At 39.8% G+C, this 115,343-nt stretch carries 100 protein-coding genes and 4 tRNA genes (2 of these 104 cut by a window edge); 65 read left to right on the plus strand and 39 right to left on the minus strand.

Features of this window, described 5'->3' with window-relative positions; all coding sequences use genetic code 11:
* The 8 genes from mraY to ftsZ form a co-directional block, all read left to right on the plus strand.
* Positions 1–864, plus strand: partial view of a phospho-N-acetylmuramoyl-pentapeptide-transferase gene (mraY, locus tag BUR11_RS19955; RefSeq protein WP_074226798.1) — the 3' portion only. 348 nt of this gene lie to the left of the window's left edge; only the last 864 of its 1,212 coding nucleotides appear in the window; its start codon lies beyond the left edge, outside the window; it ends in the stop codon at positions 862–864.
* A gap of 7 nt (positions 865–871) precedes the next feature.
* Positions 872–2,224: a UDP-N-acetylmuramoyl-L-alanine--D-glutamate ligase gene (murD, locus tag BUR11_RS19960; RefSeq protein WP_074226799.1), complete on the plus strand. Its 1,353-nt coding sequence runs from the start codon at positions 872–874 to the stop codon at positions 2,222–2,224.
* On the plus strand, positions 2,221–3,387 hold the full coding sequence (locus tag BUR11_RS19965) for an FtsW/RodA/SpoVE family cell cycle protein (protein ID WP_074226800.1): 1,167 nt from the start codon (positions 2,221–2,223) through the stop codon (positions 3,385–3,387). The genes murD and BUR11_RS19965 overlap by 4 nt, the downstream gene beginning before the upstream one ends.
* Before the next feature lie 28 nt (positions 3,388–3,415).
* Positions 3,416–4,498, plus strand: coding sequence for an undecaprenyldiphospho-muramoylpentapeptide beta-N-acetylglucosaminyltransferase (gene murG / locus BUR11_RS19970; protein ID WP_074226801.1), 1,083 nt, complete (start codon positions 3,416–3,418; stop codon positions 4,496–4,498).
* Positions 4,495–5,907, plus strand: a complete 1,413-nt coding sequence (gene murC, locus BUR11_RS19975; protein WP_074226802.1) for a UDP-N-acetylmuramate--L-alanine ligase — start codon at positions 4,495–4,497, stop codon at positions 5,905–5,907. Before murG ends, murC begins: the two co-directional genes overlap by 4 nt.
* Complete coding sequence (locus BUR11_RS19980) at positions 5,904–6,662, plus strand: cell division protein FtsQ/DivIB (protein ID WP_074226803.1); 759 nt, start codon at positions 5,904–5,906, stop codon at positions 6,660–6,662. Before murC ends, BUR11_RS19980 begins: the two co-directional genes overlap by 4 nt.
* Before the next feature lie 10 nt (positions 6,663–6,672).
* Positions 6,673–7,983: a cell division protein FtsA gene (ftsA, locus tag BUR11_RS19985; protein WP_074226964.1), complete on the plus strand. Its 1,311-nt coding sequence runs from the start codon at positions 6,673–6,675 to the stop codon at positions 7,981–7,983.
* A gap of 107 nt (positions 7,984–8,090) precedes the next feature.
* Positions 8,091–9,746, plus strand: a complete 1,656-nt coding sequence (gene ftsZ, locus BUR11_RS19990) for a cell division protein FtsZ (protein ID WP_074226965.1) — start codon at positions 8,091–8,093, stop codon at positions 9,744–9,746.
* A 3-nt stretch (positions 9,747–9,749) separates the two neighbouring features.
* On the opposite strand, the gene BUR11_RS19995 is transcribed toward ftsZ, so the two are convergent.
* Entirely contained in the window at positions 9,750–10,274 is a 525-nt protein-coding gene (locus tag BUR11_RS19995) for an NADPH-dependent FMN reductase (RefSeq protein WP_074226804.1), read from the minus strand.
* Positions 10,275–10,371: 97 nt separating this feature from the next.
* Between BUR11_RS19995 and BUR11_RS20000 the strand changes: the two genes are divergently transcribed.
* Positions 10,372–11,190, plus strand: coding sequence for a purine-nucleoside phosphorylase (locus BUR11_RS20000; RefSeq protein ID WP_074226966.1), 819 nt, complete (start codon positions 10,372–10,374; stop codon positions 11,188–11,190).
* A 119-nt stretch (positions 11,191–11,309) separates the two neighbouring features.
* Here BUR11_RS20000 and BUR11_RS20005 read toward each other — a convergent pair whose 3' ends face one another.
* On the minus strand, positions 11,310–12,593 hold the full coding sequence (locus BUR11_RS20005; RefSeq protein ID WP_074226967.1) for an amidohydrolase: 1,284 nt from the start codon (positions 12,591–12,593) through the stop codon (positions 11,310–11,312).
* Positions 12,594–12,829: 236 nt separating this feature from the next.
* Positions 12,830–14,125: an amidohydrolase gene (locus tag BUR11_RS20010; protein ID WP_074226805.1), complete on the minus strand. Its 1,296-nt coding sequence runs from the start codon at positions 14,123–14,125 to the stop codon at positions 12,830–12,832.
* Between the two features lie 145 nt (positions 14,126–14,270).
* Here BUR11_RS20010 and BUR11_RS20015 point away from each other — a divergent pair, with 145 nt between their 5' ends.
* The 6 genes from BUR11_RS20015 (at position 14,271) to dnaN (ending at position 20,446) form a co-directional block, all read left to right on the plus strand.
* Positions 14,271–14,969, plus strand: coding sequence for an SDR family oxidoreductase (locus tag BUR11_RS20015; protein WP_074226806.1), 699 nt, complete (start codon positions 14,271–14,273; stop codon positions 14,967–14,969).
* A 180-nt stretch (positions 14,970–15,149) separates the two neighbouring features.
* Positions 15,150–15,674 (plus strand): TlpA family protein disulfide reductase, encoded by a 525-nt coding sequence (locus BUR11_RS20020; protein WP_074226807.1) that lies wholly within the window; start codon positions 15,150–15,152, stop codon positions 15,672–15,674.
* A 129-nt stretch (positions 15,675–15,803) separates the two neighbouring features.
* Complete coding sequence (gene gldA, locus BUR11_RS20025) at positions 15,804–16,709, plus strand: gliding motility-associated ABC transporter ATP-binding subunit GldA (RefSeq protein ID WP_074226808.1); 906 nt, start codon at positions 15,804–15,806, stop codon at positions 16,707–16,709.
* A gap of 88 nt (positions 16,710–16,797) precedes the next feature.
* Complete coding sequence (gldF, locus tag BUR11_RS20030; RefSeq protein WP_074226809.1) at positions 16,798–17,517, plus strand: gliding motility-associated ABC transporter permease subunit GldF; 720 nt, start codon at positions 16,798–16,800, stop codon at positions 17,515–17,517.
* Complete coding sequence (gene gldG, locus BUR11_RS20035; RefSeq protein ID WP_074226810.1) at positions 17,514–19,202, plus strand: gliding motility-associated ABC transporter substrate-binding protein GldG; 1,689 nt, start codon at positions 17,514–17,516, stop codon at positions 19,200–19,202. Before gldF ends, gldG begins: the two co-directional genes overlap by 4 nt.
* Positions 19,203–19,321: 119 nt before the next feature.
* Positions 19,322–20,446, plus strand: coding sequence for a DNA polymerase III subunit beta (dnaN, locus tag BUR11_RS20040; protein ID WP_074226811.1), 1,125 nt, complete (start codon positions 19,322–19,324; stop codon positions 20,444–20,446).
* Between the two features lie 67 nt (positions 20,447–20,513).
* Here the strand turns inward: dnaN and BUR11_RS20045 are convergent, their stop codons facing one another.
* The 8 genes from BUR11_RS20045 to BUR11_RS20080 form a co-directional block, all read right to left on the minus strand.
* Positions 20,514–20,756, minus strand: coding sequence for a VF530 family protein (locus BUR11_RS20045; protein ID WP_407640234.1), 243 nt, complete (start codon positions 20,754–20,756; stop codon positions 20,514–20,516).
* Positions 20,757–20,828: 72 nt separating this feature from the next.
* Positions 20,829–21,242, minus strand: a complete 414-nt coding sequence (locus BUR11_RS20050; RefSeq protein WP_074226813.1) for a hypothetical protein — start codon at positions 21,240–21,242, stop codon at positions 20,829–20,831.
* A gap of 1 nt (position 21,243) precedes the next feature.
* Entirely contained in the window at positions 21,244–21,687 is a 444-nt protein-coding gene (locus BUR11_RS20055; RefSeq protein WP_143186095.1) for an META domain-containing protein, read from the minus strand.
* A 178-nt stretch (positions 21,688–21,865) separates the two neighbouring features.
* Positions 21,866–23,281: a S1C family serine protease gene (locus BUR11_RS20060; RefSeq protein ID WP_074226815.1), complete on the minus strand. Its 1,416-nt coding sequence runs from the start codon at positions 23,279–23,281 to the stop codon at positions 21,866–21,868.
* Between the two features lie 67 nt (positions 23,282–23,348).
* Positions 23,349–23,735, minus strand: a complete 387-nt coding sequence (locus BUR11_RS20065) for a VOC family protein (protein ID WP_074226816.1) — start codon at positions 23,733–23,735, stop codon at positions 23,349–23,351.
* A gap of 274 nt (positions 23,736–24,009) precedes the next feature.
* Positions 24,010–24,372, minus strand: a complete 363-nt coding sequence (locus BUR11_RS20070) for a VOC family protein (protein WP_074226817.1) — start codon at positions 24,370–24,372, stop codon at positions 24,010–24,012.
* A 57-nt stretch (positions 24,373–24,429) separates the two neighbouring features.
* Positions 24,430–25,377 carry a sugar phosphate isomerase/epimerase family protein gene (locus BUR11_RS20075; protein ID WP_074226818.1) on the minus strand — a complete coding sequence of 316 codons (948 nt, stop codon included), beginning with the start codon at positions 25,375–25,377 and terminating at the stop codon, positions 24,430–24,432.
* Between the two features lie 47 nt (positions 25,378–25,424).
* The gene (locus BUR11_RS20080; RefSeq protein ID WP_074226819.1) at positions 25,425–26,939 is read right to left on the minus strand and encodes a Gfo/Idh/MocA family protein; all 1,515 of its coding nucleotides are present in this window, start codon (positions 26,937–26,939) and stop codon (positions 25,425–25,427) included.
* A gap of 196 nt (positions 26,940–27,135) precedes the next feature.
* Here BUR11_RS20080 and BUR11_RS20085 point away from each other — a divergent pair, with 196 nt between their 5' ends.
* Positions 27,136–28,782, plus strand: coding sequence for a sulfatase family protein (locus BUR11_RS20085; protein ID WP_074226820.1), 1,647 nt, complete (start codon positions 27,136–27,138; stop codon positions 28,780–28,782).
* Between the two features lie 2 nt (positions 28,783–28,784).
* Here BUR11_RS20085 and BUR11_RS20090 read toward each other — a convergent pair whose 3' ends face one another.
* The 4 genes from BUR11_RS20090 to BUR11_RS20105 form a co-directional block, all read right to left on the minus strand.
* On the minus strand, positions 28,785–30,290 hold the full coding sequence (locus tag BUR11_RS20090; RefSeq protein ID WP_074226821.1) for a sulfatase family protein: 1,506 nt from the start codon (positions 30,288–30,290) through the stop codon (positions 28,785–28,787).
* 95 nt (positions 30,291–30,385) lie between these two features.
* The gene (locus BUR11_RS20095; protein ID WP_074226822.1) at positions 30,386–31,180 is read right to left on the minus strand and encodes a glycoside hydrolase family 25 protein; all 795 of its coding nucleotides are present in this window, start codon (positions 31,178–31,180) and stop codon (positions 30,386–30,388) included.
* Between the two features lie 40 nt (positions 31,181–31,220).
* Positions 31,221–32,507: a M20/M25/M40 family metallo-hydrolase gene (locus BUR11_RS20100; RefSeq protein ID WP_074226823.1), complete on the minus strand. Its 1,287-nt coding sequence runs from the start codon at positions 32,505–32,507 to the stop codon at positions 31,221–31,223.
* Positions 32,508–32,583: 76 nt separating this feature from the next.
* Positions 32,584–33,039, minus strand: coding sequence for a DinB family protein (locus tag BUR11_RS20105; RefSeq protein ID WP_074226824.1), 456 nt, complete (start codon positions 33,037–33,039; stop codon positions 32,584–32,586).
* 144 nt (positions 33,040–33,183) lie between these two features.
* Between BUR11_RS20105 and BUR11_RS20110 the strand changes: the two genes are divergently transcribed.
* Together BUR11_RS20110 and BUR11_RS20115 are read left to right on the plus strand one after the other, a co-directional pair.
* Entirely contained in the window at positions 33,184–34,890 is a 1,707-nt protein-coding gene (locus BUR11_RS20110; protein WP_074226825.1) for a GMC oxidoreductase, read from the plus strand.
* A gap of 4 nt (positions 34,891–34,894) precedes the next feature.
* Complete coding sequence (locus BUR11_RS20115; protein WP_074226826.1) at positions 34,895–35,488, plus strand: gluconate 2-dehydrogenase subunit 3 family protein; 594 nt, start codon at positions 34,895–34,897, stop codon at positions 35,486–35,488.
* Between the two features lie 162 nt (positions 35,489–35,650).
* On the opposite strand, the gene BUR11_RS20120 is transcribed toward BUR11_RS20115, so the two are convergent.
* From BUR11_RS20120 to BUR11_RS20200, 17 genes are all read right to left on the minus strand, one after another.
* Positions 35,651–36,541: a Nif3-like dinuclear metal center hexameric protein gene (locus BUR11_RS20120; protein ID WP_074226827.1), complete on the minus strand. Its 891-nt coding sequence runs from the start codon at positions 36,539–36,541 to the stop codon at positions 35,651–35,653.
* A gap of 385 nt (positions 36,542–36,926) precedes the next feature.
* Positions 36,927–38,045, minus strand: coding sequence for a TlpA family protein disulfide reductase (locus BUR11_RS20125; RefSeq protein ID WP_074226828.1), 1,119 nt, complete (start codon positions 38,043–38,045; stop codon positions 36,927–36,929).
* Positions 38,046–38,127: 82 nt separating this feature from the next.
* Positions 38,128–39,444: a serine hydrolase domain-containing protein gene (locus BUR11_RS20130; RefSeq protein ID WP_074226829.1), complete on the minus strand. Its 1,317-nt coding sequence runs from the start codon at positions 39,442–39,444 to the stop codon at positions 38,128–38,130.
* A 60-nt stretch (positions 39,445–39,504) separates the two neighbouring features.
* Entirely contained in the window at positions 39,505–40,305 is an 801-nt protein-coding gene (locus tag BUR11_RS20135; protein WP_074226830.1) for a helix-turn-helix domain-containing protein, read from the minus strand.
* 29 nt (positions 40,306–40,334) lie between these two features.
* Positions 40,335–41,735, minus strand: a complete 1,401-nt coding sequence (locus BUR11_RS20140; protein ID WP_084561125.1) for a S41 family peptidase — start codon at positions 41,733–41,735, stop codon at positions 40,335–40,337.
* Positions 41,736–41,793: 58 nt separating this feature from the next.
* A complete protein-coding gene (locus BUR11_RS20145) occupies positions 41,794–42,924 on the minus strand; it encodes a helix-turn-helix domain-containing protein (RefSeq protein WP_084561116.1) in 1,131 nt (376 codons plus the stop codon).
* Between the two features lie 1,168 nt (positions 42,925–44,092).
* Positions 44,093–44,656: a nuclear transport factor 2 family protein gene (locus BUR11_RS20150; RefSeq protein WP_143186096.1), complete on the minus strand. Its 564-nt coding sequence runs from the start codon at positions 44,654–44,656 to the stop codon at positions 44,093–44,095.
* A gap of 96 nt (positions 44,657–44,752) precedes the next feature.
* Positions 44,753–45,691 carry a helix-turn-helix transcriptional regulator gene (locus BUR11_RS20155; protein ID WP_074226833.1) on the minus strand — a complete coding sequence of 313 codons (939 nt, stop codon included), beginning with the start codon at positions 45,689–45,691 and terminating at the stop codon, positions 44,753–44,755.
* Between the two features lie 381 nt (positions 45,692–46,072).
* Positions 46,073–46,540, minus strand: coding sequence for a DinB family protein (locus BUR11_RS20160; RefSeq protein ID WP_074226834.1), 468 nt, complete (start codon positions 46,538–46,540; stop codon positions 46,073–46,075).
* 297 nt (positions 46,541–46,837) lie between these two features.
* Positions 46,838–47,479: a hypothetical protein gene (locus BUR11_RS20165; RefSeq protein WP_074226835.1), complete on the minus strand. Its 642-nt coding sequence runs from the start codon at positions 47,477–47,479 to the stop codon at positions 46,838–46,840.
* A 341-nt stretch (positions 47,480–47,820) separates the two neighbouring features.
* Positions 47,821–48,582: an SDR family NAD(P)-dependent oxidoreductase gene (locus BUR11_RS20170; RefSeq protein WP_074226836.1), complete on the minus strand. Its 762-nt coding sequence runs from the start codon at positions 48,580–48,582 to the stop codon at positions 47,821–47,823.
* Positions 48,583–48,591: 9 nt separating this feature from the next.
* Positions 48,592–50,310: an IlvD/Edd family dehydratase gene (locus tag BUR11_RS20175; protein WP_074226837.1), complete on the minus strand. Its 1,719-nt coding sequence runs from the start codon at positions 50,308–50,310 to the stop codon at positions 48,592–48,594.
* 77 nt (positions 50,311–50,387) lie between these two features.
* Complete coding sequence (locus BUR11_RS20180; RefSeq protein WP_084561118.1) at positions 50,388–51,410, minus strand: glycosyltransferase family 61 protein; 1,023 nt, start codon at positions 51,408–51,410, stop codon at positions 50,388–50,390.
* 18 nt (positions 51,411–51,428) lie between these two features.
* Positions 51,429–52,736: a UDP-N-acetylglucosamine 1-carboxyvinyltransferase gene (murA, locus tag BUR11_RS20185; RefSeq protein ID WP_074226839.1), complete on the minus strand. Its 1,308-nt coding sequence runs from the start codon at positions 52,734–52,736 to the stop codon at positions 51,429–51,431.
* On the minus strand, positions 52,736–53,395 hold the full coding sequence (locus tag BUR11_RS20190; RefSeq protein ID WP_074226840.1) for a DUF4290 domain-containing protein: 660 nt from the start codon (positions 53,393–53,395) through the stop codon (positions 52,736–52,738). The genes murA and BUR11_RS20190 overlap by 1 nt, the downstream gene beginning before the upstream one ends.
* Positions 53,396–53,460: 65 nt before the next feature.
* Positions 53,461–55,740: an ATP-dependent helicase gene (locus BUR11_RS20195; protein WP_074226841.1), complete on the minus strand. Its 2,280-nt coding sequence runs from the start codon at positions 55,738–55,740 to the stop codon at positions 53,461–53,463.
* Between the two features lie 505 nt (positions 55,741–56,245).
* A complete protein-coding gene (locus BUR11_RS20200; RefSeq protein WP_074226842.1) occupies positions 56,246–57,085 on the minus strand; it encodes a lysophospholipid acyltransferase family protein in 840 nt (279 codons plus the stop codon).
* A gap of 123 nt (positions 57,086–57,208) precedes the next feature.
* On the opposite strand from BUR11_RS20200, the gene BUR11_RS20205 reads away from it, so the two are divergent.
* The 6 genes from BUR11_RS20205 (at position 57,209) to BUR11_RS20230 (ending at position 62,159) form a co-directional block, all read left to right on the plus strand.
* Complete coding sequence (locus BUR11_RS20205; protein ID WP_074226843.1) at positions 57,209–57,805, plus strand: sigma-70 family RNA polymerase sigma factor; 597 nt, start codon at positions 57,209–57,211, stop codon at positions 57,803–57,805.
* A 12-nt stretch (positions 57,806–57,817) separates the two neighbouring features.
* Positions 57,818–58,087, plus strand: coding sequence for an anti-sigma factor (locus BUR11_RS20210; RefSeq protein WP_074226844.1), 270 nt, complete (start codon positions 57,818–57,820; stop codon positions 58,085–58,087).
* 2 nt (positions 58,088–58,089) lie between these two features.
* Positions 58,090–58,662, plus strand: a complete 573-nt coding sequence (gmk, locus tag BUR11_RS20215) for a guanylate kinase (protein ID WP_074226845.1) — start codon at positions 58,090–58,092, stop codon at positions 58,660–58,662.
* Positions 58,663–58,666: 4 nt separating this feature from the next.
* Positions 58,667–59,233 (plus strand): nicotinate (nicotinamide) nucleotide adenylyltransferase, encoded by a 567-nt coding sequence (nadD, locus tag BUR11_RS20220; RefSeq protein ID WP_074226846.1) that lies wholly within the window; start codon positions 58,667–58,669, stop codon positions 59,231–59,233.
* A gap of 104 nt (positions 59,234–59,337) precedes the next feature.
* The gene (locus BUR11_RS20225) at positions 59,338–61,119 is read left to right on the plus strand and encodes a glycoside hydrolase family 15 protein (protein WP_074226847.1); all 1,782 of its coding nucleotides are present in this window, start codon (positions 59,338–59,340) and stop codon (positions 61,117–61,119) included.
* Between the two features lie 143 nt (positions 61,120–61,262).
* Complete coding sequence (locus tag BUR11_RS20230; RefSeq protein ID WP_074226848.1) at positions 61,263–62,159, plus strand: N-acetylmuramoyl-L-alanine amidase; 897 nt, start codon at positions 61,263–61,265, stop codon at positions 62,157–62,159.
* A gap of 28 nt (positions 62,160–62,187) precedes the next feature.
* Here BUR11_RS20230 and BUR11_RS20235 read toward each other — a convergent pair whose 3' ends face one another.
* The 4 genes from BUR11_RS20235 to BUR11_RS20255 all read right to left on the minus strand — a co-directional run bounded on the left by BUR11_RS20235 (position 62,188) and on the right by BUR11_RS20255 (position 73,142).
* Positions 62,188–64,365: a bifunctional alpha,alpha-trehalose-phosphate synthase (UDP-forming)/trehalose-phosphatase gene (locus BUR11_RS20235; protein WP_074226849.1), complete on the minus strand. Its 2,178-nt coding sequence runs from the start codon at positions 64,363–64,365 to the stop codon at positions 62,188–62,190.
* Positions 64,366–64,565: 200 nt separating this feature from the next.
* Positions 64,566–65,909 (minus strand): vanadium-dependent haloperoxidase, encoded by a 1,344-nt coding sequence (locus BUR11_RS20240; protein WP_074226850.1) that lies wholly within the window; start codon positions 65,907–65,909, stop codon positions 64,566–64,568.
* A gap of 416 nt (positions 65,910–66,325) precedes the next feature.
* Positions 66,326–69,628, minus strand: a complete 3,303-nt coding sequence (locus tag BUR11_RS20245; protein ID WP_074226851.1) for a VCBS repeat-containing protein — start codon at positions 69,626–69,628, stop codon at positions 66,326–66,328.
* A 223-nt stretch (positions 69,629–69,851) separates the two neighbouring features.
* Complete coding sequence (locus tag BUR11_RS20255; protein WP_074226853.1) at positions 69,852–73,142, minus strand: VCBS repeat-containing protein; 3,291 nt, start codon at positions 73,140–73,142, stop codon at positions 69,852–69,854.
* Between the two features lie 943 nt (positions 73,143–74,085).
* Here BUR11_RS20255 and BUR11_RS20265 point away from each other — a divergent pair.
* From BUR11_RS20265 to BUR11_RS20285, 5 genes are all read left to right on the plus strand, one after another.
* Complete coding sequence (locus BUR11_RS20265; protein WP_074226855.1) at positions 74,086–77,052, plus strand: SusC/RagA family TonB-linked outer membrane protein; 2,967 nt, start codon at positions 74,086–74,088, stop codon at positions 77,050–77,052.
* 17 nt (positions 77,053–77,069) lie between these two features.
* Complete coding sequence (locus tag BUR11_RS20270) at positions 77,070–78,704, plus strand: RagB/SusD family nutrient uptake outer membrane protein (protein ID WP_074226856.1); 1,635 nt, start codon at positions 77,070–77,072, stop codon at positions 78,702–78,704.
* 180 nt (positions 78,705–78,884) lie between these two features.
* On the plus strand, positions 78,885–79,487 hold the full coding sequence (locus tag BUR11_RS20275) for a hypothetical protein (protein WP_074226857.1): 603 nt from the start codon (positions 78,885–78,887) through the stop codon (positions 79,485–79,487).
* A gap of 103 nt (positions 79,488–79,590) precedes the next feature.
* A complete protein-coding gene (locus BUR11_RS20280; protein ID WP_074226858.1) occupies positions 79,591–82,941 on the plus strand; it encodes an FG-GAP-like repeat-containing protein in 3,351 nt (1,116 codons plus the stop codon).
* Between the two features lie 261 nt (positions 82,942–83,202).
* Positions 83,203–85,854 (plus strand): DUF5686 and carboxypeptidase regulatory-like domain-containing protein, encoded by a 2,652-nt coding sequence (locus tag BUR11_RS20285; protein WP_074226859.1) that lies wholly within the window; start codon positions 83,203–83,205, stop codon positions 85,852–85,854.
* Between the two features lie 196 nt (positions 85,855–86,050).
* Here the strand turns inward: BUR11_RS20285 and frr are convergent, their stop codons facing one another.
* From frr to BUR11_RS20300, 3 genes are all read right to left on the minus strand, one after another.
* On the minus strand, positions 86,051–86,611 hold the full coding sequence (gene frr / locus BUR11_RS20290; RefSeq protein WP_074226860.1) for a ribosome recycling factor: 561 nt from the start codon (positions 86,609–86,611) through the stop codon (positions 86,051–86,053).
* Between the two features lie 10 nt (positions 86,612–86,621).
* A complete protein-coding gene (pyrH, locus tag BUR11_RS20295) occupies positions 86,622–87,332 on the minus strand; it encodes a UMP kinase (protein ID WP_074226861.1) in 711 nt (236 codons plus the stop codon).
* A gap of 130 nt (positions 87,333–87,462) precedes the next feature.
* Positions 87,463–87,957 carry an acetyl-CoA carboxylase biotin carboxyl carrier protein subunit gene (locus BUR11_RS20300; protein ID WP_074226969.1) on the minus strand — a complete coding sequence of 165 codons (495 nt, stop codon included), beginning with the start codon at positions 87,955–87,957 and terminating at the stop codon, positions 87,463–87,465.
* Positions 87,958–88,022: 65 nt separating this feature from the next.
* Between BUR11_RS20300 and BUR11_RS20305 the strand changes: the two genes are divergently transcribed.
* From BUR11_RS20305 to rplR, 36 genes are all read left to right on the plus strand, one after another.
* Positions 88,023–90,665 carry a M1 family metallopeptidase gene (locus tag BUR11_RS20305; RefSeq protein WP_317045307.1) on the plus strand — a complete coding sequence of 881 codons (2,643 nt, stop codon included), beginning with the start codon at positions 88,023–88,025 and terminating at the stop codon, positions 90,663–90,665.
* A gap of 151 nt (positions 90,666–90,816) precedes the next feature.
* Positions 90,817–90,899: transfer RNA gene (locus BUR11_RS20310), tRNA-Tyr, on the plus strand.
* A gap of 71 nt (positions 90,900–90,970) precedes the next feature.
* Positions 90,971–91,043 (plus strand) — tRNA-Gly (locus BUR11_RS20315).
* A 33-nt stretch (positions 91,044–91,076) separates the two neighbouring features.
* Positions 91,077–91,148, plus strand: a tRNA-Thr gene (locus tag BUR11_RS20320).
* A 61-nt stretch (positions 91,149–91,209) separates the two neighbouring features.
* Positions 91,210–92,397, plus strand: coding sequence for an elongation factor Tu (gene tuf / locus BUR11_RS20325; RefSeq protein WP_074226862.1), 1,188 nt, complete (start codon positions 91,210–91,212; stop codon positions 92,395–92,397).
* A gap of 113 nt (positions 92,398–92,510) precedes the next feature.
* Positions 92,511–92,584, plus strand: a tRNA-Trp gene (locus BUR11_RS20330).
* A gap of 14 nt (positions 92,585–92,598) precedes the next feature.
* The gene (secE, locus tag BUR11_RS20335; RefSeq protein WP_074226863.1) at positions 92,599–92,787 is read left to right on the plus strand and encodes a preprotein translocase subunit SecE; all 189 of its coding nucleotides are present in this window, start codon (positions 92,599–92,601) and stop codon (positions 92,785–92,787) included.
* Positions 92,788–92,805: 18 nt separating this feature from the next.
* Positions 92,806–93,363, plus strand: coding sequence for a transcription termination/antitermination protein NusG (gene nusG, locus BUR11_RS20340; RefSeq protein ID WP_074226864.1), 558 nt, complete (start codon positions 92,806–92,808; stop codon positions 93,361–93,363).
* A gap of 3 nt (positions 93,364–93,366) precedes the next feature.
* Positions 93,367–93,810, plus strand: coding sequence for a 50S ribosomal protein L11 (gene rplK, locus BUR11_RS20345; RefSeq protein ID WP_074226865.1), 444 nt, complete (start codon positions 93,367–93,369; stop codon positions 93,808–93,810).
* Positions 93,811–93,820: 10 nt separating this feature from the next.
* On the plus strand, positions 93,821–94,519 hold the full coding sequence (gene rplA, locus BUR11_RS20350) for a 50S ribosomal protein L1 (protein WP_074226866.1): 699 nt from the start codon (positions 93,821–93,823) through the stop codon (positions 94,517–94,519).
* A gap of 2 nt (positions 94,520–94,521) precedes the next feature.
* Positions 94,522–95,064, plus strand: a complete 543-nt coding sequence (rplJ, locus tag BUR11_RS20355; RefSeq protein WP_074226867.1) for a 50S ribosomal protein L10 — start codon at positions 94,522–94,524, stop codon at positions 95,062–95,064.
* Between the two features lie 52 nt (positions 95,065–95,116).
* Entirely contained in the window at positions 95,117–95,497 is a 381-nt protein-coding gene (rplL, locus tag BUR11_RS20360; protein ID WP_074226868.1) for a 50S ribosomal protein L7/L12, read from the plus strand.
* A gap of 155 nt (positions 95,498–95,652) precedes the next feature.
* Positions 95,653–99,528 (plus strand): DNA-directed RNA polymerase subunit beta, encoded by a 3,876-nt coding sequence (gene rpoB, locus BUR11_RS20365; protein WP_074226869.1) that lies wholly within the window; start codon positions 95,653–95,655, stop codon positions 99,526–99,528.
* 50 nt (positions 99,529–99,578) lie between these two features.
* Positions 99,579–103,892, plus strand: coding sequence for a DNA-directed RNA polymerase subunit beta' (rpoC, locus tag BUR11_RS20370; protein ID WP_074226870.1), 4,314 nt, complete (start codon positions 99,579–99,581; stop codon positions 103,890–103,892).
* A gap of 63 nt (positions 103,893–103,955) precedes the next feature.
* Entirely contained in the window at positions 103,956–104,276 is a 321-nt protein-coding gene (locus BUR11_RS20375; RefSeq protein ID WP_074226871.1) for a DUF3467 domain-containing protein, read from the plus strand.
* Between the two features lie 98 nt (positions 104,277–104,374).
* Positions 104,375–104,770 carry a 30S ribosomal protein S12 gene (gene rpsL / locus BUR11_RS20380; protein ID WP_074226872.1) on the plus strand — a complete coding sequence of 132 codons (396 nt, stop codon included), beginning with the start codon at positions 104,375–104,377 and terminating at the stop codon, positions 104,768–104,770.
* Positions 104,771–104,792: 22 nt separating this feature from the next.
* Positions 104,793–105,260 (plus strand): 30S ribosomal protein S7, encoded by a 468-nt coding sequence (gene rpsG, locus BUR11_RS20385; protein ID WP_074226873.1) that lies wholly within the window; start codon positions 104,793–104,795, stop codon positions 105,258–105,260.
* A gap of 5 nt (positions 105,261–105,265) precedes the next feature.
* Positions 105,266–107,389 carry an elongation factor G gene (gene fusA, locus BUR11_RS20390; RefSeq protein WP_074226874.1) on the plus strand — a complete coding sequence of 708 codons (2,124 nt, stop codon included), beginning with the start codon at positions 105,266–105,268 and terminating at the stop codon, positions 107,387–107,389.
* A gap of 12 nt (positions 107,390–107,401) precedes the next feature.
* Positions 107,402–107,707 (plus strand): 30S ribosomal protein S10, encoded by a 306-nt coding sequence (gene rpsJ, locus BUR11_RS20395; RefSeq protein WP_008203035.1) that lies wholly within the window; start codon positions 107,402–107,404, stop codon positions 107,705–107,707.
* A gap of 238 nt (positions 107,708–107,945) precedes the next feature.
* Complete coding sequence (gene rplC / locus BUR11_RS20400) at positions 107,946–108,578, plus strand: 50S ribosomal protein L3 (protein ID WP_074226875.1); 633 nt, start codon at positions 107,946–107,948, stop codon at positions 108,576–108,578.
* 4 nt (positions 108,579–108,582) lie between these two features.
* On the plus strand, positions 108,583–109,212 hold the full coding sequence (gene rplD, locus BUR11_RS20405) for a 50S ribosomal protein L4 (RefSeq protein WP_074226876.1): 630 nt from the start codon (positions 108,583–108,585) through the stop codon (positions 109,210–109,212).
* A 4-nt stretch (positions 109,213–109,216) separates the two neighbouring features.
* The gene (gene rplW / locus BUR11_RS20410) at positions 109,217–109,504 is read left to right on the plus strand and encodes a 50S ribosomal protein L23 (protein WP_074226877.1); all 288 of its coding nucleotides are present in this window, start codon (positions 109,217–109,219) and stop codon (positions 109,502–109,504) included.
* A 13-nt stretch (positions 109,505–109,517) separates the two neighbouring features.
* Positions 109,518–110,342, plus strand: coding sequence for a 50S ribosomal protein L2 (rplB, locus tag BUR11_RS20415; RefSeq protein ID WP_074226878.1), 825 nt, complete (start codon positions 109,518–109,520; stop codon positions 110,340–110,342).
* A gap of 2 nt (positions 110,343–110,344) precedes the next feature.
* Positions 110,345–110,623: a 30S ribosomal protein S19 gene (rpsS, locus tag BUR11_RS20420; protein ID WP_074226879.1), complete on the plus strand. Its 279-nt coding sequence runs from the start codon at positions 110,345–110,347 to the stop codon at positions 110,621–110,623.
* A gap of 2 nt (positions 110,624–110,625) precedes the next feature.
* Positions 110,626–111,018, plus strand: coding sequence for a 50S ribosomal protein L22 (rplV, locus tag BUR11_RS20425; RefSeq protein ID WP_074226880.1), 393 nt, complete (start codon positions 110,626–110,628; stop codon positions 111,016–111,018).
* Between the two features lie 9 nt (positions 111,019–111,027).
* Positions 111,028–111,759, plus strand: coding sequence for a 30S ribosomal protein S3 (gene rpsC, locus BUR11_RS20430; RefSeq protein WP_074226881.1), 732 nt, complete (start codon positions 111,028–111,030; stop codon positions 111,757–111,759).
* 24 nt (positions 111,760–111,783) lie between these two features.
* A complete protein-coding gene (gene rplP / locus BUR11_RS20435; RefSeq protein ID WP_074226882.1) occupies positions 111,784–112,203 on the plus strand; it encodes a 50S ribosomal protein L16 in 420 nt (139 codons plus the stop codon).
* 7 nt (positions 112,204–112,210) lie between these two features.
* Positions 112,211–112,393: a 50S ribosomal protein L29 gene (gene rpmC, locus BUR11_RS20440; RefSeq protein ID WP_074226971.1), complete on the plus strand. Its 183-nt coding sequence runs from the start codon at positions 112,211–112,213 to the stop codon at positions 112,391–112,393.
* 19 nt (positions 112,394–112,412) lie between these two features.
* Positions 112,413–112,676 (plus strand): 30S ribosomal protein S17, encoded by a 264-nt coding sequence (gene rpsQ / locus BUR11_RS20445; RefSeq protein WP_074226883.1) that lies wholly within the window; start codon positions 112,413–112,415, stop codon positions 112,674–112,676.
* A gap of 2 nt (positions 112,677–112,678) precedes the next feature.
* Positions 112,679–113,047 (plus strand): 50S ribosomal protein L14, encoded by a 369-nt coding sequence (gene rplN, locus BUR11_RS20450; RefSeq protein WP_008203017.1) that lies wholly within the window; start codon positions 112,679–112,681, stop codon positions 113,045–113,047.
* 2 nt (positions 113,048–113,049) lie between these two features.
* Positions 113,050–113,394: a 50S ribosomal protein L24 gene (rplX, locus tag BUR11_RS20455; RefSeq protein WP_074226884.1), complete on the plus strand. Its 345-nt coding sequence runs from the start codon at positions 113,050–113,052 to the stop codon at positions 113,392–113,394.
* On the plus strand, positions 113,387–113,947 hold the full coding sequence (gene rplE / locus BUR11_RS20460) for a 50S ribosomal protein L5 (protein WP_074226885.1): 561 nt from the start codon (positions 113,387–113,389) through the stop codon (positions 113,945–113,947). The genes rplX and rplE overlap by 8 nt, the downstream gene beginning before the upstream one ends.
* A gap of 2 nt (positions 113,948–113,949) precedes the next feature.
* Positions 113,950–114,219, plus strand: a complete 270-nt coding sequence (gene rpsN, locus BUR11_RS20465) for a 30S ribosomal protein S14 (protein WP_008203013.1) — start codon at positions 113,950–113,952, stop codon at positions 114,217–114,219.
* Between the two features lie 83 nt (positions 114,220–114,302).
* On the plus strand, positions 114,303–114,698 hold the full coding sequence (rpsH, locus tag BUR11_RS20470; RefSeq protein ID WP_074226886.1) for a 30S ribosomal protein S8: 396 nt from the start codon (positions 114,303–114,305) through the stop codon (positions 114,696–114,698).
* Positions 114,699–114,707: 9 nt separating this feature from the next.
* Positions 114,708–115,265, plus strand: a complete 558-nt coding sequence (gene rplF, locus BUR11_RS20475; protein WP_074226887.1) for a 50S ribosomal protein L6 — start codon at positions 114,708–114,710, stop codon at positions 115,263–115,265.
* Between the two features lie 6 nt (positions 115,266–115,271).
* A protein-coding gene (gene rplR, locus BUR11_RS20480; protein WP_074226888.1) for a 50S ribosomal protein L18 crosses the window boundary here: on the plus strand, positions 115,272–115,343 show its 5' end (the start). 279 nt of this gene lie beyond the right edge of the window; 72 of the gene's 351 nt are visible here — the first part of the coding sequence; the start codon lies at positions 115,272–115,274; its stop codon lies off the right edge, out of view.

Genomic DNA, 115,343 nt, shown 5'->3' on the forward strand with positions numbered 1-115,343 from the left:
GATGATTACATCAAAGTCTTTAAAAAGAACAAAGAGGGACTTGCTGGTAAGTTTAAAATAGTAGGGCAAATCGGTATTGGAATTATAGTAGGAACCACACTTTACTTCAATGAAGATGTGGTGATCCGGGAATTTCAAAATCCGGTTTCCATAGAAGAAGGAGTAGTTGAAACGCCGGCATTCAGGGATGTGAAGGTGGCAAAGACTACCATTCCTTTTGTCAAAAACAATGAACTGAATTATGAAACCCTGTTGGGCTTCCTTGGAGAAGCAATGACTCCTATATTATACATTTTTGTAGTGACTTTTATTATTACAGCAGTATCCAACGGGGCAAATATCACAGATGGAATTGATGGTTTGGCAGCAGGCACTTCAGCAATAATCGGTTTGACCATAGCCATTTTTGCCTACATCTCAGGAAATGCCATTTTCTCACAATACCTCAATATCATGTACATCCCTAACTCCGGTGAGTTGGTGATTTTTGCATCTGCATTCATTGGAGCCTGCATTGGATTCCTTTGGTATAATGCCTACCCAGCACAGGTATTTATGGGTGATACTGGTAGCCTCATGCTCGGAGGAGTAATTGCCGTTTTGGCCCTGACTTTAAGAAAAGAATTATTGATTCCATTGATGTGTGGAATTTTCGTGGTTGAAAATGCCAGTGTGGTTTTGCAGGTCAGCTACTTCAAATACACGAAAAAGAAATATGGGGAGGGAAGGAGAATATTCCTGATGTCACCTTTGCATCATCATTATCAAAAGAAAAATATTCCTGAGCCAAAGATTGTGACCAGGTTTTGGATTGTTGGAATCCTACTGGCAGTAATCACCTTGGCAACATTGAAATTGAGATAAAACGAATATGAAACAAATAGCCATACTTGGTGCAGGCGAAAGCGGATTGGGAGCAGCATTGCTCGCAAAACGGCAGGGCTATGCGGTATGGGTTTCAGATTCAGGGCGCATTAGTGAGGCACGAAAAGAGAAGTTGGAAGTCGAAGAGATTCCGTATGAAGAAGGTCTTCATTCCGAAGCCATCATATTGAATTCGGATTTGATTGTTAAATCTCCCGGTATTCCTGGCAATACTTATATCGTGATGAAAGCGATGGACGAAGGGATTGCAGTAATTGATGAATTGGAGTTTGCCAATCGATTCAGTGCAGGAAAAGTGATTGCTATTTCTGGCACAAACGGAAAAACGACCACGACACTACTGACTTATCATTTGTTTAAAACTGCAGGGTTTGATGTAGGGTTGGCTGGAAATGTAGGGAAGAGCTGGGCAGCACAATTACTGGAAGAAGATCATGATTGGTGGGTGATTGAATGTAGTAGTTTCCAAATCGATGGATTTTTCTGCTTCAGACCATCCATTGCCATTTTGACCAATATTACTCCGGATCACCTGGATCGATATGATTATCAATTGCAGAATTATGTGCATTCCAAAATGGGCTTGTTCAAAAATATGGGGCCTAGGGATAAAGCTATTTTAAATCTGGACGATCCATTGACAGCAGAGGGTCTTGAGGGCGTAAAGTTCAGACCGGAAAAGCTTTGGTTTTCTACCAAGACACCTCAGAAGAATGGGGGGTATTTTGATGGGGAAAACCTGGTGTTGAAAACTGATGAAAAGTCTGTTTCTATTCCAGTAAAAGAGTTTCCTCTTCAAGGGGAGCACAATTATATGAATGCCTTAGGCGCAGGAACAGCTTGTTTATTAGCAGGAGTGAATGAAAAGCAATTGAAAGCTGGCTTATCCTCTTTCAAGAATGCCTCTCACCGCATGGAATTGATCAGAGTAATTGACGGAGTCAGTTTTATCAATGACAGTAAAGGAACCAATGTGGAGGCTACAGCCTATGCGTTGGATGCTTTTAAAAATCAATTGATTTGGATTGCCGGGGGAGTAGATAAAGGGAATGACTATCGTACAGTTCAAGGCCTGGTAAAAGGGAAAGTGAAAACACTCATTTGTCTAGGTAAGGATAATGAAAAATTGAAAGATGCTTTTCAAAACAGCATTGAAGATATCCGCGAAACGCAGAGTATGAAAGAAGCGGTAAGCTGGGGCAAAATGTTGGCAAAAGCTGGAGACATGGTACTACTGTCTCCAGCCTGTGCAAGTTTTGACTTATTTAAAAATTATGAAGATAGGGGAGAACAATTTCGAACCGCAGTAAATGAACTCAAACCAGAAACCATCGCATGAATCAATTTAAGGCATGGATAGATGAGCACTTTAAGGGAGACCCTCTCATTTGGGGGATTGTGATCTTATTGTCTCTTTTCAGTATTCTGGTGGTGTATTCAGCCACGGGATCATTGGCCTATAAATATGCAGGAGGAAATACCGAGGTCTATTTATTCAGACACTCGTTTTTGGTATTTGTCTCTTTGGTGGTGATGTGGTTTGCCCATAAAATTCCTTATAGGAACTATGCGCTTTACGCCAGGTTGGCCATGTACCTCTCTATTCCTTTGTTGTTGTTTACTTACATGTTTGGGTCCAACATCAATGAGGCAAATAGATGGTTGACCATTCCTTTGATTAATCAAGCGTTCCAGCCTTCTGATTTGGCGAAGTTGGCCCTGATTGCGGCCTTGGCAGCGATGCTAGCCAGTAAGCAGAACAATATCAAAGATTTCAAGAACACTTTTGTTCCCATCATCATTGCCATCGGGGTGATCTGTTTATTGATCGCATTGGCAAATATGTCAACAGCAATTCTGCTATTGTTGACTTGCCTGTTGATCATGTTTGTGGGTAGGGTTCCTGTAAAATACCTGGCCATGGTGGTCATGGTAGGAATGCTTGGATTGACGGCAGCAGTGTTCTTGGGACAAAGAGGAGAGACTTTCTTCTCCAGAATTGAAGCATTTATGGATGAGGAGGAAGTGCCTTTCCAAGCGGAACAATCTTATATCGCCATTGCTACTGGAGGAGTTACCGGGAAAGGTCCTGGAAATAGTGAACAGCGAAATTCTTTACCACACCCTTATTCAGATTTTATCTATGCGATCATTATCGAAGAGTATGGATTGGTAGGTGGAGCATCTGTACTGTTTCTGTACTTGGCTTTGCTGTACAGAGGAATGAGAATCGTAGCCAATTCCAATAAGGCATTCGGCGGCTTGTTGTCGGCAGGGCTCAGTTTTGCTTTGGTGATTCAGGCTTTGGTCAATATGGCCGTGGCAGTTGGATTGGGACCTATTACTGGTTTGCCCTTACCCTTACTGAGTATGGGAGGAACCTCATTGGTATTTACAGGGATTTCCCTGGGAATAATTCTGTCGGTAAGTAGAGGGGACCATCAAGATGAAGAAGTAGGTAGCGTGACTGCTACGAATAAATCAAGATTAAAAACAGCTTAGTATCGAAACGAATAGAACATATCGCATCATGATCAGTGGAGGGGGAACAGGGGGACATATCTACCCTGCGATCGCCATTGCCAATGCTTGGAAAGAAGAATTTCCAGGCAGTGAGATTTTATTTGTTGGGGCGCTTGGCAAAATGGAAATGCAAAAAGTTCCAGAGGCCGGCTATCAAATTGAAGGTTTGCCAGTAGCAGGATTACAGAGGAGGTGGACTTTGGAAAATCTGAAGTTTCCATTCAAGCTTTTGAATAGCCTGATGCAAGCCAGAAAAATGGTAAAGGATTTTAAGCCAGATATGGTGGTAGGTGTAGGAGGATATGCCAGTGGTCCGGTATTGTTTGCAGCGCAAAGAATGGGTATTCCCACTTTAGTTCAGGAGCAGAATTCTTACGCAGGACTGACCAATAAATTATTGGCCAAGAAAGCAAATAAAATATGTGTCGCTTACCCTGATATGGAGCGATTCTTTCCAGCTGAAAAGATTGCTTATACAGGAAATCCTGTGAGGAAGGATATTCTGGATTTATCTGGAAAAAAAGAGCAGGCCCTCAAACATTTTAAGCTAAAGAAAGAAAAGAAAACGGTGTTGGTTTTAGGTGGCTCTTTGGGAGCAAGAACTTTAAATCAGGCGGTTTTAAAAGATATGAAATCCTTGGATAAAGAGGGATACCAAGTGCTTTGGCAATCTGGTAAATACTATTTCAAGGACATGCTTGAAAAGACCGAAAAAACAGGTTTGAAAAATATTCATTTAAGGGAATTTATCCGAGAAATGGATTTGGCTTATGCGGCAGCGGATGTGATTGTCTCCAGAGCAGGAGCATTGTCAGTATCTGAATTGTCTTTAGTAGGAAAACCGGTGATTTTCATTCCGTCTCCCAATGTAGCGGAGGATCATCAGACCAAAAATGCGATGGCTTTTGTAAGTCATGATGCGGCTTGGTTACTGAAGGATCAAGAAGCTGTAGGGAAATTGAAATTGAAAGTAGATGAACTGATGGAGGACCCGGCTATTGGGCTTGCATTAGGAATGAATATAAAGAGTTTGGCAAAGCCGGATGCGGCCATTGCCATCAGAAAAGAAATGGAACAATTAGTAGCATGAGCTTCGAAGGAATACATAGGGTTTATTTCCTAGGAATCGGAGGCATAGGCATGAGTGCCCTTGCTCGATGGTTCAACCATGAAGGATATGCAGTGTCTGGATACGACCGTACGCCATCACCTTTAATAGAGGAATTGATTGGCGAAGGCATGACTGTGACATTTGATGACTCTTTAGAAAACATTCCTGAAGCGATCAAGAAGTCTCCAGAATCAAGTCTGATTGTGTGGACTCCGGCCATGCCAAAAGATAGTGTTCAGTTAGCCTATTTCAGGGAGAAAGGTTTCACTTTGAAAAAGAGATCAGAAGTGCTGGGGATGGTGACTGAGAATTTCTATACCATCGCGGTAGCAGGAACACATGGGAAGACAACCACTTCTTCTTTGATTGCCCATTTATTCAAGGATGCTGGAAAACCTATTGCTGCTTTCTTGGGAGGCATTACCCAAAACTATCAGAGTAATCTGATTTTGGGCAAAAAGAAATCCAAAAAGCAACGATTTGTTGTGGTGGAAGCGGATGAGTTTGACCGATCATTTATGAGGTTGCATCCCAATGAGGCTGTTTTGACTAGTACGGATGCGGATCACCTGGATATTTATGGGGATGAAAGTACCATTTTAGATGGATTTGGAGACTTTGTAAAGCTGATTGACAAAAAGGGCAAACTATTTATCCAGTTTAATGCCGCAGATAGACTAGGTGCGGATCGCTTACCAAAAGTGATCACCAGAAAATATGGGTTAAGATCCGAAGGAATTAGAGCAGAGAATATACAAGCTCGACCTGGATCTTTCTTGTTCGATTATGTAGATGGTAAAAAAGTAATTCCTCATTTGGAATTGTATATCCCAGGTTTTCATAATGTTGAAAATGCCTTGGCCGCCATTGCCATTGCTACGGAACACGGAATCACCGATGAAGAAATAAGGAAAGGACTTGCATCTTTCAAAGGGGTGAAAAGGCGATTTGAGATTCATGTCAACCAGAATCACCTGGTTTATATTGATGATTACGCGCATCATCCTGAGGAAATCAGAGCTTGTTTAAGTTCTGTGATTGCCATGTACCCTACCAGTAAACTTACCGTGGTGTTTCAACCTCACTTGTATTCCAGAACCAGGGATTTTGCAGAAGGATTTTCTGAGAGTCTTTCATTGGCTGATGAGGTGATTTTATTGGATATCTATCCTGCAAGGGAATTGCCTATTGAGGGAGTAAGCTCCGCCATGCTTTTGGAGAAAATTGGGTCTAAGAAAAAGACCTTGGTTAGTAAGGCAGATCTGATGGGCTATTTGGAAAAATCTGCTCCCGAAGTTTTAGTGACCCTTGGAGCTGGAGATATAGATCGTTTGGTTCCGGGAATCGCTACCTGGATGGAGTCTAGACAAAAATTAAACACAGTATGAAAAAGATCAGGATCAAAAAGACGCTTGTTTTTCTGGTGCTATGTATGGTGCTGGTCGGCTTCATTGGATTTGTGGAGAAACAAACCTTGTATAAGACTTTTCAAGGTACTGAGATAAATATCGATGGAGTCAGTGGAGTCTACTTTGTAGAGGAGAAAGAAATACAGGAGATCATGCGATCCGCTTTTCCTGAATTAAAAGCAGGCTTAATGTTGGAAGAAGTGAGATTGGAAGAAGTGGAGAAAAGACTGGCAGGTCATCCTTTTATTAAATCAATGGAAGCTTCCATTGGTCAAAAAGGCATATTGAATCTTAAGATTCAGCAGCACCAACCTATTGCAAGAATTGCACGGTCCTATGCTGCGGATGGATATATCACGGTGGAGGGAAAAGTAATTCCTACTTCACCTTCTTATACGAGTAGAGTATTGATTTTGCAAGGCAAACAAGCCGAGCAATTGATGGATAAGGGCGATGTGATGGAACAAATGCCCGAACTGATGGACCTGATCAATTTCATCGTTGAGGATGATTTTTGGTCTGCTCAGATTCCGGAATTGGAAGTGAATTCCAAAACGGATATTCGATTGATGCAGCAAGTAGGTAAGCAGGTCATCGAATTCGGAGATGCTAAAGACATCGCCGAGAAATTTAAGAAAATTGAAGTCTTCTATAAGGAGATATTACCGCGAAAAGGCTGGAATGCCTATGAGCGTGTGAGCGTAAAGTTTAAAGATCAAATTGTTTGTGAATAATAGCTTGGGAATGGAAAATGACAGACTAATCGTCGGACTGGATATTGGAACCACCAAAATCTGTGCGATCATCGGCCGAAAAAATGAGTTTGGCAAACTCGAAGTACTCGGAATGGGAAAAGCCGTTTCTGACGGTGTCAATCGTGGTGTTGTCACCAACATAGACAAAACTGTGCATGCTATCCAAAAGGCGGTCGAAGATGCCTCTGAAATGGCTGATGTGGATATTGCAGAAGTCATTGTCGGGATTGCAGGACAGCACATTCAAAGCAAAATCGTGCATGGAAGCATCATGCGAACTCCAACGGAAGATGAGATTACGGTAGAGGACGTAAGGAGACTTTCCAGCGACATGGAGAATATTGTCGTTCCTCCGGGTAACAGCATCATCCATGTGATGCCTCAGGATTACACCGTCGATTATGAAGGCGGGATCAAAGATCCTGTAGGAATGTCCGGAACTCGTCTGGAGGCGGACTTCCATATTATCACCGCACAAACAACCGCCATTAATAATATCAATAGATGTGTTCGAAGAGCCAACCTCACTTCCAAGCAGTTGATTCTCGAGCCATTGGCAAGTTCCCTATCTGTACTCAGTGATGAGGAAAAAGAAGCAGGGGTTTGTTTAGTGGATATTGGTGGAGGGACTACAGATATTGCCATTTTCTATGAAAATATTATCCGCCATACAGCAGTAATTCCATTGGGTGGAAACATCATCACTACCGATATCAAAGAAGGGTGTATGGTGATGCAAAATCAAGCAGAGCTATTGAAAACCAGATTTGGAAAGGCCATTGCCAATGAAGCGAATCCAAATGAAATCGTCTCCATCCCTGGATTAAGAAATAGACCTCCTAAAGAGATTTCTATTCGGAATCTGGCTTCGATTATTGAGGCAAGAATGGAAGAAATCATTGAGATCGTCCAAAACGAGATTATGCAATCAGGTCACTACAAGAAACTTGCAGCAGGGATTGTATTGACAGGAGGGGGGTCTCAATTGCAATTCATCAGTCAGCTATTTGAATACATGACTGGATTGGATACCCGCATCGGTTATCCTAATGAGCATTTAGGGAAGTCAGTGGTAGAAGATGTAAAATCTCCTATGTATGCCACCTCTGTAGGACTTGTTTTAGCGGGCTTTAAATCCCTGGATGACCGGGAAGAAGGATACAAACAAAGACTTGCCAATTCGGGTCCGATCGTGAGGCAAGAAAATAAAGAATTGATTTCAAAAGATATTTTCCGAAGTATCGGTGCTAAGCTGAAAGGTTTGATTACCGATGATATCGGAGATGATATTACCTACTAGGGCTTATGATTGAGGGGAGATACTTGGCTTTGCTTTTTATTTCCCCAATTAACCTTTTTACTAACAACTGAAAATAATTCACCAAATAAATAAATATGTCAGATAACATGAAAGATTACAGATTTGATCTTCCAAAAAATCAAAAGTCGATTATCAAAGTGATTGGCGTTGGTGGAGGCGGTTCCAATGCCGTGAACCACATGTTCAGCCAAGGAATTAAAGATGTGGAGTTTGTCGTGGTCAACACAGATGCACAAGCTTTGAAATCCAGTCCGGTTCCTTTGAGACTTCAATTGGGAGCAAACCTTACAGAAGGTTTAGGCGCAGGAGCAAATCCTGAGCAAGGTAAAAATGCAGCGATCGAGTCCCAGGATGAGATTCGTGAGCTATTGGCTGATAATACCAAAATGGTATTTATTACAGCAGGAATGGGTGGAGGTACCGGAACAGGTGCAGCTCCAATCATTGCCAAAATTGCAAAAGAATTAAACATACTAACGGTGGGTATTGTGACTGCTCCGTTTATGTTTGAGGGTAAAAAGAAAATGAACGTTGCGCAGCAAGGGATTGAATCACTACGTGAAAATTGCGATACCGTGCTGGTGATTTTGAACGATAAGCTGAGAGAGATTTATGGTAATTTAGCGATCAGAACTGCTTTTGGAAAAGCGGATGATATCCTCACTACCGCAGCAAAATCCATTGCTGAAATCATTACCATCCATCAAGATGTCAATGTCGATTTTGAGGATGTGAAAACCGTCATGAAAGATGCGGGTGCAGCAGTGATGGGATCTTCTACTGAAGAAGGCGAAGGAAGAGCAATCCGAGCAGCGGGTGCTGCAATTTCTTCTCCACTGTTGAACAACGTGGATATTAAGGGAGCGGAGAAGATTCTTCTTTCCATCATGTCTGGTGAGGATGAAGAATTATCCATGGATGAGTTGAGTGAAATCACTGAATACATTCAAGAGAAAGCCGGAGATAATGCAGAAGTGATTTTTGGTCAGGGTATTGACGTGGAACTAGGGAAGGCGATTCGTGTAACTGTGATTGCTACTGGTTTTGAAATGGATCGATTGGAAGGGGCAGCTAAAAAAGCAGAGATGAAGACGCCTTTGCCAACCCCGGTGATTGCTCCAAGTGTGGCAGATAAAACTCCAGAGCCGGAAGCTGTAAAGACAGTGATCAATTTGGATTCCGGAAAAAGTGAAAAAGTAAAAGAAGAAGCAGTAGGCAATGGTTCAACCTTTGTATTTTCTTTCCCAAAAGCAGCTCCTGTGGCCAATAAACAAGCAGAAGAGAAGCCGGTTAAGAAAGTGGAAAATGAAGAGGTGGAACCAGAGTTCAACTTCGAAGTGAAGCCAAAGCAAGAAGAGAGGTCAGAGTTTGAATTTGTGAAGCCTGAGCCAAAGAAAATCGTTCATGATTTATACGAGGAGCAGGAGAAAAGTGAGCCTCAGCCCGAAAAGAAAGAGGAAGAGCCAGAAGCTCCAATGTTCGCAAATGATTACTATGAGCAAATGAAACAAAAGGCGATTCAAAGAGCTCATGAGCGTTTCGAAAAATTAAGAGGTAATAGAACTTTCAATCCAACTCCAGAAGAATTAAAGGAGAAAATGGAAGTTCCTGCTTACCAGCGTAAGAATGTGAAATTGAATGAGCCTCAGCATAGTTCAGAGCAAAATATCAGTAAGTATAACCTGAACGATGACAATGAGATTCTAGGAAATAATAGATTCTTACACGATAATGTGGACTAAATGCTAAAACTCTAGCAGCATGTCTGCCTGGGAATGCAATAAGTCCATGTAAAGCCTGTTGGTGAGCAGGTTATCTGACATATTTTGCTCTATTTTGGCAAGCTTAGGCTTGAGAGCAAGGACATGCATCCCCAAATAATGGAATATATCGGTGAGGTGGCTCAAAGCGATGCCACCTCCCCCGATTCCAGAAGAGATGCCCACTAGGGCACTTTTTTTATTTTGGAGAATATTGGGATAAGTCATCCCATCAATGAACGCTTTTAAAATACCTGGAAAGGAACCATTGTATTCCGGGATGATAAATACAAATTTTTCGCCTTCCTTGAATTTGTCATGGAAGAGATTGTAATCCTCATTTTTTCCATTGTTTTCATATAAAGCGGTTTCAATAAAATCAATGGGTAGGTTTTCCAATTCCAGAATTTCAGAGTCAGCTCCTTTCTCCTTTAGAATAGACTGATATAATTCGGCAATAATTTTGGAAACAGAGTTTTTTCGGTTGGTTCCTACGATGATTTTGATCATTTCATTTGTTTTTAAGTCAAAACAACAGGCTATATCCATGAAGTGTTCACACAATGGTCAATTTTAATATCTTTACTAATTAAGAATTATGCAGACCATGAACTACTCAGATCAGATTAAAGAAGCTTTTCAATTTATACAAAACCTCCATTCTGAATCCGTGAATATCGGAATTATTCTGGGAACAGGTCTTGGTAAACTAGGAGAGAAAATTCATGTAGATATTGAAATCGATTATAGCGAAATTCCGCATTTCCCGGTTTCTACGGTGGAAAGCCATTCAGGTAAATTGATTTTCGGTACCATTCATGGGAAGAGGGTGGTGGCCATGAAAGGTAGATTTCATTATTATGAAGGCTATTCTATGAAAGAAGTGACTTTCCCGGTACGAGTGATGAAGCTATTGGGAGTGAGTCAATTATTGGTCTCTAATGCTTCAGGAGGATTAAACCCATCACAGCATGTAGGTGAGGTAATGATCATCAATGATCATATAGACTTGTTTCCTGAGAACCCTCTTCGCGGTAAGAATTTAGATGAGTTTGGAGTACGGTTTCCTGATATGAGTGATGCCTATTCAACGCGATTGATCCAATTGGCTGAAGAAATTGCCATTGAGTATAGATTCATGTTTCATACCGGAACCTATGCAGGAGTACAGGGCCCCAATTTGGAAACCCCCGCTGAATATAAATACTTAAGAACAATAGGGGCAGATGCAGTAGGGATGAGTACTGTTCCTGAAGTAATAGTGGCAAGACAAATGGGGATAGAGGTTTTTGGAATCTCAGCTATTACCGATTTGGGTGTGGAAGGGAAGATAAAAAGAGTAACCATTGCAGAGGTATTGAAAGCAGCCGCGATGGCAGAGCCGATCATGGCAAAAATTATGGAAGAATTAGTGAAAAGAATGTAGGAATTTGCTACTTCTGTAATTTCAATAGTTAAGCAAGCTACGCCACCTAGGTGGTTTGATCAATGATAAAAAAAGCCGCGACTTCATGTGAAATCGCGGCTTCATTCATTTAGGGTTATTTATTGCATTCCCATATAGTCTACTACCAAATAACTCAATGCCCGGACCCCAAGTTTGAATCCACTTTCCTCAAGATAGAAATCTGGGGTATGATGAGAGGCTGTTGTTAAAGGATCGCCTCCTATTTTCATACCTCCTAGCATGATGAAAAATCCTGGTTTTTCACGTTGAAAGTAGCTGAAATCCTCTGAACCGGTTATCGGATCCATTGCAATTACATTTTCTTCTCCAGCGGCCCCTTTAAGAGACGGAAGCATTTGAGAGGTGAAAGCAGGCGGATTCACCGTGGAAGGATAAAGTTTCCCGATTTCTACCTTTGCGGATGCTCCTGAGCTTTCAGCAATATTTGTTACAATTTCAGTGATTCGTTTATGCACCAATGCTTGTTGTTCATCCCCAAAAGTCCGGATGGTTCCTATCATATTTACCTCTTCGGGGATAATATTAGAGCGAATCCCTCCATGGATAGCTCCTATCGTAACGATTGCAGGGTTTTCGGTAATATTTACATTTCTAGAAAGAATGGTCTGAAGCCCCATCACAATTTGGGAAGAACTTACAATAGGGTCTACCCCATACCAAGGAGTTGCACCATGAGATTGGGTTCCATTAACAGTGATTTTGAGATTATCTACCGCTGCTAAAAATGGCCCTGACCTATATCCTATTTTTCCTGCTTCAATTTGTGCCCAAATATGTAATCCAAAGATGGCATCTACGTCTTCCATTACTCCTTCTTTCACCATGAGTTCAGCTCCAGCAATACTACCATCATACACACCTTCCTCAGCGGGTTGGAAAATAAATTTTATAGATCCTTCTAATTGGTCCTTCATTCCGGCCAAAACCTCAGCGACTCCCATCATAATTGCCATATGGGAATCATGTCCACATGCGTGCATGACACCTGTTTCTTGTCCATTGAAAGTGGTGGTTACTGTTGATTTGAAAGGTACATCGGCACGTTCAGTTACCGGCAAAGCATCCATATCTGCTCTAAGCCCCACCATAGGCCCTGGTTTTCCTCCTTTCAAAATTCCTACTACTCCCGTTTTAGCTACGCCTTCAGTGACTTCCATTCCAAGTGAACGAAGATGCTCTGCAATAACTTTTGCTGTGCGAAATTCTTGATTGCTTAATTCAGGATTCTGATGAAAATCTCTTCTCCATTCAATGACCTTGGATTCCACTTGATCGGAAGATTGGTCGATTTTTGGGCGGAGTTTGGATTGGCCGAAACTGGCTATAGAAAGGAAGAGAAATGGTATTAAGAGCTTTTTCAATTTTCTTGGTTTTAGTGAATGATCAATACAGTTAAAAGTGCTGTCCTTGTTGACTTTTCTAAAAATTTTATTATTCTCTAATGTAGGAAAATCTACTGTAATTCTATTTGGACTGACTTGTTTAAGAGATATCATGTCCATAAGCATAAAAAATACCCAGAACCTTAAGATCTGGGTATTCATTTAAGCCAATCTTGCTTTATAGAAAATCTTAATCCATTGATGAAATAATTCTATTATTGCATTCCCATATAGTCTACGACAAAATAGCTCAATGCTCTTACTCCCAAGGTGAACCCACCTTCGTCAATATAGAATCCTGGAGTATGGTGAGAAGGGGTAGTGGTAGGATCTCCACCTTTTTTCATTCCACCCAAATTGATGAATAATCCTGGCTTTTCTCTTTGGAAGAAGCTGAAATCCTCAGCACCTGTTACAGGAGGCATCGAAATAACATTTCCTTCACCGGCTGCAGCCTGCAAGGTGGGCAACATAGTCGCAGTCAGAGCAGGGTCATTTACTGTAGAGGGATAAAGTTTTTCAATTTTCAAATCAACTTCCGCGCCAGCACTTTCTGCTATATTGGTTACGATTTCTGTAATTCTTTTATGAACTAGCTCTTGTTGTTCATCTCCGAAAGTTCGGATAGTGCCGATCATTTCTACCTGTTCCGGAATGATGTTATGTCTGATCCCACCATGAATGGCACCAACAGTAACTACCGCAGGATTTTCAGTGATATTAACACTTCTTGACAAGATAGTTTGTAAACCCATTACGATTTGGGAAGATGTGACGATCGGATCAACACTAGACCAAGGTGAGGCTCCATGAGCCTGACGACCCTTGAGAGTAATTTCAAGATTATCAACAGCTGCCATAGCAGGGCCAGATCGATAACCGATTTTTCCTACTTCCATTTGAGAGGCAATGTGAAGACCAAATACGGCATCAACATCTTCCATGACTCCTTCTGCTACCATGAGTTCTGCACCTGCCATTCCCTGTCCATACACTCCCTCTTCAGCAGGTTGGAAAAAGAACTTTACATTTCCTTCCAACTCATCTTTCATGCTGGCCAAAACTTCAGCAACACCCATTAAGATAGCCACGTGGGTATCGTGTCCACAGGCATGCATGACACCGGTTTCCTGACCATTATACGTGGCAGTATTTACAGATTTGAATGGAAGATCATTTCTTTCAGTGACAGGAAGGGCATCCATATCAGCTCTTAATGCTACAGTTGGACCGGGTTTTCCTCCTTTTAAAAATCCGACAACACCAGTTACCGCAACCTCCTCAGTTACCTCAATTCCTAAGGACCTCAAATGATCTGCTACTTTTTTGGCAGTTCTAAATTCTTGATTTCCCAATTCGGGATGCATATGGATGTCTCTTCTCCATTCGATGACCTTAGATTCAATAGAGTTCGCCTTGGAGTCTATTTCTGGTCTAAGAGAGGACTGTGCCATAACAGTTCCTGCACCTAGAATAGGCGCGATAAGTAAGGGTAATATTATTTTTTTCATGATTGATGGTTAAATTCTATAAAATCAAATTTAGAAAATTACTTGACGCTTGAGTTTTCCTTTGAAAGAAATACCATAAATACTGTTTTTAAAGAACTATTTTCAATTCAAATGTTTTTTATGGTGAAATCAAGAAAATAACGATATGGAATTAAAAGGAAAAATAGCAGTAGTAACTGGAGTAAGTAAAGGAGTAGGTCTGGAAGTGGTGAAGCAATTAGTAGAAAAAGGAACAGTGGTAGCAGGATGGGGGAGAAATGCTCCAGATTTTAAACATGAAAACTTCCACTTTTTTTCTTGCGATGTGGCAAATGAAGAGGCTGTTGAAAATGCATTTCAATCTACCGTAGCAAAGCTTGGGAGTGATATTCGGATTTTGGTGAACAATGCTGGTTTTGGAGTGGCAGGTGACACAGAGACATTTTCTTCTGAGGATTGGAAGGCGATGTTTGATACCAATGTTCATGGAATTTTCTACACTACCAAACGCTTGATTCCTGCCATGAAGGCAGCTGATGAGGGGCACATCTTGAATGTAGCTTCTATCGCTGGATTAAATGGAGTGAACAAATTCGCTGGTTATGTAGGAACCAAGCATGCTGTTCGAGGGATTTCCCATTCCTTATACATGGAATTAAGAGACTTTGGTATCAAAGTTTCTACCATCTATCCGGGTTCCATTCAAACCAATTTCTTTGACGATATTCCGGGAGTGGATGCACATGAACATATGATGAGGCCAATTGATGTGGCTACTACCATGATTCAAACCTTGGAAACCCATCCTAATTATTTTGTGACAGATGTAGAGTGCAGACCTTTAAGGCCAAAAGGGAAAAAGTAAATTTTCTGGCAAGTTCTATAAGAGCCTATTCACCCACGATTTTATTTAATATTGTGGGTGTTTTCTTTTTTAGCCAGCCTATTTAAAACAAAAGCAATGGATGGCTATTCCCAAGTAATTAAATTGCTTTCAGCGAGTTTAGTGTTTAATTTGAGCCCTCAATCATTTTGAATTCTTACTATGAAAAAAGTAAATCTGATCCTTTTATTTACCTTACTTCTGGGATGTACAGCCTATTTGGCATATTCCTCTGACAATGCAAATGTAGAGGTATTACCAGCCCTTTCTGCTCCGAAGGATTTACCTGATTTCACATTGAATGATATTCATGGAAAAGCAAACTCTATTCATCAACTGGCTCAGAATAAACCTACGCTCTTTATTTATTTCAACTCTACGTGCCATTTATGCCAGGAAGAGCTGGGTAAGATTTCTGAGCGAATAGATGAGTTTAAAGACTATAATCTCATTTTCACGACCGTGCAACCCAAAGAAGAAATGATTGGGTTTGTCGAGGAACTAGGAATCAAAGACAAAAGCTTTGTGCACTTTCTGTTGGATGCTGATATGAATGTGGCTAGCTACTATCAGATCAGAAGTGTGCCATCTATTTTTTGTTATAATGCTAGAAAAGAACTGATAGCAGAATACGTAGGCATCACAAAAATTGACCTGCTGTTGGAAAATTTAGGCAGAGGAAAGTAGGCTTCATCCTCTGGTGAAATAAGTAAAGTTTGTTTCCGGTTTTATGCTTTTGGATCGAAAAGCTATCAAATCATAATGAGCCATGGAAACTATAATTTTTGCTTACTTTTGATCTTGTAAATTAAACTCATGTCCTTAGAAGTATCCCAATTATCTAAACTGTACGGAACTCAGAAAGCACTGGATCAAGTGTCTTTCAAAGCCATGCCTGGGAGAATTTTAGGATTTCTCGGTCCCAATGGAGCAGGCAAATCCACCACGATGAAAATCATCACTGGATTTATTCAGGCAGATGCTGGCCAAGTTCAGGTGATGGGGAAAGATGCTTTACAAAGCCCTAAAGAAGTAAGCCCTTTGATAGGGTATCTTCCAGAGCATAACCCGCTCTATCTGGATATGTATGTGAGGGAATTCCTGGAATTTTCTGCAGGTATTTATGGAGTGACGGGAAAGGAACGTACTGTTCGCATTGAGGAACTTTTAAAAAAGACGGGTTTATTACCAGAGCAGCACAAAAAAATAGGTCAGCTTTCCAAGGGATATAGACAACGAGTGGGCCTGGCAAAAGCATTAATCCATGATCCCCAAGTCATTATTCTGGATGAGCCTACTACAGGTTTGGACCCCAATCAATTGGTGGAAATCAGAAATCTGATCTCTGAAATTGCCAAGGAAAAGACCTTGATCCTCTCTACCCATATCATGCAGGAGGTAGAAGCGATTTGTCATGATGTGGTAATCATCAATAAGGGTAAGATTCTTGCTGCGGAGCCATTGGAAAATTTGACCTCGAAGACATCAGAAGTTCAACTGGAATTAGAAACGGAGGAAGCTCTTGAGTTGAGTTGGTTTGAATCCATTGGAACTCCGGCTTATGGAAAAAAAGGAAATACCTCCCTCTTGATTTCCTGCCAAGATCCTGCAGAGGCTAGGAAGGTAGTCATGAAAATCGTCCAAGAAAAGAACTTGAATTTGATGAGCATGAGCCAGAGTAAAAAGAATTTAGAACAAATTTTCAGAGAGATCACTAAATGAAATCAAGCATAACTAAGAATTTGAACATTGGAGTGGGTATTAGCTATGCGAGATTCTTGAGGACCTTTGATAAACAGTTATAAACCCAATGAAAAGTCTGTTCTTCAAAGAAATAAATGCATTTTTTGGAAGTCTCCTAGGCTATCTAGTCTTGGCCTTGTTCCTTATTGCAATAGGGCTGATCGTATGGGTATTTCCAGAAAGTAGTGTGCTGGAATATGGATATGCCGACTTAGAAGCTTTATTTACTTACACTCCTTATGTATTTACATTTTTGGTTCCAGCCATAGCAATGCGTTCCATCGCAGATGAACGAAAAACCGGGACCTGGGAATTGCTTCGCACATCTCCTCTTTCCTTGTTGCAAATCGTGTTTGCCAAGTATTTTGCCTTACTGTTTTTGGTGGTGTTGGCCGTATTGCCCACTTTACTCTATTTCTTTAGTATCGTTCAGCTGGGAGACCCTGTAGGTAATTTGGACCAGGCAGGTTTCTTTGGATCTTGGATCGGCTTATTGATGATTGGGGCGGTCTTTGCAGCTGTAGGACTTTTTGCTAGTGCATTGACTTCTCAACAAGTACTAGCGTTTGTCTTGGGCGTATTCCTCTGTTTTGTGCTGTACTTTGGATTTTCTGCTTTAGCAGATCTTCAGGTAGGGGATTTTGCCTACTGGGTAGAAGAGCTGAGTTTGAGTTTCCACTATATCAATTTGAGTAGGGGAGTGGTCGATTCAAGCGATGTGTTTTTTATGCTTGGAATGGTTTGGTTATTTCTTGGATTGAGTGTTTTGACTTTGAAAAACAAATGAAAAAGTCATCATTAAATAGCGTCAAGTCTTGGCTACTCCTAGTAAGTGGTATTTTAATTTTAGCACTGCTGGCTCAATTGCTCAGATTTAGAATTGACTTGACAGAGGAGAAGAGATATTCTTTGCATCCGGCAACTGAAGAAGTCCTTTCTGAGTTGACAGAACCTATTCACGTAGATATTCTTCTGGTGGGTGAAGACTTACCTGGAGGAATGAGAAGGTTGCAAAAATCCATAGAGGAGACTGTAAGAACCTTTAATGCCTATAGCCCTGAGAAAATTACCTTCTCATATTTTGACCCATTGACAGTTGCAGAATCGGAGCAAGAGGATTTTATAGGTTCACTTACAGCATATGGAATCAATCCAACAAATCTCTATGTAAGCCAAAATTCTGGACAACAAGCAACTTTGATATTTCCAGGGATTTTGGTCAGCAATGCAGAATTTGAAACTGGGGCCTTGGTATTAAAAGGTGAAAGAGGAATGGGCCCTGATGAGATTTTGAATCAGTCCATAGAAAACCTAGAGTTTGAGTTGAGTAATGCCATCAAGAAATTGGTGAGTCCGGAGGAATCAGCCATTGCTATGATCATGGGACATGGAGAAATGGCAGAGGATGAAGGGTACGGAATTGTAGAGGCATTGGATGGAGAATTTGAGTTGTTCAAAGTTCCATTGGAACAGGCCAAGTCGCCCGCTGATTTGGAGAATTTTAAAATCATTTTCATAGAAGGGCCAAGAGACATTTATTCTGATCGAGAGGTTTACCTACTGGATCAATATGTCATGAATGGAGGTAACCTAGTAGTTATGGTGGATGGAGTGGCAGTAGATATTGCAGAAGCTGGTGGAGAGGGGACCTTGGCAATGCCGGTGGACTCAGGGCTGGAAAACCTACTTTTTAAGTATGGTATTCGGGTAAATAAGGACTTAATACAGGACTTGAATTTTGGTTATTTTCCGGTAATGGCCGGGAATTTTGGAAATCAGGATCAAATGGTTCCATTGCCTTGGCCATTTTTCATTCAGGCAGGTGTCATGCAAACTCATCCTATTACCAAAGGATTGGATGTGGTTTATTATCGTTTTGCAAGTAGTTTGGATACTGTAATGGCAGAGGGAGTAAAAAAGACTCCATTGATATTTTCCTCCAATAACTCACGGGTTTTGCCTGCTCCTGTTCGAGTAGCTTTCAGTGATATGGAACAAGAACCTCCGGTAGAGGCTTTCTCTGTTAGGAATTTGCCTTTGGCGTATTTGCTGGAAGGAGAGTTTACTTCGTTGTTTAAGAACAGATTTTTGCCTGAGGGCTTTTCTAAAACAGATTTTAAAGAGTCCGGCAAAGGGAAAGTAGTAGTCTTTGGAGATGGGGATGTATTTCAAAGCCAAAAAAGCCTTCAAGATGGAAGCCCCTTGGCCTTGGGAGAAGACCCATTCAGTCAAGTGACCTTTGCCAATAAATTATTGTTGAGAAATATGGTCAAATACCTGGTTGATCCCGAGGGGATCATTGCCTCTAGGGCCCGAACTTTTCAAATCCGACCTTTGAATAAAGTAAAAGTTGCCCAACAAAAGACTTTTTGGCAATTAATCAACGTGGTGGCTCCCGTTGTCATTCTGCTTTTGATTGGAGCAATTGTATGGTGGATTCGTCATCAAAAATATTCTAAAAAAATAAACTAGGTAAAAAAGTACATTTTCTTGACATTAATTTCGAGTCTTTACGTTTCGGGTCAGTTCTAAATCAATTTTATTTATAAATTTACCCCATTGCGAGAATTAAAATTAATAAGCCCTTCGATATGAAATTTATTGTTTCCTCTTCTGCCTTACTCAAGCAGCTTTCTGCGATCAACGGTGTGGTGACTACCAACCCTGTTGTTCCAATTTTGGAAAACTTCCTTTTTGAGATAAAAGACAGTGTTTTGACCATTACTGCTTCGGATCTTCAAACTTCGATGATTACCGAAATCGCCGTAGAGGCAAAAGAAGATGGAAATATTGCTGTCCCCGCTCGTATTTTGATCGAAACTTTGAAAAACTTGCCTGAGCAGCCAGTTACTTTCAGTATTGATCATGATACTTATGCTGTTGAAATCAGCTCTGACAATGGTCGATATAGACTTGCGGGAGAAAATGCAACTGATTTCCCTAAGATCCCAACCGTAAGCAATGCTACTACTGTGGACATGTCCACTGAGGTGCTTGCGAGCGCAGTTTCCAATACAATTTTTGCTACGAGCTCAGACGAGTTGAGACCGGCAATGACAGGTGTTTACATTAACCTAAGTCCTACCAATACCACATTTGTGGCTACAGATGGTCATCGATTGGTACGATATAGAAGAGTAGATGTGGCTTCTTCGGATGCTGCAAGTTTAATTATCCCTCGAAAGGCTTTGAACTTACTTAAATCTACTTTACCATCTGAGAATGTGCCTGTATCTGTAGAGTTCAATCAGTCCAATGCCTATTTCAAGTTCAATAGCATCAAGATGATTTGTAGATTGATTGATGAGCGATTCCCAGATTATGAAAATGTAATCCCTGCTGAGAATCCAAACTTGATGACCATTGATCGTTCTGAATTATTAAGTTCTTTGAGACGTATCGCGATCTATGCCAATAAGACCACTCACCAGGTAAGATTGAAGTTGACAGGAAGTGAATTGATGATTTCAGCAGAAGATCTTGATTTCTCCAATGAAGCGAATGAAAGACTATCTTGCGAGCATGATGGAGAGGATATTGAAATCGGATTCAATGCGAAATTCTTGGTAGAAATGTTGAACAACCTTTCTTGCAAAGAAGTGACCTTGAAATTCTCTGCTCCAAATAGAGCTGGTTTGATTTTACCAGCAGAGCAAGACGAAAACGAAGACATCCTAATGCTGGTGATGCCAGTGATGTTAAATAATTACGTATAACAACCACAACCCATAAAGCGAAAAGCCCGGAGATTCCTTCGGGCTTTTTTTATTGGAATTGAATGGGTTATTTTTTCTTGGCATCTCTCAATGATTTGAGGTATAATCCTTCCACCCGATCCCGGGCCCAAGGAGTTTTTCGTAAAAATTTTAAACTGGAATTGATCGATGGATCATGGGTAAAACATCGGATGGTAATTCGCTGCCCTAGCTCTTCCCAGCCATAGTAGTTTACCAAATGCTCTACCATATCCACGAGTTTAATTCCATGAAGTGGATTGTTGGGTTGAGAAGATGATTCTTTCAAAATTAGAGGGTTTTAAGGAGATGCAAAACTCCTGCAATATAAGCTGTAATCCGGTTGAATAGGTAATAGAATAAGTTACTTGCCCGCCATTCTAGCCTCTACTTCTACCTTGGCCCGTTTGGTCAATAGTATGTTTCCAACTGAATCATATTCCAGCTCTATTTTTTTCAAGGCTGGATCTCCACCCTTGCCAGGAAGATCCCAAGCCAAAGAAGTCATTCCATTGGTCAGTACTCCCACCCCTTTGGCATCATATTCTTTTTCTGTACCATCAGCCATAAAGACTCGGACTTTTTTAAGTTTTACCGTTCCCTGGATACATTTAATCCTGATTTTATCAACTTTCCTCTCTCCTGGCATGGGATTTACCACATCTTTTTCTGCTTTAAAATTGACTGTTTTTTCAGCAATCACCTTCCAGTCTTGAGCCTTCACACCAAAGCTGGCCATGCAAAAAAAAGTGAGAAGTACAATGAATAGCTTTTTCATATTATTTTCTGGTTAGTCTCATAATCGCCATATCTCCCATGATCAAGTTCAGGGTGTTTCCTTGTTCTGTGACCGAGTAAGAATTCACTTTATGCAAACTCTCTAGAAAAGTGTTTTCTCCCGAAATATCTGGACACATTTTCCTGGTGACGGCCAAATTCTCTGGAATAGTAATTTTATTACCGTCCGTCGAAAACGATCCATTGAAAATGTTGCATCCTGCAAATCCCGAAATTGAATTTTCAGCAGTTTGAAAGGTCACTGTGGGATTTCCATTTGGGAAGAGTTCCTGCATCCCTTTTGGAGTTCCCATGATGTAATTTGCTTCCCATTCTCCATCTAACAAGTTCGCTTTCATATTGGTGGACGGTTGAGTGGTTTTACATCCTGCTGAAACCATCAAAAAAATAATGATGAGAATATGAAATGGAAAAATCAGCTTCATAAGATACAATAATTGATTGACTACTAATTTACTAAAAAAAATTGCTGTCGCTTTTTGCTTTTGATTGAATACCAATCTCTGATTAACAAACCCATGAAAAATGAAATAGTTTAAAAACTATTTTATAAGATCTAGGAAAACCGTTCCTCAAAAGGGAAGTCTGTCCTGGTTTACAGACCTATGATAATTCATCCAAATTTGATTTGGGAGCTCCTTCAATTTGAAAATATCCGATAATTCCGTTAAGACATTCCAATAGGATGGAATCGCTCTTACATTCTTCAATCTCTTTCTGTAATTCTTCGAGGGTGTGTACTTCTTGATCGTTTGCTTTGATGATCATTTCACCAAGTGGCCATTCCATTTCGTCAGCTTGTGTGCCTTGGTAGATATGAGTCACTACCAACATGGGGTTGTCCTGATCGATGGTTTTCAATAGTTCTATTTGTGCATAGGAATCGACTTCTTGAATTGCTTGGATAATCTCAAAACTCAAAGGTTGAATAACCATTCCAAAGACTTCAAGATACCTTCTTTCATTCAAAATAGGGTTGGAGATGATTCCCTTCATGGGATTCCGCATTGCTGGGGCTTTGGAATGATGGATTTTCCCATTTCTCAAGAAGGTGATTTCAGCAGGTTCACCAATTGGGACCAACTTCATGACATCATAGATGTTTTTGTGTCTATACAATCCCTCCTTGCCTATTACAATGCCATGTCGATCAAAGGAAACTTTATTGATGGATAGAATTACATCCCTTGGTTGAATCTTTGCCTCTGCAAGAAATCCGTCCTTTAGGACTTTTGAAACTATTACACCTTTCGCTTGGGACTGCTTCAAAAAGCGATTAAAGTTTTCTGCGTTTTTCTGCAATTTTCCTCCGATGTCTGCAAAATGTGGCTCGTTGAGTAACAGTAAGTTCTCGATGATTATTTTCACAAAACCAGCCGGAGTAATAAACCCAATATTTTCCGCATCAATCATTACCGCGGTATTCAGGCCTACTACCTTCCCTTCTTCATTGATGCTTGGCCCACCTGAATTACCTGGGTTAATGGCAGCATTGGTTACAAATCTTTCTGTGGTAAACTCTGAGCCAGATATGAAGTTAGTGATTTCCCCTCCGGTGATATTCGGTTCTATCATTCCCAAAGGGTATCCAATGGCCTTGATTGCCTCGCCTCGAGAAGGACTGATTCCTTCACTAAGTTCTAAATATTCGATGGGTTGGAGGGCAATTTTTTTGAAGCGGATCAGCTCCTTCGCGGTTAGTTTGATTAATGCTACATCTGGTTCAAGCTGTTTTACAAGCCCAATGACCTCTGCTTCGAAGCGCTCTTCGCTGGTAAGCATGGAGCTGATTTCCACTTTTACAGCATTTCTAGCTACGTGGGCATTTGTTACTATATAGCCTTCCAAATCTTTATACTTGACAAAAAATCCAGATCCTGACCAATTACCAGGAATCTTTATGGATGGGTTTAATACAGACTGAATGTCTTCTTCTATAAAGCCTTCCACATGCACTTGCACCACACCACTCATCATTTGGCGGGCTATTTCGGTGAGTTTGCGTTTAGTTTTTGTCATTGTTTCAATAATTAAATGAAATGCCAGACCAAAGACAATTTTTTTGACAAGACCGATAAGGAATTATCTATTTCTTTTCAATCAAATCCCAAAGGTTTCCGTATTGATCTTTGAATACTGAAACTATCCCAAAATCCTCATTCGAGGGTTCCCGAATAAACTCCACACCTCTGGTTGTATATTTTTTATAGTCCCTCCAAAAATCATCAGTATAAAGAAAGAGAAAAACCCGACCACCAGCTTGGAAGCCTACTTGTGCTTTTTGGGATTCATTTGCAGCCTTTGCTAAGAGCAGATGGCATGATGATCCGGGAGGGGAAACTCTCACCCATCGCTTGGTTTCATTGATTGGAGTGTCTTCCACCAATTCAAAATCCAGGGTTTTGGTATAATAAGCGATGGCATCATCATAGTCATTGACTAAAAGTGAAATTTGTCCTAATTGTTGTGTCATTCGCTAAAGTTACTAGGTTGAGGACATAAAAAAAGTCAGAGAGAATCTGGCTTTTTCAATTTCTATTGTTGGCATAATCTTCTATTTCTAACAATAGAGAATCTTCCAAAATCAAGGTTAGAGTCTGTGCAGCTAGAATCTGTTCCATGGCTAAGTCACAGTTTTTGGATGGGATGCATTCAATTCAAAGATACTCTCTTGGACCATGATATAGCATAGAAAAATAGTGCTAAATCATATTTACCAATTTTCAACTGGAAAATTCCAAAGCGGATTAAACGTCCTCTACAAAAAAGATTGCATTGTTATTCAAATCGTACAATCCAAATTCATGAGTTCCCCAAGGGGTATTCTTTCTTAATTTATCTTTTGGAACCACTCCTTTCGAGACCAATGAGTTGAAATAGTTTTCAATGTTTTTTACAAAAATTCGTACTACAGACCCTCCGAGTAAAGGATCATCTTCGGTATCTGCATGCCATTGGAGATGCAGCCAAACTGTTTTGAAATGAATGCCTACATACATGGAGTCGCCAAAAATTTTCTTAAAACCTAAATTCTCCTCATACCAACGTAAATCTCTTTCGATATCACTAGAAGGTAGAACCGGAATAGTTGATAAAAATTCTGTTTTCATATTCGGGGTTAAAAAAAAGGATTCAATACCTAATACTGAATCCTTTCCCTTTAGGTTTTACCCTTCTGCTTCCAGGGTCCTTCTAACATCCTCCAAGCCCCTTCTTATTTCAAAAATACTATCCCACTCTCGGCCTTCTACGCCATGCTCTATTCCCACATAGCCATGGAAGTCATGGGCTAAAACAATTTTTATCATTCTGGTATAGTCCAAGGGATGTTCTCTTCCCTGATCGTCCCATACTACTGGCTTGAGGCTGACCCCTTTAGCGTAGGGCATTAATTCATCCACTCCGCGGTAAGAGTCGTAGGAAATATTTTTATCACCCTCCGATGCAATTCTGAAATTTCCAAAGTCTGGCAAGGTGCCTGCACGAGGATGACCTGTCTCTTTGATCATTTCTGCCAGCCATTTGGCATTGCTCGAAAAGCCTCCATGATTTTCAATGATCACATTGATGTCAAAATCGTCTGCAAATTCACAGAGTTGTCTCAAGCCTGAACTGGTTATGTCCATGGCAGTTTTTTCATCTGCAGGATTGGTACTCCATGGTACTGCGGAATAGGCATTGACGCGTATGGCATGGCAACCCAGAAACTTGGCTGCTTCTACCCATTTTTTATGATTTTCTACCGTTTGTTTTCTGCCTTCTGACGTAGCAGCGCCCAACATCCCCTCTCCATCACACATGATAAGGACTGAGGTCACTCCTTCACCATCTGCCCGGGTTTTCATTTCTCTCAAATAGGCCATGTCGGTGGCTTTGTCTTTGAAAAATTGATTGACATATTCCACCGCATCGATTTCATGTTGCTTTGCCAAAATAGGGAAGTCTAAATGATCTATCTTACCTGCAAAAAGCGCTTTATTTAAAGACCATTCCGCTAGGGAAATTTTGAAAAGTGGGTCTGCCTTTTTTTCCTTGAAACTCATTTGCGGAAGGCCAATACTCAATGCTGCAGTGGCAAGTCCTGCAGATTTTAAGAATTCTCTCCTGTTTGTCATAACGTTCATGTTTTGGTTGAAAAAAATGTTCGGCAATTATTTAAAATCTAGATTTCCCAGCCCTTTCTATATGTTCGGGTCAGGAACTCATTGGAAGATTCATCATTGGTAATTTTTGGAATACTTGCATCAAACTCAACTCTTTTCTTTGCCCTCAGTGCAATGGCGCCCAAGTTGATGGTGTCTGTAATCGTTTGAGCTCTTATGAAGCTTCCTGGGGTTTGCTGCTTCTCCTTAACCGCATTGACCCACATATCCGTTTTTCTATTTACTTCCCTGGAATTGATTTTTTCGGATGCTGGTCTTGAGTCCATTTTGCTTTTTGGAAGTAAAACGGGATTTTCACCTCTAAAACCTCCTAAGATTTTACCTTTTGTCCCAATGAGCATCAATCCTTCTTCAGGCGTGTCTTTTCCTTCCATTTCCAGTTCTTCGGGAGCAAAAGGCTTCATCCCTCCATCGTACCAAAACAGGTCAAAAGATGGGAGTGTTTTTTGTTTTGGAAATTTCCACTTAATCATACAGCTGGCAGGGAATGCCACATCATTTTCCACCCAATGGTATACATGGTCGATTTCTTCTCGAGTGGTGGTTCCAAATGCTTTTGCAGCAACGGGGGACTGATCTATTCCCAAGGTTTCAAATAAGGGGAAAAGGCTATAATGTCCCATGTCGGCTACTGATCCACCTCCGAAATCGTACCAACCTCTAAATACATTATTGGTGTAATGTGGATGGTAAGGCATGTCAGGAACCGGACCCAACCATAAGTCCCAATTAAATCCTTTTGGGATTGGAGGGGTATCGGTAGGTCTTTTAGTCCATTGTTGCCATACAGGTCGGTAAGACCAGTTGTGAATCTCTTTTAATTCTCCAATCAATCCCTCGTCCATCCAAGATTTGATCTGACGGTATTCAGGTCGGTCTGACCAAGCCAATAAATGCGTGGTTACCCCAGAAGATTTTGCCTGTTCTATGACTTTCCTTCCTTCTATCAATCGATTGGAAATGGGCTTGTGGGTCACTACATGTACTCCATTTTTCATCGCCTCCATGGCAATGGATGCATGGGTATGATCTGGGGTCATTATTTTTACTACATCGATCCCTTTTTCCTTTGCAAAGAGCTCCCTGAAGTCCTCATAAGATGCACAACCCGAATAGGTACCTCCGGGCGTATTCTTGGAATAGAATTTTTCTACATAGGCTTGTCCTACGTCCCGACCTCCTGGTATACCCTTGATATTACTCCACCAGGAATCGTCACCCAATACTTTTCTAATATCATTTCGAATGCCGTAGGGAGACCAGTCTATGTAATCTTCCGTGTATTTATTGGAATCACATACTGCTACCACCCTGATAGCGGGATTGAGTAGTAATCCACCCATCTCTCTTAGTCCCTGAGTGCCGCAACCAATATTGGCAACGGTGATTTGGTCAGATGGGGGAACTTTGCCTAATCCGGCAATGACATGGGATGGAACAATGGAAAAAGATGCTGCGATAGAGGCGGCAGTCCCTATAAATTCTCGGCGGTTAAGCTTGTCCTTTGAAGACATAAAATGGATAAATTGGGTTTTGGTAATAATTTACCAAAGGTTGAGGCTAATACAAAACAAATCTTCTTGAAGTCCATAATTATTAGAAGAATATACTGGAAAAAGTAGAGGGGTGGTGGGTTAAATGGTCATGCATGATGGTGTTTTCTTATAAAAGTTCTAAATTTCAATCTACCTAAAAACACCATTAACCTTGATGAAAATCCTGTCTCGCTTCAATCTACTTTTCCTTATGGTCACAAGTATTTCAATAGTTGCTTGTGATACAGATCCTGAAAAAGAAACTGAAATTCAATATCCGGAACATCCTAACATTGTATGGATTGTGAATGAGGATATGTCTCCGGAACACTTGGGGGCTTATGGTGGGACAGGGGGAAAAACACCGGTATTGGACCAATTTGCCAGCGAAAGTTTAAAGTACACCAATGCCTTTTCAACGGCAGGGGTTTGTGCACCCAGCAGAGCAGCAATCATCACAGGGGCCTATCAAACTTCGATCGGAGCCCACAATATGCGAACCTTGGGAATGTCTGCGAATGCATTAGAGGCCTATCCTGATGGCTTCAAGACCTATTCAACAGTTCTTCCAGATGGAATGCGTGGTTTTCCAGAATACCTTCGGATGATTGGATATTATACAACCAATAACTCCAAGGAGGATTATCAGTTTGTTGCTCCCAAAACAATGTGGGACGAAAGCAGTAGAACTGCCCATTGGAAAAACAGACCTGATCCAAATCAACCTTTCTTTTCCATTTTTAATTTGACCATCTCCCATGAGTCCCAAGTTTGGGCAAGGGCGGATGAGCCTCTATTGGTAGACCCGGATTCAGTGACCATTCCTCCTGTTTATCCCGATGATTCTATTTCAAGACATACCATGGCTCGGTTTATTACGAATGTGATGCGGATGGATACCCAAGTAGGAGAGATTATTCAAGAGTTAAAAGATGCAGGTCTCTATGAAAACACCATCATTTTCTATTACTCTGATCATGGAGATGGAATGCCGTATTTCAAAAGAGAAATTTACGATAGAGGTCTGAAGATTCCACTTTTGATCAAAGCACCTTTCCTAGAGCCTGGATCTGTGACCAATGAATTGGTGAGTTTTGTGGATTTTGGACCAACCGTATTGTCTTTGGCAGGAGTGAAAATCCCTATTGCCATGCAAGGACAAGCATTTTTAGGGCCTCAGAAATCTGCCCCTAGGAAATATGTGTATGCTGCACGAGATCGAATGGATTCCGAATATGATAGGGTTCGGGCAGTAAGCGATGGACGATATAAGTATATTAGAAATTACATGATTGATAGACCTAACTATCAAAACATCCAATATAGACTCAATAACCCTTTGATGGTTCATCTATTGGAGCTTCATGAGCAAGGGAAGTTGACTCCTGAACAAGAGCGCTGGTTTGATGAAACAAAGCCCAAAGAGGAGCTTTACGATACACAGGTAGACCCTTGGGAATTTAACAATCTTGCGGGCAACCCGGAATATGATGCCAAGTTGGAGGAGTTGCGAAAAGCGCATTTAGATTGGATCGATTACTATGGGGATTTAGGAGCGAAACCAGAAATGGAAATGGTCAGAGAATGGTGGGGAGGAATGGATCAGGCTCCAACCACAGAACCTGCAGCTATTTTATATGAAGATGGCTTGGTAGCATTAAAATCTCCAACACCTAGTGCTTCCATAGGTTACAGAAAATCCAGCTCGGACGTTTGGCAGGTGTATACTAAACCATTTGAATGGAATGCCGGAGATTCATTATATGTGCTGGCCCATAGAATTGGTTATGAACCGACCATCGAGGCAATCATCGTAAAATAAACTTATTGATCTAAACAGGGGATGCCTCCTTTTGGGTAGTTACCGAAAGGAGGCATGATTCTATATTCCTCAATCATTTTTTTGAAATCGTAATTTTCAAATTGATAGTCCGGAGTGTATCGTACCTTATCCCAATAAAGACTTCTGGGTTCTGCTGCCCTTAAATCCCCTGTTTTTTCCATCCAATTTTGAAGTTTCGCCCTCATGTTAGCTTTGACTTCGGAATAGGTCTTATCCTCCGCTAAGTTTGTTAGTTGGTAGGGATCGTTGATCACATCATACAGCTCTTCCTCAGGTCTTTTCTCAAATGCCAATTTGAAATAATCTGGCTGCCCAGGAATGGGGTTACCTTCCATATTCATGATCAAAAACTTGGTAATGGAGTTATCTATGTCCCCATATTGGCCCACTGATACATGCACACTCGGATCACCTGCCGGGTTTCGTTCAGGCATCATATTTCGGATGTATAAAAACTGATGATCCCTAACCGCTCTCATAGGATAGGAGAGATCTCCTTTCCTTACATTGGCATGGCGTTCACGCTCTAGGTACACTTGACCTCGGTCTTGCTGTATCCCTGCCAAAAGAGGCCAAAGCGATTGGCCAGTCATGGTTTCCTGCTCTTGTCCGGCAGCCTCTACAAAGCTTGGAGCAAAATCAATAAAGTTGACAAAATCGTCGATGACGGTACCGGCCGCTATTTTTTCTGGCCATCGAATTACCAAAGGCATTCTGGTTCCATAATCGTATAAATTGGCTTTTGCCCTAGGGAAAGGCATTCCGTTGTCACTGGTCATGACAATGATGGTATTGTCGAGCTCTCCAGCTTCTTCCAGCATCTTGATAATTTGACCGCACTCTCGATCAAATCTCTCCACCTCAAAATAATAATCCAACATATCGTTTCGTACGCAATCATTGTCTGGGAAAAAACCTGGTACGATTACATCTTCCAAATCCATCCCTGTTTGGATTCCTGTGTTGGGTACATAGGTTCGATGTGGGTCAGTGCTTCCAAACCAAAAAGTAAAGGGTTGGTCTTCCATTTTGGATTCAAAAAACGTTTTGAAATCTTTAAAGTTCTTGCCTGCAGGGTTATGTTCCAGACCTTTAACCCGAAAATCACCCGGTCCCCATCCTTTTCTGGTGGAACCGGTAAAATACCCTGCCTTTTCCAAAATGGAAACATAAGTGGGGTATTGAGCCGGGAATTCAGACCAAAGATTTCCTCCATCTTCATTCTGATGGGGGTACCTGCCCAAAAGCACCGAGGCTCGCGAAGGAGAACAGGAAGGAGAAGCCGTATAGGCATTGGTAAATAACGCCCCTTCTTTAGCTAATCGGTCAAAAGTAGGAGTTCGAACGATGGGATCCCCATATACTCCCGCATGGGGAAATGACCAATCATCGGCGATTAGAAATAAAATATTGGGCTTGCTCTTTTGACTGAATGAGTAGGAAGCGAAGGAAAAAAGAAGTGCAAAAATCAGAGATAATTTTTTCATTAGTTTGGGTCTAATGAGGAATTTAAGGTCTTATGATTTTTTATCCAATTATCTATTAAACAAATCTTCTCACAAGGATTAGAGCGTAAAAAAGCTTAATCCAGTATCAGCGCATCGAGGGTAGTTTTTCCACCTCTTAAGATATTCAAATCCACATTTTCATAGATGCCGTTTAGTCTACCCTTTTCTGAAAACTGCCAAATGACCCAGTAATCACTTTCAGGCTCTTTGATAGGATTGTAATTTGCTACCCACAAAGGGTAATCTTCAAATCCATTTCCAACTAAGACATGTCTATTAAATGTATCTCCGGTATAGATGATAGGTTTTACACCATAATGCTCCTCTACGATATTTAACCAGTTTTGAATGCCTTCCCTGAGCCGGGTTTGAGATTGGATGGTGGAATTTCGTTCTATATCCAAAATCGGTCTCATATCTCCAGATCTTAACTTTACTTGGTGAATGAAATTTTGCGCCTGAAGCGTACTATTCATATTGGGGCGATAATAATGATATGCCCCTCGAATAATATCTACTGTGTCCAAAGAATGCCAATGTTCTTTGAAAAGCCCATCTTGATCATCCCCCATGGTCGCTCTGAAAATAATAAAATCTACCGGGCGATTTTTAATTTGGAGTTCTAGGTTATGCCAGTTTATTTTTCCTTGATAATGGGAGATATCAATTCCCAAAAGACCGCTTGGCTGGGTTTTGAAAATATAATCAAACTTTAATTCCTCATGCTCAGAAATCGGTTTATTGGCATAATAGGGTTGATCATGAAGTAAATGCCAAGTACTATAGACTAAAGCCCCTGCACTGACGGTGATCAGGATCAATAAGGCGATTAAAGCAGGAGGAATTGACTGTGACTTTTTCTTAGGCATTTAAGTGACATGTTCTAAACGCGCTGCGAAGCTACTAATTTTACCTTGTCAAACGGTAAAGAAATAAGGTGCTTCTTTTGATCAATTCAGGGTACTCTTTCATGTTGATGGTCTCTCCGGGAGCATGTGCTCCCCGACCTGATGCACCTAATCCATCCAAGCAATCCACGTAATCGGCAACAAACGAAATATCACCGGCACCTCTACTTCCCGGATCACCAGGTTTGACCTTGCCAAGTCCCATGTCTTGACTCAATTGGTTTAATACTTCAGCTAAAGCATAGTTCCCTTCAGTAGGTACCATGGACGGTAGCCCATCTCCAAAGATAATTTCTGCATCGGTTTGATTCAGATTCCTGTCCACTATTGCCTGCATTTTAGCCCTAGCAGCATTTTTTTGCTCTTCCCCAAGAAATCTTAGATCTCCTGTCACGATTGCTTCTCTTGCTACGATATTGGTTTTTCCCAGGGCTTCCCCCTTACCAGTTTCTTCGTCAAAAGAAACGTCGGATCCACCAATAATCTGACCTGGATTAAAAGTTAAATATTGCTCTCCAGCTAACTCTTCCCGAAATTCAGTTAATATCCTTGCCGCTTCATAAATCGCTCCATAGCCTACCGATTCACGGAATACACCGCTTGAGTGAGACTGATTTCCGGTGGTTCTCAATCTCCAACCACTACTTCCTCTTCTGGCTACCGTAGCAATTCCAAAGCTTTGGGTGGTTTCATAACCTAATGCGATGTCATGCTCTTTCGCTCTTTGGATAAAATCCCTTCTGGAAAGCTCTTCGTCGGCAGAACTTTCCTCATCTCCCGTAAAATAAACGGTGATCGTTCTGTCTTCCAATAAACCCAAATCATGCAATGCTTTTAGGCTGGCAAAGGCCATGACATCTCCACCTTTCATATCATTGACTCCTTGGCCCGTTGCGGTAGAATCATTTAAAAAAGTAAATGGAGTAAAAGGCATGTCCTTTTCAAAAACGGTATCCAAATGTCCGATGATAAAGATCTTTTTCCCTTTGCTTCCTTTTCGCGTAGCGATAAAATGTCCTGCACGCTTTGCTTCAGGTGGAAGTTTATACCACTCTGTTTCAAATCCTATTTTTTGAAACTCCCGCTCAAATACCTTGGACACAGCTTCTACGCCTTCCAGGTTAAGCGAGCCGGAATTAATGTTGGTGACCTCTTCGAGCAGGGCAACTGTTTCCTCGTAATTTTTCTCTACCTCTGCTATAAGTTTTTCCTCGATTTTGGAAAGTTTCTGAGCGAAAGTAATCGAATAGAATCCGATCAAAACAAGAGTTATAATGAGCTTTTTCATAGCTGAAAATTAAGTCAATTGTTGGATAAATGGATTCCGATTGTCAAATATTGATTCAAAAAAAAAGATCGGGGTTTTATAAGAATTTACGAATACTTAGGATATAGCCCATGTGTAAACCCTCATGAAAATTATTGAATTCCAATGCGTCTTGCACATTGGCCAAATGAAAGCCTGTCGCCGTCTGTCTTTCTTTATAGTTTTTAAAAATTTCTTTTTCTAAATCACGTTCTGTCAACACTGTCAGTTCAATCAATAGACTTTTCAATTCATTAACCTCATCTTCGGAGGTGAAGGACTCAGGCTTGGTGCCTGGTTTATATTTATTGAACAAATCGTCAGAAATATAGCCTGTCAATCCCGAGGATTTGTACACCAAACCTTGTTGGGCCACGATAATGTGTCCGATATTCCAGATGATATTATTGTTGAATCCAGCTGGAATGGTATTTAGTTTTTCGATGCTGGTTTGTTCTAACAAGTTAAGGAACAGGTTTCTACTGGTTTTCCAGGTTTTGAGTGTGGCGTTCATAGTTTACTGATTTAAAGCTAGGTTTATTTTGATGGGATTGTCAGGTAAATCTATTAGGAAACATCCATAATACTAGTTGTTACGATTTTATGTCCTTGTTTTTTTTAAGGAATTGTTAACTTATAGCCCAATAAACATAAACCTATGGCCAATTTTAATATTGACGCAAAACAAGAAATGACCTACGATGCGATTGTAATCGGATCGGGGATTAGTGGTGGTTGGGCCGCGAAAGAACTTTGTGAGAAAGGATTGAAAACTCTCGTATTGGAAAGAGGGAGAATTGTAGAACATGTGACAGACTACCCTACCATGAGTTTGGATCCATGGGATACAGAACTCAGAGGAAGTCTTACTCCAGAGCAAAAAGCAAGGCATCCAAAAGGGGGTAGATCTGGATTTATTGGGGCTTATAATGAGCATTTTCATGCCAATGATGTAGAAAATCCCTATACCGAAGTGAAACCTTTTATGTGGGTTAGAGCCCATCAAATGGGGGGACGATCTATTCTTTGGGGTAAGCAATGCTACCGATGGTCTGACTTGGATTTTGAAGCCAATTTAAAAGATGGGCATGGGGTAGACTGGCCTATCCGATACAAGGATTTGGCACCTTGGTATACCCATGTGGAGAAATTTGCAGGGATCAGCGGAGAAGCATTGGGTTTACCGCAATTGCCGGATAGTCATTTCCTTCCTCCTATGGAGCTCAATTGTGTGGAGAAACATGTGAAAGAGCGCATAGAAAAGGAATATAATGGGCGAAATATGATCATTGGCCGTGTGGCGCATTTGACTGAGCCGATCAATGGTCGTGGGAAATGTCAGTTCAGAAATCGATGTGATCGGGGATGTCCTTACGGTGCCTATTTTAGTAGTAATGCAGTGACTCTTCCAGCAGCCAATGCGACGGGGAACCTAACCATCCGCCCTTTTTCAATCGCACAATCCATTATTTATGATGAGGAAACCGGGAAAGCTACAGGTGTAAGAATCATTGATTCCGAAACCAGTGAGTTTATGGAGTACCATGCAAAAATCATTTTCTGTAATGCCTCTGCCTTGAGCTCGACTCAAATTTTATTGAATTCCACTTCTGACCGTTTTCCAAATGGCTTAGGGAACGACAGTGGGGAGTTGGGACATAACCTAATGGATCATACTTATAGAGTTGGGGCCATGGGAAAAGTAGAAGGCTTTGAGGATCAATATTACAAGGGTAGAAGACCGAATGGAATTTATATTCCTAGATATTACAACTTGGACGAAGGTACCAAAAACGAAAATTTCGTGAGAGGATTCGGATTCCAGGGCAGTGGAGGAAGAGCTGGATGGAGCGCAGGGTCTAATCAGGAAAACTTCGGAGGTGAATTCAAAGATAGTCTAATGAAGCCAGGACCTTGGGAATTCTTCATTACTGGATTTGCGGAATGTCTTCCAGACCATAAGAACAAAGTAACCTTGAATAAAGAGGTGTTGGATAAGTGGGGTCAGCCAACCTTAAGCATCGATGCAGAATGGGGACCCAATGAATTGGCGATGAATAAGCAGATTCGAAAAGATGCCAAGGAAATGCTGGAAAGAGCAGGGTTAACGGATATCACTGATTTTGATAATGAACATGAAATGGGGTATGGAATCCATGAAATGGGAACCGCAAGAATGGGTAGAGATCCTAAAACTTCCGTATTGAATGGGAATAACCAGGTACATGGTGCCAAGAATGTCTTTGTGACCGATGGAGCTTGTATGACTTCCTCCTCATGTGTCAACCCATCCTTGACCTATATGGCCTTGACAGCTAGAGCAGCCAATTTTGCAGTATCCGAATTGAAGAAAAAAAACCTTTAATGTCATGAACAGAAGAAACGCACTTAGAAGAACCGCATTATTGGCTGGATCGGCGATGGCAACACCCACCTTGCTTTCCCTGCTTCAATCCTGTAAAGAGCAAAAGCGGGTAGACTGGGTTCCACAGTTTTTATCTCAGGACCAGGCAGTTTTTGTCTCCTCATTTGTGGATACGATCTTACCGAAAACCGAGACTCCAGGAGCTTTGGATGTGAAAGTAGATATTTTCATTGATCTGATGTATGCGAAGGCTTATGATGAGGGAGCACAGCAATATGTGGTGGCAGAAATAGAAAAGTTCAATACCAATTGCAAAAATGATTTTGGAGATGTCTTTGCTAATCTGACTCCCGAAGATAAAACGGCGGTATTGAAGAAAGCGGAAGCAGAAACTGCTAAGTTTAACCCTGGAGTTTGGGGTACTGCGGTAGGAGAGCAAAAACCGGTAGCCTACTATCGTCAATTGAAATCCATGGCGCTCTGGGCTTATTTCTCTTCTGAAGAAGTAGGGAAAAATATTCTGAGCTATGATCCGATTCCAGGTGAATACCTTGGGTGTATTCCGCTTTCGGATGTAGGGAATACCTGGAGTCTTTAAATAAATCCCAGTGATCAGTATTCAGTAGCTGTGATCAGTGTTTATTTAATGGTCAATCAGGATTTAATAATTACAGCAAATTACTATGTCAGTCCAAGCGGAGTCGAAAGGTCCTCGACTCCGCTCGGACTGACAATGTTTTTTTCTGAAACAGCCTCTTAACTACTTCACTTGAAGCGAATTTCCAGAAGGAAAATGAGTCACTGGAACACCAGGTACATGCTCCTCTAACCAGTTCTTCATAAATTCCGATCCACCTTCCTCACTAGCAGAATGACCAATTACAATCAGTCCCAACTCTTCTCCCATTTCATTGGCATTTCTCACGTACTCCGGAGTTTCCCATTCTGGACTTTCTCCACAGATCAGCACATCTGGCTTTTCTTTCATCAGGAGTTCAATTTGCCTTCTTCCTCCGATTGCTCCAGGTAGTAAGAGAATTTTGGAGGCGGATTGACTTAAATCTCCCACATATCGTAAAGCGGGAACTCCCATTTTCTCTTTGATATGGCTAATTAGATTGCCAAGCGTGGTTTCCGGAAGGTTCAAAACGGCGTTCTGTTTGTAATAGGCATTCCAACCCAATTCATCCACCACTCCCTTTTGTACTCCATCGACTTGAAGCCGGTGTACATAGTCATGATTTCGCCAAACTGCAATCCCATGTTGGTTTAACAAATCTGCTTTGAATTGGTAGACCGGGTCATTTTTTAACCAGTCCGTTTCGTCTAGGTGATTGTAAAAAGTAGGTTCATGGACAATGATGAAATTGGCATTCAACTCAATGGCTTTTCGAATCACCGTCAACGTAGCAAACATAGTGGTGATAATGCCTGTAACTCTTTGATCACGATTCCCGGATTTTAAGGTATCCACTGTAGGGCTAAATGGTGCATTGGGAACTTTGGAAATAAAAAGATCCATGATGTCTCCCACAGTATAGGCTGTTTTTACAGAAGCGGAGAAGAGATCCAAAGGATTTAGAAAAATTCCTGTTCCTAGCAGGACAGAGGTTTTTAGGAAATTACGGCGGTTGGAATAGGGCTTGTACATAGCTAGATGGATTTATCTAAAGATAAGAAAGCCATTTTATTTTGGGTGAAGATTAGGCATTTGTTATAAGGAGGAATGTTTAATCGTTGGAAGGGAGGGGGGCGTCGAGCAGGTATGGGAACAGTAACTCATTTCGAAGAGATTACTTGTCTGCTATCACAAATTATTAAATTCACAGATCTTGAATTTACCACTTCAACTTCTTTTTCTCTTATTTGATGTTGTGTAATCTTGCTTTATCTTTTCTGTTCATGACTTGGGATAAAGACACTTACTGGCAAGTTTTAGCTTATTCGGAAGGTTTGAATTCTAAAATTGAAGCCTATTTAACTAATAATTCAGATTGTAAATCTTATGGGATAGGTTATGATTACATATAATAATGCTATTTAGCAGAACCATCATTTTGAATTAACCCGTTTAAAAATGCTGTATGATTGCCGATTACGACATTTTCAATCACTCCATCTTCATTAATTAACACAAAAGTTGGTGTAGAAGATATCTTGTAGGCTTTTGCAATATCTTCTGAATTTGAAAGCACAGGCATACCTGCTGTTACTTTTGAGAAGTAATCTATGACATCTGCTTTTTTATCCCACATAGAAAGGTAAATGGGTTTGATGTTTTCGGGTAACTGAAAATTTTCCTGATTCATATACAATAAGGCTTCATGGGAATTCCCACAGCCAACACTGGAAAATTTAAGCAAGACTTTATTCCCCTTAAAATCGGCTAAACTCACAGAGTTTCCTTGTAAATCTTTCATATCAAATTCAGGGGCTTTTTCACCTTTTTCAAGTGGCGGTATTGTAGTCTTTTGACTAAAAAGTACAGATGGATATGAAGTTGGTAAACTAAAAGATAGTGGCGAATTATCATCACTAAAAATGTAGTTGTTGTATACCGAGACGACGCGTTGGCTAAGTTTTCCCTTAAAGTAATTTCGGCGTTCCCAACGTTCGATTAATTTGCTTTGAGGATTTATAAACAAGTGTTGCTCTGTATAAACAGTATTGCCATCAATCACTTTATCGTTAATTACATTGACGTAATTGTTATAAACCTGTGAATTTATTAAAGTGTCTTTTACAAATTGCCAATCAATATCTTGCAGTAAAAACATTGGTGATCTCTGATAGGTATCCGAACTTTCAAAAACTGCTTTGGCGTAGGCGGGTTTTTGATCTGAATAAAGTTCAACTACTTTTTTGAAATGATTTACAGATTTGTATTCTTCGCCTTTTATATAATAATCAAAGTAAGGTCCATCAATAATCGTATTGTAACCTATTAGACTTGAAGGATTTTTTAAAAACTCAAAGATGTAAGTAAATGTATCTATTTTACCAGCAGGATTTGGGGAGTAGGTTATTTGATTGAATGAGACTTTGTTCTGGTTAAAAAATTTAGCTTTCGTGTCTTGAAATACCTTTGTAGGCGATTGCGATTGACAAGAACTGAACAGAAGGATATTAAAAATTGATAATATGATTGCTTTCATCGTTATTCTTTAAAGGTGAATTAGTATTGGAATTATTTAATTGCTGTGAAAGTAAAACTTGGTCATTTCATTAATAAAGTTTTCAATTTTCATTAGTTGTATTTATTCCTTTCCATTGTACGCCCTGAAAATCTATCAACAGATCATATGTCCCTTTATTATTTTTAACAAATTCAATGGATTCCTTATTGGTCTTGTCCGAGAAAAACACTGTTTTAGATTCAGGTAGTATCACACCATTATTTTTCCCTTTTTGATATACATAAAGACTGTCATTTTCAAATCTTATATTGAGCAAAATATGGCCAGCTTCTACCAAGTCATAGGTGCCTTCGTAGCGTTTTAGAATTTCAGGTTTAAGTTGTATTGCGGATCTGTTTATAGCTTCTGGCATATTAACTGATTCTCCTTTTAGAATGGATTGTAAATCTTTCACCAATTGTTCAAAAGGAATGCCGTCGAAATTGGCCAGAAAAACAAGCGTGTAATTGTCTACAAAGTTACGTTCTATGTATGCGCGCTTGCCACGCGTTCCTCCGGCATGAGAAATGATGTTGTCATGTAACAGGTCTTGATAAGCCACAGGGTCTAAACTTGATAATAAGTTGTTTAAATCGTCAACTGTTGAAAATAAATTGCCCATTTTCATTTCATCATCAGGAAAAGTGCATTCACAAACGATTTCATTATTTTTTTCAAAATGTCCATAAGCATAATCTTGTTTCCTGTCTTTTCCTTCATAAAAATTACTACCTGAATTGAACATTTCTAATGGCTCAAAAAATGTTCGGTTGATGTAATCTTCAAAGGTGGAATTGGTCACTTTTCCTAAGGAATAGTACAATAATTGAAAGCCAATATTGGAGTAGAGTTCTTTTTCACCGGGTTCAAATTCTAACTTAGATTTTGATGCTAAATCCACTACTTCCTCGGGACTAAGTTCGATATATGGCTTAGCAGAGGCTTCAAAAGAACGCGGTAGACCAGACGTATTGGTCATTAAATGATGAATCGTAATCTGATCTCCATTCGGAAAATCAGGTAAAAAATCACTTAGCTTGTTGTTTTGGGATAGTTTACCCTCTTTTTCAAGTTGAATCACACTTAGTTTGGCAAATAATTTAGCTATAGATCTTAAATCAAATTGGCTGTTTTCACTGACAAAAAGTGTCGAAGTCGAATCGCTTGACATATTATAAGCCTTACTCAAGATCACCTCATTCTTTTTCTTCATGAGAACCACCCCATTAAAATCACCGAGTTCCGTCAACTTGGTAAAATATAGATCGGCTATTTCTGCCATTTTATTTTCTGGAATCTCACTTTCAACTGTCTGTTTTTCTTCGGAGAATAGACAACTGAAACAAATAGTTAAGAATATTAAAATTTGGAACTTCATAGAATTTATTTTCAGCAAAGAAAAAACTTCTTGAAGAGGATAAATTGTAAAAATGTAAACCTAGGTGTGCCTAAGAATAAATTCTGGTAGTCTGTTAAAATATTGACTTGGTGTTAAACCGGAAACTTTTTTAAAATCATTTATAAAATGAGCTTGATCGAAATAACCATAATCATAACTGAGCCTTGTCAAAGAGAGCTCTTTATGTTTTACTTTATGTTTAATTAGATTCAGAATCCGGACTGAAACAATAAATGTTTTTAAGCTACACATGGCTTCTTGCTTAAAAACTTTGTTGATGTATTGTCTGGATTTATTAAAGTGGTTGCTTATTTCTTTAACTCTAAGTATTCCTTTTTTAGAATAAATAAATTGGCATACTGACATTACGAATTGCACAGTATCCGTAATCACAATCTGTTTATTTCTAAAAAAATCATCTGCTGTGGATACTATTTCTTCAATAGTATAATTGTCTGACATTTGTTGATGTATTTGTAAAAGCTGTGGATTATGGTTTTCTAAGTTCACTACCCCTGATTCGTTTATTTCAGAGAAGAAATAACGGTTCATCCATGGCTGGCATTTAATGGTGAAAAAGGTAAGGTTATCCTTAAATTTTAATTGATATGGAGGATGTAAATCAAGAATAGTAAAAACCTTGTATTTTATATTTAAAGTTTTTTGTTGATCACCAAAACAAAAAAGTGCATTAGCCTCTTTGAATACAATAAAATCATGACAGCAGTCATCTACAATTGGTATATGTTTAGTCGTTCCTTTTTCGTTCAATTGAAAATAGTAATACTCCTTTATTATTTCCCGGAGTGAAGAATGCGGAAGTGGGGTTTTGATTAACATTTGGAACTTAATAGGTAAAGTAGTTCTATTTATTGCTCTAAGATTTCCATTAATCCCTCCAAAATTTCATCTTGATCATCCAACAATCTGTCGTTTATCATTATATCTGGAATCACCCCTTTGCCATTATCTACTCCACTTATCCGCTCTATTTTACCTTTTGAAACCTCAACGGTTATGCCTGTTTTTGGTAAAAGATAATTGTAGATTGAGGCGTAAAGGTTCGGAAACTCTGCGGTTTCCTCTCCTACTATTTTCCCCCAACCATAATCCTGAATCTGGGCAGCTGTTACTGTAGATTGAGAGTATGATTGCCTGTTGACCAACACATATACTTTTCCCTGGAAGCGTTTATGTTTTGGCTGAGGTTCATAAAGTCCAAATTCATAGTCATAAATTTCGCCATCATTATGATTTAAAATAGATTTCCAATAGGCCTGAGTGGTGTCTTTTCTAAGCCTCGTATTTTCTTTAAGTTGTTTACTTGTTTTTAGTTGAAATCTAGACGCCCATTTAAAAGGTTTATCGCTAATGTAGGATACCAAATAATTCCCAAAAGAGTCATCTCCACCAGAGTGGTTTCTTAAATCAATAATCAAATTTTTAGTTTCATTATCCTTAATTTCAACAAAAGCGGAGTCTATGAAGAGTTTGTATTGTTCTAATTCGCCTCCAAAATCTCCAGGTCTTAAATACGCAGTACTTTTTTCAATAAACTCTAGTTTCCATTTGTGCTTTATAATATCATCTCTTTTCATTTCAAAATCCTCAATAGCACTTATAGCCTTGAGTTGATGCTTTTGGCGCTTTCCATTTGTTAAAATCTCAACTTCAAAGCTACTTTCCTCTCCCTGAACCAACCAGTAAAATCTGGGCAATGACATATTTTCCAATTGCGCATTTTTAAAATATTTTCGTTCCGCAGAAATTTGGGGATAAATATTTTCTAGAATGGCATTAATTGGCTGACCGTTAATGCTTAATAGTTCAGAATTATTTTCTATTTCTGTGTTTTCCGACCAGTTTTTTCTGACCATTACTTTACCGTTTTCAATAGCCACTTCAAGTGGAAACAAAGTGCCACCATTTTGGGCATAGGCGATGTATTCTGGAATTGGAAAAGGGATTCGGGTATGCCCATTATTAACCTGAGAAACTACTTGTTGAAAAAGTTTTTTCGCCTGCAGGCTACTGAGACTGTCTTGATTAATGCTTTGTTTTACCTTCTCATAATTGTTTTCAAACCTATCTTTTGTGGTGTAAGCGTATAAATTAATGTGGGCTTCTTCCAAAGACTTTTTTAAATAAGTTAAATCTGATAAAATATCTGCTTTTGAAAACTGCTGCGATAAACTGGATTGACTTATTAATAAAACACACCAAAACAAGACAATTCTGTAGCACCTTAGTTTCAAATAAAAATTATTCATTTTCATTAATTTTTCGGTAAACATACTGCTTAAAAAGTGTCCTGCCGACCGACTGCTTCTATTCGGACGTATTTTTTAGCCTTTTAAGATATTGACTTGGTGTGAGTTGATTAAATTTCTTGAAAACATGATTAAATGTGGACTTGGAATTAAACCCACATTCATATGCGTGTCCTAAAAGGGATAATTTTTCATGTTCAGGTGATTCTAATCGGTTTTTAAATGCTTCAATCCTGTAAGAATTGATTAAATCATAAAAATTTTGATTACAGTTCTGGTTGATTTTTTGTGATAATTCTTTTGGTTTCATGTCTAAGAATTCAGCTAGCATAGAAAGATTTAATTCTGGGTTGAGGTATGGTTTTTGGGTTTTCATCAGGGTTTTCAAACTAGTAAGAAATTCTTCATCCCTATTATCTTGATTATCCTCGAATTTATTTTTAATAGGTTTTAAATGAACTACTTCTCTTTCTTTTTGAATATATGCTTTAAAACTTAACCAACATGTTATAATAGAAAGTATAACAAAACTTGGCAGAAAGTAATATTCTCTTAAGGACCTGTCAAACACAAACCAGTCTATTCCTGTTAAAATATTCCAATATATAAAATACCCTGCAAAAAAAAGTATTGGTAATTTCAGCCATTTATGAGATAAATGTTCAATTTTAGAATAGTACTCCTTAAGTAAATATTTGTATTTTAAGAGTATTTTTAAAGAAATAAAACTATAAATCAATATAGAAATTACACCTAACCACTGCTGTATTAGATACACATAAGAATAGATAGGCATTTCTTCTAAATACAAGCCATTAGATCCAATCCTGTAGATGGTTGTTCTATAAAAAATAAACTCCAAGACTAACGGTATAAAATGGATGAAATGCTTTCTCTGGAATTTAAATTTTGAATTAGTTATGCATTTGGTGTAAAAATATAAGCATGGACCAATGCCATAAAGCATTTCCATTTGAAAGTATCTAAAGATATAAAGCAAATCATAGTCTTTCAATACATTTACAAATACTATGTTTAAGGGAATTATTGCATAGAAAAAAATAAGTAATGCTAAAAAAATATTGGCTAACCGTCTTGGTTTTTTGAATAGGATTAATCCCCCAAACATTATGGATTGAAGTCCAAAGACGCAAATAATAGTGAATAAAATCGAGTTAGATTCAATCATATTTATATCATGAATAATTTTAAAGCTGAAAACAAGTAATTCAAAGCTTGATAAACCAGCCTTTTAAGAACATTTACATGCACGGGTCAAAAAGCGTTGTAAAAAGTTTAGCTAAAGGGAGTATGCGACCCAGTTGCTAAACCAGTTTGAATTTCTTTTTATTAAATACCTTTCAATGTGTTCATTTCCCATATTCATTATAACGCTTGGTGTTTGCCATTTAATTTTTTCTATCGGTACCCATGGTTCTTTCTTAACTAATCCACTTCGAATGTTAATTCTACGTCCGTCCCCATTAGCAGAATAGGTCGGTTCAAATTCTTCTGCCCTAAATGATCGAACTTTCCTCCAAATTGAATATGCTACTCTACAAATGTCAACTTCCCAGTTTTTGATTCTTGGATAAAGCTTTCCTTTTCGGCGACTCCCAGTGTAAATTCCCTCTTAAGAAAAATGTATTCGTTTTTTAATCCGTTTAGATGTTAATTAGATTTTGTTTGCTGATTTTAGGATTGAGTTTGTTTCTATTTCGTCTCCGTCGATAAAACAAGTATCATATTTCGGTTTGAATGAGGGCATATTGAAGGATTTTATTCAAAAGCCACCATATAAAATGTAAATTCGTATTCACCCAAAATTGTCAAAGAATCTTTTAAAAAGACTTGTTCCTAATTCTCAATCAGCAAAGTTTTTGCCATTCTGTAGTTCGCAGAATCGTTCATATAGTTTGATGATAAACCAATTTTTTAGCCAAAGATTGGCTAAAAACAATTGTTAGATAGATAAAAACTTTCATTCTGATTGCGGTTTGCAGTTCTCTCCCTTTGAAGAACAATTTTATATACCCAAACCCAATACCCTATTGCTTAATTACCTGCATTAAACCAAAAGGATATTAGGTGTAGTGGAATTTATATTAGGAATTTCGGTGATTCCCTCCTTCACAGCCTTTTGTTTTTGAATTGAAGGCCTTATTGACTCAACAATGGGTAGTTATAGAAAGTACGAAGGGGATGGAGCTGACGATTTGAAAGCCCTAACACCTAGTCAAGGTTTTATTTAATATTTATGTTTAAAAGGGCTTCCCAATCCCAAATAAAACCTGTAATCCGGGAAAATTGGTACCCTTAATAATAATCCTTATTCATAGATAGCACGAAGTATTTTCTCAATCAGTCATTTGATGATTGGTATAGGGTTCTTCAAGAATTTGACTTACTCTTGAAAGGATCTGCCAAGTACCATCTTCACTCTTTTGCCAAGTATCGATTAAGACTGCATATGGAGGAAGTTTACCAACACCTTCCTGTTGCCAATCCATAGACATTGCAGCTTTTGCTATAGCAAGGTCATCATGCACATCAAGTATTTCAAAATGCGTTACGTCCATTTTTGATGCACTCATTCCAGTCATGCTTAGATACATTTCCTTACTAATAGGTAAGGCATCTCCATAGACTCTTTTAAGCCTAAAATCACGATGCATCAAGGCTTCTACAATGTTTAGGTCATTGGCAACGAGCGCCGCAGCCCATGCCTTTTCTTGAGCTAGAATCTTGTATGCAACTTCTCTTTGGTGGTTGCCAGAGTCGATTACTTCCTCAATATTTGATTCCGATGCTCTTTCATTTTTTTCACTTTTACATGATAGTACTAAACAAAATAGTATTCCGAGGAAAAATAATCTAGAGTTGCGTTTAAAAGCAGTAGATGAATTTTCTAAAGTTTTCATGATATTTTTTTTAAGTTTTCCTACTGCAAAATAGACCACAAGAAGAGTTTGGGTTTAATGCAAAAAGTCACTCCATTAGTGGAAAAAGACAAAAGTCTAATCAAATGAGGAGGGAAGCTGACCGAAGTATTTTTTAAATGCTTTGGTGAAGTTGGAAGGGTGTGAATACCCAAGCAAATAACTTACTTCCGAGGGAGTCTTAGCATTGTGTTGAATTTCTGCCGCAGCAAATTCCATACGCACTCTATTGTGGTATTCCATGGGAGGTAAACCAAATACCTGCTTGAAGGAATTTTTGAATTTGGATTGTCCCATATTTGCCATTTTAGCCAATTCTTCAACGGTTGGAATTTGACTAATTATTGGGTCTCTAAGCAAGGTTGAAGTTTTGAAAAGATTTTTGAGGTCTTCAGGGTGAAGTTTACCTGGATTTATTCCCTTTTTATGACTTTTCAGCTTATTAAAGAATTGCTGCACGAAGTCTAGTACAAGTCCATGACATTTTATTTTTTCATCCATGGCTGATAAAGCCAATGATAACTTATGGTCCAAAATAGGGTCTAAGTCTTCATAGACCAAGCTTTTTTCCCGGTCAATTAGGTTTTGCCAATCTTTAAAGTAGGCGCTCAAAAAGGTATCACTAAACCGAATAGTAGCTAATTCAGATTCAATATTTGGAGGGATTTGAGTTTCGATTTTAAGGTTTGGACCATAGAGCAGAATACCAATTGGTAGATGTCTTTGAAAGTGAATGATTTGATCTCCTGCCTTTTTCTCCTGCTTAATTTTTGAAAGGTTGATATGGATAACATACCATTTGGTGTCAACAGGATTTACCGAGGTCATAGAAATAGGTACTTTGAATGATGCATTGCCAAAATGATGAAACTCCAGTTCACCCGGGAATTCTATATATTTTACGTCACTTTCAATAATTTCAGGATCTGGTATTAGTCCATTTTCTGTTTTTGTTAAATTGAAATAGCGATCAAATTGCTCTATGATATTTTTAGTGATGTCAATATGAATTTCCATAGCAAATGAGTCGATTCTTTTTTTATTGGTCACAACTATGGCATTTATCCATAGGGCTAAAGAATGTTGGGTGACCTAAAATAAGAATTTCGGTAATTCCCTTTCTTACTAAGTAAAAAGTATTGTTCTGAATATTGGAATTTGGAGATCTGATAGCACACAGTTCTTGTTAACCTCTAGGGTCTGAAATTGCATTGAGAGACTTTTTTAGCCTATTAGCTCTTGACTATGGTTATAGTATATAACAAAAATCAATTTAGCTGATTCAATAAGGTCAAAAATAACCCTACAATAATTCTAAAGGTTAAATCGGGTAATTGCTTGAGCATGAACTTTTGATTATTTATTGAAGAAGTTTTGGGTGATTGTGCCATTAATTTTTCAGTCCCAAATCTCTGGGCGATTAACTTTCATGGCTCTTAAATAAGTGATGAATTGTCCAGCATGAACAGATTCGTGATAGCCAATCCGTAATAAATATTTTCCAAGGATTTTCTTTTCTCCATTTCCAGGATGAATGATTTTCTTTTCACTTAATTCTGTATCCGAAAATTGACGAACACTTTCTAAAAATGTGTTTCTAAAGGGTTGAGCAAATTCAAGTTCGTCAGCAACACTAATGAATGGTCGATTCTTCCAAGGCGTTTGATAATTGGATAAACTTCTGTCATTGATAATCATATTCCATCCATAATCGGCTTCCAACACGTGCCTAATCATTTCTATGGCTGTCATGGCTTTTTCGTCAGGCTTCCAATTATAATTGCTCTCAGGAAGCCCATTCCAAAGTCTTATGCTTCTTCTCCGTATTTCTGTAAAATTTAAAATTATAAGTTCGGATTGGGTCATTTAATTTATATCAAGAATGTCGTTTGACGTTTCAGCCAACACTTGTATATACGCAACTCCAATACTCTTTTGCATATATATTTGCGTTGTCCACAATGGTTTTTCGATGTTACGAGACCTAAATTAAGAATTTCGTTGAGATGATTCTAGTGGTAATTGATAATGGATTCTTTTGTCTTAAAAAAGTGCTGATTATGGTCTATATTTTTCAACTTTTTCCAAAAAGTATTTTTAAGTATAAACATAAAAAAAGCCGTCTGAAGAACTTCAAACGGCTTGTATTCAATTTTTAAGGGCTTAATTAACTGAGATATTGGAGATCCAGATAAAGCGTTTGCCATTGGCTCCCATATGATCTTGAGCGAAGGTCAGAGGACCTATTTGTTTCTCATTTTCCCAAGTCCAAGTAGCTCCTTGTTCCCCGTTTCCTCTACGAAAAGTCCACTCTAGGATTTTATTGTTTTCATCCAGATATAGATCATACGCATCTCCAGGAGTATAGCCATCTCCAGAATTATAAACGATTGTCAATTTGGTGGAATTGGTTCCCTTCAAAGGCGTGCTTACACCTTCTTCCGTCTCAAAGGTATAGCCAGAATCCCAACCCAATTGGAAAGGCATCATCGCCCAGTATTTATCATTGATGAAAGCCCTGTCAGCTGGAGGAAGCGAATCTGTTAACAAGCTATACGAATACGTAGTATCAGGATCGGTATAATCTACGGTTTGGTCTTTCCTATTCCAGACATAAGATCGTGAAAGAACATTCACTGAGTCCCGCTGTACGTTCCAAGTGAAGCCAATGGTATTAACCTGATCCATTTGATCAAAGCCATAGGCCATGGCCACTTTCATGGGAAGTGTATCCGGGATGGTTTCTTTAGGCTGACAAGAGCTCAAGGCCCCTACAATTAGTATTACAAAGCTGAGTTGTTTCATGGTAGGTTGTTTTTCAAAGCATATAATATACTATGAATTCATTAGGATTGTTATTTTAAGAAGTAAAATATGTTGCAGATCCGTTTTCGGACGTATAAAAATTTTTTTACTCCTAAGCTCTTTTGTCTTGATATAAAGAGATCACCACTATCTTTATCGACTCCGTTTAGCTTATGTTAAGCTTTTTTAAGAACTTTCCGAAAATAGTTCCGTCTTTGCGAGGAGGAACGACGAAGCAATCTCGATCTAATTCACAGGAATTGCTTCGTCGGCTTACTAGCCTTCTTTCACCTACTGTGGACAGGGGAAATGAAGGTAGGAAGGCAATGACCAGTGAAATATCAATCGTAAGGAGAGGGACTAATACTGGTCCATCCTCCATCTACCACTAAAGTTTGCCCAGTAATATGACTGGAGGCATCGGAAACCAGGAAGGCTGCTGCATCTGCAATGTCTTTCGGGGAAGCAGGTTTGCCCAATGGGGTTAGTTTTGACCAAGTCGCTTCATAGTCTGGATCCAAAGCGGTTCTGTTCGTCATGGTAGCACCAGGAGCGATGGTGTTCACCCGGATTCCAAAAGGAGCTAGTTCCAATACCAGGTTTTTGGCAAGCATTTCTATGGCTGCTTTACTCATGGCATAAGCTGCTAAATTCTCATGACTTTGATGGGCAGTCACGGAAGAAGTCAATAAGATGGATCCACCGCTGGCCTGGCTTTTCATCACTTTTGCCGCTGCCTGGGTCAGAAAGAATGTTCCTGCCTGATTTACTCTGGTCACCTCCATAAAGTCTTCTCTGGTATATTCCAAAAAATTTCCAAAGAGGGTAATTCCCGCATTGGCCACCACAATATCCAAGGAACCGAAATTAGTAACCGCTTCACGGATCATGTTATTGATCGTTTCCTGATCACTGGAATCTCCAGCAACAGGGATCGCTTTCATGCCATGGGCTTTCGAAATCTGGTTGCATGCATCTTTGATTAATCCTTCCTCTAAATCATTTAGGATTAAATTAACAGATTGAGCGGCAAGTTTCTCGGCAATTGCAAGGCCGATTCCTTGCCCAGCTCCAGTAATAATGGCGGTTTTCTGTTTATTCATCACGCAACATTAATGTGAATCTCGCTTGACTTCAGAACCTGAACTTCCTTGAAGGAAATCAAAATCAACCCCTTCATGGGCTTGGTTCACTTTATCTAGGAATAGGTTGACATACCCTCGCTCGTAGGGAAGTTGGGAGGGTTTAAACTCGGCTCTTCTTTTTTCAAACTCTTCCTCCGAAATCAAAAGGTTCAAAGTTCTTGCTGGGACGTTCAATTCGATTAAATCTCCGGTTTTTACCAAAGCAAGTGGTCCACCTATGGCAGATTCAGGGGAAACGTGTAGCACGACCGTACCATATCCGGTTCCACTCATTCGACCATCAGAAATCCGAACCATATCTTTGATTCCTTTGTCCAATACTTTTCTTGGCAATGTCATATTTCCCACTTCCGGCATGCCTGGGTAGCCTTTTGGACCTACATTTTTCATGACCATAATGGAGTTTTCATCAATGTCCAATTCAGGGTCATCAATTTTTGCTTTGTATTCATCGATGGTTTCAAAAACAACGGCTTTTCCAGTATGGGTCAATAAATGAGGACTGGCAGCCGAGGGCTTGATTACCGCTCCATTGGGACAAAGATTTCCTTTCAATACTGCGATTCCAGAATCCGGTTTGATGGGTTTCTCCATCGTACCGATCAAATCCCGATCATAGCATTCCGCGTTGTGGATATTTTCTCCTATGGTTTTGCCATTGATTGTCAAGGCATCTGTATGCAAATGCTTTTCCAGTTCTTTCATGACCGCTGGCAATCCGCCTGCATAGAACAGGTCCTCTACCCAATGCTCTCCCGAAGGTTGAACGTTGGCGATTAATGGAATTTTAGAAGAAAAATGGTCAAAATCCGTCAGATCCAATTCCACCCCAATTCTTTTGGCAATGGCGGTCAGATGAAGGATAAAATTGGTAGACCCCCCCAAGGCCGCATTGACCATGATGGCATTTTCAAAGGATTTTCTGGTCAGGATTTTACTCATTTTCAAGTCTTCGTTGACCATTTCCACGATTCTCATCCCTGCCATATGTGCCAAGACTTTTCTTCTGGAATCAGCTGCAGGAATGGTGGCATTATCTGGTAAAGCCAAACCTAGAGATTCTACCATGGCTGCCATGGTGGAGGCCGTTCCCATTGGAGCACAATGTCCCACAGATCTGGACATAGCTGCTTCTGCCTCTATTAATTCCTCTTGCGTGATTTTTCCTGTTTTAAATTCTTCCGCAAAACGCCAAACGTCGGAGGTTCCGATTTTCTTTCCTTTAAACCTACCTACCAGCATCGGTCCGCCTGATACCACCAATGCAGGGATATCTACAGAAGCTGCACCCATGACTAGGGATGGGGTTGTTTTATCACATCCACACATCAATACCACTCCGTCCATTGGATTGGCTCGGATACTTTCTTCTACATCCATACTGGCCAGATTTCTGAACAGCATAGCGGTTGGCTTTATGGAACATTCTCCTAAAGACATTACAGGGAATTCCAATGGAAATCCTCCTGCCTCCCAGATTCCTCTTTTGAGGGCTTCCGCAAGATCCCGAAAATGGGCATTGCAGGGAGTGAGTTCTGACCAGGTATTACAAATTCCGATCACAGGCTTGTCGCCTTCGAACAAGTGATGTGGGAAACCTTGGTTTTTCATCCAAGATCTATAAATGAAACCGTCTTTTCCGGTTCTACCGTACCATTCTTGGCTGCGGAGTTTTTTCTTCTTCATAGGTTATTTTGGCAATTGAGGCTAGAATTTACCAAAAATTTCGAGAAGGATTAGGGCTTAAGAAGAATGATGGGAAATTAATCTTTTAGCTGGCGAATGACTTGGGTCAATGCATCCAGATTTACAGTCAGATCTTCTGAACCAGAATTGCTGACATCTCCTTGATTTTGAGTGTAATAATAGTCCAGCCCAAGTGCATTGGCCAGATTATAGTAACACAAGGAATTATTGCTATCTTGATTTCTCAGTTCCAATACTTGACTGGTCTCTGGGAGAAAAAGCATATTAGTCAGACCTGTTCCATGGAGTGAAACCAAGGTTTTGGTTTCTGACATTAAAAAGATTTGCTCCTTGAGGCTCAGTTTTTCTGCGTAGACTATTTCAAAGCCTTGCTTTCTCATCAAGAGTTCTACGTCTACCTCATTCAAGGCTTTTCCTTTGGGAGCGTATTTGGTACTTAAATAGACTTTTTTAAAGGCTTCTTTAGGTGTTTTACATCTCAGCTTTTCTCGGCTCAGCTGAGTGAGTTCCACATTGAAATTAGGGAAGGGGGAAGTTCTTGGCGTCAAAACCAAGTCTTCTACGTACAGATTTTCATTGGATTGGTAATAGGTGGGCTTGATTTTGAGGATTTCCAAGCTTTGGGAAACATAGGGGAGGTGGCGAAAGGAATCGTTCAAAATCACCCGGTCTGAAATGCCGGTATTTAAGCCCATCCAAAGTCTGGGAAGGCAATCCGTCATCCAATGTAGATAATCAGAACTCCATTCATCTTTGATCCAGATGCCATGGGGGACTTTCCTCCATTTTTTCAACATGCAATGGGCCACTCTTTTTCCTAAAGGGAGAAAGCCAAGGGAGTTTACATGCGTATGACTAGCATAAAAACTCATGTGGGACGGAGAAAATACGGTGTCCTGAAGGATAAAAGAATTTTCTAAATGCAGAATTGGGTTCATTTTATACCTGCACTCGTAAGAATCCTTAAATACTTTTTCATCTTCAGGTTGAAGATTCAAAGGTGGATTTCTTTTGATATAAATTTCCTCCATCAAAGTCAAAACAGTGGTATTTAGTAAAAAACAGCACCATCCGGACATTGCCGGATGGTTGGGGTTTTATGGGATTCGTTCGATTTCTGCGCCAAGGGCATTTAATCGCTCGTCAATATGCTGATATCCTCTATCGATTTGTTCAATGTTATCGATGATGGAAGTTCCAGTAGCAGATAATGCTGCTATCAACAGGGAAACACCCGCTCTAATATCCGGGGAAGTCATTCGGATTCCTCTCAATGGGTATTTTCTATCCAGACCTATGACTGTCGCTCTATGTGGATCACAAAGAATTATCTGTGCTCCCATATCAATCAGCTTATCCACGAAGAATAAACGGCTTTCGAACATCTTTTGGTGTACCAATACAGTTCCCTTTGCTTGGGTAGCGGTAACCAATACAATGCTCAACAAATCTGGAGTAAAGCCCGGCCAAATGGCATCAGCCACGGTCAGGATGGATCCGTCTATAAAGGTTTCGATTTCATAATGTTTTTGGGCTGGAATAAAGATGTCATCTCCTTTGATTTCCAACTTAATCCCCATTCTACGAAACGTTTCAGGAATAATGCCTAATCGATGAACCTGCGCATCTTTGATGGTGATTTCAGATTGAGTCATGGCTGCTAAGCCAATGAAAGACCCAATTTCAATCATATCAGGAAGCATTTTATGTTCGGTGCCTCCAAGTTTTTCTACTCCTTCGATGGTCAGTAAATTGGAACCTACCCCTGTGATTTTTGCTCCCATGCGGTTCAGCATGTCGCAAAGTTGCTGTAGGTAAGGTTCGCAGGCAGCATTATAAATGGTGGTGGTACCTTCTGCCATAACTGCAGCCATGACGATATTGGCTGTTCCGGTTACGGAAGCTTCATCCAATAACATGTAACAGCCTTTTAAGCCTTTCCCATCGATATGGAAAATTTCATTTTTGGCATCGTATCGGAATTTTGCACCCAGCTTTTGAAAGCCAAAAAAGTGAGTATCCATTCTTCTTCTTCCAATTTTATCTCCTCCGGGTTTGGATAGTTTTCCAGTTCCAAATCGAGCCAACAAAGGACCCAAAATCATAACGGAACCACGAAGAGAGGAAGCTTTTTTCAAAAACTCTTCCGTTTCTAGGTAATCCAGATTGACCTGATCAGCTTTAAAAGAATAGGATTCTGGACCTAATTTGGTCACTTTGACACCCATGTCACCCAGCAATTCGATGAGTTTATTTACATCACGAATATTTGGGATTTTATGTATGGTGACCTCCTCAGATGTGAGTAGGACAGCACAAAGGATTTGCAAAGCTTCGTTTTTTGCGCCTTGCGGGATGATCTCACCCTTAAGATGATTTCCCCCTTTAACCCGAAATGAAGCCATTAATTTCTACGTTTTTTGTTGTGGTTGTTGTTGCGACGCTTGTTGGTATGCGAGCGCTTGTTTTTGTGGTTGTGTTCGTTTTGTGTCGGAAGTTTGAAATCTCTTCGGGTATTGGATTCAAATAATCCGTTTTCTTTAACCTTTTCCAAATCAATGTGAAGCTTTCCTTTTGATAAGGTTTTGATGTCATCCAGGATGATAGCATCGTCAAAATTGTCTCTGTTCCAAGTAGAATGGAAACTTCTCATCAATTGACCAATGAAGATGATGGCGGCTTCCTGCTCCTCGTCATTTTCTATTTGAATGGCATTTTCAATGAGTTTTTCTATGTTTCTTCCGTAATGCTTGAACTTGATTTCACCTTTTGGATAGCCAATAGGCTCAGGTTTCTTTCCTAAAAGTTCTTTTTCAGGCATTGGAAAAGGACTGTCAACATCTAATTTGAAATCAGACATGATGTATAAATCATCCCAAAGCTTCTGATCATTCTCCTGCTTCAATGGAGGATTCAGTTGCTTGATGATTTCAATAGCGGTATAAGCACTAGCGGTGCGCTTATCGCGGTCTTCAATGCCTGTGATATGATCAACCAGGCGTTGAACGTTTTTGCCGTATTCTTTCAAAATAAGTCTTTGTTTGTCAGGTTCAAGTTGCTCCATGTGGCCTCCCTTTTTTGCATAGTAAAAGGTAACAAAAAATTACCAAATGTCAGGAGGGCAGGTGATTAGTCTATAATTCTGAGCTTCGCAAAGCTAAGTAATAAAGTCTTCTCTCCAAAATGTTCGAATTGAATCCTTGCTTTTCTATTAAGTCCTTCAGTTTCAATTTTTTGAACTTTCCCAAAACCAAATTTGGGATGTTCCACCAGTTGTTCTGCTCTTAGGTTATTGGTATTGGAGGGTTTAAAATCAGGGCTGGGGGTATGTACCTTCATGCCACTGGGAACTCTCGATTCTGGCTTTTTCTTGATTCCAATGAACCCAGAACTAGCCTCTGTATTAGTTGTTCTACCCGGTAATCCTTCTCTTCTAAAAGCTCCAGGCATATCCCTACTGGCCATACGTTTGTTGACTTTGATGCAATTCGGGTCTACCTCTTCCAAAAACCGGCTAGGTTCACAATTTAACAACCTCCCAAATCTGTAACGTGTCAAGGCATAGGTAAAGTATAATTTATCCATGGCTCTGGTGGTGGCCACATAAAATAATCTTCTTTCCTCTTCCAAATCCTCTCTGCTTTGCATCATCATTTGGGAAGGAAATAGGTCTTCCTCTAATCCCACCACAAATACCTGCTTAAATTCCAGGCCTTTGGAGGAGTGGATAGTCATTAGGGTAATCGCCTCTGTTTGATCCTTGTCCTGATCGTTATCAGTAAGCAGGGCAATTTCCTGTAAAAAGGCACCTAAACTCTTGTCCTCATTTTCAGGATTATCTACGTATTCCTTGATGGCGTTGAGGAGTTCCTGAACGTTTTCGTATCGATTGAGCCCTTCAATGGTTTTATCCTCGTAAAGCTCCCGAAGCAAGCCACTTTGCTTGGCAATATTATTTGCCGCTTCGTAGGCATCTTTGCGCTCCACGTCAATTTGAAAAGCCTTGATCAAGGTGGCGAAATTATCAACCGCGTTGCCAGCTCTTCCAGGTAAAAAGCTGTGCGCATTCGTGACTACTTCCCATAAAGGGATATCATGTTCATAAGCTGCTACCAGCATTTTCTCTACGGAAGTATCTCCTACTCCTCGTTTTGGATAATTGATGACTCGTTTGAAGGCTTCTTCATCTGCAGGGTTAACGGTGAACCGCATGTAGGCCATCAAATCCTTGATTTCCTTTCGTTGGTAGAAAGAGAGGCCTCCTACTATCTTATAGGTCAGATTCATCTTTCTCAAGGCCTCTTCTATCGATCGTGACTGAGAGTTGGTTCGGTACAAAATAGCAAAGTCATTATTGCTGAGCTTTTTGTTGTTCTTTTCTTCGAAAATCGTGTTGGCCACGATTCGCCCCTCTTCATTATCCGAACTGGCTTTGATCAATTCGATTTGATCTCCATCCGGATTAGAAGTCCAGACCACTTTCTTCAGCTGGGCCTTATTTTTATCGATGATGGAGTTAGCCGCTTCCACGATGGTTTTTGTAGAACGATAGTTTTGCTCCAGTTTCACCACAAAAAGGTCTGGATAGTCCTTTTCAAAATTTAGAATGTTTTGAATGTCGGCTCCTCGGAACGCATAGATACTTTGAGCATCGTCACCTACTACGCAAATGTTTTGGTGTACCGCAGCGAGCTTTTTGGTAATCAGGTACTGGGAAACGTTGGTATCCTGAAACTCATCCACCATGATGTATTTGAAGCGCTGCTGGTACTTATTCAACACGTCCAAATGATCCCTGAACAGGATGTTGGTATTGAAAAGCAAGTCGTCAAAGTCCATGGCTCCCGCTTTGAACAAGCGTTCTTGGTAGCGTTGATAGATTTCCCCCATTTTGGGCTTCATCGCAGCCTCATCATCCGCTTTGACAAAGGGATCGTTTTGATACGCTTGCCAGGAGATTAACCGGTTTTTAGCTCCCGATATTCTGGAAAGAACTGTATTGGCTTTATATACTTTATCATCCAAATGCATCCCCTTGACAATGGATCGGATCAAGGATTTGGAATCATCTGTATCGTAGATGGTGAAATTGGAAGGGTATCCAATCTTTTCCGATTCTACACGAAGGATTTTTGCAAAAACCGAATGGAAGGTTCCCATCCAGGTATTTCTTGCTTCCAAACCGGCCAAAGATTCAATCCGGTGCTTCATCTCACTTGCAGCCTTGTTGGTAAAGGTCAATGAGAGAATATTGAATGCATCTACACCTTTGGCGTAGATTAAATGTGCTATTCTATAGGTGAGTACCCTAGTCTTACCCGATCCGGCTCCTGCAATAATCATCACAGGGCCATCAGTATGTTCTACAGCTTCTCGTTGGGGTGGGTTTAAACTATCTAGGTAATCCATTCTAAATCAACTCTATTTTATTTACCTGGTTAAGAGAAATTTCATCTCTTGGACTCTTCATCGAAGGCTAAGGTTTAGGTATCTCGCCCTTATCCAAAAAAGGTTATCTTTTTTTAGAAGTCACTTATTACTTACCTCAGTAAAGAATTTTTTGCCAATTAAATTCTTCTTCTAAAACTGAAAGGGATTAACCTTTTCTGTAATACTCCTATTCTCCTTGGATGGTTTTGAAAAGGTAAAAGATAATACCTCTAACATCTTTTCAGGTTTTTGGAAAGGTAATCACGGTCATGAAGAAAAGCCTTCTTGATCAAAATATTCCGGTCAAATTGTGTCGGAACACAACTATAAATTTGAAGAAAATGGTCAATTGCTTTCAGACTTTAATCCCTATGGTTTTTTCCAAACGCTCATTTGATGAGTCTGCAAAATAAATGAATTCGAAGTGAATATAAGTAATCAGCACTTCTTTGTTTCAAATCTCACAGAATCTTGGGGCAATGGATTAAAGCTTCCATCTTTTATGACTCCACAAATAAAGATCTGGTTGGGCACGAATGTTTTGTTCAAGTCTTTTACAGAACTCATCTGTAATGCTATGAGGAGCGTGATCAGCATAGGGAGGATTGGCTAAATTTGAAAATTCAAATGTATAGTGTCCTCGTTTGATTTTAGTGATGGTACCAAAAAACACTGGTAACTCCATCTTTTTGGCCATAAATTCCCCGCCTTCAAAAAACAGGGCCGGTCTATTTAAGAATTCCCGCTGATACCTAGTTTCAGAAACTGGAGGTCTTTGGTCTGCCGCCAAATGGACGATTCTCGGCTTTTTACGCATTTGAATCATACTCTTTCTAAAATCTTTCTTTTCGGTCATGACACCTCCCAGCCTGGTCCTGATCTCGAGCATCATTTTATTGAAAAAGGCATTGTTCAGTTTCAAATAAACGGTTTCTGCCATCACCTGCGTATTAGAAGCAACTCCCAAAATGGCCATTTCCCAATTGAAGATGTGCCCAGCCATCATCAAAGAACTTTTACCACCTAATACAGGAGCATCTACCAGTTCTTGGTTGACCACGTGAAAACGTCTCTTCAGCTCTTTTTCAGAAATGGTCAGCATTTTAAATGTTTCAGCAAAAAATGCGTCGGTGAAATTTCTATAGAATTTGTTTCGAATGTCTTTTCTCTCTTTTTCGGATTTCTCAGGAAAGGCGAATTTCAAATTTTCATCAATTACTTTTTTGCGGTATCTAATAATGTAACGTGCTATTAAATACAGGACATCTGAGAATAAATAGAGGACTGGTAATGGTAATCGGGAGAAAAGCCTTAATAAAAACATCCTTAATTAAATTGGAAATACAGAATTTTTAGAGAGGGTTCATGAACGTATTTTATGCAATATACGTTCGAATTATTCTTATTTTCTAGTTATAATATACCTCAATCATTACTTTTGAGACTTATGTCGGAAGTTCAGCGCAGAAAATATTCTCAAGAGCAAAAAAATGCCATCTTCGATGGAGAGTTTATGCCCAACATAGACTCCATGTATAATTTTGCTTATCGACTCACCTTTGATGAGGATGATGCCAAAGACTTGGTGCAGGATACTTATTTGAAAGCCTACCGCTTTATCAATTCTTTTGAGCAAGGAACCAACGCGAAGGCTTGGTTGTTTCGAATCCTGAAAAACAGCTTCATCAATGAATACCGCAAGAAAAGTAAGCAACCTGCCAAGGTAGATTATCAGGAAGTTGAAACTTATTACAACTCTGATGATGTTGATTACCAAAGTACTACTGACCTCAGGGCAGAATCAGTAAAAGGAATGCTGGGAGATGAGATCTCCAATGCATTGAATAGCCTTGCAGTGGATTTTCGGACCGTTATTATACTTTGTGACCTAGAAGGATTTACATATGAAGAAATGGCCAAGATTTTGGATATTCCGATTGGGACAGTGAGATCTAGGCTTCACAGAGCAAGAAATCTACTCAAAGAAAAGCTTAAGGGCTATGCCCAGAATATGGGTTATGACACAGACGAGGAGGAAATTTAAAGAAGATTTAGCATGGATATGAATGAAGAAACATCTGAGTCGCGAAAGTTAAAGTGCGATGATACCAGTAGGTGCTTTCAGCTGTTAGAAAGTATTCTAGACGGAGAAATAGACAATTCAAAAGAAGTTCTCAAAGAGAAGTTGGCCAAGTGTCAACCTTGTTTTGAACACTTTCATTTAGAACAAGCAATCCGTGATGTGCTGAAGACCAGATGCACCAAGCAAGAAGTTCCTACCGAATTAGCTGATTGTATCCGCCAAAAAATTCAAGAGATCAAATAAATATGACTCAAGGAAAGGCTATTATTTTTTCCGCTCCCTCTGGATCGGGCAAAACTTCGTTAGTCAAACACTTAATTCAAAAAATCCCAACCTTGGGATTTTCTATTTCAGCCTGTACTCGGGACAAACGTGGAAGACACGAAGTGCATGGCAAGGACTATTATTTTTTAACTCAAGAACAATTTAAGCAGCACATCGATAACGGAGACTTCATTGAATGGGAAGAAGTATATGCAGGTAATTTTTACGGCACCCTCAAAGAAGAAATCCAGCGAATCTGGGATGCAGGTAAAACCGTGATCTTTGACGTAGATGTCAAAGGCGGATTGGCTTTGAAAAAGTATTTTGGGGACCAGGCCTTGGCCATATTCGTAAAAGTCCCCTCTCTAGAAGTTCTCAAGACTCGATTGAATGATCGGGGAACAGAATCTGACGAGTCTCTTTCCAGAAGAATTTTCAAAGCGGAATTCGAGATGAAATTTGAGCCTCAATTTGATGTGACGATCGTCAATGATGATTTTGAAGTATCTTCAGCAGAGGCGGAAAAATTAGTCAGAGATTTTATAGCCAAATAGAATTTTGAAAATCGGACTCTATTTCGGCTCCTTCAATCCCATTCATATTGGTCACCTGATCATTGCAGACACCTTGCACGATCAAACTGACTTAGATCAGGTTTGGTTTGTGGTCAGTCCCCAAAACCCCCTAAAGAAAAGACAGTCCCTAATTCATGAATTTGACCGCCTGAAAATGGTGGAATTGGCGATAGAGGATAATTTTCATTTTAGGGCTTCTGATGTGGAATTTTCCATGCCGAAGCCTAGCTATACCATCGATACTCTTGCCTATCTGACGGACCAATATCCACAACATCAATTCTGTTTATTTTTGGGTTCAGATAATTTGACCCAACTCAAGCGTTGGAAAAACTATCAGATGATCCTGGATAACCATGAGATTTTTGTGTATCCGAGACCAGGAGAGTTAAAGAACATTGATCATCCTAACATCAAAATGGTGGACGCTCCTTTACTGGATATCTCTGCAACTTTTATCCGAAAATCCATATTGGAAGGAAAATCAGTGAGGTATTTATTACCTGATGGGGTAGCAGAATATATTCGGGATAAGAAATTGTATTTGTAGATTACTGTTCTTAATCACATAAAACCTTGCAATAGGGCCTACTTTTTATTTTCTTTAAAGTAAACCCAGAAACCGACTTTTTTCTTTCCTTCAAAGACAAGTTAATGCAAAAACATACATATGGTAGTGGGCTGATTGGTAACTGTGCTTATATCGCTCATGTAGAAAAAGATACCAATATCAGTTGGTTATGTCTTCCAAGATTTGATTCTGATTTTATTTTCGGAGGCATGTTGGACAGGGAAAAAGGTGGGAAGTTCACCATTTTACCAGAGTCTGAAAATTTTGAAACCTCTCAGACATACTTAGAGAATACGAATATTCTGGAAACGACTGTGACCTATGGTGAAAACAGTTATAAGGTCACGGATTTTGCTCCCCGATTCAAAAACTTTGATCGGTATTATAAACCATTGATGCTGATCCGTAAAGTGGAAAGTCTTTCAGGATCTCCAAGGATAAAAATTAACTGTGAGCCGGTGACGGATTATGGGAATATGGCTTTGACTCCAAGTATTGGTAGTAATCATATCCGATACATGGGCATAGATCAGGAGCTTAGACTGACTACCAATGCACCGATGTCCTACATTGTGGATGATAAAGCATTTGCGATTCACCGTCCAGTTTATTTGGTCTTGACTTATGGTAGACCCTTGGAGGCTCCCATCGAGACAACTTCCGAACGGTTTTTGCATGCTACCGCTGCTTATTGGCAGGAGTGGGTAAAATCCACCAGTATTCCGAATTTTCATCAGAAGTTGGTGTTACGATCGGCACTTATTCTTAAAATCCACCAGTATGAAGATACAGGAGCCATCATAGCTGCTTCTACCACGAGCTTACCGGAGTCTCCCAATTCTACCCGAAACTGGGATTATCGCTATTGCTGGATCCGTGATACCTATTATACCTTGACTTGTTTCAATAGTTTGGGACACTTTGAGGAGTTGGAAAAATATTTTGAGTTTATTCATAATCTGAGACCTGTAGAAGGTGGTCGATACCAACCTTTGTATTCCATTACCGGTGATTCCTTATTGACGGAAGAGATTTCTAATTTGGATGGGTATTTGGGAAATAAACCTGTCCGGTTTGGTAATCAGGCTTATACTCACATCCAAAATGACTTGTATGGTCAGGTGTTGGTATCCTTGCTTCCCTTGTATTCTGACCAACGATTTACCGAAGAGGAGAGAAGCTCTTCTAAACCCATGATCATGAATTTGCTCAATAAAATTGAGGCCACCATGCATGAGAAGGATGCAGGGCTTTGGGAGTTTAGAAATTTAGCCCAAGAGCATTGCTACACCTTTTTATTCCATTGGGCTGGTGCTTGTGCCGCAGCGAAAATCGGAATCCGATTGAAAAGTGATGACATGTACCAAAAGGCGATCTATCTTCGGGATGAGGCCATCAAAAAAATAGAGTCCTGTTACTTGCCGGAAAGAAAAGCCTATGCACAAGCAGTAGGGTCCACTTACATGGATGCCTCTACTTTACAATTGATAACTATGGGGTATTTTGGGGATGATCTGGAACGTGCCAATGACCACTTGAAAGCATTGGAAGAGGAATTACTGGCCAAGGATTTCTTGTTCTACCGCTATAAGCACATGGATGACTTTGGAGTACCGGAAACGACTTTTCTCATCTGTGCATTTTGGTATATAGAAGCTTTGGCTTGTGTGGGAAGAATCAGTGAGGCGGAGGAAGGCTTTGAGACCCTAACTAAGTATTGCAATCATTTAAACTTATTTTCGGAGGATGTAGACCAGAAAACAGGAAGTCAATGGGGGAATTTTCCTCAGGCATATTCCCATGTAGGCTTGATGAATGCAGCATTCCGAATCGGAAAAAAATTGGATAGACCAAACTTCTTGTAATAGATTAAGACCTTTGAGGTTTTTAAAACCTAGACAATTCTAATTTCCTATTCAGGCTTATCCTGGATAGGATTTTTTTTAAATGGCATTTTAGAACTAGTACAATACTTGTAGCTTCATCTGTTTATCAATTATTCTATTCTATGAATATTCAGAGAATCACCATGCACCTGTTAGGTTTTTGCATTTTCCTCTTGGTAGTTTCCTGTGCATCCAATCCCTATAAGAAGATTAATAAAGAACACCGAAAGAGTGTCAAAGAGGTGGCTGAAGCCTATCGAGTAATTCCTCCCACAAAAGAAGAGCTGGATTATGATACCCTCAGTATCACTGATGAATGGGTGGGGACTACCAATTTCAGCATCAGAAGGCCCAATTTTGTGATCATTCACCATACGGCTCAGGATTCTTTAGAACAGACGATTTCAACTTTTACGAAAAGCAGTACCCAGGTGAGTTCGCATTATGTGATCGGGAAGGACGGGACGATCGTTCAGATGCTGAATGATTACCTCCGTTCCTGGCATGCAGGGAGAGGTAAATGGGGGAGCGTTACTGATTTGAATTCAGTTTCCATTGGGATTGAATTGGATAACAATGGTTTTGAACCCTTCTCTGAGGAACAAATCGTAAGTCTATTAGTGCTTTGTAAGCGATTAAAATGGAAATATGGGATTCCTACTGCCAATTTTATCGGGCATTCGGATATCGCCCCTTCCAGAAAAGTAGATCCTAACAGGTATTTTCCCTGGAAACTGCTAGCTGAAGAAGGATATGGGTTTTGGTACGATGAAGAAGTGGTCCAGCCTGCTATTGACCCGATTAATGGGGTGGATCTTATTGAATTAGAAACCATGGATTCTTTACCTCAAGACGCATTTGATCCTATTATAGCGCTAAGAATTATTGGATATGATGTAAGTGATCCTGCCTTGGCAATTCAATCATTTAAGCTCCATTTTGTGCAAAATGAAGTGGATAGTGAACTTACGGATTATGATATCCGAGTTCTAAAAAATTTATATAAAAAATACCTGTAACAGCTGCTACAGGTATTTTTTAAGCTGCTTAACTTTCAGCCAGTTTATGGAGTAGCTGCCTGACTTGTTTCACGGATTTAATATTATAATTCGCCTGCGTATAAGCATAACCTACTCTAATGGAATAGGCATTTTTTGGCATTGCTTTGAAGGTGTCCTCATCAGTCCAGTCATCTCCAATCGCCAAAATAAAGTCAAATTCATGCCCTTTCATCAAAGAGTTTGCAGCTCTTCCTTTGTTGATGTCTGGTCGTTTAATTTCCAATACCATATTCCCTTCCAATACTTGCAGATTATGACCTCTGGCCATGTATTTCAAGTGACTGAATAGTTCGCGCATTCTCAAATCTCCCAGTCCACTTTCTACTTTTCTATAATGCCATACCAGCGAGTGGTGTTTTTCTTCAATAAATGCTCCAGGAGTTCTCAGAACGTAGTATTCCATAACTGATCGGATGTCATCTTTCCAGCTATCATCTACTTCTGCATATAATTCCCAGTCTTGGGAATGGTCTTTCCTATGCACCCAAACTCCATGTTCGGCAATCATATCAATCTGCTGTCCTTTGAACCATTTTCCTAAGGTGTCTTTATCCCGGCCGGAAATGATGACCACTTGGGCTTTTCCGCTGAGTTCTTTTACGAGACTTTTTAATTCAGTATCAGGTACGGCATCTTGAGGGTTGGCTTTGAAACCAGTCAAGGTACCGTCATAATCTAAAAAGAAGATCGGTGATTTTGCCTTCTTAAAGCTGGCCTGAATCTCATTCATGACTTTGGCATCTACATCCTTCGAGGTCAATTCAGCTTGTTTTGCTTTGACATGCTCGATTCGATCCATGAAAACCTTCACCCATTGAAAGACATCGTATTTCTTGAGACTTTCCTGCATGGTGCTAATTCGAAGCTTTTGCTCTTCTTCACTCATGGAAAGCGCTTGATAAATAGCGTCCACTACTCCTTGTCTATCATTAGGATTGACGAGGATGGCATCTTGTAGTTCCTTGGAAGCTCCAGCCATTTCAGATAGTATGAGAACTCCCTTTTCATCATTTTTACTGGCCACGAACTCTTTACAGACGAGATTCATTCCATCTCTTAATGGAGTGACCAATGCGATATCAGACATGCTATAAAAAGCACTTAATTCTTCAAATGGGAAGCTTCTATAGAAATAATGAACAGGTACCCAATCTAAGGTGGAATATTCACTGTTGATTCTTCCGACCAGCAAATCAATTTCTTCTTTCAGCTCTTTATAAGATTGAACCCGGTCTCTGGAAGGTACCACAATCATGATCATGGAAACTTTCCCTCGAAGTTCTTTGTGTTGTTTCAATAGCTGATCGAACACATGAATCCGTTGGGGAATTCCTTTGGAGTAATCCAAACGGTCAATAGTCAGGAGTAGAGTCTGGTCTCCGACTTTCTCCCGGAAGTCCTTGACAATATTTTGTGTTTTTCGACTTTTGGCTTGCTTGGCAAACTTGTGGTAATCAATTCCCATTGGGAAAGAATCCACATTGATGATTCGATTCTCTGCTTGAATGTAGCCACTTTCTCCTGACATGCCGGTAATTCTACCTACGGCACTTAGGAAGTGACGCATATCATCATATGTGTGGAAGCCAATTAAATCTGCGCCACAAACTCCTTCAAGCAGTTCTCTTCTCCATGGAATCATCCGGATAATTTCATAGGAAGGGAATGGGATATGTTGGAAAAATGCGATGGTAGCATCGGGAAGAATTTCCCGGAGCATTTGAGGGAGCAACATCAATTGATAATCATGAACCCAGATGGTATCGTCAGGATCAGCTTTTTTTACAATAGCGTCACAAAATTTCTGGTTTACTCTGACATAGGCTTCCCAGTGATCCGGGTTGTACACCATGTATTGAGTAAAATAGTGAAAAGCCGGCCACAGGGTCTCATTACTAAACCCCTCGTAAAACTGCTCGACGTCTTTCTTTGAAAGAAATACAGGAGCCATTTTAAGCTCATGGAGCTCAAGAATGATCTCTGCTCGTTGTTCGGCATCGTCTACTGTATTACCAGGCCAGCCAATCCAGATATTTTCTCCTGATTTGTAAATGGAGTCAAGTCCAGTTGCAAGCCCTCCAGCACTAGGTTTGAATTCGAATTTGCCATTGCGGTGTCGCAAACTAATGGGCAATCTGTTGGATACAATTATGGTTTTTGCCATGGGTGGTTTTAAGTTGAAAAGCGAGAATGAAAAGTGTTTTCCATTCAAAAAAGGCCTATCCGAGAAGATAGGGATAATACCTGTGATTTAAAACAAAAACAGGGCTAAAAGCCCTATTCTTAACGGTTTCTTTGGTTTTTATTAATCTTTCAAATGCAAAAAAGCATAAAAAAAGCAGTCCGTTTTGGGACTGCTTTTTCTTAGTTGGATTGTGCTAATCTTTCGGGTTTAGTACTGATATTATTCCAGATAAATTCCCCGACAGAAAGGCCTTGAGTCACCCCATAATCAATAGCCGGCATATAGTGGATACCTCCATAAAAACGGCTGATAGCAGCCTCTTTATAGGCTTGACTGAAAGAATCATATTCTCTGATAGGTAGACCGTAAGCCACTTCTGAACTGTCAACTAAATGAAACTCATCCCCGAATAATTGGCCTAAGGTATAACCAGCAGCTGAGGAAGCTACGCTATGCCCACTGGTGTGTTCTGGGAAAGGAGGGGTCTGTAAAATCGGTACCCATTCCTCATCGATGTATTGATTGATGTAAGTTTCCGGTCTGATTAAGTTGCTGCGATATTTTTCATCCCAACAGGAAATAAATGCCTCATTTAGGGCAATTCCAGTCAAGGCAAAAGTTTCTGCGGTACCTTTCCAATCTTTGCCGGCCGCTTTGCTGGCTATACCAGCAATGCTCATCCAGTGACCTCCTGGAGTGATTTTTTTCTCAGCAAACATGACATGTCCTTTGACATTCATTTTATAAGGATTGCAATCCCAGAATAAAGCAATGTTTTTCTGTTCTTCATCTGCCGTAACAGCTGCATCATACACTTCTTTTGCCGCATTATAAAACTCTGACCCTGGTTCGCTTGAAAACTTAGGTGGAGCAAGCGGCTTAAACTGGGCTGCTGAATCCAATACAAATGTTCTGATTTTATTCCAATGAGGCTCAATTGCCTCCATGTAAGCAGGAGGAGTAGGTTCCCAAGTTCCAATTTCCCCTGTTACAGTAAATTTGGGGAAGGAACGACTCTGATGATAATTGTCTTTAGAAGAATAGGCTTTGATTACATCACCCACTTCTTTACCAAATTCAATAGATGCTTCAAATACATCGTCAGGAATTCCTTTTTCCTTCAGTCCTGCATAGGCTGCATCTCTATGCTCGTTCATCATATCTTCAGAGAAAATTAAACCGGTACCTACATGGTAATATGCTGCAAGGGAAGCAAGCGGTAGGTACACCTCCTCAGAAGGAGTAAAGGTGGTTTTTTCTGATCCATTTAGCTGACCTAATAAGGAAACGTAATTGGGGTCGGTAGCTGCAGCAACCTCATAGGCAGCCAAGCTTGAATAGGAATAAATCCTTGCAGCCACTGGGGGTGAAAAGATATCATGAATAATGACCTCAGTAATCCTATCCTGTGCTTTGATTAAATAATGGCCATCAGTAATGGCATTGGAATAATCGACTTGTTTTTGGCATGAAAGCATGCTAAAGAGCAAGCCTAGGCCAAGTATGGTTTTAAATAAGCGCATTATGTGATTTTCAAATTGGGAATGTTGGGGTACAAATTTAAGGTAATCAGGAGTCAAGCTCAAGTTTTTTATAAATTCCTCAATCGTATTTAGATGGCAAAACTATTGGAAATAAGGGATTAAGCAAATGGCAAGGCTTAGGTTTTATCCCAATAAACTTTACCTGAATTAGAAGTAGTCAATAAATACTTCTCACTTAACACCTGAATTGGAGCTATTCTTCTGATTTCTAACTGACTTGGTATCCTAAAAAACGAAATTATTCTGCTCCAAGTTCCAATTTGGTATTTGCATGTTTGATAAGAAAGCACGTTATTTTTTCCTAAAATTCTTAAGGGAGTTGATAGACAGACTGTTTTTCCGGAGAAAATCAATTGAGAAATAAGGCAAAAACTGATCGGGTATATTGATGGGCATCACTTGAAATCCCAAATCTCAGCCTGAGCACTATTTTTTACTACCAGTAGTTTTTTGTTTTCAAGAAGTCCAAAAGCTCGGATATCCCCATCTAATTTGAGACCATGCGCTGCATTTTTCCAATAATCAAAGGTTCCATCTCCTTTACCTAATAAGACCTCACCATAGCTGGCATCATATTTACCCACTTCCGGTTTGGCCTGGGATAGGTTTCCTCCCAAAATCAAATCCAAATTTCCATCCTCATTCAAATCTAAAACTGCAATTGCAAAAACGTAGGAACGTTGAGCTAGGATAGGAAATGGTTTCCAGGAAAAGTTTCCGTTTCCTTCATTCATAAGCACTCCGGATTCTAAATTGTTAACTTCATTGATGATGGACTGATTGACAATTTCAGAAGGGAAAATATCTGTTAATGATTCATTATTGTAATTACTATAGCGTATGTATTTCTTTTTGACCGAAGGAATTTGACGCTCTAGTTCATGTTTTAAAGTATATGGGACTTGAACTCCTCCCACTTCTTGTGTAAAAATTTGTTCGACAGATCCATTTTGATCAAAGTCATTTAAAAACATTTTAACAGGGGAATCAGAAGTGATTTTGAATCTTGAATTCAGTCCATTGTTCCCTAGAATCAAATCTGGCAATCCATCGTTATTCAAATCTGCTACTTCCACTGCTCGATACCATCCTTTCAAGGTCTCCAGTTCTGGCATTTCGATTTTTTCTAGTCTGCCATTGATGTTTTTCAGGAAGATTGGAGCAGCCCATTCCCCAACTAAAACCAAATCCTCGTTTCCATCCTGATCCCAATCAAGCACGGTGGCATCGGTAATCATTCCAAGATCTTTGAGGATAGGAGCAAGGGTAGTCGACTCCTCTGTAAAATTGCCATTTCCGTCATTGATCCATAGTTGACTGCTCGCATAGGCGCCATAAGTGAAAGGAACCAGCCTTCCCCCTACAAATAGATCTATTGCACCGTCTTTGTTGATGTCGATTGGTTTGACGGAACTGCTGCTCCCAAAAACGGTAGCAAATCCGGCCGAAGAATTCTTGGTGAAATTTCCTTTTCCGTCATTTAAGTATAGCCGGTCTGCCAGATCTATCGATCCAAAACCAGATTCATTGCCTCCAGATGTTACCATCAAGTCCATATCGCCATCTCCATCCGCATCGAAAAATACCGCATCGGTATCCTCAGATTGTATATCTTTTACAAATGCATCTTGCGGACTTTCATAGTATTTTCCAGAAGATGTAGCGAGAAATAGTTTCGCAGAGAAGGTTTTAGCTCCTCCAAAAAAGAGATCCTCCAGCCCATCACCGTTTACATCGGCTTTCGCAAATGCCGGCCCTTCGGTGGAATACATGATATAGGTGAGTCGGTCCCGATCAAAGTCCACGAATGCATTTTCTTCATGAACGAAGCTTAAGCCCGGGTTTTCAATTTTATGGAATTGTTGGTTGTTAGGTTTTTCAAAGAAGGGCTTTTCAGAGAGTATTTCTCCCGCATCTTCCCAATTCAATTTGAGTAACTGATCGACTGCTTGATTTTTTAGTTCTGTGTATTTTCCGTCTGGCCAAAGAATTTCAATAGATTCAACCTTTGTCAACTCCCCTAAACCTATGGTGATTTTCGGGTCTACTGAGGATTGAAAACCCCGGTTTGGCATTTGTTCTGAATAGAATATTTTTCCTTCTGCTTTCAGACGGATTTGTGTTCCTATGGCATGGGTATTTTTTTCTTTACCCTCCAGTTGAATTTGAATAAAGTGATGAGTTGGGTAAATGGATTTTCCCTGATTTTTGAAGATCTGGGAAGGTTGATTGACATTGTTTACCACCAAATCCAGCGTGCCGTCGTTGTTTAAGTCTCCGTATGCGGCACCATTTGAATGGATTGCTTTACCAAGTCCCCAGTCCTCAGCTATATTTTCAAATTTCAATTCACCCAAATTACGGAATGCGTAATTTGGTATGGGATTGATTGGTATGGGGTCGACTAATGCTTTAAAATTCACTCCTTCCTGAGAGATGATTTGACTTTTGGTTTTATCATCGTCAATGAAATTTAAATAATCAAGGTCCGTAATGTCCTGATAGATGCCATTCGCTACAAAAATATCCCTTAATCCATCATTGTCCATGTCAAATATCAGTGCTCCCCAACTCCAATCCGTAGCCTCTACATTGCTGAGTCTACCTATTTCGCTGAATGTACCATCCCCATTGTTAAGGTGGAGCATATTGCGGGAAAGCTGATAGTGATACCCGTAGGTCTTGTTGAATTGGTATTTATCCCAATTCTCAAAAGTAGTGACCTGCTTTAGCCGGGTTTGTGATTCCGGAAGCATGTCAGTCACAAAAATGTCCAAAAGACCGTCTCCATTGATATCAGCTATGTCAGCCCCCATGGATGCTGCGCTGATAGAGCGCATGGACTTTTCCAATGATTCTGTGAAGGTGCCATCTTGATTATTAATATAGAGGTAGTCCTTTTCGAAGAAATCATTGGAAATAAAAATGTCAGGCCAGGTGTCCTGATTGACATCCCCGATGGTAATCCCCAGACCAAAACCGATTACGGAACCATAAATGCCGGCTTCTTCGGATACGTCCTGGAATTTTCCATCATCATTCCGATAGAGTTTATCACCTCCAACATTGTCCCGTTTGATCCTTTCGTTCTGCATTTTGTTGAAAGTACCGATCGCTTGGTAAGAATTATTCAGCAAATAGACATCCAGGTCTCCATCTTTATCATAATCAAAAAATACTGCATGTGTGGAAAATCCTTGATCAGCCAATCCATAAGCCTCGGCCATTTCTAAGAAGGTCCCATCTCCCTGATTGATAAAAAGTTCGTTTTGTTTGTTATCTCCTGAAATGTCACCAGAGTTGCAAACATAAATATCCAGAAATCCATCTCCGTCTACATCAGCCATGGAGACCCCGGTGCTCCAGGCACGAGCTCCTGCCACTCCAGCTTGTTCTGTGATGTCTTCAAACTTGAATTCTCCTTTATTGAGATAAAGTTTGTTGGGTCCTAAGTTAGCCGTGAAGTACAGGTCAACTAGCCCATCGTTGTTGATATCTCCGATAGCCACTCCACCGCCGTTATAGTAGTTCCGGTAAGTGAAAATATTGAAATCTTCACTAAAACTTAAGTCATTCCGGAAATCTACCCCTGAACTAGTCTTGTCAATTTCCTGAAATAGGGTAGTTTTTTTTTCCGTTTCTTCTTTACAGGAAAAAAGTGAAACTACTAGAATAAGGCTTGCAATATGATTCCTCATGAAATACGATTATCCTTTGTTATTTTTCTCTGATGAGAAACCCGAATTCTCAAGACACACATCAGAGAGGTGTTTTTTTGAAGCCCAGGTTTGTTGGTTACTGACCATTTTTTCCAAGGTCAACTGGGTTCCAATCCCATGTTTTAGTCCAATTATAAAACCTTTTCTACCTATTCTTCCAAAATCAAGTTGGAATAAGAAAAGGGGGAAATAAACGGTGGAACTATTCGTGAAATTCAAAAACCAATGGCACATCATTATTTCGTAATACTACTAAATTTGGTCTGTTTTCAAGATTGATTTGAAGAAAATCCCGGATTTCACCAGGGACAAATAAACCGCTTTCTTCCGGTATTAAGGTTTTCCATTCATTTTTTCCATTTGGTTTCAATACCCAGCCATAGCTTCCCATCTGACTGCCTAATTCTGGTTTGATCCTACTTTGATTTCCTCCAAAAATCAACAAAGGCTCTCCTGATTCTCCAGTTATAGAAGTGATGGAATAGACAGGAGCAGATTGAATTTCAGCAGGTAAATCAGTCATCTTGAAATTACTTTTTCCGTCATTTAGCCATAGGCTAGTTTCAAGAGTACCAGCTGTTAGAATTAAGGAATTAGCCCAAACAGCTTCAGGGAAAAGATCTTCTAAAGACTTGTTTTGGTAGGATTCGTAGGTCAGTAATTGCTTTCGCAAAGAGGGGAGTTGACGTAGTAAAGCAGGCTTTAGCACCCAAGGAATTGTTCTTTGATTTTCAAATTGGGAAAGGATTTGATCCAAGGTTCCATTTTGATCAAAGTCATTCAGGATCATTCTGAGTTGAGAGTTGCTATTGCTATGAAGTCGGGAGTTTAAGCCATGATTCCCAGCTAGAATATCAGGATGGCCATCCATATTGACATCTGAAACAAATAGGCAATTCCAAAGACCACTTGAATTTTCAAAACCAAAATCGGAAGTTTTTTCAATTAATTTATTTCCCTCAAAACTAAATATCCGAATGGACATCCATTCTCCTGCCACAATTATTTCGAGTTTCCCATCTCCATCCAAATCGGCCAAATCTCCGCTAGTCAGCATCCCAATTTTGGAAAGTTCAGGGTTTAGACTCTGAGAAATTTGCTTAAAACGTCCCATTCCATCATTCTCCCAGACTTGCAGGCCAGTCGGGATTCCATATCCAAATGGTATTGCTCGGCTACCGACGATCAAATCCATATCTCCGTCTTCATCAAAATCTAGAGAAAGAAGAAAGGCGGTTGGGTTTGAAGAAAAGAATTGAGGTGACTTTTGGAAGTTTCCAGTTCCATCATTCAGATAAAGTCGGTCCGAATAAGCTGGCGAATTATCACCAAACTCGATTCCCCCACTTCCTACCAGTAAATCAGGCTTTCCATCACCGTTAGCATCAAAAAAATGTGCGGTGACATCTTCGGAAATTGCATCCGAATCAAAGAGTTCTTCTTGGTGGGATATAAATTGACCTGTTGGATTTTGGATCAGCAAGATAGAGGTTTGTTCTTTCGCCCCTGGAATGAAAATATCTTCCAAACCATCTCCATTCACATCTGCTTTGGCGGCTTTTGGTCCCTCATTGCTGATCATCCAAAATCGTAAGCGATCACGATCAAAATCAATAAAGTTGCTCTCCTGATGCTGAAACGGAAATTTTGTGTCTTTTTGAATGAATAGCGTTCCTGGATTTTTCTCTAGGTTTGGGTTTATTTTGTCCTCCTCTTTTGGGATAAGTTTCAGTGCCTGATTGGCTTGAACATCTCTGATAATTTGGATTTTACCGTCTGGCCAAAAAATCTCTAGGGAATCGAGTTTTTCAATAGTACCCAAGCCAAAATGCATCCGAGGATCAACCGAAGACATGTAACCTTTGACAGGTTGATACTCCTGAATGAATTTTTGATCGGATGCATAGGCGATGACTTTGGTGCCAAATTCCTGACCTAGCTCTATGCTCAGGTAGTTTCCGATATTTTTGTCGGAACTGGTATTTCGGTAAATGAAAGCTCGGTCATTTAAATTATTTATTACTAAGTCAAGATCTCCATCATTATCTAAATCCCCATAAGCTGATCCAGTGCTGAAAGTAAGCTGGTCTAAACCCAAATTTTGAGCAAGGTTTTCAAAATTCCAGTTGCCTTGATTTTTAAAGAGAAAGTTTTGCTGGGGGGTAGAAGGAAATGCATCAATCATTTTGGTCAAAAGGATGGAGTCTTTCTGAAAACCTTGAATTTTCTCCTGATTGTTGACATAGAAATCTACGAAATCAAAATCAGTCAAATCTTTCACAATTCCATTAGTGACTAATATATCCTTCAGTCCGTCATTGTCCATGTCGAAAATCAAGGCTCCCCAACTCCAGTCTGTCGCTTCTAATCCGGCCATTCGACTAACTTCTGCAAAAATGGGGGTTTGAGTTCCAGGTCTGAATCCTAAGTTTCTTTGAAGGGTATTTCTTGTGAATTGTTGATGGTATCCAGCCTTAATATTAGATTGAAATTTGTCCCATTCTTCAAAAGGAGTTTTCGTTTTGACACGAGAAAGTTCCTTTGGCAGCATTTCTGTGACAAAAATATCTGGCCGAGTATCATTGTCCAGATCGGCAATATCAGCTCCCATACTTCCCAAGCTGATCTCAGGCAGAAGATCTGGCAGAACTTCAGAAAATGTTCCATCCTGATTGTTCAGGTAGAGATAGTCCCGTTCAAAAAAATCATTGGAAACATATAAATCTGGCCAATTATCATCGTTTAGGTCAGCTACAGTGACTCCAAGACCATATCCTATATTACTCCCGTATATTCCAGCCTCCTCAGATACATCCGTGAAGATATCTCCATCGTTTCTGAATAACTTATTTCCTCCTTCGGGATCACGGATTTCACGTTGCCCAACCCTAAGGTCATAAATCCCTATGGATCTTGCCGAATTACTGAGTAGGTACATGTCCAAATCTCCATCTTTGTCAAAATCAAAGAAGACAGCATGCTGGCTCAGTCCTTTTTCAGCAATTCCGTACTCTTTTGATTTTTCTGAAAAAGTGAGGTTATTATTATTGATAAAAAGTTCATTATGGCGTTTATCTCCACCTGGAGGGCCCGATTTGCAAATGTAAAGGTCCAATAAACCATCCCCGTTTACATCAGCCATACTTACACCGGTAGTCCAATATCCAGTTGAGCTAAGTCCAGATTGGTCGGTAATGTCTTTAAATTTAAGCCCCCCTTGGTTCAGATATAGTTTGTTAGAAGTTTGATTTCCGGCTAGGAAAATATCAATTAAACCATCATTATTAATATCGCCTAATGCTACTCCTGCTCCGTTGTAAAAATTACGAAAAGTGTAGGGATTTACTTTTTCGGTGTAAGTAAGATCATTTCTGAAAGATATCCCTGAATCTTCCTCTGAAAGAAGTTGGAAAAGTACGTCATTACTTTTCTCTTCCTTTTGGCAAGAAAGGCACGAAATAAATAAAATAATAAGGAGGGTTTTTTGCTTCATTGACAATGTTTAGAAAGCGGGGAGTGAACAAAAGAACATTTCCTTTTTAAAAGAGCTCAGATTCTATTGCTTACTTAAGTTTTGAATCAGGTTAGAAATTCATTTTTAATTGCCTGGACTTATTTGCATGATTAATTGCTTTAGTTTTTTATGAATCTACCAGTTTGTTTGATTTTGCCAAAGCGAGAGTAACATTTTACTCGATAAGAAAATTTAGAAGAGGGTTTCCTAGTTTATAAAATCAACTTCTCTTCCTTGGAAAAAGGTAAAGGGCTTTTAAAGTCTTCAATACTTTTAAATCCAATATCAGAATTATTTCCATTGCCATAAATTAAAAGCGGAGTTCTGACTGTGGTGAATTTGTTTTTTGAAGTTAAATCATACATCAAAACAACTGGTTTAGTAAGGATTATGAACATTTGAAGAACCAATTTTAGTTTTTAATGCTACTTTATTTTCGTGGCCCTTGACTAATTTATTCTAGTTAGGAAGGCTAACTATTTTAAACTTATTCAGAAATAAAATCAAGATCATTAATTTTTTTTAGGAAGGGTGTTATGGATGGTTCTATTGCTAATTAAATATTTTTACAATTATCTTTTGTTTTGTTTTAGATATGCAAAATTATTTTTTAAAATTGCTTCGAGGCATGTAAACTCAAAACTTCAATAAAAAATTGTCAAAAGCTTTGTTTTAAAGCGGAAATTTTTTTCACCAGTTTTGATTTTAAATGATTTAGTTTTTTGAATTCAGAAATCATTTTTGATTTCATAAAACCAAAATTGATTGCTTTCAGGCCTTAGGTCTGAGGGTAAGATGCCAAAAAGAAAACCAATTTGTTTTACTTATTTATTTCAGGGAAAATTTCTGGAATAGGGAGGTAGAACAAAAAATAAGGATTGCTAAAAGAGCTATCAAACAATTAACCATAACCTAAAATCACATGAAAAAACAAGTAAAACTGGTTTTCATGTTATTCTTGTCTTTTGCTTTATGCATATGTCAGGTGACATATGCACAGCAGACTAGGGTAACAGGAAAAGTAACAGATGCTGCTACTGGGGAGGGAATCCCGGGTGTAAGTATTCTGATAAGTGGTACCACGACTGGAGTGGTGACAGATTTAGATGGGAGCTATTCAATCGAGGCTAGTCCAACTGATATTTTACGAATCTCATTTATCGGTTATACTACCGTAGAGGAGGAGGTCGGAAACCGGACCGTTATCGATGTTGCACTAGCTGAAAACATACAAGCGCTTACAGAGGTGGTAGTCGTGGGGTATGGTACCCAAGAGAAGAAAGAGATTACCAGTGCCGTAACTAGTGTCAAATCAGAGGATTTTAATCAAGGTACTGTTAATGACCCCGCACAATTGCTACAAGGAAAAGTTGCTGGTCTAAACATTGCCAGACCAGGGGGAAATCCTAACTCCGGATTTAATGTACGATTAAGAGGAATCTCCTCAATTGGAGAAAATGCTTCACCACTTGTAGTTATCGATGGTGTTATTGGAGCCTCATTGAGTACAGTAGACCCTAATGATATCGAGTCCATGGATGTATTGAAAGATGGATCTGCTGCGGCTATTTACGGTACCAGAGGATCGGCTGGTGTAATCTTAGTTACTACAAAAAAAGGTAGAAAGGGTAGATCAGTCGTTGAGTTTAACAGTAGTGTAGCTGTTGAAAATGTTGCCAGGACTATTAGTGTCATGAATGCAGAAGAGTACAAGGCGATACCTAACTCAAGAGATCTCGGAGGTAGTACCGACTGGTTCGATGAGGTGACAAATACAGGACTTAGTTTTATAAACAACCTTTCACTTGGTGGAGGTAATGAAAGTACCAGCTACCGAGTTTCGATCAACTCCCGAAATGTGGACGGTGTTGGTATTAATTCTGGTTTTGACCAATTAAATGCCAGATTGAGCTTGACTCAAAGAGCTTTAAAAGACAAGGCAACATTTACTGTAAATATTTCCAATACAATAATTGATAGAGAATTTGGTAACGAAAACTCTTTTAGATATGCTATCATAAGCAATCCAACGCTTCCAGTTTTTGATCCAAACCCTCAAAGTCCTGATTTTGGAGGTTATTCAGAGCGAGATATTTTTGACTGGTTCAATCCTGTGTCCATTGCGGAACAGAATATTGCAGATGGTCGAGATAACAGACTATTAGCCAGTATCCGTGGAGAATATAATTTTACGAGCAAGTTTAGCGGTGCATTATTTTATTCCACTCAGAGAGAAACCGATTGGAGAGGATCTTATTCCCCAAAGACTGCTAAATTCGGTGGTGGATTTGGTAGAAATGGTTTGGCCACTATTGTAAATAATGAGAGGCTAAATGATCTATTCGAAGCCACATTGAATTATTACGAAAACGTGAATAAACTTGGAATGGCTTTCTTGGCAGGATATTCTTACCAGGAATTCTTTAACCAGGGTGATTTTACACAAGCGGGAAATTTCTTAACAGACGCATTTACTTATAATAACATCGGGGCGGCGCTTGACTTCGCTAATGGATTAGCGTCAGTTTCAAGTTATGCCAACTCAAACAAATTGGTAGCATTCTTTGGACGGGCTAACTTCAATTATGATGATACCTACTTGCTATCTCTAAGTGCCAGATATGAAGGTTCCACTAGATTCGGAGCTAACAATAAATGGGGTTTGTTTCCAGCAGTTAGTGTGGGTGTAAACATCGCTAACTTGGTAGACCTTACCGGTGTTAGTTCAATGAAATTCAGAGCCAGTTATGGTAGAACTGGTACACAGCCAGGAGAATCCTATTTATCCTTGTTAAGATTTGGACGTCAGGGTAACTTCTTCTATAATGGACAATTTGTGCCATCATATGGACCGGTATCCAACGCCAACCCAGATTTGTCATGGGAAACAAAGGATGAATACAACGTAGGATTGGACTTTGTGATTTTAAATAACAAGTTAGATGGTGCGATAGACTATTATACCAGAGTGACAACAGGTATGATCCTACCAATCAACGTACCCGTACCACCAAACCTTTTCCCTACGACCCAATTGAACATCGGTGAAATGTCAAATTCAGGTTTGGAGGTTATGTTAAATTATAGAGCCATTCAAAATGCTGATTTCAGATGGACTACTGGAGTCAATTTCTCCACTTTAAAGACAAATCTTAGAAGCTTGTCTGCAGGAGATTTGAGTTTCGGAGAAGTTAATTACCGCTCTAATTTTGGATCTCCAGGTCAGAACCTAACGCAATTGATCCGAATCCAAGAAAATGGACCTTTAGGACAAATTTGGGGACCAATTCAAGTAGGTGTCAGCGATGATGGAAGTCCGATCATGAAGGTGATTGATGGCACAGCTGTAGATGATGAAGGGAACCCTGTTTATTGTAACTGTAACGATGACAGAACTCAATTAGGTACCGCATATCCTACTTTAAATTTTGGTTTCAATAACTCCTTAACTTACAAGAATTGGGATTTGAACTTCTTCTTTAGAGGATCATTTGGTCATTATCTGATCAACAGCTACAGAGGTTTCTATGAAAACACTGAAAGTACAACTGTTCAAAACTGGAATATTGTAAATACTAAATATTTTGATCCGAATATTACCAAAGCAGAATATAACAGCACTCATGTTGAAAAAGCTGATTTTGTGGTATTGGACAATGCAACCCTTGGCTATAACTTCAATGTCCAGCCAGGCAAAGCAGTCGGAAGGATTAGGGCTTATGTTTCTGTACAGAATCCCTTCATGTTTACCGGATATACCGGTGTAGATCCTGAGGTAAGGTATGGAGATTCAGAGCAAAACAATGATCCTCTTGCACCGGGTATTGAAAGAAGGGCAACTTATTTCACCACTACGATCACTACTCTAGGCCTTAATCTAAGTTTCTAAGCTAAAAATAAGATATCATGAAAAAAATAATAAATATTCGATACTTCTTGATTGGCCTGGGAATGAGTTACTTCGCTTCGTCCTGCGTAGACTTAGATGAAGAAGTATATAGTGCTGTTACAGCTGATAACTTTTTCCAAACAAATGAAGAGTTTATTTCTGCACTTGGACAAGCATATACATCCCTAGGAGGGCTGGGTAACCACTCCGGACTTTGGTCCATCAATGAAATTGCTTCAGACGAAATTGTTGTTTCCCACAAAGGAGGTGACTGGTTTGACGGAGGAGTTCTATTGCAATTACACCAGCATGAATTCAAAAGTGATAATCCATTCTTTCAAAATTCTTGGAATTTCCTTTTTGGAGGGATCAATACTTGTAATCGATTGATCTTTTCTTTTGAAACTCTGGATAACCCTAATTCTGCAGCATTTATAGCTGAACTCAGGGCATTACGAGCGCTTTATTATTACTGGGCTCTGGATGCTTTTGGAAATATTCCAATCGTAACAGACTTCACTGATGTGGAAGCTCCTAGTACCAAACCTCGGCAAGAAGTTTATGATTTTGTGTTGAGTGAACTCAATGAAATCATTCCACTGCTTCCAGTAGCCAAAGATGGTACAACTTATGGAAGGATGACCAAATGGAGTGCTTTAATGATTAGAATGAAGCTTTACCTCAATGCAGAGGTATATACAGGTACTCCTCAATGGGCTCTTGCTGCGGCAGATGCTTCAGAAATTATCAATAGTGGTGTTTACAGTTTGATGCCAACTTACAGTAACAATTTTGTAATCAACAACAGTCAATCCACTGAAAATATCTTTGTATATCCTTATGACAAGGTTTTCGCAGGTGGTTTTAACTGGGTAATGATGACATTGCATATTGTAAGTCAATCTACCTTCAATCTTACCCAACAGCCTTGGAATGGCTATCAGACAGTTGAAGAGTTTTATAACTCTTATGTTGATCCTGAAAAAAATCCAGGTACTCAAGGTCCTGTATGGAAGGGATTGGCATTGGAACAATCTACCGGAACAATTGATGGAAGATTAAGTAATTTCTTGGTTGGACCTCAATTCAGATCAGATGGAACAGTATTGGAAGATCCAGGAGTTGAGCCAACAGACCCAACAGGAAGAAATGGGGATCCAAATGGCCCACCGCTTACATTCATGCCTTACCTTAATGAAATTTCCCCTGGAGGGTTGCGTCAAGCAGGAGCCCGAATTGCGAAATATGAATTTGAAATGGGAGGCACAAATAACATGAGCAATGACTTTGTGATTTTCAGACTATCTGATGCCATCCTTTCGCTTGCTGAAGCCAAGTTTAGAATGGGAGAAACCACAGAGGCATTGGCCTTGGTGAATCAAATTAGAGCCAGAGCTGGTAACCTAGATCCATTTACTACACTGACCGAAGAAAATCTGTTTGAGGAAAGAGGTAGAGAAATGTTTGTTGAAATGACAAGAAGACAGGATTTAATCCGATTCAAAAAGTATGGAGAAGCTTGGTGGCCTTTTGAAGGAATGAACAGACCTAAGCAAGTACACTCTCCAGGAAGTTACTTGGAGTTGTTCCCAATTCCACAGCCACAAATACTTGCGAATCCAAAATTACAACAAAATCCAGGGTATAATTAATCAGTATTTGATATAAACTAAAAAGCAGGCTGAGGTTTCAGCTTGCTTTTTTTTTAAGAGCTTGTTAACCAAGTTTCCTTAAAAAAAGATTGTATCATAGATTCAAATTCATTTAATTTCTTCGCCCAGTAAAACACTTGCTTGAAAAAAGTTCCTTAGTTGCTTATTACCGATTTATCAATGCTTAGATATTTAACCAAAGTATTCTCCACTTTAATTCTCATCTTACTCATTCAGAGTTGTGATTCTTCATTCTTTAATTCTTCTGAGGAAAATATATCGGAAACCGATAGTTTGTTTTTAGGCTTTTATTTAGGAATGCCCCAAAAAGACTTTTTTGATCACTGTACCGACTTAAACAAACAGCAAAAAATCACCCAAGGCCCAGGGGGATCTACCAATGTAGAGTATAGAATTGTCGATGAATATGACAGCGAAGTCAGCATGCGGTTTTTCCCGACCTTCATTGACGAAAAGATATTTGAAATGCCTGTCATCTATTCCTATGTGGCTTGGGCACCTTGGAATAGGCAGTATTGGGCTGAAAACCTTCTTCCTAAAGTTTTGGAAAAATACAAAATGACCTACGGTGATGATTTCCAATTACTCAATCATCCTACCCAAGGGAAAGTATATTATAAAATTGATGGGAAAAGAAGAATTAACTTGTTTGTCAAAGATGAACAATTTGTTCAAGCAGTTTTTACTGATTTGAAGGTAGAAAAGAGGCTTAATGAAGAATTTGAAAATAGCCAGTCCCAAGAACAAATTCCATCGAATTAAGCCAATTATAGCTCATGTTGTGAAGCAATTGTCTGTAGATTGTCCTATGTAGGTAAAGTGTAGCTAGGGCATTCCAAGTGGTTGACGATACAAATTATAATCCATGAAAAATGCCTGTTTTCATTTTTTGATTTTTACGCTATTTATTCTGACTTCATGTTCAAAAAAAACTGATTTACAGGAACAGCAATCACTTTTTGAAAGTCTTCCTCCTCAAAAAACAGGTGTTGATTTTATTAACACCCTGAATGAAACTGAGGAGTTTAATATTATTGAATACCTGTACTTTTACAATGGAGGTGGAGTAGCTGCAGGAGATATTAATAATGATGGGCTGATTGATCTCTATTTTTCTTCTAATCAGGGACCCAATAAACTTTATTTGAATAAAGGGGGGATTGTTTTTGAAGATATTACCCTGAAGGCAGGACTGGCATCTGAAGGACCCTGGAAAACGGGGGTTACCATGGCCGATATCAACGGAGATGGACTGTTGGATATTTACGTCTCTAGGTTGGGGAATTGGAAAACAGTGGTAGGGAGAAATGAACTATATATTAACAACGGTGACCTGACTTTTACAGAAAGTGCTGAAGAATATGGTTTGGCCTTCCAAGGATTTAGCACTCAAGCCGCATTTTTTGATTTTGACAAGGATGGTGATTTGGATATGTACCTGCTCAACCATGCAGTACATACGGAGAGAAGTTATGGAGGGGCTGAATCTAGGTATTTTGACGATGGGTTGGCTGGGGATAGGTTATATCGAAACAACTTAGAAAGTGGAGAAAAGAAGTTTACAGGAATTACACCACAAGCAGGAATTTTCTCCAGTAAAATCGGATATGGCTTGGGAATTGGGATTTCTGATATCAATAACGATGGATGGCCTGATATCTATGTATCAAATGATTTTAATGAGAATGATTACCTATATATCAACCAAAAGGATGGAACCTTCAAAGAACAAATTTCTTCCGGAGTCAACTACAGCAGTAGGTTCTCAATGGGAAGTGATTTTTCAGATTTTAATAATGATGGGTGGATTGACTTTATCACCATGGATATGTTGCCTAGGGATGAAATCATTCAAAAAATGTCAGCTGGAGAAGACAGCGAGGAAGTATACCAACTCAAATTAGGGTTTGGATTTGAAAGGCAAGTGTCTAGAAATAGTCTTCAATTAAATAATGCCAATGGTACATTTTCGGAAATTGGGCAATACTCCGGCGTTTACGCTACAGATTGGAGTTGGGCGGCATTGTTTGGTGATTTTGACAATGATGGCTGGAAAGATTTATTTGTTACCAATGGAATAGTTCGAAGACCAAATGATTTGGATTATATGAATTTTGTCACCAATCCTGAAATTGAAGATGGTTTACAAAACAAGCCGAATATCAGTGACCTTGAGCTTGCGGGAAAAATGCCTCCTGGAGATGTCGGTAATTTTATTTTTAGAAATAATGGAGATCTGACATTCAAGGATGTTTCACAAGAATGGGGTCTTTCTGGGAATGGGATCTCTAATGGAGCCATCTATGCAGACTTAGATAATGATGGGGATTTGGATTTGGTGATTAACAATATCAATCAACCTGCTGGAATTTATGAAAATAGATTAGGGCATTTCTCTGACAGTAGTAAAACCGTAAATTATTTAAAAGTGAGGTTTGATGGTCTGGGTTTAAACAAATTTGGAATTGGAAGTAGAGTGGAGCTATACTATAAAGATCAGATCCAAGTTCAGGAAAATTTTACAAGCAGAGGATTTCAGTCATCCATTGCTCCTGAGGTCCATTTTGGTTTTGATGGTGTGCAGTACCTGGATTCTTTAAAAGTAATCTGGTCGAGCGGAAAATCAGAAACACTCAAGAATGTCAAAGCCAATACTACTCTTGTTTTGAATGAATCAAATGCGACTGATACTTCCACTCCAGCTGCAAACACTAAAGCATCATTATTAAGAATTTTGGATGAAGAGTCTACCGGCATTGATTTCCAACACATTGAAAATGAGTTTAATGATTTTAATACGGAGCCTTTGCTACCACACAAATTGTCACAGGAGGGCCCAGCTTTAGCCGTTGGTGATTTAAATGGAGATGGTCGGGAAGATGTTTTTGTTGGAGGAGCTTCGGGGCAGCCGGGAGCTGTTTTTATTCAAAGCAAAAAAGGTCGGTTTGATCAAGTGGATCAGCCCTTGTTGGAAGAAGATTCGAATTTGGAGGATGTAAGTGCGGTTTTTTTTGACAGTAATGGAGATGGTTTTTTGGATTTATTGGTAGGAAGGGGAGGGAATATTCAACTTCCAAATGATCAGGGAGAGTCTACCAAAATATATCTTAATGACGGAAAAGGGATTTTTGATCAAAAAGTAAAATTATCCTTGGAACCCAATGCCCAAGTCTCGGTGGTAAAAGCGGCTGATTTTAACGGGGACGGAATGGAGGATTTGATGATTGGAGGAAGAAATGTGGCAGGGAAATATGGATACACCCCTAAGAGTTATTTACTCCAAAATATAGGAGGAAATAACTATGTAAACCGAACGAAAGAATATGCTCCAGATTTGGAATTCATAGGAATGGTGAAGGATGCGGTATGGCAAGATTTAGACCTTGATGGGAATCTGGATTTGATTGTGGTAGGAGAATGGATTCCTATCACCATCTTCATGAATCGTGGAGGTAAATTGAATAATGAAACTAATTCATTTGGGTTGGAAAAGTCGAAGGGCTGGTGGAACTCCATTGCTGCTGAAGATATAAATGGAGATGGTTATCCCGATCTGGTGGTAGGAAATTTGGGATTGAATAGCAGGTTGAAAGCATCCCAAGAACAGCCAGTAAAAATGATTGTCAATGATTTTGATGAAAATGGGACTTCGGAACAGATTATTTCTTATCCAGTTGATGGGGAATATTATACTGTAGCTACCAAAGATGAAATTGTAAAACAAATGCCAAGCCTCAAAAAGAAGTTTTTACGCTACCGGGATTTTGCAGGAAAGGATGTTGAGGAATTGTTGACTTATTTGAATACGAAAGAGGCGAAGTACCTTGAAGCCCATCTTTTTGAATCCATTGTATTGGTAAATCAAAATGGTCTGGATTTTCGTTTAGAGAAATTGCCTGCAGAAGCGCAGTTTGCCCCTATTGAGGCGATTGAAGTGTTAGACGTGAATCAGGACGGATACCTGGATTTGGTATTAGGTGGGAACAAAACTGGCGCATCTCCTTATTATGGAGCCTATCAAGGGAGTTGGGGGCAGGTTTTAATAGGAGATTCTCTTGGCAATTTCAAGACTGACACCCAAAATCGACTTAAAATCCGTGGCGATGTAAGAGGGATTAAGAAAGTGTCTGTCAATGCATTCACATGGTTGATTTATGCAAAAAATGACGATGCCCTTGAGGTAGTTCAGATCGATGAAGCAAAACCTTTCAAGTAGTTTTTTGTATGAAATCGAGGTCCTTCTAATAGGGCCTTCTTTCAAGCTAAATTTGGTAGTTCTTTTGAAGATAGATTGTTTTTGATCTTTGATACGATTATTCCAAAAAGTTCAATCTACCCTTTAAATTTTCTTTTTTGCTACTAAGTAGTTGTTCAAATAAAAGGGAGGCAAAGATTAAAGGCGTATAATTCTTAAATCATATTAATAGGTTATTTTAACCTTTGATAATCAGGTATATTTATTGCCATACTAATATTTATGCGGCCCGACTATAAAATTTTTATTCAATCTGTTTTTTTATTACTGATTTCGGTAGTTGTTGGAGGTTCTGTTTTGGCTCAAGGAATACGGGGCAAAGTCGTTTCTTCGGAAGGTGAACTCTTACCTTATGCTTCCGTGTATATTCGAAATTTGGGAGACGGTGTTCCTACCAATCAAGATGGGAGGTATGAATATAAATTGGACCCCGGAGTTTATGACGTTCTGATCCAATTCTTAGGCTATAAGTCCCAATTGAAAACAATAGAGGTGGGAGAGCAATGGGTGGATCTGGATTTTGTACTAGAACCACAAGTTTACACCCTAAGCGAAGTGGAAGTAAGGGCAGGGCAGGAAGATCCAGCTTTGACCATTATGAGGAAAGCCATTTCCAAAGCAAAATTCCATCGTTTACAGTTGCAGCAATATAGCATGACAGTTTACCTGAAAGGTACTGGCCAGCTTACAGATGCTCCCTTTTTCCTAAAGAAGACTTTGGAAAAAGAAGGTCTGAAACTCAATGAAGCTTATACCAGTGAGTCAGTTTCAAGAATTACCTTCACCCAACCCAACAAAGTGGAGGAAAAAGTGATTTCAATTAGAACCAATGGGGATAATCAGTCTACTTCCCCTGCGCCTTACATCCAAACAAGTTTCTATCAGGAAAAAATCAATGATATTATTTCACCCTTGTCAAGGTCCGCATTCACCTATTATCGATTCACGTATGAAGGGAGTTTCTTTGACCAGGATGTGCTAGTGAATAAAATCAAGGTTACCCCAAGGTCCAGAGGAGAGCGGGTATTTGAGGGATATATTTATATCATTGAAGATCTCTGGGCGATCCATTCACTTAACCTGAAGACTTCTCTTTTGGGGTTTGATATTCAAGCAACCCAACAATATGCACTTGTTGCGGATAATGTCTGGATGCCTTTGACGCATACTTATCGGTTTGGGGGGAAGTTTTTCGGATTTGAGGGTGAATTCAAATACCTGGCTTCTACCAGAGAATATGAAGTCACCTTAAATCCTGATTTGGCCTATGTTCCAGAGATTATAGACGAAAAAGTACAAGAGGTAACCGAAGATGTAGCTGACTTTAAAAAAACGGAATCGGCGTTGGAGCAATTGGCCAAAGAACAACCCACCACTCGAAAAGAATATAGAAAGCTAATCAATGAATATGAAAAAGAATCGCTGAAAGAGCGGGATGAGCCTGATGTGATCCGGGAAAGTTATTATAGCATAGATTCTCTTGCGAAAAAACGTGATTTATCTTATTGGGATAGCATCAGGCCAGTTCCTCTGACCGAGAAAGAAATAGAAGGGTATAGAAGAGATGATAGCCTAGCAGTCATAGAAGCTGCAAAAGTTAGCGAGGTGGATTCGGTGGCAAAAAAAGCGAGAAGGAAGTATAAGCCCTTAGATTTTATGAATGGGGCCTCTTACAGTTTTGGGAAAGGCGTTTCGATTGGATTTAAGCAAAATTGGACCAAGATCTCATTTAACACAGTGGAAGGTTTTAAGTTCGGTATGGGAATGTTTTACCGAAAATATCAAGAGGAGAAACTAGCCGATTCGGTCAATCGAATCCGGAAAAGCTTCAATATTGAGCCAGAGTTGCGATATGGTATTTCAAGTAATCGATTTTATGGAAAAGTGGACTTTCGATGGTCTACCACAAAACCTATCTCAGGAACTACTTTTGGGGTTGAGGGGGGAAGATATATTTATCAATTCAATGGGGGAGAGCCTATCAATGAACAGGTAAATGCTTTTTATTCTCTATTGTTTCGGCAGAATTACATGAAGCTTTACGAACAGGATTTTGCAAGGGCTTATTGGGCTCATCGGGTAAATTATGGATTTACCTACCGAGCTAACTTAACCTATGCGGAAAGGAGAGAACTTTTTAATAATTCCAATTATAGCTGGTACAACAAAGAAGAGAGAACCTATACCAGCAACCGACCAGAAAATGTTGAGGTCGATGAAATGGCTTTCACTGATCATGAAATACTAAAGTTTAATGCGTCTATTGCCTGGAGACCGGGTGTAAAATATGGCATTAGAAATGGTCGTAAATATCCAATTACCAATCGATCTCCTTTGATCAATTTCAATTATACAAAAGCTCTGGGAGGATTGTTAAATTCTGAGACTGCTGCTGATTTTGATCATTTGGAGTTAGGGATAGAGCACTTTTTTGAATTTGGCGTGAGTGGAAAGTTGGACTTCAATGTTTCTGCAGGTACATTTTTGAGTAATAAGCAAGTCTATTTTCAGGACTACCAGCATTTTGGAGGTAACAGAACCATATTTTCGAATTTTGGACCTGCTTCAAATTACCGATTTATGGATTACTACAAGTACAGCACCAATACCTCCTACGTTTCAGGGATTTTCCATTATCAATTCCGAAAATTTCTGTTGACTCAATTGCCTATGCTCCGGTTTTCAGGGGTGAGGGAAAACCTCTTTTTTAATTATTTGAAGACTGAAAATTCACCTAGTTATTGGGAGGCCGGTTACTCTTTGGATAATTTATTCAGAATCTTCAGATTGGAAATGGGAGCTGGATTTGAGAACGGAAATTACCTAAGGGGAGGAGTTCGGTTTGGTATTGCCACCTTTATCCAAGTGAATTGACGGTGATTTATCAGGAAGCCTTTTTTCTGATTGGATTAGCTTGATCCCAGCCTTAATTATTTATTTAAGGAATAGCAATTTTAAACCTTCAGAGGAGTGTTTTGCTGGTTTTAATAGAATTGACTATGAAAAAAATGAGCAAAAAAAACGCTCTGAAAATCATTTTCAGAGCGTTTTTTTTAATGTTTAGGAATGATCAAACTTTCATAATATCTGCTTCTTTCTTAACAAGTAGGTCATCAATTTTTGAAGCATATTGATCTGTTAACTTCTGAACTACTTCTTCAGCTCTTTTGATTTCGTCTTCAGCCGCACCATCTTTTTGAAGTTTTTTCAAGGAGTCATTCGTGTCTTTTCTGACCGTTCTAATGGAGATTTTACCATTTTCACACTCATTTTTAGCTTGTTTTACCAAGCTGATTCTTCTTTCCTCCGTTAATGCAGGAATAGTCAGAATAACGATCTCTCCATTGTTTTGAGGGGCAAGTCCCAAGTCTGAGTTTATGATTGCTTTTTCTATTTCTCCGATTAGATTCTTTTCCCAAGGTTTAATGCTGAGTGTTCTTGCATCGGGAGTGTTGATCGAAGCAACTTGTGACAAAGGAGTAGGCGCTCCATAATATTGAACCATAATTCCGTCCAAGATATTAGGCATTGCCTTTCCAGCTCTAATTTTTAATAATTCTGAAGCAGTATGGTCCACTGCTTTCTGCATCAATTCTTTTGCTTCGTCTAAGAATAAATCAATTTCTTCCATAATCTTAAGCTTAAAGGGTTGTGATCAATGTTCCAACTTCTTCACCTTCTACTAGTTTACTCAAATTACCCGCCTTATTCATATCAAATACAATAATAGGAAGGTTGTTTTCCTGACAAAGTGTGAAAGCAGTCATATCCATGACATTTAAGTTCTTTTCATATACTTCGTGGAAGGATATAGTTTTGTATTTGGTTGCCGTAGCATCTTTTTCAGGGTCTGCGGTATAAACGCCGTCTACTCTTGTTCCCTTTAAGACCACATCTGCCTCTACCTCAATCGCTCTTAAACTGGCTGTGGAGTCTGTGGTAAAGTAAGGATTTCCAATACCGGCACCAAAAATGACTATCCGTCCCTTTTCCAGGTGTCGGATTGCTCTTCTTCGAATGAATGGCTCACAAACACTTTCAATTTTTATTCCAGACATCAACCTAGTGAAGAGACCTGCTTTTTCCAAAGCACTTTGAAGAGCCATTGCATTGATCAAGGTGGCTAACATCCCCATGTAATCTCCTTGGACGCGATCAATACCTGATTGAGCTGCTTGAACTCCTCTGAAGATGTTGCCCCCACCAATCACGATAGCAATTTCCACCCCCATATCTTTGACTTTCATGATCTCTTGGGTGTATTGCTGAAGTCTAACAGGGTCGATGCCGTAATTCTTATCGCCCATTAGTGCTTCTCCGCTTAGTTTGAGCAGTATTCTTTTGTATTTCATAAGTGGATTTATTTGCAAAGGAGTTGCTGAATAAAGTAGTACTAGATTAAATAATCCGACAAATATAATTCCTTCATCTCATTATGCTAGGGCAAATCTCAATTTTGGCTTTTCCTAAATTCTTTTTTGATCAAAATTGTATCAGGACTTGGTTTTTTTCAACACTTTGCTTGAGGTTAACTTTGATGGATTTAATAATGCCGTCCCCAGGAGCTTTGATGATATTTTCCATTTTCATGGCTTCTAGAATTAAAACGACATCTCCTTTTTTCACTTCATCCCCTGCCTTTACTTTTAATTCCAGAATTAATCCTGGCATGGGAGCTTTAATGTCCTTGGCCGCTCCAGAATTCAGATTATTCATTCCCATTTTCTCAAGTAGAAGGTCAAATCGGTCCTTGAGTTGTAGCGTAGCCGTTTTACCTCCTAATCTGATTTGAAGGGTTTTGGTCTCCTTGTCCATAGAAACCAATTCCGCCTCTATGGATTGGTGCTTATGTATGAGATGTATTTTTCTATCGGATATCCATTCCAAATCCCAATCCAAGGATTTATCATTTACGAAGGTCGATTCATCGGTTTTTTCTACCGAATAGGTCTCATTTTGGATAGTTACTGAAAACATTCCTGTTAATTTGGCGCTTGAATTTATTAATTCCGAACAAAAAACGGTCTTTCTTTTTCCCAAATATGAAACAAATGCTAGCTAAGGCAAAAGATATTTTGCAAAAGTCCTTATTCCCTGGCCTAGGGATCCTGATTTTATTTGCTTATTCCTGTAAATCAGCAGAGAAAATTTCAAAAACAAAGGAAGAAGAGCCTGAACAAGAAGTGATGGCCAAACCGATGGAAATTATTCCCCTGGATACTGTCGGGATCATCAAATTAGTTCAAGAGAAAGAGTCTCAACTGACAAATTACAAGGGAGAGAGGAAGCGGGATTTTGACTTGATCCATACGGATTTGGAGCTAGATTTTGATTATCAAAATCAGATCGTTTTGGGTAAGGCGGTATTGACTTTCAAACCGTTATTTAAGCCACAAAAGGAGTTGGTTTTAGATGCTCAGGACTTTGAGTTAGGGAAAGTATATTTGGTCTTTAAAGGAGATAGCGCATCCCTAGGGTATTACTACGATTCGCAGGAACTGAAAATTCCACTTCCCCAGCTGATGACGAAGGAAGATACCTTTGCCATAGCGATGGCATATAAAGCTTTCCCAGAAAAGAACTCAGGGGAGGGAAGTCAGGCCATTACAGACACCAAAGGCCTGTATTTTATCGACCCTCTGAACGAGGATCCTAACAAGCCAACGATGATTTGGACCCAAGGTGAGACCATGCATAATTCCAAATGGTTTCCAACGTTGGATCAACCCAATGAGAAAATGACCCAACTTTTTAAACTGACAGTGCCGGATTCCATGGTATCCATAGGAAATGGAGAACTAGTTAATCAGGTGGATTTAGGGAATGGCTCCCACCTAGATTATTGGGAAATGAAGTTGCCTCACTCCCCCTATTTGGCCGCATTTGCCATCGGTGATTTTGGAAAAGTAGAAGCTACATGGGATGGGGTTCCATTAGGGTATTATGTAGAAAAGGGCTACGAGGAAGGAGCCAAAATGGTATTCAAAAATACCCCAGAGATGCTTGGCTTTTTCTCAGAAAAGCTGGGTGTTCGCTACCCTTGGCCTAAATATGACCAAGTTGTAGTACGGGATTTCGTTTCAGGTGCGATGGAAAATACCACGGTATCCATCTTTATGGAAGAATTGAGGCTAAATGAAAAAGAAGCCTTGGATTCAGAATGGGATTACATCATTGCACATGAGCTGTTCCACCAGTGGTTTGGGGATTATGTCACCACCGAATCCTGGGCAAACCTACCTCTGAATGAAGGATTTGCAAATTACAGTGAGTTTTTGTGGAATGAACACAAGTATGGTATTGACCAAGCCTCCCTCAAACTCGTGGCTGAGATGGAAACCTATTTTGCGGAATCGGCAACCAAACAAGTGAATTTGATCAGGCATTACTATGAGGATTCTGAAGATATGTTTGACTCGCATAGTTATGCCAAGGCAGGAGTGATTATCCATATGCTTAGGAAATATGTGGGGGATGAGGTGTTTTTTGAAGCTCTCCAAAGGTATTTGCAGAAACATGCATTTTCCAATGTTGAAGTGCATGATTTGCGACAGGCTTTTGAAGAAGTAGCAGGGGAGGATTTGAATTGGTTTTTCAACCAGTGGTTTTTAGATAAAGGTCATCCAGAGCTCTTTGTGGAAATAGATTATTCTATTCCGGAAAATATTTTGATTTCTATTACCCAGATACAAGATTTGGAAGAAACCCCACTTTATCAGTTGCCTTTTGAAATAAGCTGGTACGATGAAGGGGAAAGAAAAGTAAAGAAATTTATGCTGAAAGAGGCATTTCAGCAATTCGCTTTAGAGAATGGAAATCCTACAGACTTGGTCTTTTTTGATGAAGGGAAAGATCTTTTGATCAAGAAAAATCAAGTAGTTTCTTTGGACCAATGGGTACACCAGTATGAAACTTCCAAGTTGGGAATTGCTCGCTACGAGGCACTGGATAGCTTAGCCACGAATGATGCAGCCGAGGAGCTTAAACTTTTAATACCAAAAGCCATAAAAGATGAGTTTTGGTCAGTCAGGGAGCTTGCCTTAAGTCTAATGCAAAGTCACACGGAATGGATGGAAGAGGTAGATGGATTGGAAAATGAGCTTGTTATATTGATAGATGGGAATGCCAAAAATTCGGTGAAAGCGGGGGCTATTGATGTTCTGGCAGCCTATGACAATGAAAAATATCAGGACATGTTCTTGAAATTGGTGGAGGAACCATCGGTATTAGTATCTAGTTCTGCCTTGATGGGACTGACCAATATAGAAGGGCAGGAATTGGATGAAGAATTGATTGAAAGGTTTTCGAAAGAGACCAATTTTCGATATGTGATTCCGGTTTCGGAATATTTCATTACTAAGCCTGTGTTAGGGAGGGGAATTTGGTTTCATGAAAAAATAAACCAGCTGTCTGGAGAGGGTTTGTATTTCTTTTTGGGATACTATGGAGAATATTTTAGCAGGTTTCCAGAAGAGGGGAAAGACCTTGCTGTAGAAAATTTGAAAAAAATTATGAAGGATGATTCACAAAATTTCATACGATTAGGAGCCTTTCAGGCGATCTTAGCATTTTCTGATGATGCTCAGGTGGTAGAAGCAATATCAGAAATTGCGGCCCAAGAGAAAGATCCTGAATTGAAAAGTTACTATGATTACTTCATGGATGCACTAATTGTGAAAAATTAATTCACTGATTTTAAGTTGTTTGTAGAAATACTGAATAAAATCTCATGAAATTTGAAATACATCCTTTGAAACTTTAATAAAAGGCTATAATTTTGCCATCCGTTACGATAGATAGGTCATCGAAAAAGACTTTAAAAAGTGACGAATAGTTGGGGGAATACCAAAGCGGCCAACTGGGACGGACTGTAAATCCGTTGACTTATGTCTTCACAGGTTCGAATCCTGTTTCCCCCACAATTGCCGAATGCAAAATTTTTTCCTAGTTTTGCAGGGCTTAAAAGAAATTCGGCTTAGCCGGAATAAAAGCGGGAGTAGCTCAGTTGGTAGAGCGGCAGCCTTCCAAGCTGCAGGTCGCGGGTTCGAGCCTCGTCTCCCGCTCTATACTTTTCTTCGGAAAAGTATCGGGCTCAAGCCGACGTAGCTCAGGGGTAGAGTACTTCCTTGGTAAGGAAGGGGTCACGGGTTCAAATCCCGTCGTTGGCTCATACGGCTTTAATTATTATATCTAAACATATCTTTAAACTTAAACTGAGGATTTTCACGCATGGCAAAAGCACAATTCGACCGTTCCAAGCCGCACGTTAATATCGGTACGATTGGTCACGTAGATCATGGAAAGACCACTTTGACTGCTGCCATCACTACCGTTTTGGCTAGTAAGGGTCTATCTGAATTAAGAGACTTCTCTTCTATAGACAACGCTCCAGAAGAAAAAGAAAGAGGTATTACCATTAACACCTCTCACGTAGAATATCAAACTGCAAAAAGACACTACGCTCACGTAGATTGTCCTGGTCACGCCGATTACGTTAAAAACATGGTAACTGGTGCAGCACAGATGGACGGTGCTATCCTAGTGGTAGCAGCGACTGATGGACCAATGCCTCAAACTAGAGAGCACATCCTATTGGCTCGTCAGGTTGGTGTTCCTGCTCTTGTTGTTTTCATGAACAAGGTAGACATGGTTGACGATCCTGAACTTCTTGAGTTAGTAGAAATGGAAGTTAGAGAACTTCTTTCTTTCTACGAATTCGATGGAGATAACATCCCAGTAATCGCTGGTTCTGCACTTGGTGCATTGAACGGTGAAGAAAAGTGGGTTGATACTGTAATGCAATTGATGGACGCTGTAGATGAGTACATTCCTCTTCCTGAGCGTGCTGTAGATAAAGATTTCTTGATGCCTGTAGAGGACGTATTCTCGATCACTGGTCGTGGTACTGTTGCTACTGGTAGAATTGAAAGAGGTGTGATCAACTCTGGTGATCCAGTTGACATCATCGGTATGGGTGCTGAAGGACTTAAGTCTACAGTTACTGGTGTTGAGATGTTCCGTAAGATTCTAGACAGAGGTGAAGCTGGTGATAACGTAGGTCTTTTGTTGAGAGGTATTGAAAAAGCTCAAATCAAGAGAGGTATGATTATCTGTAAGCCAGGTTCTGTGACTCCTCACGCACACTTCAAAGCTGAAGTTTACGTATTGTCAAAAGAAGAAGGTGGACGTCATACTCCATTCTTCAACAAATACAGACCTCAGTTCTACTTAAGAACTACTGACGTAACTGGTGAGATCAAACTTCCAGAAAACGTTGAAATGGTTATGCCAGGTGATAACGTGACTATCGAGGTGAACTTGCTTAATGCAGTTGCTCTTGAAAAAGGACTTCGTTTTGCGATCCGTGAGGGTGGTAGAACAGTAGGTGCTGGTCAGGTTACTGAAATCCTTGACTAATCAATTTCTGATCTAATAAAAACGATGCGATCCTGAATATTTTTGGGATCGCATTTGTTTCTTTAGTCAACAATACCTAATTTTGCGTTCCCATTAGCGGAGCGTTCATTCACACGGGCATAGTTCAATGGCAGAATAGCGGTCTCCAAAACCGTTGATGGGAGTTCGAATCTCTCTGCCCGTGCCAGTAAGTATTACAATATGAATCTAAAAAACTTTGTTCTGGAGTCTTATGATGAAATGAAAAACAAGGTCACTTGGCCTAAGTATTCATTTCTTCAAAATAGTGCAGTGTTGGTGCTAGTAGCTTCTTTGATCTTTGCCTTGTTTATCGGGGTAGTAGATTTAGGGTTCGAAAACATCATGAAATGGTTTTATGATTTATTTTAATTGAATTGACATTACAGAATGGCTGAACATAAGTGGTACGTACTCAGGGTAGTAGCTGGGCAGGAAAAAAAGACAAAAACCTATCTGGACAATGAAATTTCCAGACAGAAGATTGACGAATTTATTCCTGAAGTGCTGATACCTTCAGAGAAGGTATATGAGATGCGAAATGGCAAGAAACGTGTCAGAGAAAGAAACTTCTTTCCGGGATACGTTTTAGTCAATGCAGATCTATCTAATGGTGAGGCCAATCACGTAATAACGAGTATCCCGGGTGTTATCGGTTTCTTAGGATCAAACCAGGGGGGAGCTTCCAAAACCCCTGAACCATTACGCCAATCAGAAGTCAACCGTATTTTAGGTAAGGTTGAAGAGATTGATGAGTTTGCAGAGAAGCTGGATACGCCATTTATAGTAGGAGAAGCCGTGAAGGTAATGGACGGCCCATTCAGTGGATTTACCGGGACAATAGAGGAGATATTTGATGAGAAGAAGAAATTGAATGTTATGGTCAAGATCTTCGGAAGAAATACTCCGGTAGAGTTAAACTTTATACAAGTAGAAAAACAAGACTAAGCAATGGCTAAGGAAATCACTGGTTATTTAAAACTACAAGTGAAAGGTGGCCAGGCTAACCCGTCGCCTCCAGTAGGTCCAGCTCTTGGTTCCAAGGGTTTGAACATTATGGAGTTTTGTAAGCAATACAATGCACGTACCCAAGATAAAATGGGTCAGGTGCTTCCAGTATTGATTACAATTTTCTCGGATAAGTCTTTTGAATTCGTTGTAAAAACTCCTCCTGCAGCAAATATGTTGTTAGAGGCAGCGAAGTTGAAAGGTGGTTCTGCAGAGCCTAACCGTAAGAAAGTAGGTTCGGTTACCTGGGATCAGGTAAAAGAAATTGCAGAGGTTAAAATGCCTGACCTAAATGCTTTCAAAGTAGAGTCAGCTATGAAAATGATAGCTGGTACAGCTAGAAGCATGGGTATCACAGTATCTGGACAAGCCCCTTGGGAAGTATAAATAAAAAACAATGGCTAAGTTAACAAAAAAGCAAAAAGAAGCTCTTTCTAAATATGACCCAAGCCAAGTGTACTCTCTTGAGGCAGCTTCTTCTATCGTTAAGGAAATTACCAATACCAAATTTGATTCTTCTATCGATCTAGACATCCGTTTGGGCGTGGATCCTAGAAAAGCGGATCAAATGGTAAGAGGCGTTGTAGCCCTTCCACATGGTACTGGTAAGGATATCAAAGTATTGGTACTTTGTACTCCAGACAAGGCGGCAGAAGCAACTGAAGCGGGTGCAGATTATGTGGGCTTGGATGACTACATCGCTAAAATCGAAGGTGGATGGACTGACATTGATGTCATCATCACAATGCCTAACGTAATGGCGAAGGTAGGTAGATTGGGTAGAGTATTAGGACCTAGAGGTTTGATGCCTAACCCAAAATCCGGAACAGTTACTTTGGATGTAGCTAAAGCTGTTAAAGAGGTGAAAGCTGGTAAGATTGATTTCAAAGTTGATAAATTTGGAATTATCCATGCTAGCGTTGGTAAAGCATCTTTTACTCCTGAAAAAATTCAGGACAACGTAAGAGAATTAATGCTTACGATCTCTAAGCTTAAGCCTAGCTCATCTAAAGGTACATACTTCAAAAGTATTCATTTATCAAGTACAATGTCTCCTGGAATCGCAGTGGACAAGGGTAGTATTCAAGGTATTTAATCATGACTAGAGACGAAAAGAAAGTAATAATCGACGGTCTTACCGAGAAATTCAGAGAAAACCCTTTCTTCTACATCACAGATGCATCAGGTTTTTCTGTTGCTCAAGTGAATGCGTTCAGAAGAACTTGTTTTGAAAAAGGTGTTGAGTACAAAGTATACAAAAATACGCTGATTCAAAAAGCGCTTGAAAACCTTGATGCAGACTATTCTCCATTAAGTGACAAAGCTCTTAAAGGATTCTCTGGAATTATTTTCTCTAAAGAGACTAGTAATTTGCCAGCAAAAGTTTTGCTGGATTTCAGAAAGAAAATAGGTAAAAAAGAAACTAGACCAGTATTCAAAGGTGCTGCTATTGAAACTGATATCATTATCGGTGAAGAGAACCTTGAAATGTTGTCTAAACTTAAATCAAAGCAGGAGCTTTTGGGCGACCTACTAGGATTGCTACAATCTCCAGCTATGAATCTTATCTCTGCTTTGCAAAGTGGTCAAAACAACCTTACAGGTGTGCTTAAGACCCTAGCTGACAAAGAAGAAGCATAAGGACCAAAAAATTAATATTTAAAAAAAACACAAAAAATAAATTTCAAATACAATGGCAGATCTTACGCAACTTGCAGATCAGTTGGTGAACTTGACTGTAAAAGAAGTTAAAGAATTGACAGATATCCTTAAAGATCAGTACGGAATCGAACCTGCTGCTGCTGGTGTAGCAGTTGTAGCTGGTGGTGCTGGTGGAGGAGAAGCTGCTGCAGAAGAAGAGAAAACTTCATTCGACGTTATCTTGAAATCTGCTGGTGCATCTAAATTGGCAGTAGTTAAATTGGTAAAAGAATTGACAGGACTTGGATTGAAAGATGCAAAAGACCTAGTTGATTCTGCTCCTAAAGCCTTGAAAGAAGGTATCGCTAAGGACGAAGCTGAAGGCTTGAAGAAGTCTTTGGAAGAAGCTGGTGCTGAAGTAGAGATCAAATAATTTGCTAAGCCAGAGCCAATAGGTTATGGTTTAGCCATAAGACCTGACTAAATTAGTCAGGTCTTTTCCTGTTTATGCACAGGTATAAAATTGCATTATTTTAAGCGAAAATTGTCGCATTTCGTTATTTAATTTCACTATAAACATATACTACCTTGGCTATCAAGAATCAAACCGAAAGGAAAAGTTTCTCCTCCATTAAGGTGGTCAAAGACTATCCGGATTTTCTAGATATTCAGTTGCAGTCTTTTAAAGACTTTTTTCAATTGGATACTCCAGCGGAAAAACGCCGGGCAGATGGGTTATTTAAAGTATTTGCCGAAAACTTCCCGATCAGTGATTCCAGAGAAAATTTCACTTTGGAATTCATCGATTACGCAGTAGATCCTCCTAAGTATAGTGTAGGAGAATGTATTGATAGAGGTTTGACATATTCTGTCCCTTTAAAGGCAAAACTTAGACTTCTTTGTCACGATGAGGATAATGAGGATTTCGAAACCATTGAGCAAGAGGTATTCTTAGGAAACCTTCCGTATATGACGGAGAAAGGTTCCTTCGTCATCAATGGGGCGGAACGAGTGATCGTTTCTCAGTTGCATAGATCTCCAGGTGTATTCTTTGCGCAAAGCAAGCATACAAATGGCACGAAGTTATATTCAGCTAGAATCATTCCTTTCAAAGGTTCCTGGATCGAATTTGCTACAGACATCAACAATGTCATGTATGCATACATCGATCGTAAGAAAAAATTCCCTGTTACCACTTTGCTTAGAGCAATTGGCTATGGTTCTGATAAAGATATCTTGGATTTATTCGGATTATCTGAGGAAGTTTCAGCCACTAAAAATGCACTGAAAAAGGCAGCAGGAAGAAAATTGGCCGCAAGAGTTCTTAGAACTTGGGTAGAAGATTTCGTGGATGAAGATACTGGTGAAGTAGTATCCATCGATCGAAATGAGGTATTGCTTGAGCGTGATACCGTACTTACGGATGAAGATATTTCTATGATTTTGGATTCGGGATCGAAAAGCATCATCCTTCATAGGGAAGATGTGAATATCGCCGATTTCTCTATCGTTTATAATACATTACAGAAAGATAACTCCAACTCTGAAAAAGAAGCAGTAGAAGTTATCTATCGTCAGTTGAGAAACACTGAAGCACCTGATGAGGCGACTGCAAGAGAAGTAATTCATAGCTTATTCTTCTCTGACAAGCGTTATGATCTAGGTGAAGTTGGTCGTTATAGAATCAACAAAAAATTAGGTCTTGACATTGAATCTGAAAAGATTGTCTTGACTAAAGAGGATATCATTTCAATTGTGAAGTATCTAATTGGATTGATCAACTCTAAAGCAGTAGTCGATGATATTGACCACTTGAGTAACAGAAGAGTAAGAACTGTAGGTGAGCAGCTTTATAGCCAGTTCGGTGTAGGTCTTGCTAGAATGGCTAGAACCATTCGTGAAAGAATGAACGTTCGTGACAATGAAGACTTCAAACCAGTCGATTTGATCAATGCACGTACACTTTCTTCTGTAATTAACTCATTCTTTGGTACCAACCAGCTTTCTCAGTTCATGGATCAAACCAATCCATTGGCAGAGTTGACTCACAAGAGAAGACTTTCTGCATTGGGTCCAGGGGGTCTATCTAGAGAAAGAGCAGGTTTCGAGGTACGTGACGTTCACTATACACACTATGGTCGTCTTTGTACTATTGAAACTCCGGAAGGTCCAAACATTGGTTTGATTTCTTCTCTTTGCGTTCACGCTAAAGTGAATTCCATGGGCTTCTTGGAAACTCCTTATAGAAAGGTGAAAGACGGGAAAGTAAGTATGGATAAGAGTGACATCGTATTCCTTACTGCTGAAGAAGAAGATGACAATAACATTGCACAGGCAAATGCACCTTTGGATGAGAAAGGTAATTTCATCAATGAAAAAGTAAAAGCAAGATTTGAAGGTGATTTCCCGGTTCTTGAACCAACTGAAATCAGCTACATGGACGTTGCTCCAAACCAAATTGTGTCAGTAGCTGCTTCTTTGATTCCTTTCTTGGAGCATGATGATGCAAACAGGGCCTTGATGGGATCCAACATGCAGCGTCAGGCAGTTCCATTGTTGAAAGCAGAGTCTCCTATTGTAGGTACTGGCCTTGAGGCAAAAGCAGCTGTAGATTCAAGATCCTTGATTATTGCAGAAGCAGACGGTGTAGTTGACTATGTAGATGCTAAGAAAATCACCATCAAGTATGACCTATCTGATGATGAACTATTAGTAAACTTTACAGACGAATATAAATCTTACGATCTGATTAAGTTCAGAAGAACCAACCAGGATACTACGATCAACTTGACTCCATTGGTGTTGAAAGGTCAGAAAGTAGTGAAAGGCCAGGTTCTCGTAGAAGGATATTCGACGAACGAAGGAGAGCTTGCTCTAGGTAAGAACTTGAAGGTGGCTTACATGCCATGGCAAGGATATAACTTTGAGGATGCGATTGTAATTTCTGAGCGAGTTGTTCGTGAAGATATCTTTACCTCTATCCACGTTGAAGAATTCCAACTAGAAGTAAGAGATACCAAACGTGGGGAAGAAGAATTAACTTCTGAAATTCCTAACGTATCTGAAGAGGCTGTGAAGCACTTGGACGAGAATGGTGTAATCAGAATTGGTGCGGAAGTGAAAGAAGGTGATATTATCATCGGTAAAATCACTCCTAAAGGTGAAACTGATCCAACTCCAGAAGAAAAACTATTGAGAGCAATCTTCGGGGATAAAGCTGGTGATGTAAAAGATGCATCATTGAAAGCTTCTCCATCTCTGAATGGTGTGGTTATCGAAACCAAGTTGTTCTCTCGTCCTAAAAAGGATAAAGAAGTTAGAGCGAAAGCAAAAGCTGAGGTTGAAAAACTGAAAGCAAAATACTCCAAAGATCTATTGGGTATCAGAGCTCGAATGATCAACAAATTGGTGACTCTCTTGGATGGTAAAACATCTTTGGGCGTGAAACACAAGTTTGGAGATGAGATCATCAGCAAGGGTGTTAAATTCAATCTGAAGAATATCGAAAACAACTTGTTCCCTGCGAAGAACCCTTATAGAGACGAAAGTAACTATAACGTTCCAGAGGAAGCAAACTTGATTTCTGATATCATTTTGGATGATTGGACCGATGATCCACATACCAATGATCTGATTGTGAAATTGGTGAAAAACTACACCAATTCCAGAAACGAGATTTCAGGTCTATTCAAGAGAGATCGATTTACTCTTGAAGTTGGAGATGAACTTCCTGCAGGTATTGTTCAGCTTGCTAAGGTTTACGTGGCTAAGAAGCGTAAATTGAAAGTAGGGGATAAGATGGCAGGTCGTCACGGAAACAAAGGTATTGTCGCTAGAATCGTAAGAGACGAAGACATGCCGTTCCTAGAAGACGGAACTCCAATGGATATCGTATTGAACCCGCTGGGTGTACCATCTCGTATGAACATTGGTCAGATCTTCGAAACTGTACTTGCTTGGGCAGGTCAGGTATTGGGTAAGAAATATGCTACTCCGATTTTCGATGGAGCTTCTATGGAAGAGGTTTCTGCTGAGTTGGAAGAAGCAGGCGTACCAGCATACGGGCGTACTTATCTATATGATGGTCTATCCGGTGTGAAATTTGACCAACCAGTAACCGTAGGTGTGGCTTACATGCTTAAATTGGGTCACTTGGTGGATGATAAGATGCACGCGCGTTCTATTGGTCCATACTCTTTGATTACGCAACAGCCATTGGGTGGTAAAGCTCAATTCGGTGGTCAGCGTTTCGGAGAAATGGAAGTGTGGGCACTGGAAGCATTCGGTGCATCCCACGTACTTCAGGAAATCCTGACTGTTAAATCAGATGACGTAATCGGTAGAGCTAAAGCTTATGAAGCGATAGTGAAGGGTGAAAACCTTCCTAAACCTAATATTCCAGAATCATTCAATGTATTGGTTCATGAATTGAGAGGTTTGGCTCTTGAAATTACCCTGGATTAATTTAGCTCATTAGGGCTCGCAAGAGCCCTTTACATATCTTTCAAAAAACTATGGCGTTCAGAAAAAATAAAAAACTTAACATCGACTTTTCCAGAGTCACCGTTAGTTTGGCTTCTCCAGAATCTATTCTGGATAGTTCAAACGGTGAAGTGACACAGCCAGAGACTATCAACTATAGAACTTACAAACCAGAAATGGGTGGTTTGTTCTGTGAGAGAATCTTTGGTCCTGTCAAAGACTGGGAATGTCATTGTGGCAAGTATAAGCGCATCAGGTATAAAGGTATTATCTGTGACCGTTGCGGTGTAGAGGTTACAGAAAAGAAAGTAAGAAGAGAGAGAATGGGGCACATCGAGCTGGTAGTACCAGTTGCTCACATTTGGTATTTTAAATCTCTTCCTAATAAAATCGGTTATCTTCTTGGTCTACCGACTAAGAAGCTTGATCAGATTGTGTATTATGAGCGCTATGCTGTAGTACAACCAGGTATCAAAGCTGAGGACGGAATTCAATACTTGGATTTCCTAACTGAGGATGAGTACCTGGATATCATGGATAAGCTTCCTAAGGAAAATCACATGCTTGATGATGACGATCCAAATAAATTCATCGCCAAAATGGGTGCTGAAGCTTTGGAAATGTTGTTGGCTAGAATTGAGCTGGATGATCTTTCTTATGCACTTCGTCACCAAGCAGCTACTGATACTTCTCAGCAGAGAAAAGCAGAAGCTTTGAAAAGATTGAAAGTAGTAGAAGCATTCCGTGATGCAAGAACCAGAATTGAAAACCGTCCTGAGTGGATGGTAGTAAGAATGGTTCCAGTGATCCCACCAGAATTGAGACCTTTGGTTCCTTTGGATGGTGGTAGATTCGCTACTTCTGATTTGAATGACCTTTATAGAAGAGTAATTATCAGAAATAACCGATTGAAGAGATTGATCGATATCAAAGCTCCAGAGGTTATTTTGAGAAACGAGAAGAGAATGCTACAGGAAGCTGTCGATTCTTTGTTCGATAACTCTAGAAAAGTAAATGCGGTAAGATCTGATGGTAACCGTGCTTTGAAGTCCCTTTCTGACATGTTGAAAGGTAAGCAAGGCCGTTTCCGTCAAAACTTGCTCGGTAAGCGTGTGGATTATTCCGGTCGTTCTGTGATCGTGGTAGGTCCTGAATTAAAGCTTCACGAGTGTGGTCTTCCAAAAAATATGGCAGCCGAGCTTTTCAAACCATTTATCATCAGAAAACTGATTGAAAGAGGGATTGTAAAGACTGTTAAATCTGCCAAGAAAATTGTGGATCGTAAAGATCCAGTGGTATGGGACATCTTGGAAAATGTATTGAAAGGACATCCTGTTCTTCTAAACCGTGCTCCTACTCTTCACAGACTAGGTATCCAAGCATTCCAGCCTAAATTGATCGAAGGAAAAGCAATCCAGCTTCACCCATTGGTATGTACTGCATTCAACGCCGATTTTGACGGTGACCAGATGGCGGTTCACGTACCACTTGGCCATGAAGCAATTTTGGAAGCTTCTACGTTGATGCTTTCTGCTCATAACATCCTTAACCCTGCCAATGGTGCTCCTATTACTGTACCATCTCAGGATATGGTTTTGGGTCTGTATTATGTAACGAAAGGCAAGAAATCTACTCCAGAAGAGCCAGTTCCTGGTGAAGGAATGACCTTCTACAGTACGGAGGAAGTAGTAATTGCATTAAACGAACGAGTGATCTCCAAGCACGCGAATATCAAGTGTAAGGTGAATGTTCGTAAGCCAGATGGATCTATTGTAGAGGAAATCATCGATACGGTTGCTGGTAGATTGATCTTTAACCAGTTTGTTCCTGAGGAAGTAGGTTATGTAAATGAGCTTCTTACCAAGAAAAAACTGCAGCAGATTATTGCTCAGGTAGTAAAAGTATGTGGTATTGCACGTACAGCTAAATTCTTGGATGATATCAAGCATCTAGGTTTCCAAAGTGCTTACCAAGGTGGTTTGTCAATGGGACTAAATGATGTAATTATCCCAGAAGAAAAAGAACCAATGATCACCAAAGCCAAGGAAGAGGTAGATCAGGTTTGGAATAACTACTTGATGGGTCTGATCACTGATAACGAGCGTTACAACCAAGTAATTGATATCTGGACTCGTACCAACTCTCATTTGACTAATAATCTAATGAAGCAGATGGAAGAGGATAAGCAAGGTTTCAATGCGATCTACATGATGATGCACTCAGGAGCACGTGGTTCTAGAGAGCAGATTCGTCAGCTAGGTGGTATGAGAGGTCTGATGGCTAAGCCACAGAAAAACTTGCAAGGTTCAGTTGGTGAGATTATTGAAAACCCGATTCTTTCCAACTTTAAGGAAGGATTGGATGTATTGGAATACTTTATCTCTACGCACGGTGCACGTAAAGGTCTTGCCGATACAGCATTGAAAACTGCCGATGCGGGCTACTTAACTCGTCGTTTGGTAGACGTTGCTCAGGATATGATTGTGACAGAAGAGGACTGCGGTACTTTGAGAGGTTTGAACGTTCTTCCATTGAAAGACAATGATGAGATCGTTGAGCCATTATCTGAAAGAATCCTAGGTAGAGTTTCTGTTCACGATGTATATGATCCAATTACAGATGAGTTGATCATCCCTGCAGGAATTGAAATTACAGATGAAATCGCTGCTAAAGTGGATGAATCTGCCATTGAAGAGGTTGAAATCAGGTCCGTATTGACTTGTGAAACCCGTAGAGGTGTTTGTTCTAAGTGTTATGGTAGAAACCTTGCAACTGGTTATATGGTACAATCCGGTGAGTCTGTTGGTGTAATCGCTGCACAGTCTATCGGTGAACCAGGTACTCAGTTGACATTGAGAACGTTCCACGTTGGTGGTACTGCATCTAACATGGCTGTTGAAGCGAGCATCACGGCTAAATTTGAAGGTATTGTTGAGTTTGATGAGGAGTTGAGAACCTTGGAAACTACCAACAAGGATGGAGAACCTGTAACAGTAGTAATGGGTAGATCCGGAGAGATCAAAATCAACGATCCTAAGTCTGGCAAAACTTTAGTTTCTAACCATGTTCCTTATGGTGCATTGTTAGAAGTGAAGGATGGTCAGAAGATCAGCAAAAATGGCGCACTATGTAAGTGGGATCCATATAATGCGGTAATCCTTTCAGAATTCGATGGTTCCATCGACTTTGAGGCAATCGTAGAAGGAATTACTTACAAAGAGGTAGCTGATGATCAAACTGGTTTCCGTGAAAAAGTAATTATCGATACTAAGGATAGAACCAAAAACCCAGCGATCATTGTAAACTATGGAGATGAATCCAAATCTTACAATATTCCAGTGGGAGCTCACTTGGCAGTTGAAATTGGCGAGAAAGTCAAAGCTGGTCAGGTGTTGGTTAAAATCCCAAGATCTGTTGGTAAAACAAGAGATATTACCGGTGGTCTACCAAGAGTAACAGAATTGTTTGAGGCTAGAAACCCATCTAACCCAGCAGTTGTTTCTGAAATCGACGGAGTAGTAACCTATGGTGGTATCAAGCGTGGTAACAGAGAGATTTTGATCGAATCTAAAGATGGAGTGATTAAGAAATACATGGTATCTCTTTCTAAGCATATCTTGGTTCAGGAGAATGACTTTATCCGCGCAGGTGAGCCGTTATCAGATGGAGCAATTACTCCAAATGATATCTTGGCGATCAAAGGTCCTACAGCTGTTCAGGAATATTTGGTAAATGAAATTCAGGAAGTATATAGACTTCAAGGTGTAAAAATCAATGACAAGCATATTGAGGTGATCGTATCTCAAATGATGCAGAAAGTTGAGATCTTGGATGCTGGTGACACTGGATTCCTTCAAAACCAAGTAGTTGACAAGTGGGCATTTAGAGAGGAAAATGATAATATCCTTGACAAGAAAGTGGTAATGGACGCAGGTGATTCTTCTACTTTGAAACCAGGTATGATTATTACTGCCAGAAGATTGAGAGACGAAAACTCAAGCTTGAAGCGTAAGGATCTTAAGTTGGTACAAGTTAGAGATGCTGAAACTGCAGTTTCTAAGCCAACGTTACAAGGTATTACTGCCGCTTCTTTGGGTACAGAAAGCTTCCTTTCTGCCGCTTCATTCCAGGAAACTACCAAGGTTCTTTCTGAGGCAGCCATTAGAGGTAAGCGTGATGAATTGTTAGGATTGAAAGAGAACGTATTGGTTGGACACTTGATCCCAGCGGGTACTGGACAAAGAAGAATCCAGAACATCATCGTTGGTTCCAAAGAGGAATACGATAAACTTTCTGATAGCATGGATCATGTATCCACTAAGAAATCAAGCGAAGCCATTCTATAATGGTATGAAATAACAACTAACAAAAGGCCTGTATTCGTACAGGCCTTTTTTAATCCATCAAAAATGCAAGACGAAAAAGGGAAAAGACCTGATCAACAGATCAATGTAGAACTATCGGAGGAAGTAGCTGAAGGAGTTTATGCAAATTTGGCGATGATCGCACACTCCAATTCTGAATTTGTGATTGATTTTATCCGATTAATGCCAGGAGTTCCAAAAGCAAAAGTGAAATCAAGAATTATTGTGACTCCAGAACATGCAAAACGTTTATTAGCAGCTTTAAAGGACAATATTGACAAGTATGAAGATGCTTTTGGGAAGATAAATCAGGGTGGTGGAGCCCCACAATTCCCGATCAGCTTTGGTACTCCAGGTGAGGCGTAACAAAAATATAACTACTTAATTTTGTTCATCTTATTACTTTGGTTACCTTTGCAGTCCAAAATTTAACAGTTTACAGGAAAACTAAATTTTATCAGTTAATGCCTACTATTCAACAGTTAGTAAGAAAAGGTAGAACTACACTGGAGACCAAATCAAAATCAAGAGCTTTGGATGCATGTCCTCAGCGAAGAGGTGTTTGTACCAGGGTATACACTACAACCCCTAAGAAGCCTAACTCAGCAATGAGAAAAGTGGCGAGGGTGAGATTGACAAATGGAAAAGAAGTGAATGCTTACATTCCAGGGGAAGGTCACAATCTACAGGAGCACTCAATCGTATTGATTAGAGGTGGTCGTGTGAAAGATCTACCAGGTGTAAGATATCACATCATCCGTGGTGCACTTGATACCGCAGGAGTTAAAGACCGTAAACAAGGTCGCTCTAAGTATGGTGCTAAAAGACCGAAGGCAGGAAAAGCCCCGGCAAAGAAATAATACTTTATAACATTTAGAAAAAATGAGAAAAGCGAAACCAAAGAAGAGATATATTCTTCCTGATCCTAAGTTCAATGATACCTTGGTTACCAAGTTTGTGAACTGTCTAATGGTAGATGGGAAGAAGAGTATTGCTTACAGAATTTTCTACGATGCAGTAGAAAAAGTTGAGGAAAAAGTAGGTGAGAATGGTCTTGAAGTTTGGAAAAAAGCGCTTAACAATATTGCTCCATCCGTAGAGGTGAAGAGTCGTAGAGTTGGTGGTGCTACGTTCCAGGTTCCAATGGAAGTTCGTCCGGAAAGAAAGCTCTCTCTAGGTATTAAGTGGATGATCACTTATGCTAGAAGAAGAGGAGAGAAAACAATGATGGACAGACTTGCTGGTGAGATCATAGCTGCTTCCAAAGGCGAAGGTGCCGGAGTGAAGAAAAAAGATGATACACACAGAATGGCCGAGGCTAACAAAGCATTCTCCCACTTTAGATTTTAATTAGGATGGCTAAAAGAGATTTAAAATATACCAGAAACATCGGTATTGCTGCTCACATCGATGCTGGTAAGACAACTACTACTGAGCGAATTCTTTTTTACTCTGGGGTATCCCACAAAATCGGAGAGGTGCATGATGGTGCTGCTACGATGGACTGGATGGCGCAGGAGCAGGAGAGAGGTATTACTATTACTTCCGCTGCTACTACCGTATTCTGGAACTACAGAGATCAAAAATATCAAATTAACATCATTGATACTCCTGGACACGTTGACTTTACTGTAGAAGTAAACCGTTCCTTGAGAGTATTGGATGGTTTAGTTTTCCTATTCAGTGCTGTGGATGGTGTTGAACCACAGTCTGAGACTAACTGGCGATTAGCTGATAATTATAAAGTCGCTCGTATCGGATTCGTTAACAAAATGGACCGTGCTGGCGCAAACTTCCTTGAGGTTTGTAAGCAAGTGAAGGAAATGCTTGGTAGCTATGCAGTGCCATTGCAGATTCCTATCGGTGCTGAAGACAAATTCAAAGGTGTTGTTGACTTGATTAACAACAGAGCCATTGTATGGAATGAGGAAGATATGGGAATGACTTTCGAAGAAGTTCCTATTCCAGAAGACATGTTGGAAGATGTAGAAAAGTGGAGAGAGCATTTACTTGAAGCTGTTGCTGAGTACGACGAGTCTTTGATGGAGAAATTCTTTGATGATCCAGACTCTATTACAGAAGAAGAAATTCTTTCTGCATTGAGACAAGCAACCATCGACATGAAAATCGTTCCTATGGTTTGTGGATCTTCTTTCAAAAACAAAGGTGTTCAGACCATGCTTGACTTGGTAATGGAATTGCTTCCATCTCCATTGGACAAGGATGATATCATTGCTCACGATTTGAATGATGAGGAGAAAGATGTTAGAATCGCTCCAAACGAAGATGAGCCATTCGCTGGCTTGGCATTCAAAATCGCGACTGACCCATTCGTGGGTAGATTATGTTTCGTAAGAGCATACTCTGGTATTTTGGATTCTGGATCTTATGTATTCAATAGCCGTTCTGGAAACAAAGAGCGTATTTCACGTGTGTTCCAGATGCATGCCAACAAGCAAAACCAAATCGATGCGTTAAGAGCTGGTGATATTGGAGCTGTTGTTGGATTTAAAGACATCAAGACAGGAGATACTCTATGTTCTGAAAGCCGTAAGGTAGTTCTTGAGTCCATGATTTTCCCTGAGCCTGTTATCGGTTACGCGATTGAGCCTAAGACTCAAGCTGACGTAGATAAATTGGGTATGGCGATTGCTAAGCTTGTAGAAGAGGATCCTACACTTCAAGTAAATACTGATCATGAAACCGGTCAGACTATCTTGAGAGGTATGGGTGAGCTTCACTTAGATATTATTATCGACCGTCTGAAGAGAGAATTTAAGGTTGAAATCAACCAAGGTGCTCCTCAGGTTGCTTACAAAGAAGCTTTGTTTGGTTCTGTTGAACACAAAGAAGTGTACAAGAAGCAGTCAGGTGGTAAAGGTAAATTTGCGGATATCGTGTTCGAACTTGGACCTAAAGATGCAGATCCAGAAACTGGAGAAGTGAAGCCAGGACTTGAGTTTGTCAATGGTATCGTAGGTGGTGTAATTCCAAAAGAATTTATTCCAGCGATCCAGAAAGGTTTCACGGAATCTATGAAAAATGGACCTCTTGCTGGTTACCCAGTAGAGTCTATGAAAGTTAGATTGTTCCACGGATCTTTCCACGATGTCGATTCTGATGCTCTTTCTTTTGAATTGGCAGCTAGAATTGGTTTCAAAGAAGCAGCTAAGAAATGTAAGCCTCAATTATTGGAGCCTATCATGTCTGTAGATGTAGTTTCTCCTGACGAATACACTGGTCCAATCACTGGTGATTTGAACAGAAGAAGAGGTTTGATGAAAGGTATGGATACCAAAGGTACTTCATCTGTAATCAAAGCATCTGTACCATTGTCTGAATTGTTTGGTTACATCACTGACCTTAGAACAATTTCTTCCGGTAGAGCAACAGCTTCCTTGACATTCTCTCACTATGAGGCTGTACCTAACAACATAGCAGAGAGCGTAATTGCTAACGTAAAAGGTCAGAAAGACTAATCAATATTTGCGATGAATCAGAAAATCAGAATAAAACTAAAATCATACGATCACAGCCTGGTGGATAAGTCATCAGAGAAAATCGTGAAGGCTGTAAAGGCCACTGGTGCGGTAGTAGTGGGACCAATTCCATTGCCTACTAAGAAGGAGAAATTTACGGTGTTGAAATCTCCACACGTAAGTAAAAAAGCGAGAGATCAATACCAACTTTGTACTTACAAGAGATTGGTTGATATCTACTCTAACAGCTCCAAAACTGTAGATGCTTTGATGAAAATCGAGCTTCCAAGTGGAGTAGATGTAGAGATCAAAGTTTGATCTGCTCTTAAATATTTCATAAAAAAGGCCTGCGTTCACGCGCAGGTCTTTTTATATATTCACCATTTCGACGATTCTAAAGTGCTTTCTTTTGTTTAGCAGTAGTAAAAATGTTGCTAAATGTTTGAAAATATACGAGTTGGCATTTGTTGCAGAATTTTATTTCAGTAACTTTGCAGTCCTTTAAAAGGGCTCATGCGTATAAGCGCTTGTGAATTATCAAATTATCTTATTATAGATGTCTGGTATTATAGGTAAAAAAGTAGGAATGACTAGCATTTTCAGTGCCGATGGACGTAATGTCGCATGCACGCTAATAGAAGCTGGTCCTTGCGTAGTGACGCAAGTAAAAAACGTTGAAACAGACGGGTACAACGCAGTGCAGTTGGCATATGGCGAGCGTAAAGAGAAAAATACGCCAAAGCCATTGATCGGTCACTTTAAAAAGGCCGGTACTACGCCAAAGCAAAAAGTTGTTGAGTTCAGAGAATTCCGGGTCGAATTTGAAGGCCAGGTAGATCTAGGGGCTACTGTGAAGGCTGGTGAAGTGTTTGTCGAAGGTGACTTCGTAGATGCTATCGGTACTTCTAAAGGTAAAGGATTCCAAGGTGTAGTAAAACGTCACGGTTTTGGTGGTGTGGGTGGACAAACTCACGGTCAGCACAACAGACAGAGACACCCAGGTTCCATTGGTGCTTGTTCTTGGCCATCAAGAGTATTCAAGGGAATGCGTATGGCAGGAAGAACCGGCGGTGACAGAGTGAAGGTAATCAACCTAAGAGTGTTGAAGATTTATCCTGAGCAAAACCTGCTGTTGGTTTCTGGTTCAGTACCAGGTCCTAAAAATTCTTTCGTTATTCTAGAGAAATAAGTCCATGGAATTAGCAGTAATAAATCATAAAGGAGAAGATACTGGAAGAAAGGTAAACCTTTCTGATGAAATCTTCGGAATTGAGCCAAATGATCACGCGATCTATTTGGACGTGAAGCAGTACTTGGCGAACCAAAGACAAGGTACTCACAAGTCAAAGGAAAGAAATGAAATCGCTGGTTCTACTAAGAAGATCAAAAAGCAAAAAGGTACAGGTAGTGCTAGAGCTGGATCTTTGAAGTCCCCGCTTTTCAGAGGTGGAGGTAGAGTATTTGGTCCTAAGCCAAGAAACTATTCCTTCAAGTTGAATAAAAAATTAAAGCAGTTGGCTAGAAAGTCTGCACTTTCTTATAAAGTGAAAGACAATAGCTTGGTCGTATTGGAAAACCTTTCTTTTGAGGCTCCAAAGACTAAGAGCTATTTAGCTTTGATGAACGGTTTGTCTTTAGCAGATAAGAAAACATTGGTGGTTCTTCCAGAAGAAAACAAGAATGTGTACTTGTCCAGCAGAAACTTACCTAAGTCAAAAGTTGTGACTGTAAATGATGTAAATACTTACCAGGTTCTTAACGCTGACCACTTAGTGATTTGTGAAGGTTCTGTAAGTATGTTGGAAACCATTTTATCGAAATAAGACAATGGATATTCTAAAGCAGCCTTTAATTACTGAGAAAGTCTCTGCCATGAACGAAAAAGGAGTTTATGGATTTATCGTAGAGAAAACTGCGAAAAAGCCAGAGATTAAGAATGCAGTTGAAAAAACATATGGTGTGGATGTGGTTTCTATCAGAACCATGAGATATGCTGCAAAGCATAAGACTAGATACACCAAAAACAAAGTGGTATCAGGCTTTACCAATGCTTTCAAGAAAGCGATTGTTGAAGTAGCTGATGGACAGGTAATTGATTTTTACGGAGAAATTTAATTGAATCAATATCATGGCAATTAAAAAATTGAAGCCTGTTACTCCAGGGACAAGATTCAGAGTAGCTCCAGCTTTTGACGAGATTACAAAGTCAAAGCCAGAGAAGTCTCTTCTTGCTCCTTTGAAGAAATCAGGCGGAAGAAATAATGAAGGCAAAATGACTGCCCGTTACATTGGTGGTGGTCATAAGAGAAGACTAAGAATAGTAGACTTCCAAAGAAATAAGTTTGGTGTACCTGCGACCGTAAAGGCGATTGAGTATGATCCAAACAGAACTGCACGTCTTGCCCTGCTATATTACGCAGACGGTGCAAAGGCCTACATTATCGCCCCGGAAGGTTTGACAGTAGGACAAACAGTGATTTCCGGTGAGCAAGTTGCTCCAGAAGTAGGAAATGCGATGCCATTGGCTAACATTCCTCTTGGTACAATTGTACACAATGTAGAATTGAAGCCAGGTAAAGGTGGAGTAATGGCCAGAAGTGCTGGTGGATATGCACAGATCGTTGCCCGTGAGGGTAAGTACGTGACTATCAAGCTTCCTTCCGGTGAAATGAGACTAGTTCTTGGTGTTTGTATGGCAACAATCGGTACTGTTTCCAATGCAGATCACATGAACGTAGTTCTTGGAAAAGCTGGTCGTAAGAGATGGTTAGGTGTAAGACCTCGTACTAGAGGTGTTGCGATGAACCCAGTAGATCACCCAATGGGTGGTGGTGAAGGTCGTTCTTCCGGTGGACATCCAAGATCTAGAAAAGGTCTTCTGTCTAAAGGTAAGAAAACCAGATCACCTAAGAAGTATTCAAACAAGTTCATCATCAGCAAAAGATCTAAATAATTATGGCACGTTCATTAAAAAAAGGTCCTTATATCGAACATCACCTGGTGAAGAAAGTGGATGTTATGAACGAGTCCGGCAAGAAATCTGTCATCAAGACTTGGTCAAGAAGATCTATGATTTCTCCAGACTTCGTAGGACATACCTTCGCAGTGCATAATGGAAATAAATTCATCCCTGTATTTGTGACTGACAACATGGTAGGTCATAAGTTAGGTGAATTTGCTCCAACCAGAAATTTCAGAGGCCACATTGCCAAAAAAGATAAAGGAAAGAGATAATCATGGAAGCTATCGCAAGATTAAATAATGTTCCTACTTCTCCGCGTAAGATGCGCCTTGTGGCTGACCTTGTCAGAGGCAAGAGAGTTGGGAATGCACTTAGTATTTTAAAGTTTACTCCGAATCACGGAGCTTTGAAATTGGAAAAGTTATTGCTTTCTGCCGTTGCCAACTGGCAGGCAAAGAATCCTGACGCTAAACTTGAAGAAGCTGATTTGTTTGTGAAAACCATCATGGTGGACGAAGGCAGATCTCTCAAAAGATTGAGACCAGCTCCTCAAGGTAGAGGCCACAGAATCCGCAAGAGATCAAATCATGTAACTCTCGTGATCGATTCATTCGACGCTGGTGATGTTACCGCTGATGTAGTAGAAACAAACGAAAAGGCAAATTAAGAACAGACTATGGGACAAAAGATCAACCCAATAGGATTTAGACTTGGTGTAGTCAAAGGCTGGGATTCCAACTGGTATGGTGGGAAAGACTTCGCTGAAAAACTATACGAAGATCAGCAAATCCGTAAGTACGTCCTTGCCAGAATTCCTAAAGGTGGGATTGCTAAGGTGATCATTGAGCGTACGCTTAAGAGAATCACGCTTACCATTCATACTGCCAGACCAGGTGTTGTAATTGGTAAAGGTGGAGCCGAAGTAGACAAGCTGAAAGAAGAACTTAAGAAGATCACTAGCAAAGATATTCAAATCAATATCTTCGAAATTAAGCGACCTGAATTGGACGCGAAATTGGTAGGTGAATCTATCGCTCAGCAACTTCAAGCTAGAATTTCCTTCAGAAGAGCAATGAAACAAGCCATTGCAGCATCCATGAGAGTGGGAGCAGAAGGAATCAAAGTAAAACTTTCTGGTCGTCTGGGTGGAGCCGAGATGGCAAGATCCGAAATGTACAAAGAAGGAAGAATTCCTCTTCATACGTTGAGAGCAGACATTGATTACGCACTTTCTGAAGCACTTACTGTGTACGGAATCATCGGAATCAAAGTATGGATCTTCAAAGGTGAAGTGTACGGTAAAAGAGACCTTTCTCCAAATCAGGGAGCTGCAAACGAGCCGAAAGGATCTCGTCATTCAGGCCCTAAGAGAAACGACGGTCCAAGACGCAGAAAAAGAAATAACTAATTTTCACCGACTAAGTGAGAACGCATGTTACAGCCAAAAAGAACTAAATATAGGAAAATGCAAAAGGGCCGTGTCAAAGGCATTGCACAAAGAGGGCATACGCTTTCTTTCGGCAACTTTGGCATCAAATCCCTGGAAGCAGGATGGATTACTTCTCGTCAGATCGAGGCAGCTCGTATCGCGATGACAAGAGCCATGAAAAGAGAAGGACAGGTTTGGATCAGAATTTTTCCTGACAAACCAGTTACTAAGAAGCCCGCAGAGGTTCGTATGGGTAAGGGTAAAGGTGCTCCAGAATATTGGGTAGCTGTTATCAAACCAGGAACGATCCTTTTCGAAGCTACAGGCGTGAGCCTGGAGACTGCTAAAGAGGCGTTAAGATTAGCTCAACAGAAGCTACCAGTAAGTACCAATTTTATCGTTCGTAGAGACTACGTAGAATAGAATGACAATGAAAAATACTGAGATCCAATCACTTTCCGCAAGTGAAATCGCCGAGCGAATTGTCGCTGAGAAGGGGAATCTGACCAAACTTAAGTTTGCGCACACGATATCTCCTATAGAGAATCCTAATAGAATCCGCGAGACCAAGCGTCTGATCGCAAGATTGAAGACTGCATTGGCTGCCAAATAACTAGCTAACAGAAAAAGAAATGGCTACGATTGAGAGAAATCTTCGAAAAGAAAGAGTTGGTAAAGTGGTAAGTAACAAGATGGACAAGTCCATTACCGTTGCAGTTGAGCGTCGCGTAAAGCATGCCATGTACGGTAAGTTTGTTGCCAAAACAACCAAATTTATGGCTCATGACGAGAAAAACGAGTGTAACCCAGGTGACCTCGTTAAAATCAGTGAAACTCGTCCGCTGAGTAAGAACAAACGTTGGAGAGTAGTTGAAATTATTGAAAGGGCTAAATAATCATGATACAACAAGAATCCAGACTAAGTGTGGCGGACAATTCCGGTGCCAAAGAGGTATTGGTGATCCGTGTATTGGGAGGAACCAAGAAGCGTTATGCTTCTATCGGTGATAAAGTAGTCGTGACTGTAAAGTCAGCCCTATCTTCCAGCAACATGAAAAAAGGTACCGTTTCAAGAGCGGTAATCGTGCGAACCAGAAAAGAAGTAAGAAGAAAAGACGGTTCTTATATCCGATTTGAGGACAACGCTGCTGTATTGTTGAACAACAACGATGAGCCTAGAGGCACTCGTATTTTCGGCCCAGTTGCTAGAGAATTGAGAGAGAAGCAGTTTATGAAAATCGTTTCTTTGGCCCCTGAAGTATTGTAATCATGGAAAGAAAATTCAATAAGCAGCCTAAGCTGCATATCAAAACTGGTGACACTGTGAAAGTGATTGCTGGGGATGACAAAGGCAAATCAGGCAAAGTACTTTCTGTAGATACAGCAAAAAGAAAAGCTTTCGTAGAAGGAATCAATATGATTACCAAACACGTAAAGCCTACTGCTGCAAAACCACAAGGTGGTATCGAGAAGAAAGAAGCTGCTTTGCACATTAGTAACTTGATGCTTGTAGATCCTAAAACTGGTGAAGCTACCAGAACTGGTCGTAAAGCTGGTGAAAATGGGAAATTAGTGAGATACTCTAAGAAAACTGGGGAGGTGATCAATGGCTAATCCAAGAATCAAACAAAAATATGTGGACGATATCGTCCCTGCTTTGAAAGAAAAATTTCAATATTCTTCTGTGATGCAGGTGCCTAAGCTTTCAAAAATTGTTTTGAATAAAGGTATCGGTGCTGCAGTAGCTGATAAGAAATTGGTAGACCAAGGTGTTGAAGAGCTTTCTTTAATCACTGGTCAAAGAGCAGTTGCTACCAAAGCAAAGACTTCTGTGTCTAACTTTAAGCTAAGAGAAGGAATGCCTATCGGAGCTAAAGTTACTTTAAGAGGTCAAAAAATGTATGAATTCCTTGACAGATTGATGACTGTTGCTCTTCCTCGTGTAAGAGACTTCAAAGGTATTTCTGACAAAGGATTCGACGGTAGAGGGAACTACACTTTAGGTGTAACAGAACAGATTATCTTCCCTGAGATCAGCATCGAAAAGGTGAACAGAATCTCTGGTATGGATATCACTTTTGTGACTTCTGCTAAAACAGATGAGGAAAGCTTCGCATTGTTGAAGGCTTTCGGAATGCCTTTCGTTAACAAAAATAAAGAAGAATAGTCATGGCAAAAGAGTCCATCAAAGCTCGTGAGAGAAAAAGAGAACGTCTGGTAGCCAAGTATGCTAAAAAAAGAGCTGAGCTGAAAGCAGCTGGTGATTATGAAGCACTTGACAAATTGCCAAAGAACGCTTCCCCGGTTAGACTTCACAACAGATGTAAACTAACTGGTCGTCCAAAAGGCTACATGAGAAAATTCGGTATCAACAGGGTAACCTTCAGGGAAATGGCCTCTTCAGGCAAAATTCCTGGAGTGACTAAGTCCAGCTGGTAAAATAACGACAGTAGTTTTTATTCTAAAAATCAATTCGTAACTTTGCACGCCCAATTAGGGTGGAGCTAGACTTATAAAATATCATGACTGATCCAATAGCTGATTATCTGACTAGGTTGAGAAACGCCATCAAGGCTTCTCACCGAATCGTAGAGATACCTGCTTCTAACATTAAGAAGGAGATTACAAAAGTATTGCACGACAAAGGATATATCCAGAATTACAAATTCGAAGAGAATGGTCCTCAGGGAACTATCAAAATCGCTTTGAAATTCAATCCTACTACCAAGCAAAATGCAATTGTTAATCTAACAAGAGTAAGTACTCCAGGTTTGAGAAAATATGCTAAGCATGACTCTCTTCCAAGAGTAATCAATGGTTTAGGTATCGCCATTATTTCCACCTCTAAAGGTGTAATGACTGACAAAGAAGCCCGCGTTGAAGGCGTTGGGGGCGAAGTACTTTGCTACGTATATTAATTTACTATCATGTCTAGAATAGGTAAAAAACCAATAAATCTACCTGGCGGTGTTACTGTAGACGTGTCAGCTCACGGGCTGGTCACTGTTAAAGGTCCAAAAGGTACACTCACTCAGGATGTGAATCCCGATATTGAGGTAAAAGTGGAAGACAATTCAGTTGTCGTTTCCAGACCTACCGATTCCAAAAGACACAAGTCTATGCACGGACTTTACAGATCTTTGATCAATAACATGGTCATTGGTGTATCTGAAGGTTACAAAAAAGACTTGGAGCTTGTTGGTGTAGGTTACAAGGCTACAAATCAAGGACAAGTGTTAGAACTTTCCCTTGGTTATTCTCACAACATCTTCTTTGCATTACCTTCTGAGGTGAGTGTAAAGACAGAGACTCCTAAAGGTAAAAACCCGATCATTACTTTGGAGGCAATTGACAAGGAATTGATCGGACAAGTTGCTGCCAAAATCAAAGGACTTCGTAAAGTTGAGCCTTACAAAGGTAAAGGTGTGCGCTTCGTGGGTGAACAAATTAGACGTAAGGCTGGTAAAACTGCCGGTAAAAAATAATAGGTTATGGCATTTAATAAGAATTCCAGAAGACTTAGAATCAAGCAGGGTATCAGAAGAAAGATTTCTGGTACTGAT

The sequence above is a fragment of the Algoriphagus halophilus genome, from assembly GCF_900129785.1.
Taxonomy (GTDB): Bacteria; Bacteroidota; Bacteroidia; order Cytophagales; family Cyclobacteriaceae; genus Algoriphagus; species Algoriphagus halophilus.

Excerpts from the sequence above, each read along its gene's own strand:
- murD (WP_074226799.1), top strand. The coding sequence starts at position 872 with ATGAAACAAATAGCCATACTTGGTGCAGGCGAAAGCGGATTGGGAGCA.
- BUR11_RS19965 (WP_074226800.1), top strand. The coding sequence starts at position 2,221 with ATGAATCAATTTAAGGCATGGATAGATGAGCACTTTAAGGGAGACCCT.
- murG (WP_074226801.1), top strand. The coding sequence starts at position 3,416 with ATGATCAGTGGAGGGGGAACAGGGGGACATATCTACCCTGCGATCGCC.
- murC (WP_074226802.1), top strand. The coding sequence starts at position 4,495 with ATGAGCTTCGAAGGAATACATAGGGTTTATTTCCTAGGAATCGGAGGC.
- BUR11_RS19980 (WP_074226803.1), top strand. The coding sequence starts at position 5,904 with ATGAAAAAGATCAGGATCAAAAAGACGCTTGTTTTTCTGGTGCTATGT.
- ftsA (WP_074226964.1), top strand. The coding sequence starts at position 6,673 with ATGGAAAATGACAGACTAATCGTCGGACTGGATATTGGAACCACCAAA.
- ftsZ (WP_074226965.1), top strand. The coding sequence starts at position 8,091 with ATGAAAGATTACAGATTTGATCTTCCAAAAAATCAAAAGTCGATTATC.
- BUR11_RS19995 (WP_074226804.1), bottom strand. The coding sequence starts at position 10,274 with ATGATCAAAATCATCGTAGGAACCAACCGAAAAAACTCTGTTTCCAAA.
- BUR11_RS20000 (WP_074226966.1), top strand. The coding sequence starts at position 10,372 with ATGAACTACTCAGATCAGATTAAAGAAGCTTTTCAATTTATACAAAAC.
- BUR11_RS20010 (WP_074226805.1), bottom strand. The coding sequence starts at position 14,125 with ATGAAAAAAATAATATTACCCTTACTTATCGCGCCTATTCTAGGTGCA.
- BUR11_RS20015 (WP_074226806.1), top strand. The coding sequence starts at position 14,271 with ATGGAATTAAAAGGAAAAATAGCAGTAGTAACTGGAGTAAGTAAAGGA.
- BUR11_RS20020 (WP_074226807.1), top strand. The coding sequence starts at position 15,150 with ATGAAAAAAGTAAATCTGATCCTTTTATTTACCTTACTTCTGGGATGT.
- gldA (WP_074226808.1), top strand. The coding sequence starts at position 15,804 with ATGTCCTTAGAAGTATCCCAATTATCTAAACTGTACGGAACTCAGAAA.
- gldF (WP_074226809.1), top strand. The coding sequence starts at position 16,798 with ATGAAAAGTCTGTTCTTCAAAGAAATAAATGCATTTTTTGGAAGTCTC.
- gldG (WP_074226810.1), top strand. The coding sequence starts at position 17,514 with ATGAAAAAGTCATCATTAAATAGCGTCAAGTCTTGGCTACTCCTAGTA.
- dnaN (WP_074226811.1), top strand. The coding sequence starts at position 19,322 with ATGAAATTTATTGTTTCCTCTTCTGCCTTACTCAAGCAGCTTTCTGCG.
- BUR11_RS20050 (WP_074226813.1), bottom strand. The coding sequence starts at position 21,242 with ATGAAAAAGCTATTCATTGTACTTCTCACTTTTTTTTGCATGGCCAGC.
- BUR11_RS20055 (WP_143186095.1), bottom strand. The coding sequence starts at position 21,687 with ATGAAGCTGATTTTTCCATTTCATATTCTCATCATTATTTTTTTGATG.
- BUR11_RS20060 (WP_074226815.1), bottom strand. The coding sequence starts at position 23,281 with ATGACAAAAACTAAACGCAAACTCACCGAAATAGCCCGCCAAATGATG.
- BUR11_RS20065 (WP_074226816.1), bottom strand. The coding sequence starts at position 23,735 with ATGACACAACAATTAGGACAAATTTCACTTTTAGTCAATGACTATGAT.
- BUR11_RS20070 (WP_074226817.1), bottom strand. The coding sequence starts at position 24,372 with ATGAAAACAGAATTTTTATCAACTATTCCGGTTCTACCTTCTAGTGAT.
- BUR11_RS20075 (WP_074226818.1), bottom strand. The coding sequence starts at position 25,377 with ATGACAAACAGGAGAGAATTCTTAAAATCTGCAGGACTTGCCACTGCA.
- BUR11_RS20080 (WP_074226819.1), bottom strand. The coding sequence starts at position 26,939 with ATGTCTTCAAAGGACAAGCTTAACCGCCGAGAATTTATAGGGACTGCC.
- BUR11_RS20085 (WP_074226820.1), top strand. The coding sequence starts at position 27,136 with ATGAAAATCCTGTCTCGCTTCAATCTACTTTTCCTTATGGTCACAAGT.
- BUR11_RS20090 (WP_074226821.1), bottom strand. The coding sequence starts at position 30,290 with ATGAAAAAATTATCTCTGATTTTTGCACTTCTTTTTTCCTTCGCTTCC.
- BUR11_RS20095 (WP_074226822.1), bottom strand. The coding sequence starts at position 31,180 with ATGCCTAAGAAAAAGTCACAGTCAATTCCTCCTGCTTTAATCGCCTTA.
- BUR11_RS20100 (WP_074226823.1), bottom strand. The coding sequence starts at position 32,507 with ATGAAAAAGCTCATTATAACTCTTGTTTTGATCGGATTCTATTCGATT.
- BUR11_RS20105 (WP_074226824.1), bottom strand. The coding sequence starts at position 33,039 with ATGAACGCCACACTCAAAACCTGGAAAACCAGTAGAAACCTGTTCCTT.
- BUR11_RS20110 (WP_074226825.1), top strand. The coding sequence starts at position 33,184 with ATGGCCAATTTTAATATTGACGCAAAACAAGAAATGACCTACGATGCG.
- BUR11_RS20115 (WP_074226826.1), top strand. The coding sequence starts at position 34,895 with ATGAACAGAAGAAACGCACTTAGAAGAACCGCATTATTGGCTGGATCG.
- BUR11_RS20120 (WP_074226827.1), bottom strand. The coding sequence starts at position 36,541 with ATGTACAAGCCCTATTCCAACCGCCGTAATTTCCTAAAAACCTCTGTC.
- BUR11_RS20125 (WP_074226828.1), bottom strand. The coding sequence starts at position 38,045 with ATGAAAGCAATCATATTATCAATTTTTAATATCCTTCTGTTCAGTTCT.
- BUR11_RS20130 (WP_074226829.1), bottom strand. The coding sequence starts at position 39,444 with ATGAAGTTCCAAATTTTAATATTCTTAACTATTTGTTTCAGTTGTCTA.
- BUR11_RS20135 (WP_074226830.1), bottom strand. The coding sequence starts at position 40,305 with ATGTTAATCAAAACCCCACTTCCGCATTCTTCACTCCGGGAAATAATA.
- BUR11_RS20140 (WP_084561125.1), bottom strand. The coding sequence starts at position 41,735 with ATGAATAATTTTTATTTGAAACTAAGGTGCTACAGAATTGTCTTGTTT.
- BUR11_RS20145 (WP_084561116.1), bottom strand. The coding sequence starts at position 42,924 with ATGATTGAATCTAACTCGATTTTATTCACTATTATTTGCGTCTTTGGA.
- BUR11_RS20150 (WP_143186096.1), bottom strand. The coding sequence starts at position 44,656 with ATGAAAACTTTAGAAAATTCATCTACTGCTTTTAAACGCAACTCTAGA.
- BUR11_RS20155 (WP_074226833.1), bottom strand. The coding sequence starts at position 45,691 with ATGGAAATTCATATTGACATCACTAAAAATATCATAGAGCAATTTGAT.
- BUR11_RS20160 (WP_074226834.1), bottom strand. The coding sequence starts at position 46,540 with ATGACCCAATCCGAACTTATAATTTTAAATTTTACAGAAATACGGAGA.
- BUR11_RS20165 (WP_074226835.1), bottom strand. The coding sequence starts at position 47,479 with ATGAAACAACTCAGCTTTGTAATACTAATTGTAGGGGCCTTGAGCTCT.
- BUR11_RS20170 (WP_074226836.1), bottom strand. The coding sequence starts at position 48,582 with ATGAATAAACAGAAAACCGCCATTATTACTGGAGCTGGGCAAGGAATC.
- BUR11_RS20175 (WP_074226837.1), bottom strand. The coding sequence starts at position 50,310 with ATGAAGAAGAAAAAACTCCGCAGCCAAGAATGGTACGGTAGAACCGGA.
- BUR11_RS20180 (WP_084561118.1), bottom strand. The coding sequence starts at position 51,410 with ATGTCCGGATGGTGCTGTTTTTTACTAAATACCACTGTTTTGACTTTG.
- murA (WP_074226839.1), bottom strand. The coding sequence starts at position 52,736 with ATGGCTTCATTTCGGGTTAAAGGGGGAAATCATCTTAAGGGTGAGATC.
- BUR11_RS20190 (WP_074226840.1), bottom strand. The coding sequence starts at position 53,395 with ATGGAGCAACTTGAACCTGACAAACAAAGACTTATTTTGAAAGAATAC.
- BUR11_RS20195 (WP_074226841.1), bottom strand. The coding sequence starts at position 55,740 with ATGGATTACCTAGATAGTTTAAACCCACCCCAACGAGAAGCTGTAGAA.
- BUR11_RS20200 (WP_074226842.1), bottom strand. The coding sequence starts at position 57,085 with ATGTTTTTATTAAGGCTTTTCTCCCGATTACCATTACCAGTCCTCTAT.
- BUR11_RS20205 (WP_074226843.1), top strand. The coding sequence starts at position 57,209 with ATGTCGGAAGTTCAGCGCAGAAAATATTCTCAAGAGCAAAAAAATGCC.
- BUR11_RS20210 (WP_074226844.1), top strand. The coding sequence starts at position 57,818 with ATGGATATGAATGAAGAAACATCTGAGTCGCGAAAGTTAAAGTGCGAT.
- gmk (WP_074226845.1), top strand. The coding sequence starts at position 58,090 with ATGACTCAAGGAAAGGCTATTATTTTTTCCGCTCCCTCTGGATCGGGC.
- BUR11_RS20225 (WP_074226847.1), top strand. The coding sequence starts at position 59,338 with ATGCAAAAACATACATATGGTAGTGGGCTGATTGGTAACTGTGCTTAT.
- BUR11_RS20230 (WP_074226848.1), top strand. The coding sequence starts at position 61,263 with ATGAATATTCAGAGAATCACCATGCACCTGTTAGGTTTTTGCATTTTC.
- BUR11_RS20235 (WP_074226849.1), bottom strand. The coding sequence starts at position 64,365 with ATGGCAAAAACCATAATTGTATCCAACAGATTGCCCATTAGTTTGCGA.
- BUR11_RS20240 (WP_074226850.1), bottom strand. The coding sequence starts at position 65,909 with ATGCGCTTATTTAAAACCATACTTGGCCTAGGCTTGCTCTTTAGCATG.
- BUR11_RS20245 (WP_074226851.1), bottom strand. The coding sequence starts at position 69,628 with ATGAGGAATCATATTGCAAGCCTTATTCTAGTAGTTTCACTTTTTTCC.
- BUR11_RS20255 (WP_074226853.1), bottom strand. The coding sequence starts at position 73,142 with ATGAAGCAAAAAACCCTCCTTATTATTTTATTTATTTCGTGCCTTTCT.
- BUR11_RS20265 (WP_074226855.1), top strand. The coding sequence starts at position 74,086 with ATGAAAAAACAAGTAAAACTGGTTTTCATGTTATTCTTGTCTTTTGCT.
- BUR11_RS20270 (WP_074226856.1), top strand. The coding sequence starts at position 77,070 with ATGAAAAAAATAATAAATATTCGATACTTCTTGATTGGCCTGGGAATG.
- BUR11_RS20275 (WP_074226857.1), top strand. The coding sequence starts at position 78,885 with ATGCTTAGATATTTAACCAAAGTATTCTCCACTTTAATTCTCATCTTA.
- BUR11_RS20280 (WP_074226858.1), top strand. The coding sequence starts at position 79,591 with ATGAAAAATGCCTGTTTTCATTTTTTGATTTTTACGCTATTTATTCTG.
- BUR11_RS20285 (WP_074226859.1), top strand. The coding sequence starts at position 83,203 with ATGCGGCCCGACTATAAAATTTTTATTCAATCTGTTTTTTTATTACTG.
- frr (WP_074226860.1), bottom strand. The coding sequence starts at position 86,611 with ATGGAAGAAATTGATTTATTCTTAGACGAAGCAAAAGAATTGATGCAG.
- pyrH (WP_074226861.1), bottom strand. The coding sequence starts at position 87,332 with ATGAAATACAAAAGAATACTGCTCAAACTAAGCGGAGAAGCACTAATG.
- BUR11_RS20300 (WP_074226969.1), bottom strand. The coding sequence starts at position 87,957 with ATGTTTTCAGTAACTATCCAAAATGAGACCTATTCGGTAGAAAAAACC.
- BUR11_RS20305 (WP_317045307.1), top strand. The coding sequence starts at position 88,023 with ATGAAACAAATGCTAGCTAAGGCAAAAGATATTTTGCAAAAGTCCTTA.
- tuf (WP_074226862.1), top strand. The coding sequence starts at position 91,210 with ATGGCAAAAGCACAATTCGACCGTTCCAAGCCGCACGTTAATATCGGT.
- secE (WP_074226863.1), top strand. The coding sequence starts at position 92,599 with ATGAATCTAAAAAACTTTGTTCTGGAGTCTTATGATGAAATGAAAAAC.
- nusG (WP_074226864.1), top strand. The coding sequence starts at position 92,806 with ATGGCTGAACATAAGTGGTACGTACTCAGGGTAGTAGCTGGGCAGGAA.
- rplK (WP_074226865.1), top strand. The coding sequence starts at position 93,367 with ATGGCTAAGGAAATCACTGGTTATTTAAAACTACAAGTGAAAGGTGGC.
- rplA (WP_074226866.1), top strand. The coding sequence starts at position 93,821 with ATGGCTAAGTTAACAAAAAAGCAAAAAGAAGCTCTTTCTAAATATGAC.
- rplJ (WP_074226867.1), top strand. The coding sequence starts at position 94,522 with ATGACTAGAGACGAAAAGAAAGTAATAATCGACGGTCTTACCGAGAAA.
- rplL (WP_074226868.1), top strand. The coding sequence starts at position 95,117 with ATGGCAGATCTTACGCAACTTGCAGATCAGTTGGTGAACTTGACTGTA.
- rpoC (WP_074226870.1), top strand. The coding sequence starts at position 99,579 with ATGGCGTTCAGAAAAAATAAAAAACTTAACATCGACTTTTCCAGAGTC.
- BUR11_RS20375 (WP_074226871.1), top strand. The coding sequence starts at position 103,956 with ATGCAAGACGAAAAAGGGAAAAGACCTGATCAACAGATCAATGTAGAA.
- rpsL (WP_074226872.1), top strand. The coding sequence starts at position 104,375 with ATGCCTACTATTCAACAGTTAGTAAGAAAAGGTAGAACTACACTGGAG.
- rpsG (WP_074226873.1), top strand. The coding sequence starts at position 104,793 with ATGAGAAAAGCGAAACCAAAGAAGAGATATATTCTTCCTGATCCTAAG.
- fusA (WP_074226874.1), top strand. The coding sequence starts at position 105,266 with ATGGCTAAAAGAGATTTAAAATATACCAGAAACATCGGTATTGCTGCT.
- rpsJ (WP_008203035.1), top strand. The coding sequence starts at position 107,402 with ATGAATCAGAAAATCAGAATAAAACTAAAATCATACGATCACAGCCTG.
- rplC (WP_074226875.1), top strand. The coding sequence starts at position 107,946 with ATGTCTGGTATTATAGGTAAAAAAGTAGGAATGACTAGCATTTTCAGT.
- rplD (WP_074226876.1), top strand. The coding sequence starts at position 108,583 with ATGGAATTAGCAGTAATAAATCATAAAGGAGAAGATACTGGAAGAAAG.
- rplW (WP_074226877.1), top strand. The coding sequence starts at position 109,217 with ATGGATATTCTAAAGCAGCCTTTAATTACTGAGAAAGTCTCTGCCATG.
- rplB (WP_074226878.1), top strand. The coding sequence starts at position 109,518 with ATGGCAATTAAAAAATTGAAGCCTGTTACTCCAGGGACAAGATTCAGA.
- rpsS (WP_074226879.1), top strand. The coding sequence starts at position 110,345 with ATGGCACGTTCATTAAAAAAAGGTCCTTATATCGAACATCACCTGGTG.
- rplV (WP_074226880.1), top strand. The coding sequence starts at position 110,626 with ATGGAAGCTATCGCAAGATTAAATAATGTTCCTACTTCTCCGCGTAAG.
- rpsC (WP_074226881.1), top strand. The coding sequence starts at position 111,028 with ATGGGACAAAAGATCAACCCAATAGGATTTAGACTTGGTGTAGTCAAA.
- rplP (WP_074226882.1), top strand. The coding sequence starts at position 111,784 with ATGTTACAGCCAAAAAGAACTAAATATAGGAAAATGCAAAAGGGCCGT.
- rpmC (WP_074226971.1), top strand. The coding sequence starts at position 112,211 with ATGAAAAATACTGAGATCCAATCACTTTCCGCAAGTGAAATCGCCGAG.
- rpsQ (WP_074226883.1), top strand. The coding sequence starts at position 112,413 with ATGGCTACGATTGAGAGAAATCTTCGAAAAGAAAGAGTTGGTAAAGTG.
- rplN (WP_008203017.1), top strand. The coding sequence starts at position 112,679 with ATGATACAACAAGAATCCAGACTAAGTGTGGCGGACAATTCCGGTGCC.
- rplX (WP_074226884.1), top strand. The coding sequence starts at position 113,050 with ATGGAAAGAAAATTCAATAAGCAGCCTAAGCTGCATATCAAAACTGGT.
- rplE (WP_074226885.1), top strand. The coding sequence starts at position 113,387 with ATGGCTAATCCAAGAATCAAACAAAAATATGTGGACGATATCGTCCCT.
- rpsN (WP_008203013.1), top strand. The coding sequence starts at position 113,950 with ATGGCAAAAGAGTCCATCAAAGCTCGTGAGAGAAAAAGAGAACGTCTG.
- rpsH (WP_074226886.1), top strand. The coding sequence starts at position 114,303 with ATGACTGATCCAATAGCTGATTATCTGACTAGGTTGAGAAACGCCATC.
- rplF (WP_074226887.1), top strand. The coding sequence starts at position 114,708 with ATGTCTAGAATAGGTAAAAAACCAATAAATCTACCTGGCGGTGTTACT.